This is a genomic window from Paenibacillus sp. P4_A9 (genome assembly GCF_056402415.1).
The window spans coordinates 1-96,136 of the sequence record NZ_JBFUHL010000017.1; the positions used below are offsets into that span (position 1 = coordinate 1).

78 protein-coding genes and 1 rRNA gene are annotated in these 96,136 nt (G+C 46.7%); 12 read left to right on the forward strand and 67 right to left on the reverse strand.

What is annotated here, in order from left to right; all coding sequences use genetic code 11:
- From AC1DVJ_RS13840 to AC1DVJ_RS13940, 21 genes are all read right to left on the reverse strand, one after another.
- A 16S ribosomal RNA gene (locus AC1DVJ_RS13840) occupies positions 1–254 on the reverse strand; the annotation flags it as partial.
- A gap of 222 nt (positions 255–476) precedes the next feature.
- Positions 477–1,487, reverse strand: a complete 1,011-nt coding sequence (locus tag AC1DVJ_RS13845; RefSeq protein WP_477591567.1) for a DUF1835 domain-containing protein — start codon at positions 1,485–1,487, stop codon at positions 477–479.
- Between the two features lie 27 nt (positions 1,488–1,514).
- A complete protein-coding gene (gene ligA / locus AC1DVJ_RS13850) occupies positions 1,515–3,536 on the reverse strand; it encodes an NAD-dependent DNA ligase LigA (RefSeq protein ID WP_477591569.1) in 2,022 nt (673 codons plus the stop codon).
- Positions 3,537–3,597: 61 nt separating this feature from the next.
- Positions 3,598–5,976 carry a DNA helicase PcrA gene (pcrA, locus tag AC1DVJ_RS13855; RefSeq protein ID WP_477591571.1) on the reverse strand — a complete coding sequence of 793 codons (2,379 nt, stop codon included), beginning with the start codon at positions 5,974–5,976 and terminating at the stop codon, positions 3,598–3,600.
- The gene (gene pcrB, locus AC1DVJ_RS13860; protein WP_477591573.1) at positions 5,966–6,667 is read right to left on the reverse strand and encodes a heptaprenylglyceryl phosphate synthase; all 702 of its coding nucleotides are present in this window, start codon (positions 6,665–6,667) and stop codon (positions 5,966–5,968) included. Before pcrB ends, pcrA begins: the two co-directional genes overlap by 11 nt.
- Positions 6,668–6,844: 177 nt before the next feature.
- Complete coding sequence (locus tag AC1DVJ_RS13865; RefSeq protein ID WP_477591575.1) at positions 6,845–7,312, reverse strand: hypothetical protein; 468 nt, start codon at positions 7,310–7,312, stop codon at positions 6,845–6,847.
- A gap of 195 nt (positions 7,313–7,507) precedes the next feature.
- A complete protein-coding gene (locus AC1DVJ_RS13870; protein ID WP_477591577.1) occupies positions 7,508–8,398 on the reverse strand; it encodes a spore coat protein in 891 nt (296 codons plus the stop codon).
- Between the two features lie 28 nt (positions 8,399–8,426).
- Complete coding sequence (locus tag AC1DVJ_RS13875; RefSeq protein WP_057312695.1) at positions 8,427–8,651, reverse strand: hypothetical protein; 225 nt, start codon at positions 8,649–8,651, stop codon at positions 8,427–8,429.
- A 114-nt stretch (positions 8,652–8,765) separates the two neighbouring features.
- A complete protein-coding gene (locus AC1DVJ_RS13880; protein WP_477591579.1) occupies positions 8,766–9,698 on the reverse strand; it encodes a DUF4340 domain-containing protein in 933 nt (310 codons plus the stop codon).
- Positions 9,695–11,083 carry a GldG family protein gene (locus tag AC1DVJ_RS13885; RefSeq protein WP_477591581.1) on the reverse strand — a complete coding sequence of 463 codons (1,389 nt, stop codon included), beginning with the start codon at positions 11,081–11,083 and terminating at the stop codon, positions 9,695–9,697. The genes AC1DVJ_RS13880 and AC1DVJ_RS13885 overlap by 4 nt, the downstream gene beginning before the upstream one ends.
- Before the next feature lie 5 nt (positions 11,084–11,088).
- Entirely contained in the window at positions 11,089–11,805 is a 717-nt protein-coding gene (locus tag AC1DVJ_RS13890; RefSeq protein ID WP_477591583.1) for an ABC transporter permease subunit, read from the reverse strand.
- Positions 11,798–12,877 (reverse strand): ABC transporter ATP-binding protein, encoded by a 1,080-nt coding sequence (locus AC1DVJ_RS13895; RefSeq protein ID WP_477591585.1) that lies wholly within the window; start codon positions 12,875–12,877, stop codon positions 11,798–11,800. Before AC1DVJ_RS13895 ends, AC1DVJ_RS13890 begins: the two co-directional genes overlap by 8 nt.
- A gap of 240 nt (positions 12,878–13,117) precedes the next feature.
- Positions 13,118–14,263, reverse strand: coding sequence for a family 8 glycosyl hydrolase (locus AC1DVJ_RS13900; RefSeq protein WP_477591586.1), 1,146 nt, complete (start codon positions 14,261–14,263; stop codon positions 13,118–13,120).
- Between the two features lie 69 nt (positions 14,264–14,332).
- Positions 14,333–15,262 (reverse strand): carbohydrate ABC transporter permease, encoded by a 930-nt coding sequence (locus AC1DVJ_RS13905; protein ID WP_477591587.1) that lies wholly within the window; start codon positions 15,260–15,262, stop codon positions 14,333–14,335.
- Positions 15,263–15,287: 25 nt separating this feature from the next.
- Positions 15,288–16,157, reverse strand: coding sequence for an ABC transporter permease (locus AC1DVJ_RS13910; protein ID WP_477591697.1), 870 nt, complete (start codon positions 16,155–16,157; stop codon positions 15,288–15,290).
- A 209-nt stretch (positions 16,158–16,366) separates the two neighbouring features.
- Positions 16,367–18,064, reverse strand: coding sequence for an ABC transporter substrate-binding protein (locus AC1DVJ_RS13915; protein ID WP_477591589.1), 1,698 nt, complete (start codon positions 18,062–18,064; stop codon positions 16,367–16,369).
- Between the two features lie 94 nt (positions 18,065–18,158).
- A complete protein-coding gene (locus tag AC1DVJ_RS13920) occupies positions 18,159–19,946 on the reverse strand; it encodes a sensor histidine kinase (protein ID WP_477591591.1) in 1,788 nt (595 codons plus the stop codon).
- Entirely contained in the window at positions 19,918–21,549 is a 1,632-nt protein-coding gene (locus AC1DVJ_RS13925; RefSeq protein ID WP_477591593.1) for a response regulator transcription factor, read from the reverse strand. The genes AC1DVJ_RS13920 and AC1DVJ_RS13925 overlap by 29 nt, the downstream gene beginning before the upstream one ends.
- 154 nt (positions 21,550–21,703) lie before the next feature.
- Entirely contained in the window at positions 21,704–22,711 is a 1,008-nt protein-coding gene (locus AC1DVJ_RS13930; RefSeq protein ID WP_477591595.1) for an endo-1,4-beta-xylanase, read from the reverse strand.
- 69 nt (positions 22,712–22,780) lie between these two features.
- Complete coding sequence (locus AC1DVJ_RS13935) at positions 22,781–24,850, reverse strand: alpha-glucuronidase family glycosyl hydrolase (RefSeq protein WP_477591597.1); 2,070 nt, start codon at positions 24,848–24,850, stop codon at positions 22,781–22,783.
- A 237-nt stretch (positions 24,851–25,087) separates the two neighbouring features.
- Positions 25,088–27,640, reverse strand: a complete 2,553-nt coding sequence (locus AC1DVJ_RS13940; protein WP_477591599.1) for a U32 family peptidase — start codon at positions 27,638–27,640, stop codon at positions 25,088–25,090.
- A gap of 218 nt (positions 27,641–27,858) precedes the next feature.
- On the opposite strand from AC1DVJ_RS13940, the gene AC1DVJ_RS13945 reads away from it, so the two are divergent.
- The 6 genes from AC1DVJ_RS13945 (at position 27,859) to AC1DVJ_RS13970 (ending at position 35,910) form a co-directional block, all read left to right on the forward strand.
- Positions 27,859–31,128, forward strand: a complete 3,270-nt coding sequence (locus AC1DVJ_RS13945) for an FG-GAP repeat domain-containing protein (RefSeq protein ID WP_477591601.1) — start codon at positions 27,859–27,861, stop codon at positions 31,126–31,128.
- A 48-nt stretch (positions 31,129–31,176) separates the two neighbouring features.
- Complete coding sequence (locus AC1DVJ_RS13950; RefSeq protein WP_477591603.1) at positions 31,177–31,428, forward strand: acyl carrier protein; 252 nt, start codon at positions 31,177–31,179, stop codon at positions 31,426–31,428.
- A 7-nt stretch (positions 31,429–31,435) separates the two neighbouring features.
- Positions 31,436–32,635 (forward strand): class-II aminoacyl-tRNA synthetase family protein, encoded by a 1,200-nt coding sequence (locus AC1DVJ_RS13955; protein WP_477591604.1) that lies wholly within the window; start codon positions 31,436–31,438, stop codon positions 32,633–32,635.
- 81 nt (positions 32,636–32,716) lie between these two features.
- Complete coding sequence (locus AC1DVJ_RS13960) at positions 32,717–33,640, forward strand: hypothetical protein (RefSeq protein WP_477591606.1); 924 nt, start codon at positions 32,717–32,719, stop codon at positions 33,638–33,640.
- 95 nt (positions 33,641–33,735) lie between these two features.
- Positions 33,736–34,890, forward strand: a complete 1,155-nt coding sequence (locus AC1DVJ_RS13965) for an MBOAT family O-acyltransferase (RefSeq protein WP_477591608.1) — start codon at positions 33,736–33,738, stop codon at positions 34,888–34,890.
- A gap of 51 nt (positions 34,891–34,941) precedes the next feature.
- A complete protein-coding gene (locus tag AC1DVJ_RS13970) occupies positions 34,942–35,910 on the forward strand; it encodes a sugar phosphate isomerase/epimerase family protein (RefSeq protein WP_477591610.1) in 969 nt (322 codons plus the stop codon).
- A 74-nt stretch (positions 35,911–35,984) separates the two neighbouring features.
- Here the strand turns inward: AC1DVJ_RS13970 and AC1DVJ_RS13975 are convergent, their stop codons facing one another.
- The 4 genes from AC1DVJ_RS13975 to uvrB all read right to left on the reverse strand — a co-directional run bounded on the left by AC1DVJ_RS13975 (position 35,985) and on the right by uvrB (position 41,894).
- Positions 35,985–36,188, reverse strand: coding sequence for a hypothetical protein (locus AC1DVJ_RS13975; protein WP_477591612.1), 204 nt, complete (start codon positions 36,186–36,188; stop codon positions 35,985–35,987).
- Positions 36,189–36,523: 335 nt separating this feature from the next.
- A complete protein-coding gene (locus AC1DVJ_RS13980) occupies positions 36,524–36,673 on the reverse strand; it encodes a hypothetical protein (RefSeq protein ID WP_477591614.1) in 150 nt (49 codons plus the stop codon).
- A 302-nt stretch (positions 36,674–36,975) separates the two neighbouring features.
- Positions 36,976–39,858 carry an excinuclease ABC subunit UvrA gene (gene uvrA, locus AC1DVJ_RS13985; protein WP_477591615.1) on the reverse strand — a complete coding sequence of 961 codons (2,883 nt, stop codon included), beginning with the start codon at positions 39,856–39,858 and terminating at the stop codon, positions 36,976–36,978.
- Positions 39,859–39,896: 38 nt separating this feature from the next.
- The gene (gene uvrB, locus AC1DVJ_RS13990; RefSeq protein ID WP_477591617.1) at positions 39,897–41,894 is read right to left on the reverse strand and encodes an excinuclease ABC subunit UvrB; all 1,998 of its coding nucleotides are present in this window, start codon (positions 41,892–41,894) and stop codon (positions 39,897–39,899) included.
- A 271-nt stretch (positions 41,895–42,165) separates the two neighbouring features.
- On the opposite strand from uvrB, the gene AC1DVJ_RS13995 reads away from it, so the two are divergent.
- A complete protein-coding gene (locus AC1DVJ_RS13995) occupies positions 42,166–42,960 on the forward strand; it encodes a flagellar motor protein (protein ID WP_477591619.1) in 795 nt (264 codons plus the stop codon).
- A complete protein-coding gene (locus AC1DVJ_RS14000) occupies positions 42,944–43,765 on the forward strand; it encodes a flagellar motor protein MotB (RefSeq protein ID WP_477591621.1) in 822 nt (273 codons plus the stop codon). Before AC1DVJ_RS13995 ends, AC1DVJ_RS14000 begins: the two co-directional genes overlap by 17 nt.
- A gap of 120 nt (positions 43,766–43,885) precedes the next feature.
- Here the strand turns inward: AC1DVJ_RS14000 and AC1DVJ_RS14005 are convergent, their stop codons facing one another.
- The 5 genes from AC1DVJ_RS14005 to ftsE all read right to left on the reverse strand — a co-directional run bounded on the left by AC1DVJ_RS14005 (position 43,886) and on the right by ftsE (position 49,912).
- Positions 43,886–45,169 (reverse strand): serine protease, encoded by a 1,284-nt coding sequence (locus AC1DVJ_RS14005; protein WP_477591623.1) that lies wholly within the window; start codon positions 45,167–45,169, stop codon positions 43,886–43,888.
- 121 nt (positions 45,170–45,290) lie between these two features.
- Entirely contained in the window at positions 45,291–46,754 is a 1,464-nt protein-coding gene (locus AC1DVJ_RS14010; RefSeq protein ID WP_477591699.1) for a S41 family peptidase, read from the reverse strand.
- 207 nt (positions 46,755–46,961) lie between these two features.
- Entirely contained in the window at positions 46,962–48,155 is a 1,194-nt protein-coding gene (locus AC1DVJ_RS14015) for a murein hydrolase activator EnvC family protein (RefSeq protein ID WP_477591625.1), read from the reverse strand.
- 163 nt (positions 48,156–48,318) lie between these two features.
- On the reverse strand, positions 48,319–49,236 hold the full coding sequence (gene ftsX / locus AC1DVJ_RS14020; protein WP_477591627.1) for a permease-like cell division protein FtsX: 918 nt from the start codon (positions 49,234–49,236) through the stop codon (positions 48,319–48,321).
- Positions 49,226–49,912 (reverse strand): cell division ATP-binding protein FtsE, encoded by a 687-nt coding sequence (gene ftsE, locus AC1DVJ_RS14025; RefSeq protein ID WP_477591629.1) that lies wholly within the window; start codon positions 49,910–49,912, stop codon positions 49,226–49,228. Before ftsE ends, ftsX begins: the two co-directional genes overlap by 11 nt.
- Positions 49,913–50,129: 217 nt before the next feature.
- Between ftsE and AC1DVJ_RS14030 the strand changes: the two genes are divergently transcribed.
- The 4 genes from AC1DVJ_RS14030 to AC1DVJ_RS14045 all read left to right on the forward strand — a co-directional run bounded on the left by AC1DVJ_RS14030 (position 50,130) and on the right by AC1DVJ_RS14045 (position 55,330).
- Complete coding sequence (locus tag AC1DVJ_RS14030) at positions 50,130–51,563, forward strand: VanW family protein (RefSeq protein ID WP_477591631.1); 1,434 nt, start codon at positions 50,130–50,132, stop codon at positions 51,561–51,563.
- Between the two features lie 113 nt (positions 51,564–51,676).
- Positions 51,677–52,462 (forward strand): DUF1700 domain-containing protein, encoded by a 786-nt coding sequence (locus AC1DVJ_RS14035; protein ID WP_477591633.1) that lies wholly within the window; start codon positions 51,677–51,679, stop codon positions 52,460–52,462.
- A 3-nt stretch (positions 52,463–52,465) separates the two neighbouring features.
- Positions 52,466–53,353, forward strand: a complete 888-nt coding sequence (locus tag AC1DVJ_RS14040; RefSeq protein ID WP_477591635.1) for a DUF4097 family beta strand repeat-containing protein — start codon at positions 52,466–52,468, stop codon at positions 53,351–53,353.
- Positions 53,354–53,584: 231 nt separating this feature from the next.
- The gene (locus AC1DVJ_RS14045; protein WP_477591636.1) at positions 53,585–55,330 is read left to right on the forward strand and encodes a methyl-accepting chemotaxis protein; all 1,746 of its coding nucleotides are present in this window, start codon (positions 53,585–53,587) and stop codon (positions 55,328–55,330) included.
- A 72-nt stretch (positions 55,331–55,402) separates the two neighbouring features.
- On the opposite strand, the gene argH is transcribed toward AC1DVJ_RS14045, so the two are convergent.
- The 37 genes from argH to AC1DVJ_RS14230 all read right to left on the reverse strand — a co-directional run.
- On the reverse strand, positions 55,403–56,818 hold the full coding sequence (gene argH / locus AC1DVJ_RS14050) for an argininosuccinate lyase (RefSeq protein WP_477591638.1): 1,416 nt from the start codon (positions 56,816–56,818) through the stop codon (positions 55,403–55,405).
- A gap of 146 nt (positions 56,819–56,964) precedes the next feature.
- Positions 56,965–58,203 carry an argininosuccinate synthase gene (locus tag AC1DVJ_RS14055; RefSeq protein WP_477591640.1) on the reverse strand — a complete coding sequence of 413 codons (1,239 nt, stop codon included), beginning with the start codon at positions 58,201–58,203 and terminating at the stop codon, positions 56,965–56,967.
- A 46-nt stretch (positions 58,204–58,249) separates the two neighbouring features.
- Positions 58,250–59,209, reverse strand: a complete 960-nt coding sequence (argF, locus tag AC1DVJ_RS14060; RefSeq protein WP_477591642.1) for an ornithine carbamoyltransferase — start codon at positions 59,207–59,209, stop codon at positions 58,250–58,252.
- A 30-nt stretch (positions 59,210–59,239) separates the two neighbouring features.
- On the reverse strand, positions 59,240–60,436 hold the full coding sequence (locus tag AC1DVJ_RS14065; RefSeq protein ID WP_477591644.1) for an acetylornithine transaminase: 1,197 nt from the start codon (positions 60,434–60,436) through the stop codon (positions 59,240–59,242).
- A 28-nt stretch (positions 60,437–60,464) separates the two neighbouring features.
- Positions 60,465–61,235 carry an acetylglutamate kinase gene (gene argB / locus AC1DVJ_RS14070; RefSeq protein ID WP_477591701.1) on the reverse strand — a complete coding sequence of 257 codons (771 nt, stop codon included), beginning with the start codon at positions 61,233–61,235 and terminating at the stop codon, positions 60,465–60,467.
- A 33-nt stretch (positions 61,236–61,268) separates the two neighbouring features.
- Complete coding sequence (gene argJ, locus AC1DVJ_RS14075; RefSeq protein ID WP_477591645.1) at positions 61,269–62,495, reverse strand: bifunctional glutamate N-acetyltransferase/amino-acid acetyltransferase ArgJ; 1,227 nt, start codon at positions 62,493–62,495, stop codon at positions 61,269–61,271.
- A 31-nt stretch (positions 62,496–62,526) separates the two neighbouring features.
- Complete coding sequence (argC, locus tag AC1DVJ_RS14080; protein WP_477591647.1) at positions 62,527–63,576, reverse strand: N-acetyl-gamma-glutamyl-phosphate reductase; 1,050 nt, start codon at positions 63,574–63,576, stop codon at positions 62,527–62,529.
- 456 nt (positions 63,577–64,032) lie between these two features.
- A complete protein-coding gene (locus AC1DVJ_RS14085) occupies positions 64,033–64,947 on the reverse strand; it encodes a YitT family protein (protein ID WP_477591649.1) in 915 nt (304 codons plus the stop codon).
- A 102-nt stretch (positions 64,948–65,049) separates the two neighbouring features.
- Positions 65,050–66,163, reverse strand: a protein-coding gene (gene prfB, locus AC1DVJ_RS14090; protein WP_477591651.1) for a peptide chain release factor 2 whose coding sequence is annotated in 2 segments (ribosomal slippage) — positions 65,050–66,090 and positions 66,092–66,163 — 1,113 coding nt in all. Because the reading frame shifts where the segments join, the coding sequence is not laid out codon by codon here.
- A 56-nt stretch (positions 66,164–66,219) separates the two neighbouring features.
- A complete protein-coding gene (gene secA / locus AC1DVJ_RS14095) occupies positions 66,220–68,739 on the reverse strand; it encodes a preprotein translocase subunit SecA (RefSeq protein WP_477591652.1) in 2,520 nt (839 codons plus the stop codon).
- A 287-nt stretch (positions 68,740–69,026) separates the two neighbouring features.
- Positions 69,027–69,575, reverse strand: a complete 549-nt coding sequence (hpf, locus tag AC1DVJ_RS14100) for a ribosome hibernation-promoting factor, HPF/YfiA family (protein WP_477591654.1) — start codon at positions 69,573–69,575, stop codon at positions 69,027–69,029.
- Positions 69,576–69,747: 172 nt separating this feature from the next.
- A complete protein-coding gene (locus AC1DVJ_RS14105) occupies positions 69,748–69,945 on the reverse strand; it encodes a cold shock domain-containing protein (protein WP_367818802.1) in 198 nt (65 codons plus the stop codon).
- A 412-nt stretch (positions 69,946–70,357) separates the two neighbouring features.
- Positions 70,358–70,699, reverse strand: a complete 342-nt coding sequence (fliT, locus tag AC1DVJ_RS14110) for a flagellar protein FliT (RefSeq protein ID WP_477591656.1) — start codon at positions 70,697–70,699, stop codon at positions 70,358–70,360.
- Positions 70,692–71,096, reverse strand: coding sequence for a flagellar export chaperone FliS (gene fliS / locus AC1DVJ_RS14115; protein WP_477591658.1), 405 nt, complete (start codon positions 71,094–71,096; stop codon positions 70,692–70,694). The genes fliT and fliS overlap by 8 nt, the downstream gene beginning before the upstream one ends.
- A gap of 33 nt (positions 71,097–71,129) precedes the next feature.
- The gene (gene fliD / locus AC1DVJ_RS14120) at positions 71,130–73,067 is read right to left on the reverse strand and encodes a flagellar filament capping protein FliD (RefSeq protein WP_477591660.1); all 1,938 of its coding nucleotides are present in this window, start codon (positions 73,065–73,067) and stop codon (positions 71,130–71,132) included.
- A 30-nt stretch (positions 73,068–73,097) separates the two neighbouring features.
- Entirely contained in the window at positions 73,098–73,514 is a 417-nt protein-coding gene (locus tag AC1DVJ_RS14125; RefSeq protein WP_477591662.1) for a flagellar protein FlaG, read from the reverse strand.
- A 183-nt stretch (positions 73,515–73,697) separates the two neighbouring features.
- Positions 73,698–75,350, reverse strand: a complete 1,653-nt coding sequence (locus tag AC1DVJ_RS14130; protein ID WP_477591664.1) for a flagellin N-terminal helical domain-containing protein — start codon at positions 75,348–75,350, stop codon at positions 73,698–73,700.
- 175 nt (positions 75,351–75,525) lie between these two features.
- Positions 75,526–75,756 (reverse strand): carbon storage regulator CsrA, encoded by a 231-nt coding sequence (csrA, locus tag AC1DVJ_RS14135; RefSeq protein ID WP_477591666.1) that lies wholly within the window; start codon positions 75,754–75,756, stop codon positions 75,526–75,528.
- Between the two features lie 5 nt (positions 75,757–75,761).
- Positions 75,762–76,217: a flagellar assembly protein FliW gene (gene fliW, locus AC1DVJ_RS14140; protein WP_477591668.1), complete on the reverse strand. Its 456-nt coding sequence runs from the start codon at positions 76,215–76,217 to the stop codon at positions 75,762–75,764.
- A 76-nt stretch (positions 76,218–76,293) separates the two neighbouring features.
- Positions 76,294–76,863 (reverse strand): DUF6470 family protein, encoded by a 570-nt coding sequence (locus AC1DVJ_RS14145; RefSeq protein ID WP_477591702.1) that lies wholly within the window; start codon positions 76,861–76,863, stop codon positions 76,294–76,296.
- A 25-nt stretch (positions 76,864–76,888) separates the two neighbouring features.
- Entirely contained in the window at positions 76,889–77,788 is a 900-nt protein-coding gene (flgL, locus tag AC1DVJ_RS14150; protein ID WP_477591670.1) for a flagellar hook-associated protein FlgL, read from the reverse strand.
- Between the two features lie 39 nt (positions 77,789–77,827).
- Positions 77,828–79,273, reverse strand: a complete 1,446-nt coding sequence (flgK, locus tag AC1DVJ_RS14155) for a flagellar hook-associated protein FlgK (RefSeq protein ID WP_477591672.1) — start codon at positions 79,271–79,273, stop codon at positions 77,828–77,830.
- Positions 79,274–79,322: 49 nt separating this feature from the next.
- Positions 79,323–79,820 carry a flagellar protein FlgN gene (locus AC1DVJ_RS14160; protein ID WP_477591673.1) on the reverse strand — a complete coding sequence of 166 codons (498 nt, stop codon included), beginning with the start codon at positions 79,818–79,820 and terminating at the stop codon, positions 79,323–79,325.
- 27 nt (positions 79,821–79,847) lie between these two features.
- Positions 79,848–80,117 carry a flagellar biosynthesis anti-sigma factor FlgM gene (gene flgM, locus AC1DVJ_RS14165; protein WP_477591675.1) on the reverse strand — a complete coding sequence of 90 codons (270 nt, stop codon included), beginning with the start codon at positions 80,115–80,117 and terminating at the stop codon, positions 79,848–79,850.
- A gap of 112 nt (positions 80,118–80,229) precedes the next feature.
- Complete coding sequence (locus AC1DVJ_RS14170; protein ID WP_477591677.1) at positions 80,230–80,652, reverse strand: flagellar protein; 423 nt, start codon at positions 80,650–80,652, stop codon at positions 80,230–80,232.
- Between the two features lie 112 nt (positions 80,653–80,764).
- Entirely contained in the window at positions 80,765–81,532 is a 768-nt protein-coding gene (locus tag AC1DVJ_RS14175) for a ComF family protein (RefSeq protein WP_477591678.1), read from the reverse strand.
- The gene (locus tag AC1DVJ_RS14180; protein ID WP_477591680.1) at positions 81,529–83,370 is read right to left on the reverse strand and encodes an ATP-dependent helicase ComFA; all 1,842 of its coding nucleotides are present in this window, start codon (positions 83,368–83,370) and stop codon (positions 81,529–81,531) included. The genes AC1DVJ_RS14175 and AC1DVJ_RS14180 overlap by 4 nt, the downstream gene beginning before the upstream one ends.
- A gap of 51 nt (positions 83,371–83,421) precedes the next feature.
- On the reverse strand, positions 83,422–83,817 hold the full coding sequence (locus AC1DVJ_RS14185) for a hypothetical protein (protein ID WP_477591682.1): 396 nt from the start codon (positions 83,815–83,817) through the stop codon (positions 83,422–83,424).
- A gap of 80 nt (positions 83,818–83,897) precedes the next feature.
- Entirely contained in the window at positions 83,898–84,623 is a 726-nt protein-coding gene (locus AC1DVJ_RS14190; protein WP_056611570.1) for a response regulator, read from the reverse strand.
- Positions 84,623–85,789 carry a sensor histidine kinase gene (locus tag AC1DVJ_RS14195; protein WP_477591683.1) on the reverse strand — a complete coding sequence of 389 codons (1,167 nt, stop codon included), beginning with the start codon at positions 85,787–85,789 and terminating at the stop codon, positions 84,623–84,625. Before AC1DVJ_RS14195 ends, AC1DVJ_RS14190 begins: the two co-directional genes overlap by 1 nt.
- Positions 85,790–85,886: 97 nt before the next feature.
- Positions 85,887–88,490: a stalk domain-containing protein gene (locus AC1DVJ_RS14200; RefSeq protein WP_477591685.1), complete on the reverse strand. Its 2,604-nt coding sequence runs from the start codon at positions 88,488–88,490 to the stop codon at positions 85,887–85,889.
- Between the two features lie 213 nt (positions 88,491–88,703).
- Positions 88,704–89,000 (reverse strand): hypothetical protein, encoded by a 297-nt coding sequence (locus AC1DVJ_RS14205; protein WP_477591686.1) that lies wholly within the window; start codon positions 88,998–89,000, stop codon positions 88,704–88,706.
- Positions 89,001–89,193: 193 nt separating this feature from the next.
- Positions 89,194–90,408, reverse strand: coding sequence for a methionine adenosyltransferase (gene metK, locus AC1DVJ_RS14210; RefSeq protein ID WP_477591688.1), 1,215 nt, complete (start codon positions 90,406–90,408; stop codon positions 89,194–89,196).
- Positions 90,409–90,702: 294 nt separating this feature from the next.
- Positions 90,703–90,969, reverse strand: coding sequence for a small, acid-soluble spore protein, alpha/beta type (locus tag AC1DVJ_RS14215; protein WP_477591690.1), 267 nt, complete (start codon positions 90,967–90,969; stop codon positions 90,703–90,705).
- A 151-nt stretch (positions 90,970–91,120) separates the two neighbouring features.
- Entirely contained in the window at positions 91,121–91,651 is a 531-nt protein-coding gene (locus tag AC1DVJ_RS14220) for a hypothetical protein (protein ID WP_477591691.1), read from the reverse strand.
- Positions 91,652–91,794: 143 nt separating this feature from the next.
- Positions 91,795–94,623: an S-layer homology domain-containing protein gene (locus AC1DVJ_RS14225; RefSeq protein WP_477591693.1), complete on the reverse strand. Its 2,829-nt coding sequence runs from the start codon at positions 94,621–94,623 to the stop codon at positions 91,795–91,797.
- A gap of 442 nt (positions 94,624–95,065) precedes the next feature.
- Positions 95,066–96,136, reverse strand: a 1,071-nt coding sequence (locus tag AC1DVJ_RS14230) for an Ig-like domain-containing protein (RefSeq protein ID WP_477591695.1), incomplete at its 5' end; no start/stop codon positions are given.

The window sequence follows — 96,136 nt, forward strand, 5'->3', positions numbered from 1 at the left end:
CTAATGCCTAATGCGCCGCAGGCCCATCTTCAAGCCACAGATTGCTCCGTGTTTTATGATTCTCTCATGCGAGAAAACCAGTTATCCGGTCTTAGCTATCGTTTCCGATAGTTATCCCAGTCTTAAAGGCAGGTTACCTACGTGTTACTCACCCGTCCGCCGCTAGCTTATCCCGAAGGATAAACCCGCTCGACTTGCATGTATTAGGCACGCCGCCAGCGTTCGTCCTGAGCCAGGATCAAACTCTCCATAATAGAAAAGCTGAAATGCTCATTGACTTGCTAGCGAGATTTTGCAATCTCAATTGTAGTCACTTACGTGACTGAATTTGCTGATATGCTTCATTCATTTGTTCAGTTTTCAAAGAGCTTTATTGCGTTACCGTTTAAAGCGTTAATGCATCGCTCTTGCGGTGACAAGAACATATATTATCAGGTTTCAAAACGAAATGCAAGCGACTTTTTACATCCATTATATTACAGTCTCAAAAACCCCGTAGTTACTGTATTTCGGCGCCAAACATCCTTCGTACCAACCAAATGAACGCCACCGATCCATTCATCGATCCCGTTCAGAATGATTTGGTCCTGTTTACTATGAAGAATAAGATTACCCATTTTAGTTATCTTTACTCTGAAATTTTCAAATTGCGGCGGCCATGCTTCACCGTACCTCGGCAGCTTATCTCCACCAAGCACTTGGATTAATGGCTTATTGCAATGCCAAAGCCCATCCAGGATGCCCCAGAACTGCAAATCACCTAAGCCATAATGACTGGCTTGCTCAGAAACGCTTTGAAATAAGGATAAAATAGATACCTCATCGTCCACTAACAGTTCAAGCGTCAGCTGCTGAATGGCGGTCAAGCCATTTTGCATGGAAGGATAGCGAGCTGTATGGGCCTCTAGGGCCTTTTTAAGAAAAGGGAGTGCCGATAGGTCTTCTTCTAATAAAGCAGCCATAGGCAAAGGCTCAGAAGCTGAATAAGCCTTCCACACTTTGCGGGCCAGCAGTAGCTGATCTTCTTCTACGGGCAACCAAGTGCCATGCAGATGAAGGATTTGATCCACGGTTAACTGCCCTAAACCATAGAAGGGGTCAACTCCAGGGAAGCGATCTATGCATATCAACGACAGTTGGAAGGAACGGTGAGGTAACTCCGCTATTCTAGAAAGCAAATAACACAGCATCAACTGGTCATATAAATCATGCTCAAACCATAGGACAACCTCGTCCACTTCATCGGAAAGGGTATTGAGCGTTGACTCCTGCTGCAGCGTTTGGAGCTTGAATGTATCCTCGGGAATGCCGTACCGGTGATTCATATAGGAGGCTCGTATAGATAAAAGGACGCTATCTGACATTTGCATGCCAATAGGTCCCTCATAGAGCGACTCGCGCCACACCAAAATCTCACCATCGATTCCGGATGCTCGCAGCTTATCGCCGAACGAGTCTCCGTTTACGATATGCAGGGTCTGGGGCATGGCGCTGTCACCTCACTTCTCTATAGATTAAGCTTCACCTAGTAATTGTAAAAGCTCCTGCTCATCTTCAATGATGCGAATACCAAGCTCTTGCGCTTTCGTTAGCTTACTGCCTGCGCTTTCGCCGGCGATCACGATGTCGGTCTTTTTGGAGACACTGCCGGTGATCTTAGCTCCTCTGGCTTCGAGCTTTTTGGCACATTCGTCCCGCCCCATCGAGGAAAGCGTTCCTGTGAGTACGATGGTTTTGCCGAAGAACGTATTATCCTCGCTCGCCACGATCACTGGCGCTTCCTCAGCAACAGGATTCACGCCTGCGGCAAGCATGCGCTCGATACTGGACACCATCACAGGGTCGCGGAAGAAGGAATGGATGCTTTCGGCGACGATGCCGCCCACATCTGGCAGCGTGATAAGCTCTTCGGTTGTTGCTTCCATGATGCGTGTGAGACTGCGATAGTGGTCTGCGAGCACTTTAGTCGTGGTCTTGCCTGAGTTCGGTATGCCAAGGGCATACAGGAAGGACGCAAGATCACGGGTTTTGCTTTTGTCGAGGGCGCCGAGTAGGTTGCGCGCCTTCTTCTCTCCAAAGCGATCGAGCTTGACGAGATCGTCGAACTGCAAGGTGTACAGATCCGCAGGATCGCGGACATCCAGCTCTTGATGCAGCTGTGAAGCGGTCATCTCGCTGAAAAATTCAATGTCCATCGCATCGCGCGAAGCAAAATGCGCCATACGGCCCACGAGCTGCGGACTGCAGCCGAGACGGTTGAGACAGAAGAGGTGCGCACCGCGCATCTCAAGCTCACTGCCGCAGGACGGGCAATGCGTCGGTGCGACGATCTCTTCGCCGTCATTCTCCTCGGTTACCTTACCGAGAATCTCTGGAATGACGTCATTCGAACGGCGTATGTAGACGAGGCTGCCTAGGGCGTGTTTGAGGTTTTTGCGCTCAATGTCGCCGATGTTGTTGAGCGTACAGTTCTGTACGGTTACGCCTGCGAGATCAACGGCCTCTACGCGGGCTAGTGGGGTGATTTTACCTGTGCGGCCGACTTCCCAAGAAACACTTTGCAGCGTCGTCATCGCTTCTTCGGCTTCGAACTTGTAAGCAATGGCCCAACGCGGGAATTTCTCCGTATAGCCAAGTACTTCTCTTGTACGCATATCCGTTAGCTTCACGACGCTTCCGTCAATGAGGAAATCAAGGCTGGACCGCTCCTCAGCGAGTCGTTCCAATTCTGAGCTTACTTCTTCAATCGTAGCGAAATAACGTGTGCGGTTGCTCACTTTGAAAAGGTTATCACGCAAGAACTGAACCATATCGGCATGATTTTCAAACTGAATGTTATCGGAATAACCTATGTTATAGAAGAAAGCGTTCAGTTTGCGTTCTGCGGTTATTTTAGGATTCTGGTTACGCAGGGCACCTGCCGCGGCATTTCGAGCGTTTTTGAGCGGATCTGTGGCCGTCTCGTTGTACTTTTCTAGGACAGAGAGGAACATAATCCCCTCGCCTTGCACTTCAATCGTCCCCTGATCATAGGGAATCTCCAGCGGGATCGATTTGATGGTTTTGATTTGCGCTAAAATGCCCTCGCCAACTGTACCGTTCCCACGCGTGGAAGCTTGAACCAACTGACCTTGCTCATACGTAAGGTTCAGTGTAAGTCCATCAAACTTAAGTTCCACCACGTAAGACGGGTCTGGAAGCGGCGTTTCTGGATTCTTACCGTTGTAATCGGCAATTAGCTTGAGTACACGTGTATGCCAAGCTGCCAAATCTTCAGCGTTCTGGGCTTTATCCAAACTCCATAGACGAGCTAAATGGCGGTGTGGCTCAAAACCTTTGAGCAATTCTCCACCTACCCGCTGGGTAGGGGAAGCAGGCAGGGTAACGCCTGTCTCCTGCTCTAGCTTGGACAATTTATCATAAAGAACATCCCACTCGGCATCCGAAATGGTGGGTTGATCCAGTGTATAGTAGCTGTGGTTGTGCTTGTTGATTTCTTGGATGAGGGTTTTCATTGCCGCGAGTTGGTCGGTCATGGCGGGCTCTTCCTCTCTCATTGGGAATATGGTATTCAAATTCAAGGCCAAAGGCCCGCCCCTACACTTTCGTGATTGGAGCGAACTTTGCGAGCAGGCGCTTCAAGCCAACAGGCGCCGGGAAAGCAATTTGCAGCTCGGTGTCATCACCCGAGCCCTTCACGGACACGACGGTGCCGACGCCCCACTTGCCATGCGACACGCGGTCGCTGGCTTTGTAGTCCGGCACCGCGCCGCCTGCGGCAGGCTGCGGAGCCCGGAACGCAGCCGGTCTCGACACGGCCGCAGGGCTTGGCGCAGCCGCGCCTGCGGTAGTGCTAGGCCGTCCCCCGAAGGAGGACGGTGTGCCCCAAGTAGACGAGCCAGTGGTCGTACCACGGCTCGATGCAGCGGCACTGCCGCTGCTGCCCCAGGACGAGGTGCCGCCAGAACGGCCACCTCGGGAGAAGCCGCCGCTGGAGCCGCCAGCCGAGACGCTCTCCAGGAGTTCCTTCGGAATCTCCTGAAGGAATCTCGACGGCGCGTTCGCGGCGGTGCGGCCGAAGAGCGTGCGCATACGCGCGCATGTGAGGAACAACTCTTGCTCAGCGCGCGTGATGCCGACATAGGCCAAACGGCGCTCCTCTTCGAGCTCTTCATTATCGGCGAACGCACGGCTGTGCGGGAAGACGCCTTCTTCCATCCCGATGATGAACACAACCGGGAACTCTAGCCCTTTGGCACTGTGCATGGTCATGAGGACAACCGCATCCTGCTCTTCTTCGGGTTTTTCTTTATCCAATGTGTCGATATCCGCGATCAAAGCAAGGTCTGTAAGGAAGGAAATGAGGGATTTATCCTCATTGCGCTTCTCGAAGTCCATGGTCACGGACAGGAACTCTTCAATATTTTCGAGTCGAGCCTTGGATTCAATCGTGTTCTCGCGCTGCATTTCTACACGGTACTGTGACATCTCAAGAATTTTCTCGGTAAGCTCGGTTACGGACAGGTAGTCCACCATACGATTGAGGTTATCAACCATTTCGCGGAAGTCCGCGAGTGCATGCTTCGCCTTCGTATTGATTTCAAGTGAATCGACTTCCTCCAACATGGCGAACAGGGACAGACCTCTGCGCGCTGCCATATCCGCTACTTTGTCCATCGTGGTGTCCCCGATCCCCCGCTTCGGCACGTTAACAATTCGATTCAGGGAGATATCATCATTCGGGTTAGAGATCAGACGGAGGTATCCCAAAATATCTTTAATCTCTTTACGATCATAGAACTTGACCCCGCCGACGATGGTGTAGGCGATATCCGATTTAATCAGAATTTCCTCGATAACCCGTGACTGCGCATTCGTTCGGTATAGGATGGCGTGATCGCCGAATCTTTTGCCATTGGCCTTATTCTTATTAATTTCATTCGTAACGAAGTAACCTTCTTCATACTCGGTATCGGCTTGGTACAGCTTAATTGCGACGCCGCCTTCTTTATCCGTCCACAGATTCTTCGGCTTACGGCCCGTGTTGTTAGCAATGACTTTATTCGCTGCCTGCAAAATATTTGAGGTCGAGCGATAGTTCTGCTCCAAGAGAATCGCCGTGGCATTCGGATAATCCTGTTCAAAATTGAGGATGTTGCTAATATCCGCTCCGCGCCAACGATAGATGGACTGATCACTGTCCCCTACGACGCAAATACGTTTATGCTTCTCAGCAATCATCTGGCACAGCATATACTGCGCTCTGTTCGTATCCTGATACTCATCGACATGAATATATTGAAATTTGTTTTGATAAAATTCCAGAACCTCTGGCACTTCTTTAAACAAATGAATCGTCGCCATAATCAAATCGTCGAAATCCAAGGAATTGTTGGCTCTCAGCTTCTTTTGATAAAGGGTATAAATTTTCGAGGTCAAACCATCGAAGTAGTCACCGATTTTGTCTTCAAATTGTTTAGGAGAGATAAGTTCGTTTTTGGCTGTGGAGATCGCCGCTTGGAATGCCTTCGGCTCGTGTTTCTTCGTATCAATGTTGAGCTCTTTGCAGCAGGTTTTGATAACGGAAAGTTGATCGCCTGAATCTAAAATCGTAAAGTTCGAGGTAAAGCCGATGCGAGTAATATCTCTGCGCAGCATACGCACACACATCGAGTGAAACGTGGATACCCAAATGTCGCTGCCGCTACCGCCAACCAGCTTGCCTACGCGATCTTGCATTTCACGGGCCGCTTTGTTCGTAAAGGTTAGAGCTAGAATGTTCCACGGCGCCGCTTTGCGCGTACCAACGAGGTAAGCAATCCGATGCGTGAGCACACGCGTCTTTCCGCTACCCGCTCCAGCCATAATTAAAAGAGGGCCGTCTACAGCTTCTACAGCTTTGCGCTGCTGGGGGTTCAACTTTTTGATCGCTTCTAAAATATTGACAGTTTCATTCACGTTAGGGTTACCTTCCATTTCTATCAAAGTTCACATTCACGGTCTGAAGCGCCTGCTCCAAGTCACTATAAATAATATTACCGACCACAATGGTGTCTGCCGCGTCCGCAGCTTGCTGCGCTTTCTCTAGGGAGTCGATCCCGCCACCGTATAATAACCGGGCATTCTCCAGCACTTGCCGCGTCCGACGGACGAGCTCCATATCACCGAAGGTCCCGCTGTATTCCAAATAGACGATCGACATGTGAAAAAGCTTGTCCGCCATACGTGCATAAGCTGCTACGTCCTTGGCATCCAAGTTGGTTCGCGCTGAGGTCAGCTGTGCTGCCGTCGCTTCTTTATTCAATATAATGTAGCCTTCAGCTACGATCTCATCCCAATTCAGTAAAGCACCATATTCTTTGAGAGCCTCGTGATGCTGTCCTACGATCCATTTCGGATCATTCGCGTTTAGCACCACAGGAATCAAAAAAAGATCAAACCCCGGCACGATCGCTTCCTGATTCGAAATCTCTAAGGCAACGGAAACCTCATATTGACGGATCCTCGATAACAAATCCACCGTATTATCGAATGTGACCCCTGAAGACCCGCCTACGAGAATCGCATCCGTGCCAGATAAACAGAGCCGATCCAGCGCCTCATCTGAGATGTCCCGGTCTGGATCGAGCTTAAATACATGCTTCCACTTGCGTATATCGACGATCAATTGTTTCCCTCCGATTAGGCGGCAGTTGTGCCATACTAACAACAGTCTATGCTACGTATACATAGCTGTCAAATGACAAAAGACGGGCTAATCGCCCGTCTTTTGGAGGAATATGCAACTGAACGTATCCGATCTTCACGGATGCTTCATTTGCGCCGTAATACGCACAAATGTTCGTTATTTGACGACGATGTTAAGAATTTTCTCAACATTGATGGCTTTGTGATCATTTTGCTGCAGCTCTAGTTTAATTTCATGTGCACCTGTTGTTAAATTCGTAAGGGTTAATGGTCCCGTCTTACCAATCATCGCTTTCTGCTTGCCGTCCACATACAGGTGGAGATGCCCCACTCCCAGTACATTAGCTTTATCCATATCATCTTGGGATAATTTGAAGTTCGGCGTTTGATAGGTAATCGTGACATTTTTTCCATCTACTTTGTACTCGGCATCAATTACAGGCTTCGCGCCCGTTGTAGTTGCTTTCGTTCCTGTCTCCGTCTTCACCTGAGCCGTTGTCGTTGTTCCCGCATCCTTCGTTCCTGTTGCTACGGATGGGAGGACCTCATCTTTGGAACCGCATGCTGTTGTTAATGCTCCCAATACCACTAAAGTAGCCGCACCATATACCCACGTTTTTTTCATCAGCTTAAGCTCCCTTTTCCCTAAGTTTGGACATCCTATGTTCCTTATATATGTGTGCCAAGCCGTACTCATTCCTGAAATAGAAAAATAGTGGGACAAATTAATTCGAAATGATTTCGAAGTAAGCAATAAAAAGACACCCTGCCAAAGAGAGGCAGGATGTCTTGAAACGGTTTAAAGTGTGATTACACTTGTTTAAAAGTTATATTTGTTACCTTCTTGGGACCTATTCGTATAGGAGTTCCCTTCGGAAGTCGACGATGGCACTCCTTGCTGTGTGCGGGAAACAATACGTGCTTGCGCAGGTCTGCCTGTCCCCGTCATGCCTGTATGCTCATTGGTATGATTGGAAGAAGCCGCATACCCCTGAGACCCACGACCATAGCTTGATTGATCATGACTTTGATCTTGGTAGCTCCGTGTTTGGGCTTGGTTATAGGATGAGGACTGCTGCTGTGTCTGACTCGGTGTATATCCTTGGCCTCGACCTTGTTGATTGTTGTATACCGCATTCGGATACTGGTTGGCATAATTAACTGGCTGGAACGAAGGTGTTGGTGTTGGTGCCGGCGTTGATGCTTGGTGCAGGGCCGCAACTTGATTCTGCTGTTGACTTTGTTGTGTCTGTTGCTGACTGTACGGTTGCCTTTGTTGGTACTGCTGTTCTGTCTGGTGAGACTGTGTTTGGTATGATTGATGTTGCTGTGATTGCGGCTCTTGCTGCGACTGTGCAGAAACCTGCTGGGTATGGCTCACTGAAGCGGCTCTGCTTACATGCTGTTGGACGATGGCCTGTACTTGTATCGCTGTCTGACTCTGCTTTTGAAGCTCTTGCCCAATCATCTGCTGCTCAGCTGGCTGAATCTGATAACCGCCAAGGTTCTGGATTTCTTGAAAAACAAGTGCTTGATCATCTAATGTTTTTTGCAATAAGGTTTCGAATGTCTGTCGAATGCCAGGGTTAGCAGCTTCCAAGGCTGCCGTTGTATATTCGCGCGCACTGCGTTTCAATTCAGATAGGACGAAGTTGGCAAAGTCCAGATCTTCTAGGTCGACTTGCTGCTGTTGAGAATTTTGCTGATACATGCGTCTTGCACCTCCTTGTAGGTTCGAATTAGTGGGTCATTCCGGATTGTTGTTGCAGGGCGTTGATCAGGATACTCATATTTTGCAATCGTTCCTGAGATAGGTGAGACAAGGTTTGTTTCAAGGACTGACTTTGGCTGTTCACCGCGCCTTGTACACAAAGCTTTGCTAACAATTCTTCATTCTTGAATGTATCCGACAGATACGAAAGTTCTTTACCTGAAATCGCTTGGTTCTCTTGCGTGTTGTACATGTGCATGTGACCTCCTTTCCTCTCTTTTATTTTTCCCAAAAAATGCCGTTTTATGTCGGATGAACAAAAAAACTGCTCCACCACAGCAAAATCACTGTAGGAAGCAGTTTTCGATTAGGAAGCAGGCTGTGCAGGTTTACCCGCATAAGCATCTGCTAATTTCTGAATTTCCTCGGCTGCCAGCGAGTAGGCCCACTGCCCACCCTGCTTGGCTAGCCAAACTTGTTCTCCGGTCAATTTACCTTCGTAGACATCGGTAACGTCTTTCCCGTCTACCGTCCATGCAATCTCCAATTTAAGCTCTCCACCTGTTGTCGGCGTCCCAGCTGCCGCTTGCGGGAGTTCCATACTGTGCAGGAAGATCAGTTCATCCAGCAACGGACTTGCATCCGCGCCCTTGATCTCTTTGTCCCCTAGCTTCCAGTTGGCATCCGCAGCGACTTTATCTTTATCTGTTTTGGAAAGCGTCCACGTCTGGCCCTTCCATGTCATTTTGACACTCTGAACCTTATCGTTCTCCAATTGAATCGGACTTGTATCTGCAAAGTCGACTGGCGCTTTGTTCAGGGAGGTTAACGATTGATCACTGACCTGATAAACGGCAGGAGCGCCTTCTACCTGTACGTAGGAGAAGCCTTCGATCGGTAGAGCAGTCCCGACGAGCAAGCCTTTCTTTGAACCATCCTTCATTGTAACTTCATAGGTGCCAACCGGCTTATCCAAGCCATATTCAGCTAGATTGGTTGCTTGTTCTTCCACAAGCTTGGTCGAGGTGACGAGACCCAATCCATCCAACCAAGAATCGACTAGATTCGAATTGATTGGCGCAGCCGCAGGCTTTTGCATATCCCATCCGTTCGCTGTGCGATTGAGCTGAATCTCTTGCCCCTCGGTTTTCACGATAAGACCTTGCACATCTTCTTGCTTCAGCGTCAGAAGGGACTTCGGTTCATCTTTGGCCTCTTGGAAGAAGTCCTTGCTCGACGCGTACCAGAAACCACCGATGCAAATGACGACTAACAGAATCGTTGGAATAAACCGTTTCATCCTCTTCTCCTCCTCCACCAGATCAAGCCGCCAATAACAAGGAACAAGAGCGGTAAGAACACGATTGTAATGAGGAAAATCGTATTCGCTTGGCTAGGCGTAATCATCGCCTGTTGGAAGGCATCCCCTTGACGCGGACGGATCGTAATTTGATCTTTCTGTTCTTGCAGCCAGCCAATACTGTTCAGAGCGAAATCTTTATTCCCCTGATTCTGAATATCTTCATCTAACACAAACGTAGAGCCCCCGAGAATAACAGCCTTCGGCTTGTTATCTTTGTCGGAAATTGCATAACCCAAGTTAAGCGGTCCTTTGACATCTGTCGCATCTTGTTTGGTTTTGGACTGCGCCAACTGGTTGATGTCCGTTTCACCGTAAGCTTTATCCGTTGTGGTCAACAACAGCGATTGGGTGTAATCCGGCGCACTTTCATCTGCGTTCAAGCTAACTGCCAGCGACAGCATGGTAATCAAGTTATTGCTGGATAATTTGTTCGTAATATCATGAGAACCGTATTCTGGGATAATCGTTAATGGATCATACAAGGACGTTTGCTTCGCTTCAATCGCGATCGCGTGCTGATCCTGAACACCATAAGTTTTCATGATGGCATCGATGTTTTTCCACTTCGTTGCCATATCCTTGTTGAAGCCTAGGGCGATATAGATCTTACCTTTCCCCTTCAAATACGCCTGAATGAGCTCGGCTTCTTTGTCGTTCAGGTCGTTTTGCGGCCCGAGCAGCATGAGCATTTGCGCATCATCTGGGATTTTGCCTTCAACGTAAAGATTCAGATCTTTTACGTCGTAGTTAGCAGCAGCCAGGCTGCTTTTGAAAATACTCATAGCTGTTGCTGGGTACTCTTGATGACCGGAGAGCAAGTAAACGGTATGTTTCTCCGTGGACGTCAGACTTTGAATAGCTTGTGTAAACTTCTCTTCACCAGAGAAGGTGTAGGAGCCATCTTGTTGTCCGACGAACAGTTCATAGAAGTTGATGGTTTGCTTTTTGGCGCCCATCTCGAAAATAATCGTGCCGCCTTGATCAACGCCATACTGCTTCGCCATCGAAGGCTGTTTTAGCATATCGTACTCGTCGTAGGTAATTTTACCGCTTTGCTTTTTATACTCCGCCACCATATCTGTGACTTGACGCGTCACAAAATCATTGCCATCCCCATTGTTCGTGAAGGCGATGACATGAATATCTTGATTGAGATTTTTCAGTGCAGCAGTTGTTTGCTCTGAGAGCGTGAAATTTTTATTTTTCGTCAAATCGTCCTGAAAGCCCTTAAGCGAGTGCAGGAAGATTGTCAGAATAATGAAAATGCCGATAACGGCGATTGATAAAACAGTCGCATTAGTTCCCCGTATCCACTTATTCATTCCGCTCACCTCCAACGCTTTCTTTCAAGGACTTGTATACAAAGAACCAGGAACACGGCTGTTAATGTGATGTAAAAGAGGATATCGCCGCCATGGAAGACGCCCTTTTGCAGGTTGTTTAAATGACTGGTCAATGAAAATTGACCTACGTAATCCTTCAGTTTCCCTGTCATGCTGCTGCTCACCCAATCTAGGAGCCAGAGTAAAAGCAGAATAACGAATCCGGTGATCCCCGCAACCATCTGGTTATTGGACAAACTGGATGCAAACAAGCCAATCGCCATCATCGCGCAGCCTAATAGGAACATGCTCAGGTAAGACAGCCAGGTTACAGGCATATCCAATGTTCCAAAAGAGGACATAATTAACGGATATACGAGGCTGATCGCCACGAGTCCAACTTGAACGATTAGCGCTGACAAGTACTTACCTAGCACAATTTCACCAATACCTGCAGGTGATGTCAGGAGCAGCTCATCCGTACCTTGACGGAACTCATCCGCTACTAGGCGCATCGTTAAAAGCGGGATAATGAACAGATAGATGAACGTGGTGTTGCCCACAATAGAGCGCGCATCCACAATCGGCGGCTGTCCGTTCACGAAATTAATGTAGAAAAAGAAGCTCGACAACAGCACGTAGAAGGCAAACGCCACATACGCAACTGGCGAGAAGAAATACATTTGCAGCTCTTTGGAACAAATGGCCCAGATTCTACGCATCGGTGTCTACCTCCCCCTTGGATGTATCGGCAGCAGGCTCGTCCGTTGTCAGCTTGAGGAAAATATCCTCTAGGCTGAGGCTTTCCCGCTTCATCTCGAGGATCGGCAAGCCTGCATTCGCCAGGCGGAAGAATAGCGCTTCGCGGATGTCTTCTGCGCGATCTGCGGAGGTGACGAGGAGCTTGACGGACTCGACAGGTGCTGATGGAAGATCACTTGCGGAAACATCAGCAGCTTCGTCTGTGGCGGACTCCGCGGATTCAGGGGCAGACGTCGCAGGTAGCACTGCGCTCGCTTCCGGTGCGTCGACTTCTTTCACTTCGCCGACGGAAGGCAGGCTGCGCAGCTCGGTCAAGATCCGCTCGCGAGGTCCCTTGACCTCGAGCGACACCTCGAACGTCTCGCCCATCGTGCGGCCGAGATGCTCTGGGCGCTCGTCGAGGACGACGCGACCTTGGTTAATAATGAGAACGCGGTTACAAATCGCGTTAATTTCAGGCAAGATGTGCGTGCTCAGCAGCACGGTGTGGTTTTCGCCCAGCTCATGGATTAGCTGGCGGATCTCGATGATCTGCTTCGGATCGAGGCCCGACGTGGGCTCGTCCAGAATGAGCAGATCCGGTTGGTGTAGAATCGCTTGCGCGAGTCCGAGGCGCTGCTTATAGCCCTTGGAGAGGGAGCGAATGATTTGCTTCTCGCGACCTTGCAGTCCGAGCTTGTCGATGGCTTCGCCGACACGCAGTTTTTGCTCTCGCGCCGGTACATCGCGCAGGTTGGCGATGAAGCGCAAGTAGGACTGTACCGTCATCTCCGGGTACAGAGGCGGCGTTTCCGGCAAGTAGCCAATCTTGCGGCGTGCCTTCTTCGGGTTATCGGCCATGGAGTGACCGTCCACCCATATTTGACCATGCGTTGGATTCAGGTAACCTGTAATCATGCGCATCGTCGTTGTTTTGCCAGCACCATTCGGCCCTAAGAAGCCGACGATTTCACCGCGCTGCATCGAGAAATCGATGTTATGCACGCCGCGATCATTTTCGTACAGCTTGCTGACTTGTTTGACCTCTAGCATCCAAGATCCCCCATTTCTATGCGTTCGTATTATTCATCATCACTATACGGGTGGAACAATAAACCAACCTTAAGCAAATCTGAAAAATAGATTAAAATAATGTGTCTGAATTGTGAACAAGTCCTGTGGAGATGTCGAATCATGCACTGTGGGAGCGCAATATGTCGGATATATTATTTGGCTCTCGAACAAGAACAAAAAAAACCATAAACGACTATCGTCCATGGTTCTTTATCAGGTCTATTCAGGCAGCCAAATCTTAAAATTCCCACTTAGCGCTAGCACACTGAACGCATACAGGCAATTATCATAATATCGTCGTACACCCGTACGAACTGGCGTCTGCCAGAATAAGTCCACGCACGCACGGGCATGAGCACCGTCTGACACAGCAAGCGAGGCCATCGCATTCGTAGCTATGATGCCCACGGGATGAAGTGCTTTCTCCTCAAAAGGCGTGCCATCGATCTGGTACCGACGATAGTCCTCCGGCGACTTATCCGCGAAAAAATCTTGAATGCGATTGGCCGTATCGGTATGCCACTTGGAACCGCCACACCACTCCGCATCCAACCCAATATTGGCAGCTACGCGATAGGAATCGCTGAAGAAGTGGCCATAGCCACGCTCATCATTCGGTGTACCGTCATAATGGGCATATTCCGGTGCCAAGCCCGTCTCGGGATGACACGAGATCTGCATGTAAGCGCGGCTAGCTTCTGCAGCCTCTTTCCAAAACAGCCGATCCTCTTCATATGCCCATAAAGCAAATAGCTCATAGAAATGCGGCAGATGGTACGACGGATCAGAGTATTCGCAGTTGGGGACGAACTTAATCAGCTTATTGTCCGGATTCCACATAGGCTGGCCTACGCTATTTTCACCCTTGTGAATACACGTTCGCAGCAAATCCCGTGCCTGCTCGCTGTAATTATATGGCGATTCCCCATCTCCCCAGCGATGAGAGGCGAAGAACAGGGACAAGGCAAAATACTCTTCCCCATCTGGTGCCGGACCGTTCGATCGCTTGGAGCCATCGGTATTGCACGACCAAGCGAAATACCCCGCATTGTCGCCCTCGGTCATCAACATGTTGGTATGCGTCCACTTCCAAATCCGATCGAATACGTCTTTCTGATCCAGTTGAACGGCTATCATCATGCCATAGGACATGCCCTCTGTACGGACATCCAGGTTACCTGTATCCAGTAAGTAAGCTCCAGCTTCACCGGCTTCGTAATAGATTCTCGTATCCTCATCGCCGTGGAACAATTGGTTCCACATGTCTTGCACTTTATGTTGAATATCCGCTTCGGCATACCCATACTCCGCAAATATATTGCGGTAAATACCATTTGCTGAAGCGCCAGTCGCTTGCTTTTGCATATGAAAATGCCTCCTCATGAAACGAACCCCAAGACATCAGGGATGCCGGGGGCTCGTCGGTTATCTCTACTATCCTTTTACGCCGCCAACGGTCATCCCTTTAACAAAGTACTTTTGCAAGAACGGATACACCATAATAATCGGAAGGCTCACCACGATTGTCATTGTAGAACGAATCGACGTTGGAGTTACCGTAGCTGCCCCAGCATTCGCACTGCTAGCGAAAATGTCGGCCGCCGTTTGGGATGTTTGCGTATTCGTATTCTGTAGTATTTTCATCAACTCGTACTGTAGTGTACTCAGGTTTTCGTTGGACGAGTTGTACAAGAAAACATCAAACCAGGAGTTCCATTGACCGACCGCGCTAAATAGCGCAACTGTCGCAAGCACGGGAACGACGAGCGGAAGAACAATCCGCATGAACATCGCGAAATCACTCGCGCCATCGATACGAGCCGCTTCCAGAATCCCATCAGGAAGTCCTTCAATAAACGAACGGATGATAATTAAGTTGAATACGCCGATCATACCTGGAATGATATACACCCAGAAGCTTCCTAACATGCCAAGGTCCCGAACGAGCAGGTATCCCGGAATTAAGCCTCCGCTGAAATACATCGTGAAGATAAATGAAACCGTTACGAACTTGCGAAGCACGTACTCTTGACGCGACATCGTGTAGGCTACCATTGCGGAGCAGAACACTGTAACCACGGTACCCAGCACCGTTCTCATCACCGAAATGAAGAAAGCATGCACGATGGCGGCTTCGCTAAAAACGTATTTAAAATTATCTAGCGTCCACATCCTAGGAATGAGATAAATCCCTCCACGGACCGCGTCATTCGCATCGTTCAATGCTACGGCAAGCGTATTAACAAACGGATACAGCGTAACAACAACGAGACAGAACATAAAAATGATATTACAAATATCGAACAGGCGATCACCTATGTGCGTATTCCGCCGGCTTGATCTTGAATGTTGTGCAGCTTCCATAGCTGATACCTCCTTCGTAGAATGGTTAGAACAATCTGGCTTCACCAGCACGTTTGGCAATTTGATTCGCACTGATCAAGAAGATGAAGCTAACCACGGTCTTGAAAATGCCTGCCGCTGTCGCCAACGAGAAGTTCCCTAAGTTGATACCGTAATTCAGAACGAAAATGTCTAGATTTTCTGCATAATCTATGTTCATCCCATTTTTGAGTAAATACTGCGGTTCAAAACCAGACTCAAGAATGTGACCTAAATTCATAATTAGCAATATGATAATAACCGGTTTAATCCCTGGCAGCGTGATATGCACAATGCGCTGAAATCTGTTTGCTCCGTCCATTTCTGCGGACTCATACAGAGCCGGGTCAATCGTCGTCATCGCAGCTAGATAAATAATTGTGTTCCAACCGACGTTTTTCCACACCTCGGATGCACCAAGAATTCCCCAGAAATATTCACCCTTGCCGAGCCATAGAATGGGTTCGCTAATCAGATGTAACTTCAATAAGAGTTCATTAATAATCCCGCCATCTGTCGATAAGGCACCTGATACAATGCTTGCAGCAACGACCCAAGAAATAAAATGTGGCAAATAACTGATGGTCTGTACGAACCGTTTGAAAATAACTTTACGTAATTCATTAAGTAGAATAGCTAACGTAACGGCTGTAACGAACCCTAGAACAAGATTAATCGTACTCATCGCCAGCGTATTACGCATGACGCGAAGGAATCCATCATCTTGGAAAAGGAATTTAAACTGGTCGAATCCGACCCAGGTCTGCTCTGAGAATTTTTTGGCAGGACGATATTTTTGAAACGCCATGGACCAGCCCCAAAGCGGCACATATTTGAAAACAAACAGCCAAACGAGAAAWGGCAGAGACATCGCCATCAATACTTTTTGTTTACCCAGTCTTTGAAAAAATAAAGCCAATCCCTTTGATTTCCCGGATAGCGTTTGTTTGTCTGTTAGGGAATTTTTTGTAAGGCTCTCCATAGAAAATCACTCACTCCTCCAGTAATGCCTTTTATCTACTTGTACGATGAAAGAGGGACGCATGACACCCATCATGCGCTCTCGTGCCATGCATCCCTTATTCCTTATTTTGCCCAGTTACCAGCAACGCGGTCTTTGACCACTTTGGTAATGAATGCTTCGTAGCCTTTGATGTCCAGCTTGCTAGCTTGAGCCACGTAGTCGCTCCACGCCTTCTCAAACTTATCTGTGCCACCTGCTAGAATCATTTCTGGATAAGCCTTCTTCTGAAGATCACCCATTTTTTGCTCAAAAATTTGCTCAGGTGTGCCTTGTCCTTTGTTGATACTCCATGCAGGGTACCAAGGACGGTCATCTGGTTTGCTGAACATGTCTGTAAAGACTTTCGCATTGTAAGCTTTCAATAGTGCACGATCGCCATCCGTATAATTTTTTTCCGCAACGGAAGGTTGTTTACTCGGATCGAACGCATTGTCACCTTTAACTATGGAGAAGTTACCGTAACGAGGCCAGTTGTAAGCGAATTGTTTCAAACCGAAATCTTCATAGAACTTAGGATCTTTGATTTTCGCGATTTCTTCGTCTGTACGGAAGAACTTGCCTTTGTCGTCCACTTCATACGTTTGACCTTTGATACCCCATTGTGTCAGGATTTGGTTATCTTCCTTCAACATGTTGTCAAAGAATTGAATGATACGAACAGGGTCTTTCGCACTCTTGGAAATGGAGATACCACGGTTGTTAACGAAGGATGGCGGATCCAAGTATTGGTCTTTAACGCCTTTGTCAAATACGATTGGAAGTGCTACGTAACGCTTGTCATCTACGCCAGCTTTCGCTAGGTTGTTACGAGCGTCGCCAACTTGCCAGTCATACGCGAAGTAACCAAGCACACGGCCGGAAGTCAATTTAGCTAAGTATTGGTCTTTGTTCATTGTGAACGATTCTTTATCGAAAAGACCTGCTGTATTCACTTCATTAAGTTTTTTCACCCAACGTTTCGTTGTTGCTTCGTCAATGGCATTGCTTTTCGCTTCATGTGTTTTAAGATCGATAAGAAGTCCGCCATCATTCGGATAGCCTGCAAGATGGAACGCAGGGTTCGTAAGTGTGAAGAAGTTCGTGTCATACGTCATGACGGAGAACCCGATCGTATCCTTGCCATCCACTTGTGGATGCTTATCTTTATAAGTCTTAATGGCATTGAAGTATTCATCCAATGTTGTAAGCTTCGGATAGCCTAGTTCCTTCAAGACACCGCGTTGAATCCAGAATGCGCCTTGGTCAACGTTCGGGTTAGGGGCAAAGCCCTGATTCGCACTAAATGGAAGATGATAAATCTTGCCATCCTTTTGCTTCATTTTGTCAAAATAAGGACCATACACGCGTTTGATGTTCGGACCGTATTTCTCAATTAACTCATCAAGCGGAATGAATGCGCCCGCATCCATGAACTTATCGATTTCACCCTCTGGCTGTACCACATCTGGGAACTCATTGCCGGCAATCATGACACCGGACTTCGTTTTGGATTCCCCAACAAGGTTCTCAACCTTGAAGTTAACTCCTGTTTGCTTTTCTAGCTCTTTACCGATCGGTGTTTCATTGGTATTGATGTTCTTCCCTGCATTAAATAAGAAATAACTGAATGTAGCTGGTTTGATGTCTTCTTTGGCAGCGGCTGTGCCACTTGGACTACTTGGTGTTTTGGAAGCAGCAGGATCTGCTGAGTTCGAGCTGCTGCAAGCACTTAGCGAAAGCGCTAACAAGGTGCCCATCGTAACTAATTTCAACTTCTTCATTCTTGTGAAACTCCCCTCTCAACTCTTTCTTGTAAGCACTTTCATTATATAAAACCGCCCTTGGCTTGATTACCCAGTAAAGTTTAGTATCTTCTTAGTAAAGCATAGGTGATCGATCTTTCCCGCCTGGTAGCACAGGTGTTGTAATCTTCACAATCGTCCCGACGCCATCCTCGCTGCTAATTTGTACATCAATTGCGTTGCCATAATATAATTTCAGTCGCATAAAAGCATTCTTCATGCCGACATGTTCACTCACATCTTCGCCGTTGGTCATATAGGCATTTAATAAATCCACTTTCTCCTTCGGCATCCCAATGCCGCTGTCAGCAATCGTAAAGTGGACCTGATCACCAATTCTAGTCGCCTTCAATTCAATCGTTCCATGACCCTGCAAGGGCTCGATGCCGTGAAGACTGGCATTTTCAATGAAGGGGAGCAATGTCATTTTGGGTATTTTGCAGCTATAGACGGACTCATCCACCTCAAAGCGGTAGCTCAGCTTATCGCCGAATCGGTACTTTTGAATTTCTAGGAAGCATAGGATCAAATCAAGCTCATCACGGAACGTGACCCATTCCCCGCCCCATTCCAAAGAACGGCGAAACATTTTGGCCATATTTTTAATGATTTTGGCCGTTTCATTTTCTTGCTTAATCAGACTGCGCATACGAATCGTTTCCAATGCATTAAAAAGAAAATGCGGATTAATCTGGCTCTGCAAGGCATGCAGCTGCGATTGTCTCTGCTTCAGCTCCAAATCCTTCTTCTGAATATCTGCGATGTACACATCATCAATAAGACTCTTAATTTGAACGGTCATGCGATTAAATTCGCGTATCAGTTGGCCGATCTCATCCTTCGATTCAGCTTCCGTAATGAGGTCAAAATGCTGGTTTTTCACCTTTTTCATATGAACAAGAATGCGAACTAGCCGTGTATGCAAAGAAGACGAGATCCAAAAAATAATTAAGGTCGGCAGCAGAAAGTTAACAAGTGCTAAATAGACAACGAATTGCTTGGATTTGCGTACCGCATCCAGGACATGCTCATCAGAAACGAGCACGATGCGCCAATTTTTCAAATAGTTGGTGCTATACTCGCGTTCCAATTGAATCGTATTCTTGGGAATGGCCACGCTTCGGAAATTGATTTTGCCCCGAATCCAGTCCAGCTTCGTGTCCGTTGTATACTGAATATCCCCTTCGCCGTTCAACAAATAGAGATTTCCCTGCAGCGTTTGGTTGCTAAACATCAGATTGATCGCCTCGGGACTCATCTCAATTTTCAATACTTTATTATAGGTGTTCGCATTACTGAAATTGTTCATTTGACGGATAATGCTAATACCGCTGTACGTACTCTCATTATCATCACTTCGCATGACGAGCGGGTAAGCTTGTCCTTCCGAAAGTGCCTTCTGCAGGTTCCGATACCATTCCGAATCCCGAATAATATCGGTCAGCGGGTGCAGGCCGCCTGAATCGATAATCGTCGGATTCGAGGTATACATCTGAATGGACTTAATTTCGCTGTACACCAAATTGTACTTGTTAATATTGGTCGCGAGCTGCGAGTTATACATACGCACATAGTCGATGGTTTCTGCGTACGTTTGCTCCAAGGCATCGTTTAAGAGACCATCTGTATAGAAAACGGATGAGATGCCAACCGCGTTATCGATCTTGGCACGGAATTCATCCTTCATTTTATCCAAATTCAGCGAGATATCTTCGTTCTTCTGCCGTTGCACATTATGAGTGGTCACTTGATAGAAGATTACATTGGTCAATAAAATAGGAATAAAGACACACAGAAAGTAAAGCATGAGCAGCTTATTGCGCAAACGTACATTATTTAGTTGAAATAGTCGATTTTTCATCGGTATGGCCGCCTTGTTTGGTCATTAGTTTTTTGCGATATTCGGATGGAGGCATATCTTCCATCTTCTCAAATTGCGCAACAAAATAGTCCGCGTTATTAAAGCCTACCTTCTCGGCAATTTCGTAAATCCGCAAATCGGTTTGACGGAGCAACTTCTTGGCCTCGCCAATACGGATCGACAGCAGAAATTCATTAAAATACTGGCCATACGTTTTCTTGAACAGTTGTCCAACATACACAGGATTCATATAAAATTCAGCCGCAATGCTTTTGAGATTGATGTTTTTTTGATAGTGGTGCTCAATATAGCTCTTGATCTTGTGAATACTGCCCTTGGTTTGCTCACCGCGTAATTGCTCCATCATACGGGAGCTCTCGATCATAAAAGAGATGAATAGAAGCTGCAGCTCGCTAAAAGAGAGCGGCTGTGCATCCCAATTTAGCATAGGCTTGAGATTAACGAGCAGATCCGTTGGTCCCTGCATCTGTTGCAGTGTTCCTACGATGCTGTGCACATAGCGATTGATAATTGTTCGAATCGCATCTTTGGCCAGTGATTTCGATTCGATTTCAGCAAAGAGCGACGCGATTGTAGTCTTGATCTTCTCCGTTTCTTGCTCTTCAACCGCTTCCTGAATGCGATGAAACAGGCCGACATCCGGCTCTGAATAGCTGAGCGCTGTCTTAGAGGCCGTTTCATAGAAGAGGACATCCTTCATTCCCTTCACATACTTATACTGCAGCAGCTCGTTGGCTGTCTGAACCGATTCGCTGAGCGCCTTCATGTCTTTCACACTTATACCGAAGTAGAGGGTGACTCCTGCCGTCTTCAGTCTTTTGGTTAACAGATTCTGCAACATTGCGCCAAATCGTTCATAACTGCCGCCGTACAGCTTCAGCGCGTCGCTGCCAATGAGAAAGGCGCACTGATGGTTGCGCAGCTGAACAACAAAATCACTAGGTACGTCAACTAATGTTTGCAACGCCTCGGCGACAATGCTGACATCGTCTTTGATCAGATAATCCGTCGCGTCTCTTTCCTCGGATATTCCCCGACTCCACTCAACAATGCCATAACGCAATACGGTCCCTTTGGGCAAGCGAACCCGTTCATCAAGCTCCATCACCGCTTTGGAAGCTTGCTCGCCTCTACTTAGTTGTTCGAACAATCCTCTCAGCGTGAGTCGGCCGCTAATCGCTTTCTGCAGGCGCTCTTCCTTAATTTGCAACGCCAACTTGCGCAGGGTCTTCTCCAAATCCTCTTCTTCAATTGGCTTCAAAATATAATCACTCACGCCAAAACGTATGGCAGACTGCGCATACGAGAAGTCATTGTAACCGCTTAAAATAATAAACTTACATGCACTAAGATTACGAATCTTCACTTCTTCTATTAGCTTTAAGCCATCCATCACTGGCATTCGAATATCCGTGATCACAACATCAACTTCAGACTGCCTCGAGGTAATGATTCGCAGCGCATCATTTCCATTATCCGCTTCATGGCTGACACTGTAGCCCAAGGACTCCCAGTCGATTAGGCCGAGTAAACCTTTCCTGACATATTGCTCATCATCAACCAACATAACTTGCAGCATCATGACATTCACTCCCTTGGTAACTAAAATGGAAAAGCGAGCCCGGTACATAGCCGGACTCGCGTGGTATATGAGAAGAAACGTAATAGATTATGACTATTGTATCCCACTTTGTCATGATCTTACAACTATGGGATGTAACTGTCTACTTCTATGCCTACTTCATAACACGGTGGAAAGCCTTCTTCGGTGCGTGATTAGAATCGAAGAGGAATGGCCAATTCTTCCTCCCTTTCACCGGAAAATCGTCCAGCCATGTGTAATCATCTGCCGCACCCCAGAATGTGACCGCTGTAATGCTGCTTTGGTATGCTTGGAATAGCTCAAAAATCTGTTCATAACGCAGTGCCTGCAGTTCTATCATCTCAGAGGTCGGCTCTGAGAGATCGGTTTGTCTATCTGCGAATTCGAACACCGACAGATCGAGCTCTGTAATTTGAAGCTGTACACCAAGAGACGCGTACAGCTCAATGGCGGTGCGGATTTCCTCAATGGAAGGACCATGAATGTTCCAATGTCCCTGCAGGCCGATGCCATGAATCGGCACGCCTTTTTCCAATAAGGATTTGACAAGGGCAAATATTTTCTCCCGCTTCACAGGGTTCGTTTCATTATAGTCATTATAGAACAGGAGCGCGTAAGGATCGGCTTGGTGTGCGAAATGGAATGCTTTAGCGATGTAATCCTCGCCAATGATGTCGAGCCATTTGGATTTCCGCAGGGTGATATCTGTGGTATCCTCAATCGCTTCATTAACGACATCCCAGGCATAGACTTGGCCGCGGTAACGCTTCACAACCGTCTCGATATGCTTCTGCATCTGGGTTAGAAGCTGATCTCTTGTTGCCGGCGACCCGTTCGGTCCCTCGAACACCCAGTCTGGTGTTTGATTGTGCCAAACTAACGTATGACCCCTTACCTTTTTCCCCTGATTTATTGCAAAATCAACGATCGCATCTGCTGCCCCAAACATATAACGGTCCGGATCGGGGTGAATCTCGGCAAACTTCATTTCATTCTCTGCCGTTACACTATTATAATGCCGCTTAATGAGGTCGGCTTGCGTTTGAATGGTTGTCGAATTTACCGCTGCGCCAATATCGAAAGACTGCTCGAATTTCTGATATAGCGATAATGCGTTTTCTTTATAGCTTTCTTTCGTCACGTTGTATGACCTCCTTCAAGTTGGTATGCGTAAACCTCGAGCATGCTAGGTAAGGAAGATCGACCATCTTTAGTAAATCGTACGCCCCTGCTCATCCGAAATCCCCGATTTCCTTGCAAAATACGTATTAATGACATCGCGCCATTCCTTCGCATGCTCAGCCTGATCCTGGAGACGCTGCAGAACTTGGGCATAGCGGACCTCATCGACATGTTCCTGAAGCGACGTCCATGCTGCGACCAACTCAGCCGCCTCATCTACGCCTTCAAAGTGAGTATCGTACACATGTTGGATGACCGTTTTGCCCGATTTCAACCGATAGGTATACGGCACATGATGGAAAAATAACAACAGCTCATCCGGGCATTCCGCCAAGGATTCATATCGTTCTGCCTGCGGCGAATGATATTGTGCCGTGTAACCCGTTCCTGATTTCACGGTGCGATCGACGCCAATACCGTGACAATCCGCAAAGTGGTAGGTCCCCCATTTGGCATATTCATACCCATCCACATTCGGACCGTAGTGGTGGTTGGGATTGACCATCCAGCCTACGCCAAGCGGAGCTGTGTATTTCTCGTAAATGCTCCAAGAGCGGAGCATCATGTTCGAAAGTGTTGCAACCACCTCTGACTGCCGGCCGAACGTCATCATGATCCATTCTTCCGCAATGGCTTCCGCAGTAAGACTAGGATCCCATGCCAAGCGGCCGTATCCGTATAGGTTCGCTTGCGCTAGCACGTGACCCGTCCAATTCCAATCATCTCCGATATTGGACACGGCTGCGAAACCGCCATGCGATCGTCCAAATAACGCGCCGCTGGCAATTTCAGCCGTCGTCGAGCCTTCACCCTGCGCATAGGTATCAAAGTCGATGACTTCTTTCCACTGCGGCACGAGGAAGCAAACGTGCTTCTGCTGCCCTGTGTATTCCTGCGTGACTTGCAGCTCCAGCATTTGATTCGTGCTGCGCAGTCCTCCAAGCAATGGAGATACTGGCTCGCGAACTTGGAAATCCATCGGACCGTTTTTGATTTGTAAAATCACGTTTTCATGGAATTTCCCATCCAACGGTGTGAAATGATCATACGCTGCCTTCGCTCGATCGGTTGAACGATCTCGCCAATCCTGCAGGCAGTTGTACACGAAGCACCGCCAAATGACCAGACCGCCATGCGGCAACAGTGCGTTCGCCAGCATGTTGGCACCGTCCGCATGATCGCGGCCATAGGTGAATGGCCCTGGGCGGAATTCGGAGTCCGCTTTCACCAGGAAACCGCCGAAATCAGGGATGTATTGATAAATTTCAGCCGCCTTCTCTTCCCACCAGAGGATAACGTCGTTATCCAGCGGATCTGCCGTAGACAAGCCACCAATTTCCATCGTGCTTGCGTAATTCACACTGAGAAACAAGGTGATGCCATATACACGAAATACGTCAGCAATCTGTGCAACCTCAGGCAGCAATTCTTCTGTGATCAGCATCGTTTCCCGGCGATGTACGTTCACGTTATTGATCGAGATTGCATTGAGGCCTACGGATGCGAGCAAGCGAGCGTACTCACGAATGCGTGTGTGATCCTTTAAGATGGCATTATCCTCGAAGAAAATGGAGCGACCCGCATACCCACGTTCATTGCTGCCGTCCATGTTATCCCATTGATTCATCATCCGCAGGCGATTCGCTGGATTCTTAGTAATGGCGAGCTGCTCGATCGTTTCTCCGCATTGGAGCCTGCGAAGCAGTTCGAACACGGCGTATAACACGCCTTTATCGGAGCCGCCGATGAGGACGATATAGCTGTGTCCTGGTGCTTCTATGGATTGAATCAGATAACCATCTTCCTGTATGCTTGCCACGCGCTCGGCATCCAAAAGATGATCCAGCGCAGTCGTCTGATCTTTGACGCCAAGCAGAATCGAGTGTGATTTCGTCGGTGCTTCTGAATGGACAGGCGCAACGCCAAGCAACGCTGAGATTCCTTCATGGAGCTCATGCGCAGCTGTCTGAAATACTTCGGATATCGTATACGTAACAATTTCCTGACACCACGTTCGGTAGGTTTCTAGTAAAGCGGCCTCATTCATTTGCTCGTATCGAAGCCAACAAAGATCTGTTTCTTGCTTATGTGTAGGCATGCTGCACCACCCTTGTTTATGTATGATTAACAAAATAAAGCGCTTTCGCGAGTTATTATATCGTCTGCATCGCTGGTTTCATACCCTAGGATGTTTAGGTTTTACCCTACAGAATATAGGGATTTTCTAGGAAGGGTAGTGCCTATCCATTGCCACTCCCATTAACACGACAAAAAAACCGCCCTCCAACATAATCGTCGGGAGACGGTCTAGAAATCGTACATTATCTGTAGCTATCTATTTCACCAAAGTACCCTTCGTTACACCCAACTGGTTCGTCGCCTTCAGCGAACGCCACACTTGCGTGCCGTTGATTTGACCATCGATCGCGCGGCGGTACAAATCGAGAATTTCCGTTACTTTCTCCGGTGTCTCTTCTAGGAACTCTACTCGGAAGGAGCGAATGCCCAAGTCCATGAAATGATTCAAATATTCCGCACCGGACTGATCTACCGCGTTGTACACGGTATTCCGGCAGCCTTCATCTACGCGCACGGGATGGGACATACCCACACGGTCCTGCAAGGACACACGTTTCTCCTCGCAAGGACGACCGCAGTTCGTGAAGTCTGTACCTTCGCTCAGGAACGTACAGTACACGCAGTGTTCAGTGTGGAACATCGGCATGTGCTGATGAATGACGACTTCGAGCTTGGATGTTTCTGCGCGACGAAGCAAATCAACCATCTGCTGAATGTTCAAATCATACGAAGGCGTTACCTTCGACAGACCCGCTTCCAAGAACAAAGTTGCCGCCTTATGGTTAGCAACATTCAAGGAGAAGTCACCAATCAACTGCGGTTGCGGTGCATCTGGATGCTCAAGACGATGCTTCAAGAAATAGAAAGCTGCGCCTGTATTCCGAATGAGAACCGCATCTGGCTTAAGCTTGAGTATATTGTTAAAATAGCCCGTTTCCCCAGGCATATGAATCCGCGGTGTCACTAGCGCGATCTTGCGTCCAGCGGCATGCACGGCTTCAACTGCAGCAGGGAACTGCTTAATAAATTCAAAATCAGCGTAAATCAAGCTGACATCAGTTTTCGCCAACACAGCCTTTACTTGCTCCAGGGTACGGCACAATGCAGTCAACTCGACCGCGCTGCGGTCCGCGGGAGATAATGCAGGTGCATTAACGGCGGTAACAGCCGCGTGATGCTCGGTCACCGAAGCAGGCACGTCATCATACACGCCGACTGCACGCTTGATGTACGCGCGCGGCTTCTGCCGCTCGTCTTCCATCAGCTCGACAGCCATGCGGCGCATGCTGTTCAGCTCACGCATTGGCACGATCAACGCGCCGTCTAGCTGGACATCCAGCTCGGCAAGCTCATAAATCGTGCCGCCCAGGCGACCGAACTGCTCGGTGAAGAGCTGTTCGTCCATAGGTCTTTTCTCCGCTTGAACCAGCGGAAGCTCGGATTGTACGAAGACGGTGTGACCGCCTTTTACATCCGTCCACCAGCTCTTGAGCGTCTCGCCAAGGACGCCGCTTACCTTCACGCTTACCGGGAATGTACGGTAAGGCTTGTCGGTCTCAAACGTCTGACGCAGACGTTTGTCCAGCGCTGGATCGTTCGTCTTCCAGATGCGGTCACCCACATGAAGACGGCCAAGCTCTACATCGTTGCGTCCCATGACGATCTCGATAAGTCCACCCTCGGCTTCGCCTTCGAGTTTCTCGCCTTTGCGGCGCAAATCGTAGATGCGCCCGCCTTCTTCCTTCTTCGTCGGGTCCCCCGCGTCGAAGACCAGCCCGTCACCACGCTTCAGCGGTGCTTCAAGCTCACAGATCACACCATCGCGCAGAATCTGCTTGATACGGCCCACGAAAACCCCGCGGCTCTTCGGAAACGTGCCGTCAACCAACTGCTTATTGTTGGTTCCTTGCAGGAATCCAACGGTAAATCCGCGTGAAAAGCTTTGCTGCAGCTCACGCACTTCCTCACGCGACGGACGAGCGTCCAGCCCATCAAAATAACGATCAATCGCTTTGCGATATTTGCTCACGACATTTGCTACATATTCAGGGGTCTTCAGACGCCCTTCAATTTTGAAAGAACGAACACCCGCTTCGATCAGCTCAGGTACGATTTCAATCGCCGCCAAATCCTTTGGCGACAATAGATACGTCACGTCACCCATCGGTTTTTGCACGCCATCCACCATCAGATCATACGGCAAACGGCAAGCCTGCGCGCATTCGCCACGGTTAGCGGAGCGGCCACCCCACATTTCGGAGGTTAAGCATTGGCCCGAATAGGACACACAAAGGGCACCATGCACGAAGACTTCCATTGGAAGCTTCGCTTGATCACCAATTTGTTTAATTTGTTTCAAGTTATTCTCACGTCCAAGAACGACACGTTCAATATCGAACGGTTTCGTAAATTCAACAGCCTCTGGCGATGTAATCGTCATCTGCGTTGAACCGTGAATCGGGAAATCCGGGGAGATTTCACGAATCATTTTAACCAAGCCCAAATCCTGCACGATCACTGCATCCACGCCTGCATCAACACACGCTTCAATTAACTGCTTCGCATCGTTCAACTCTTCCTCGAATACGAGAATGTTAAACGTCAGGAAGCCCTGCACACCATATAGATGAAGGAACGACATAATATCCGGCAGCTCCGCCATCGTAAAGTTATGCGCTCTCGCTCTTGCATTAAATTTCTCCACACCAAAAAACACGGCATCCGCCCCATTGGCAACAGCCGCTCGCAAACAATCCCAATCCCCCGCAGGGGCCAATAATTCTACATCTTCTCTGCGTATCGTACGCATGGCAGCAAATCCTTTCAATATCAATCCTCGGGTAACCCTCAAAGTCTTCTCTTTAGTGTAACAGAAACAATAGGTAGGAATCTAGGGCAGGGGATAACTGCACGCAAAGCCAATATCCGACAAAGCACTCCGTTTCCATGCCTTTATAAGTTAACAAACGTATCTATGAATGCTATAATGGCAAGGATAGTGACCTTTTTAGCAATCGAGGGATCCTTTTGAATTTGTCGAAAATCCGTGTACTTCAACTACTGATCGGGTTAAGCCTTGGCATTTTAGCTCTTGTGCTAATCTTTCTATTTTTGCCAAAAGTCGAGGAAACTAAGCTTCTTTACGCAACGAGCGGGGATACTTATGATACTGCTGCTTATAGTAATTTCGAGCAAACCTTACAAGCCGGCGTTCAAATTGATAGAAAGAGCTTGCTCCCGTCTTCAACTCGCCAGCTTCGTACCTACGACGCTTTGTACCTGGACCCCGCGCTAGCACAGGATGCTGCTTGGGCCAAGCAAGCGGATAAGCTGATCGCTTTCGTGAAGCAGGGTGGTCATTTGTTGCTCGAAAATGAGTTCGCTGACCGCTTTCCACTCGATTTCCTTGGTGCTGCAGGGCTTGTTGATTTGAAAAATGTGCCCCTAGGCAACTTAGCTTTAAAGCCTCTAACCGTAGACTCGCTGCTGTTCGGCTATCCACAGGTACCTGTTAATTTGCAGGGCATTCAGCAAACATTGCAATTGTTTACACAAAGCTATCTCCAACATAATTCCATGAACGATATGCCCGGATTTCATCTTGGATACGGCTTCACTCCTTCCACGGGACAATCCGTTGTCAACCTGCATAAATCGGTTGAATCGAAGCAGCCTATCTCCCTTGTCCTGCACAATCGTGTCGGCCAAGGTGCCGTGCTAATCAGCAGCAATTTCCTGCCGAACCGTTACTTCCCTACGGGCTATGACATGAAGAGCGGTGCGGATCTGAAGCTAGGCTTTGCTCAGCTAGCAGCGAAATACCAAGCGGAAAGCCCGCCGAAACCTGGAACGACTTACTTCAATAAAAGAGCGCTGCCGATTGAGCCTTATTTTAACTTTGCTTGGGCCGCAGCGAACATGCAATACCGCAGCGAACTGCTGGCTTATGTCTCTAAAGAAACGCTCGGCTTCAGTGTAAAGAAGAGCCTTGGCCCTTATGGCAGGCCGGCTATGGCTTTTCAGAATCATTTTGAGGCGATGCCGGCGTTCGGGCAAAAGGACGGCATTGCTTGGGCGGAGAAGCTCAAGGAATATAACGAGGTTCCCTCGTTTACGCTCGTGCGCAGCGCTTTCTACTGGGGGAAATGGCGCGAGAGCGTGACGGTGCAGCTGAACACAGGAACGAACGCGAAGCCGTCGTTCGTTGGTGAGCTGCCCGGCTCTGGCTACGCGAGCGGTCTGCATGTGATGGCTGCCGGCATTCCGCTAAGGCAAGCCACGTTTCCACAAGATCGCGATCTGGCGAGCGCGATTGAACTGCCGTACCGCGCGTACCCCGCCGCCGCGGATCTGAACGGCGACGGCCGCACGGACTTGTTGGCTGGCAGCAGTGATGGATTCGTGTATGTCTACACGAATCAAGGTCCAGATGCGGCGGCTTACGCAAGCGAGCCGCCGCCGAAGGGCATGGCGCTGCCCGACACGTTCGGCGCGCCTGCGAAGTTATTGCTGGAGAGCGGCGCACCGCTCCAGCTCAGCCCTTACAGTGCCGTTCACGCCGCCGACGTGAACGGGGACGGCCGCACGGACCTCGTCGTCTCCGACGAGTCCGGCGCGGTAAAGCTATTGCCGCAGCTCGCTAGCGGCAGGTTCGGACAGCCCGCGGCACTGATGACCGCGGGCGGGGACCCGCTGCAGCTGCCCGGAGGGCCTGCAGCCCCGAGCGTCGCCGATGTGAACGGCGACGGCAAGCTCGATCTCGCCCTAGGCGCAGCCGATGGGCGAGTGTGGCTGTACCAGGGCCGCAGCGCAGCGGCCCTGGATCTAAACCAAGGCAGCGTGATTGCGACGCTGCCCAACAGCGCCACGCACGCCGCGCCAGCGGTGCGTGATATGAACAGCGACGGCCGACCGGATCTCGTGGTCGGCAGCAGCGACGGGGACCTACAGGTGTTCCTACAAGGCACTGATAACAGCGCTTGGACGGCGATGGGTCCCCTCGCAGGGACAACCTTGAACCAAGTCGGCAACCATGCTTTGGTTGCTGGGCATTACTCGGTCCCTTTATGGCTGGATCTCAATCACGATGGCAATGACGATCTCATTGTGGGTGGTATCGAATTCGGATCTCCTGTGTCGATCGATGACCCGCACTTCCCATATAAAGCGGAATTAAACGAGTTCATTCAATATGCGCAGAAAAACCATTTACAACTAAATCCGCATACTTTTGTGCATAATTTTAAGAGTGCTGATGACGAGAGCACAGAGTTCAACCTCCATCAACAAGCGTTTGAGAAGCTTGGTATTCCTTGGTTACATCCGGGAACGAACCAACATACTTGGCGCGTCAATAATGAGGATCATGCTCAGACCTTGCTTACGGAAAAAGGAAAAGGCATGTGGTACAACTTCGGATTCTTACCTTCCGAATCACCTGTGCTCTCCCGTCCAGAATCGATCTGGTCGCTTCCATTTCTTTTACAAGATGAGAAGGGAAAAACCGACGCAACGATGCTCATTCATGCACCTACACCAGTCTTGAGGCCGGCGGGCGACAATGCGAACACCGATATCTTCGAGTCGATGGCGAAGTTAGATATGCCGATTGATTATTTCGAGCATATTGAGTACCATTTCCCTGACACTCAGAAGGTTGCCAGCTTAACGGAATTTGCTGAATACTTTGACAAACTTCGTACGAAGCATGATTATAACTTTATGTCCGAAACCCAGATGGCTCAATCCTTCCTAACCGCAATGCAAAGCGATGTTAAGATCAGTCAATCCTGGGGCTCCTACTTGTGGGATCGATTGAAGGATCGTCTTAGCGAAGGCAGTCCGCACTTCCATGCTACGCTGTCACCTGATTCATCGGGTGTTTCTAGTTTATCCGAGTCGTATGCCGATACCTTAGGGGTTATTATTGAAAAAGGGGATAAGTTAGCCCCCTACTCCCTGCAAAGTGATTCAGACATTTACACCACGATAGAGAACAAATTTTATCTAGGATTAGCGAAGAAAGCTGAAATTCGCGTAGGCTCTTCGGCCCAGCAGTTCCATGTTGTGCGTTCGAATGTCCCTTTTACCCTTACAAGTGAAGGAAGCAACTATGATTTGAAACTTGAATCTGCGGGTCTGCAGCAAGTCAAATTCTTTAGTCCTAGTGAGCTCAAGTTCGATGCTTCTGACGATGCTACAATTGTCTATGATGCTCCAACGAAGACTTACACAGTGACCCGCTACGGGGACATAACGACACTTACCTTTACCGGCCCTGTCGCGAATGCGCAGTAACCATATTAGTATTTACCTACTTTTATTGAAATCAGGAGGCTTCCCCCCATGTCTAATTTATTAGAAGAGCTAGAGCAGCATATTCGCGAGCGTTACGAAATTGCCGAGGATGACGATGATTTCGATGTTGATGTTCATTTATTCGATTATGGGTTCATTGATTCCGTAGGGGCAACAGCCCTCATCGCTCACATTGAGAAAACGTACAACCTGCAAGTGACGAATCAGGATCTCATGCTCTATCCCATGAACACGGTGAATGAAATTGCCGAATTTATTACTAAGAAGACTGCGAGGTAAGCAACTGATGAATACAGTTAAAATTTCGTTGGCGGGTTTAGCTGAAAGCCAGCACGGTCAAGTCAAATATGCCTCTGCTTTCGCAGATGAGCATATTCAAGAAATCGTTTTGATCGATGAACACATCATCATCACCCACAACTCACCAAACGGCGATAAGGGTATTACGGAACGAGTTGAGCGCCTTATTGAGCGTTTCTCCCATGGTGATTTCGGTTTTAAAGAAAATATTTTGTTCGAAAATAAAGTCGACACGCCGTATGAAGGCGACATTATTGCTGAGCTCGCTGAGCGTAAGGCGATTAAGGTGTTAGAGCCCGGTCTCTTCATTTTCCGTGAGCCTTTCTCCAGCTTGATGCGTTTTCTTGACTACTCGTTCGTTAGCAAAATCGCTAGACGTTTCGAAGGTGTGCAAGAGGAACAATATCCTGCGGTCATCAACAGTCATACGTTGAACAAAACGAATCATTTCACTTCGTTCCCAGAGCACATTCATTTCGTAACACATCTGCGTGAAGATCTCGATGTCATCGAAGCGTTCTCCCAAACTATCCGCGAAGCTGGCGGTTGGGACCAGGAGAAGCCATTGGCGCTGGATAACAACATGGTGAAGCCTAACTTCATGATGAACCCTTCCACGTGCTATCACTGCTATGAAGGGCTGGAGAACGAAACCTTGGAAGGCGACGGCATTGTCGTGACGGCAATTGCGAAATGTCATCGTTTCGAGTCCAAAAACCACTCCGACTTCGGACGCCTACTCGACTTCTCGATGCGCGAAATTATTTTCGTCGGTAAGCCTGAGTTCGTGAAAGAGAATCGCTTGAAGTCGATTGAATATCTCAAAGAATTGGCCGTTGAGTGGAACGTAGACAGCATGATGGAGATCGCGAACGATCCGTTCTTCACGAACGATTTCCAAGTGAAAGCATCCTTCCAACGTAACCAGGAGATGAAGTATGAGCTTCGCTTGAACATCCCTCATGTGAAGAAATCTATTGCCTGCTCCTCTGTCAATTTCCATAGCAACACATTCGGCAATGCGTTTAATATTAAAATGGGCAAACGTAACGCTGTTACAGGCTGCGTAGGCTTCGGTATTGAGCGTTGGGCGTTCGCGTTCCTCGCGCAGTACGGTCTCGATGAGCAGCAATGGCCTGCCACGTTCCGTGAGCAGTTCCACGCTTGGCAAGAGAAGGCTTTGTAATTCGCACTTTAATTACCCCAGGGTTCTCGTCCTATACGAACGAGTCCTTGGGTTTCATTTTAACCACTACGAAGATAATGAGTGATTCTATTGAAAGTAACTACTTTTCTTAAAAAAAACAGCTTTGCACTCGGCCTATTGCTCGCCATCGTCGTCTCCGACCTGCTCATCTCCTGGTGGAACCCGATGGCGTCTTCACGCCGTTTTTACAAAAACGACTTTACCAAAACGCTCTACCATCACAGCTGGTCCCACACGGGTCCGGTTTTCTTCGGTAATTCGGCTGTGACAGGCGCGTATATCGAAGAGAAGTCTGACGCCCATTTGGTTGAGATGGGGCTTTCTTACGGCAAGCTGACCGACTTAAAGGGAATCCTTAAGGACAACCTCTACCAGGTGAAAGAGGAGCTTGTCATCGGGATCGATGTGCATACCATGCTGGACCCTTTGGAAACGGATCCTACCTACCAGTGGTTCAAGCCATGGTACCAGCCTTATGTGTATACGTACCGTGATTACTTCCGTGATTCAGGCGTGGAATTTGCTCGCAATTTGAGCAAAGGCAGTCTTGCCTATGAGCCGCGTTGGATTGATAAGGAGTTGTACCCAGGTCGTAAGGACGACGCTGCCCTGAAGACCAAGTGGGACGACTACGATAAACGGTTCGGCGCCATGACCTTGAAGGATTTTAAGGACAATCTGGATGCCCTACAGTGGGTTCTCCAGTATGCCGATGAGCATGAGCTCGCGCTGCGTGTGATTTGGATGCCGTGGAACAAAGGCTACGCCGATCCGCCCTATGTGGCTTCACTGAGGGAAGCGGTCAATGACCAGCTTAAGGCAGCGAATGTTCCGACACTGGATCTCATGCATACTTATGAGCCGCGTTATTTCCATGACCTCGTCCACTTGAACCGCGAAGAGGGAGCACCGCTATTTACGAAGGAGGTTGACACATGGTTAAATTCCTTAGGAAAACCGTCGAAATCCTCATCTACCTCGTGATGCTTTACTTGGTTTTCATCTATTTTACCGGCAAGGGATTGTTCATTTATGAAAAGTTCTAAGATCAGTTCTAGCAAGCGAGGAGTTCTTTAGCTATGTTTTATATGCACATGAACGCGATGGTCGCGATGAGTGGCATGATTGCCGTTCTGATGCTCACCCGCAAGTGGGCGGATAATAAGCGCATTTTGATGATCATATTCAGCCTCTGCTTTCTACTGCTATTTAGTAAGAAGTTGGTCGTTTTCTATGCCGCTTTTACCATTATTAATTATTTCGGCTTTGTGTATCTTTGCCGTACGACGCTTTGGCGGAAAGCCACCTTTATTATGGGAATCGCCGCGAATATCGTGGGCGTCTTCCTCGGTGTTCGTTTTTTCGTTATGGGAGTTTTCAGCAATCCCTTGTTCGATGCCATCATCTATTTAGGTCTGATTTACAATGTTCTCAAAGTGATTGATTCGTATTATTTCGCTTATTTCTTTGGAAAAGAAGGCGAAGTGCCGGCCATTGATTATGCGAACTATCTCTTGTTCATTCCGACCTTTACGTCCGGACCGATCCTGAAATTCCGTGATTTCATGGCCGACAGCAAAAAGCCTTACACCGTAGATGCCAAGCTCTTTGAAGACAGTATTAAGCGAATTATTCTAGGCCTATTTAAAAAGATTGTCGTCGTAACCTGGATGACTGGAGTTTTCGACCACGTCTTGAAGCAGGAGCTTCACACGCATCAATCGTTATTTCTGTTAGTTTGGTTCTATGCGCTCATATATTTCGATTTCTCGGGCTATTCCGATATGGCCATTGGCTTTGGACGATTGATGGGCTATACGATGCCTGAGAACTTCAAAAAGCCTCTCTTCTCGCCTTCCATGACGCAGTTTTGGCGGAATTGGCATGCCACGCTGGGTGATTTTTTCCGAGATCACATCTTTATGTTCTTCTCACGCAAAACTCCTTCTGTCGGGCTAACCGCAAGCCTCTCCATCCTGATCATGGTGCTTATGGGCTTATGGCATGGCTTTACGTGGCTGTACTTCCTCTACGGGTTGTACCACGGCATTATTATTGCGGTCGAGAATATCTTCAAACTCACCACTGTGAATAAGAAAAAGGTATCCAAAACCTACTTCTACTTCCGTTGTTTCGTTACGCAAACACTGGTTACGTTCTCGGTCATTATTTACAGCTCGAATTATGATACGGTGCTTCGAATCTATAAAGGCTTGCTTCATTTTACTGGATGATAGTGGTATAATTTGATCTGATTCTTTTATCAATTATGGAGGTGTAATCGAATGAAGTTAGGCGTTTTTATGGTTCTTTTCGGTGGAAAACCTTTCGAGGAAGCGTTGGATTATATTGCTGCAAAAGGCTTGGAAGCTGTTGAGATTGGAACAGGTGGCTACCCAGGTAATACCCATTGCAACCCAGCTGAGCTGCTTGCTGATGCAGGAAAACTAAAAGCTTTTAAACACGCGGTAGAGTCCCGCGGCTTGACGATTAGCGCACTAAGTGCGCACGGTAACCCTCTTCACCCGCAAAAACACATCGCGAAAGAGTTTCACGATGCTATTATACAAACGATTGAATTAGCTGAGCGCCTTGAAGTCCCTGTTGTTAACACGTTCTCCGGCTGCCCGGGTGACCACGAGGACGCAAAGTATCCGAACTGGCCGGTAGCGCCTTGGCCGAATGATTTCCAAGAGATTTTGGACTGGCAGTGGACGAACAAAGTCATTCCTTACTGGCAAGAAACAGGTAAATTCGCTGCAGATCGTAATATCAAAATCGGTCTAGAGCTGCACGGTGGATTCTCCGTACATACGCCAGCTACCCTTCTTCGTCTTCGCGAAGCTGCAGGTGAAGTGATCGGCGCTAACTTGGATCCGAGCCACATGTGGTGGCAAGGAATTGATCCGGTTCAAGCGGTTCAAATCCTCGGTCGCGCTAACGCAATTCACCATTTCCATGCCAAAGATACATCGCATGATTACAATAATACGAACCGTTTCGGTGTAACTGACATGCAATCCTACGCGAACATGCTGGATCGTTCTTGGCAGTTCCGTTCTGTTGGCTACGGCCACGATATGAAGGTATGGGCAGACATCATCAGCGCATTGCGTCTGGTTGGTTATGACTATGTCGTTAGTATTGAACACGAAGACGGCTTGATGTCCGTTGACGAAGGCTTCTCCAAAGCCGTACAAAACCTACAACAAGTGCTCATCAAGGAACCTCTTGGTGAAATGTGGTGGGTGTGATATAAGACAAAAAGCCCGCAGGCTTCAAGATCTTACGATCTAAAGTCCAGCGGGCTTTTGTTTGCTTGTATGTACTACCAACCTTTGATCATGATAACATCCATGAAGAGGAATACGAGTAGTGATACAGTTGCAAATCCGAGCGCAAAGAGATTTCTTCTAGGGTTGATCAATTGTCGGATAACGGCAATACCAATAATCACTGTGAAGATCAACACATAGATATCAAAGCTTGTATACGTGCTTGTTGATGCTTCAGCTGCTTCTGCGAATAACATGGTGAAACCTCCTTATAGTAACTCGGTGCAAGGCACACGTCCTGCTATTTTAATACTATGTTAGCTCGATTGGACACGAGATGCAAGTAGTTGCATCGATGTGTAACAAGTTTGTCACCTTTTGTTTGGGTCGGGCGCACATTTTGGGGGCATAAGGTCCTGATTTCTTTAATTTCCCTCGTAGGTATAAAATGTCCATCTAGGCGACGATTTATAACTCTGCTCCTACCGAAGTTTCCATTCTATGTTTGACATCGATTTCCCGGTTTATGTACGACAAAGCCCGTACGGAGAGTACCGTACGGGCTTATATCGATTGACATTTAGGACCGTCCTTACACGGCTAACGCATCTTGGTGATCTTCAGCGTCCGGGAATTCGTTTAATCGGGCGTAGGCTAGCTCTTTTTCCTGCCATGCTAGAAATCGGAAAGGATCAATCCCTAAAGCAGATACAATTTCCTGAAGCTCTAACGTCAGTTTCATATTACTAGCCTCCACAACGTGAATTAGATTAGAACTGCTATATCTCTCAATCATCATGTCAATGGTTAGGTAGAGGGAGAGGGAGATGTTCACTGTTACTTACTATTATTATAGGCCTAATAGCATAGAAAAGGATAGAGGGTTAAATTGTCGAAGCCTGACTCATTCAATTAAGTATTAGCAAAATTCTATAATGACGATTCCACATAAATTTGACATATTCTGCTTACATAAGAAGACTGAAACGAAAAAAGCTTGGAATTGGCTTATGAAACACCAAATTCCAAGCTTTTTGTCGCTTTTTAACTAACGGAGCCTTCTAGGACATCCAATCGCTTTGCATAGTCCTCAGAGCGCACGCGATCCCGCTCGAGGATCGGCTTCAAGTACTGGCCGGTATAGGACCCGGCCACCTTCACGACTTCCTCAGGCGTACCTGCCGCCACGATCAAGCCCCCGCGGTTACCACCTTCGGGTCCTAGATCGATGAGGTGGTCCGCCGTCTTAATGACATCGAGGTTATGCTCGATGACAAGTACCGTCTCACCGCTCTCTACGAGGCGGTGAAGGACCTTCAGCAGACGATCGATATCATGGATGTGCAGCCCCGTCGTGGGCTCATCCAGAATGTAGATCGTCTTGCCTGTACTGCGGCGGTACAGCTCCGCCGCGAGCTTCACACGCTGGGCTTCGCCGCCTGACAGCGTGGTTGCTGGCTGGCCGAGGGTCATGTAGCCCAGGCCAACATCGAGAAGTGTATTCAGCTTGCGATGAATGCGCGGCAAGTTCTTGAAAAACTCGCAGCCGTCTTCAATCGTCATCTCCAACACTTCAGAAATGCTCTTGCCCTTGTACTTCACTTCCATCGTCTCGCGGTTGTAGCGTTTGCCTTTGCAGATTTCGCAAGGTACGTAAACGTCTGGCAGGAAGTGCATCTCGATCTTGATGATGCCGTCCCCGCGGCAAGCTTCACATCGGCCGCCCTTCACATTAAAGCTGAAGCGGCCTTTCTTGTAGCCGCGCACCTTCGCCTCGTTCGTATTCGCGTACACATCACGAATATCATCGAATACGCCGGTGTAGGTCGCTGGATTGGAACGTGGTGTACGTCCAATTGGGGATTGATCGATGTCGATGACTTTATCGACTTGGTCTAATCCGATTATTTCTTTATGCTCGCCCGGACGAACTTTGGCTCCGTTCAAATCACGGGATAGCGTTTTGAACAAAATTTCATTAATTAAGGTACTCTTGCCTGAGCCGGATACGCCGGTCACACAAGTGAATACCCCTAATGGTATTTTGGCTGATACATTGCGCAAGTTATTTTCCTTGGCGCCTTTCACTTCGATCCATTTACCATTCGGCTTACGTCTCTCAGCTGGAATCGGGATGAATCGCTTGCCGCTCAAATACTGACCTGTTAAGGAGTTCTCATCCTTCATCAGTTCTGTTGGTGTACCTTGGGCAATAACCTGTCCACCATGAATTCCGGCCCCAGGACCAATATCAATGATGTAATCTGCCGCCATCATCGTGTCTTCATCATGCTCAACAACGATAAGTGTGTTGCCCAGATCCCGCATATGCTCAAGCGTTTGAATTAATCGTGTGTTATCCCGTTGATGCAGACCAATACTCGGCTCATCGAGGATATAGAGGACGCCCATGAGGCTCGAACCGATTTGCGTAGCCAATCGAATACGCTGCGCCTCTCCACCTGACAAAGTGCCTGCCGCACGGTGCATCGTCAAATAATCTAGTCCGACATTCACAAGGAACCCTAGGCGTGCTCGAATTTCTTTCAGAATCAAATTCGAAATCGTCAGCTCACGCTCGTTCAAATTCAATCCTTTGAACCATTCTTCCGCTTCTCCGATGGAAAGGGAGGTTGCGTAGGAGATATTCTTACCATTGATCGTTACGGCAAGTGTTTCAGGCTTCAAGCGGTGCCCTTTACACTTCGGACATGGCTTCGTGCTCATGTAGGTCTGGATATGTTCGCGAATGCCCTCTGAGAAGGTATCCTTGAACCTGCGTTCCAAGTTGCGAATAATCCCTTCGAAAGGAACCAACGCTTCCTTGGAAGCACCCATATCGTTCTCATAGCGGAAACGAATTTTCTCTCCGCCGGTTCCATAGAGGATCACTTTCAATTGGTCGCTGCTGATCTCTGATACAGGTACATTACGAGGAATCCCATAGTGCTCACAAACGGCAGCTAGAAACTGCGGATAGTAATTGGACGTACTGCCTGCCCACGCTTCAAATGCACCCTCTTCGATCGTTAGCTTCATTTTAGGAACGAGAAGATCTGGGTCGACAATCATCTGACTGCCTAAACCATCACAATCCGGGCAAGCACCAAAAGGACTGTTAAAAGAAAACATCCTTGGCGCAAGCTCTTCGACACTGAATCCACATTCTGGGCACGCCAGGTTCTGGCTGAACAGCAGTTCTTCTTTATCCATAATATCCACGATGACGCGGCCATTCGCTAATTTCAGCGCTGTTTCAAGGGAGTCAGCCAGACGCGTTTGGACATCATCCTTGACCACGATACGGTCAACAACGACATCAATCGTATGCTTCTTATTTTTGTCGAGCTCAATTTTCTCTGAGAGGTCAATCGTTTCCCCGTTCACCCGTACCCGAACGAACCCTTGCTTCTGAACATCCACAAACAGCTTGGAATGCTCACCTTTGCGGCCGGAAATAAGGGGTGCGAGAATTTGAATCTTCGTGCGCTCCGGGTACTCCATAATGCGGTCCACCATTTGTTCTACGGTTTGCGCGGTAATCTCAATGCCGTGCGTAGGACAGTGCGGTCGCCCGATACGAGCGTACAATAGCCTTAAATAGTCGTAAATTTCCGTTACGGTTCCAACCGTGGAACGTGGATTACGGCTTGTGGTTTTCTGGTCGATTGAAATGGCTGGCGATAAGCCTTCAATTGAATCGACATCCGGTTTATCCATATTCCCAAGAAATTGACGCGCATAGGCAGATAGCGACTCCACGTAGCGCCGCTGCCCTTCCGCATAAATCGTATCAAAGGCCAGTGATGATTTCCCCGATCCACTCAAGCCCGTAAGAACAACGAACTTATCACGCGGGATGGTGACATCAATATTTTTAAGATTGTGAGCTCTAGCTCCTTTAATAACGATCTGATCTCTAGACACAGATACCCTTCCTCTCCTATGTGAAGCTGAACCCTAATCTAAGCATCAGCTTTCATTTCCATTATGGCGTCACGCAGCTGTGCTGCACGTTCGAACTGCAGATTCTTCGCAGCCTCTTTCATCTCAACTTCTAAGCGCTCAATGAGGGATGCTCGATCTTTCTTGGACATCTTAGCACCCTTCACATCAGCCAGATAGTCTGATTTCTGCTCTGCGACCTTGGTCGCCTCGATGACATCCCGGATTTTCTTAGCAATCGTCTGCGGGGTGATACCCAATCTCTCATTGTTAGCTTCCTGTAGCGCTCGACGACGATTGGTCTCCGATATCGCTTTCGCCATGGAATCGGTGATTTTATCTCCGTACATGATAACACGACCATCCGAATTACGCGCCGCACGACCAATCGTTTGAATTAACGAACGCTCGGAACGCAGGAAGCCTTCCTTATCCGCATCTAGGATAGCGACAAGCGAAACCTCTGGTAAATCGAGCCCTTCTCTAAGAAGGTTGATCCCGATTAGCACATGGAACGTCCCTAAACGCAAGTCCCTCAAAATCGACATCCGTTCAAATGTCTTAATATCCGAATGCAAATAACGCACCTTTATGCCAATTTCCTTAAAGTAGTCCGTCAGATCCTCCGACATCTTCTTCGTTAAGGTGGTCACAAGCACCCGCTCGTCTTTGCGAACACGATCATGTATCTCCGCGATCAGATCATCGATTTGACCTTTGGTTGGTCGAACCTCAATAATCGGATCCAACAGCCCCGTTGGCCGAATAATTTGTTGAATCATGGTCGGGCAATGCTCTAATTCATAAGGTCCTGGCGTTGCTGATATATATAAAATCTGACTGACCTTCTCTTCGAATTCCTCGAAACGCAGAGGACGATTATCCAAAGCAGAAGGAAGCCTGAAACCATGGTCTACCAATACATCTTTCCGTGCTTTATCCCCATTAAACATCGCGCGAATTTGCGGCAAAGTAACATGAGACTCATCCACCATGAACAGCATGTCTTCTGGGAAATAATCTATCAACGTATACGGCGTTGCCCCCCGCTCACGGAATGTCAGCGGTCCTGAGTAATTCTCAATACCTGAGCAGAAGCCCATCTCTTCCATCATTTCCATGTCATAGCGTGTACGCTGCTCCAAACGTTGGGCTTCCAGAAGCTTACCCTGGTCCTTCAGCTCGGCAAGCCGTTCCTCCAACTCCTGACCGATGTTCACGAGCGCACGCTTCATCGTGTCCTCATGCGTCACGAAGTGAGAGGCTGGAAAAATAGCAATATGATCACGCTGACCAATGATCTCGCCTGTGAGGACATTGATCTCCGTAATGCGCTCAATTTCATCGCCAAATAGCTCTACGCGTATCGCATGTTCACTATGCGAGGCTGGGAAAATCTCCACAACATCTCCACGTACACGAAACGTGCCGCGAACAAAGTTCAAATCATTGCGTTGATATTGAATATCTACGAGTCTGTGCAGAATCTCCGTGCGCGATTTCTCCATCCCTACTCGTAAAGAGAGCAGCAAATTACCGTATTCCATTGGTGAACCCAAACCGTAAATACACGATACGCTGGCAACAACAATGACGTCGCGACGTTCAAATAAGGAGCTTGTCGCCGAGTGACGAAGCTTATCGATCTCTTCATTGATGCTGGAATCTTTCTCGATGTAAGTGTCGGAGGAGGCAATGTAGGCTTCTGGCTGGTAGTAATCATAGTAACTAACGAAGTAGGATACCGCATTATGAGGAAAAAACTCTTTAAATTCGCTGCACAGCTGTGCCGCTAAAGTTTTATTGTGGGCAATAATCAAGGTTGGTCGGTTTAGTTTCGCTATCACTTGTGCTGCTGTGAACGTTTTCCCTGTTCCCGTTGCACCTAGCAGCGTTTGATGCCTGTTGCCGGCTTGTATGCTCTGGACGATCTCCTCAATAGCTTGAGGCTGGTCCCCTTGCGGCAGAAAATCTGATACAAGCTCAAATTTCTTAGAGCTCATGACGAGTTCACTCATCCATTATCACCCTCATTGTCGAAATAAATCGAACTTTTATCCTATAAACTTTCCCATTCGACATTCCGATATAGAAGTCTATGGAACTTTTTCGTACTTATATGAAGGATTGCAAATAACTATCCAACATAAGAATGTTTGTTCTCGTTTTGTCATTATACTATTTTTAAATCATGGATGCAAACAGCTTTATCTGTTTTAGCCTTACACAAGGCGGCTTTGGCGTGTCTTGGACCCTATTCTTCGTATGCTAATTAGGAGTGGTAAAGTCATGGATTTGACAACAGTATTAGGTTTACTATTAGGTCTTGTAGGTTTAATCGGCGGATATATGTGGGATGGCGGTCATGTCAATTCTTTGATCATCCCCAGCGCCATGCTTATCGTGTTCGGCGGAACCTTCGGTGCAGTTGCCGTGAGCTTTCCTAGCTCTATTTTAGCCAAAATCCCCAAAGCACTCGGCATTGCCTTCAAGCAAGTCAAAAGAGATCCTGCAGCAACCATAAACGAAATTGTTGATATGGCCTCCATCGCTCGCAGAGAAGGTGTACTTGCCCTGGAGCAACGCGCTCAGGAGCATGAGAACCCGTTCCTCAAAGACGGATTGCTGATGGTTGTAGACGGAACAGATCCTGAGCTGACTAGACAAATTCTAGAACTCGAAATGGACGCCATCGAACACCAAGTTAATAATATGTCAAAGGTATTCGAAGCCGGAGGCGGATATGCGCCAACGATGGGAATCATCGGTACGGTCATGGGACTTATTCACGTTCTCGGTAATCTAGAGGAACCTGCCACGCTTGGTCCTGCCATTGCCGTAGCCTTCACTGCTACTCTCTATGGAGTTATGAGCGCCAACTTGGTTTATTTGCCCATCGCTAACAAAATCAAAATCCGCGGTAAAGAAATGGTCAATGAAATGGAATTGATGCTAGAGGGCATCCTTGCCTTACAAGCCGGTGAAAACCCGCAATTGATTAAGAAAAAACTGAACTCCTTCCTCCACGATAAATCAGAGAAAAAAGCCGTAGAGGAGGATGAATTTAATGGCGAGGCGCGGTAAAAAGCACGAAGAGCATGTTAATCATGAAAGATGGCTCATTACTTATGCTGACTTAATTACGCTGCTGCTTGTTTTTTTCATTATTATGTATGCGATGAGTAAAGTTGATGTTCAAAAGTATTCCGTATTGGCACAAGCCTTAAACCTCCAGTTCCAAAAAGCGGACTCCGTCTTGGACAGAAATCATGGTATCAGCGGTTCCATGAATCCCACACAGGGCAACGCGGATAGCCCGGACAAGGATCTTCCGAATAAGAATCCAGTTGATAAGGAAGAAAAAGACGACAAGACGAAGCCTGAAGACAGCGAGAAAGAAAAGCGCGAGAAAGAGCTTCAGGATCTTCTGAAACAAGTACAAGCCTATATTAAGGATCAAAATTTAGAGGCGCAAGTATCCGCCAAAGATACGGATCGCGGTGTGGCGATCACGCTCAACGATTTATTCCTGTTCGATTTGGGTAAAGCGGATCTGAAGGCGCCATCCCTCCCGATTCTGCAAAAGCTGGCTTCGCTCTTCCCATCACTAAAAAGTAAGGTCAGCATTGAAGGTCATACGGATGATTTACCGCTTGCTCCCGGGTCTCCTTATAAGGATAACTGGGGACTCTCGTTTGCCCGTTCCCTTTCCGTGCTTCGCTATTTCAGCGATACCGCTAAACTGGACGATCACAAATTCATTGCCACCGCCTATGCAGATACCATGCCCCAAGTGGCCAACTCGAGCGATGCGAATCGCAGTAAAAATCGCCGCGTCGAAATCATTGTTTTAAGGAACGATATTGCTCCAACAACGCCAGTACAATAATTCATCCGTCATTTAGAAGCCCTATATCCACTACATTGTGGAGATAGGGCTTTGTTGTGTTCCAAGTGAAATAAGAGCCGTCCTCTCCGTAGATTTCTCTACCCAGAGGACAGCTCTTTCTCACAATGACTTCGTTGAATTATTCGGTAATAACCCCGTTAATTTGCTTCGCAAATAGCTAAACAAGTGTATCGGACGCTGCTCCAAGAAGTACAGCACATCCTGATCCGGTGCCAATAGAATGCCCAACTGATGATGATCGCCGGCAAAAATACCTCGCTTCAAGAAGCGAACTTCTCCTTGATCGTTCAACACTTCCAGTCGGCAGAAGGCCGAGTTGATCCCCATGGCCGCGTGCAAATCGGTCTTCGACTTGATTTTGTACCCATTGACCTTGTGGATGATCTCGCCGACGCCAATGCCTAGCCCTTGGGCAGGGCTGTTCGGTACAACCGAAAGCACCATGAGCCCGCGCTCGGAGTGAATGTAGAAGGGCGTCTGCTTCGCTTCTACCCACTGGTTATAGAGCAGCAGCCCTTCGTGAAGGGCTATGCTAAGAATAGCGCCTAGCAGCACCAGCGGCGACCAGTAGTGGGCAACAACTGCTGCACCTAGCAGGATGAGTCCGTACACGTAGAGCAAGTTAGCGCTGAAGCGAGCCTGCTTCTTCGGTAGCTTCGAAATCGTCAGCTCCGTGAAACCAATCATCGCTGGGAACGCGAGCATTGTCCAGCCTGCGCTCAGATTGGAAGCAAACAAGGTTTGCCACGGCAAGCCAAGCTCACTTCCGCCTGCCATCGGCACTAAGAGAAACAACGGGACTGGCCAGAAGCCTTGCAGCTGTTGCCCGCCAATCATTTGCCCGCGCTTTCCTTCAAGGAACAGCGGCGTGGCCATTCTCGCCCCTTGGAAACCAACGAGTACACCCTCTAAGAGGTGCAGCACGCCTACAATCACCAACAGAGATGGGATATCTGCACTCGCAATGGTTTCGAGAATCGCGTAGGACTCGCGTAGACTCGCTTCATTTGGAAACCAAGAGAAAATCACTTGTACAATTCCCAGAATCCCTACTGCATAAGCTAAGCATAGGAATCGGATGCGGAATATCATCAGTACTACCGTGACGATCCAGAGCACGATCACCACATTTAGTTGTATGTTTATTCCGACGAAAAAGAGCAGAACCGAGGCTCCCAGCCCGCCTACCCAGCCCCAAAGCACCACACGCCACGTTTCATTCAATAAGGAATGAAGACGCGTGTGAAACAGCTTCCGTTCTAGTTGGATTTGCTTTCTGTAATGCAAAACAATAAATACAATGCCTATATAGTAGAAAGGATTCGCAAACAACTGCCCCACAGCCAGCAGCATTCTGTCCAATAATTGAAACCACACATCCATACGAATCTAGGCTCCTTGATGAAAAGAAATAGGAAGGCCGCCTAAGCAACCTTCCTACACTATTTCGACTGTTAATGCTCATTTCCTGCCGCTCTGAACAATTTCCATTAACTAACGGTCATTATTTCCCGAGTTGCTTCTGAATTTGAAAGACAGCCGCTTTCAATTGCGAATCGTTCTTCGGATCGCGGATTTGTGCTAAAATCGTTTTTTCGATTTTGGCCGCTGTATCCGTATCTACCTCACCAGTGACTGGCAGGTCATTCGTCCGTTGGAACGCTTTGACGGCCAGCGCTGTTTTGTCATTGAAATAGCCATCCGTCCGCTCCGGATTGAAACCAATACCAGCAAGCATCAGCTGCAAATTCTTCACATCATCGCTGTTGCTGTCTTGTTTTAATACCTCTTTCTTCGTAAGCGGCGCTGCCTTGAAGTAAGCCGGTTGCTCGATCGGGATATCCGGCGTAATGCCTTTTTTGTGAATCCAGTTACCATTTGGCGTAAGCCATTTGTACACGGTCATCTTGATATTGCTGCCGTCGCCCATTTCCTTCTCGAACGTCACTTGAACCGTCCCTTTTCCGTAGGACGTTTCCCCCACTATTTTACTGCCCACCGCTTCTTGGAACGCGCCTGCTAAGATCTCCGATGCGCTCGCGCTTCCTTTATTGATCAACACGGTGACTGGATAATTCTTACCTTTACCTGTGGAAGGTGTCGGCTCTCGCTTTCCGTCACGATTCTCCACTTGAAGGATGGATGCCCCACTCTTCACGAATGGATTCACGATATCAACAACGACGTTCAGTAGACCGCCTGGATCGTTACGGACATCGATGACAAGTCCCTTCATCCCTTTGGCCTCAAGAGTTTTCAATTCTTCTGCAAAACGTACTGCTGTATTCGAAGAGAACTGACGAATCTCAATTTTACCAATCTGATCCTGCATCATTTCACCGTATACCGTTTCGACATCAATATTGTCTCTAACTACGATGACTTGCACCGGATCTCCTGTGCCTTGACGCAATAAATCTAGCTTAGCTTGCGTACCCTTCGGTCCGCGGATTTTCATAACCGCTTGATTTAAGGTAAGCCCGTCCAATTTATCGCCATTCACAGAGAGGACGACATCTTTGGATTGAATCCCTGCTTTTTCCGCAGGTGAGCCCTTAATTGGTGATACAATGACGAATTTACCATCCTCGAGCGATACCTCAGCCCCGATGCCTTGGAAGGAGGATGTAATACTCTCGTCGAACTGCTTCGCTTCCTTCTGATCCATATAAACGGAAAACGGATCTTCTAATGATTCCAACATCCCATTAATAGCCCCGTTAACCAGTTGATCATGATCAGGCTGCTTCAAATACTTGCTTTCAATCAGCTGAAACGTGGTTGCGATTTTGTTTAAATCCTTGCTTGAGAGACCAGACGAAGCGGATACCGAAGTAGCTGTCCCACCCGTTGTTTGTTCTTTCTGTCCCCAAGTGAAGGATGGATCTACAATCGTTAATGTAACAATGCTGCTTGCAAACATAGCTAACAAAACAAATACGATGACCGTGCGACCTTTGAATTGCAAAGCGAAATTCACATCCTTTTTCCAAAAACCGAATTTGAGTTGGCCTGCTATAGTATATGACAAGCCCCTCTATATTTATGAAAAAACCTCCATCGAAGTCATTCAAGGATGAGCGACCGCGTTTAAGCGGAAGGTTTTATCGCCAATAAGAAAGCCTATTTTCGGGAACCGAAAACTTATGCTTTCTTATGTGGTTACCAGTTTGTCCTATCTTAGGTACGGTTTTGGATCTTTTGGTACTTCATTCAATCTGACTTCAAAATGTAAGTGATTGCCTGTCGACTGTCCTGTGGAGCCCACGCCAGCAATTTTCTGACCGCGCTTCACTACATCGCCGACTTTAACATAAATCCCTTCGTTCATAATATGGCCATATAGCGTCCACAAACCATTCCCATGGTCCACAATAATACAGTTGCCGTAGCCATTCATCCAAGAGGCATAGATGACAGAACCATTTTCCGCAGCTAGGATTGGCGTACCTTTTGCTGTCCCTAAGTCAATGCCTTTATGGTTCTCAGCCTTCTTGGTAATAGGATTGATCCGAGCAATAAAGTCGGAAGTGATAGGTGCTTGTACGGAGAGTGGGTACCCAAGCTTGCCACCTGCATAGGTAAAAGGTGATTTCGCGTTGGCAGCTGCCCGCTTCTTCGCTTGCAAATCCGCCTCTTGCTTCGCCAGCTGCGTAATCATCTTATCGCTTTCTTCCGAAATCTCCTCAAGCTCTCTCTCTTGCTTAGTAAGAGAAGCAATCTTCACTTCTTTCGCCTTTTCCTTCGCTTCCAGGTCGTCCCGCAGCGCATCTGCTTCCGCGTATAGTCCCTTCACATTCTCAAGCTGCTTCTCAGTATCAGCCTTCTTCTGCATGACCGTCTCTTTATCTTTCATATTGGACTCTAGTATCTCTTTATCTTGATTGACAATAGATTTCAAAGCTTCGACCCGATTCAAGAAATCAGAGAAGCTCGTTGCGCTCAGCACTACGTCCATATATGAAACGAAACCGTTCATATACATCAAGCGAACGCGGGATTTCAACATATTATCGCGGCTTTCCACACGTGCCTCGGCTTCATCCAATTGCTTGGCGCTCGCTTCCAGGGCGCCCGACACTTGGTCAATTTGTTCATTCAGCTCTGCCAACTTTTTGCTGGCTTCATTGACCTGGTTGACAAGGGCGTTCATATCCTTCGTCGTTTGGTCTTTCTCTGTTTGAACCTTCGTAATTAGATTATGGGCATTATTCGCTTTCTGCTGCGCTTCCGCCTTCTGCTTCTTGAGCTGCGTTAACTGCTGATCGATCTTCTCCGTTGACGTAGCGGCATAGCTCGCTGCATGTGGAATAGTAAGCGATATGGCCATTCCTAATGTCAACACGACAGGTAGAATCTTCTTCTTCAAGCACGTAGCCTCCCCATTTTCAAGCGTTTTATGCTGCATATATGGTTTGAATCTCTTACGTTCTGAATCTACAAATCTATGAATCTTTGAAAATGGAAAAAGAAAAAGAAGATGAAAAAGGAGGCAGAGGAACACTCTACCCCAATTTCAATCAAGATTACTTTTAAACGCGGAGGAATTTGCGGACGGAGATGAGTGAACCCCATACTCCGATAACAATACCTAGACCGATCAACAAAACAGTCATCGTTGGCGCAATATTCTCGAAAGGTGTTAATTTAATCATCAATAAATTCAAATTCAATGAGCTCAAGTTTAGCAATTTCCAATAACCTGCAAGAATAATTGCGGTTGGGACAGCAGATCCAATGAAGCCAAGTAACGCACCTTCTATGAAAAACGGCCAACGAATAAACGAGTTCGTCGCACCCACGAGCTTCATAATCGAAATTTCACGTTTTCTAGCCAAGATCGTAATTTTGATCGTATTCGCGATGAGGAATACCGCTGTAAAGGAAAGCAACACAACGATACCAATACCGATCCAGCGAGCAATCTTCGTCACTTTAAACAGCGCTTCTACGGTACCTTTGCCGTAATTCACCTTATAAATCGGCTTGGGATCCTTGCCGATGTTAAGCGCAGAGATTTGGTCGGCAACACTGGCAACATTTCGCGGGTCGTCTACTTCAATCGTGAACGCATCGTTCAACGGATTGTTATCCCCCTCGAAACCATCTAAAAGTGCCTTGCCACTATCGCCAAGCTTTTCTCGCAAATAAACAAGTCCCTCTGCTTTTGAAACGAATTTAATCGTTTTCACTTCCGGGATTGCTTGGATTTGCGTTTGGAGCGTCGTGATTTGGTCCTGAGCGGTGTTAACCTCCAGATACACATTGATCTCGACCTGCTGCTCAATTTGTGTAGCTACATCATTCACATTTAAAGTTATCAGTACGAAAACACCAAGAATAAATAGGGAAATCGCGATGGAGCTAATCGAAGCGAATGTCATCCAACCATTTCGCACGACATTTTTCGTACCTTCTCGCAGATGTCGAGAAACTGTACTAATCTTCATAGCCGTATTCCCCCCGTAATTGATCCCGAGCAATAAGGCCATTCTCAATCGCAATCACGCGCTTACGCATCGTATTTACGATTTCTTTGTTATGTGTAGCCATGACAATCGTTGTTCCGCGGAAATTAATTTCCTCCATCAATTTCATGATGCCCCATGATGTTTCAGGATCCAAATTCCCTGTCGGTTCATCGGCGATAATGACGGATGGACTATTTATTATTGCCCGGGCAATGGCAACACGCTGCTGCTCGCCGCCAGATAACTGCGATGGTAATGAGTTTGCCTTATCCTTCAGCTTAACAAGCTCAAGGACTTCCATGGTGCGTTTCTTGATTTGCTTTTTAGGTGCCTCAATAACTTCCATGGCGAAAGCTATATTTTCAAAAATATTTAATTTCGGTAGCAAACGATAATCTTGGAAAATAACGCCTATATTCCGACGTACATAGGGAATTTTGCGTTGTTTTAGTTTTTCTAAATTAAAACCATTTACGAATATTTGGCCTTTGGTCGGTCTTTCTTCTCTATACATCAACTTCATGAAAGTAGATTTACCTGCGCCTGAAGGTCCAACCACATAGACAAATTCATTGCGGTCCACTTTTACATTAATTCCTCTTAATGCATTAGTCCCGTTGGCGTATGTTTTCCATACGTCCTGCATTTCGATCACAATATCACATCCTAATTATATAGATAGCCTATATCCATTCGACACAAAAGGTGAAAATCCTTCTAAATCCACTTTGAAATTCATGGGGAATACCGTCATTATACCATGGTTTGTACATATTTTAGCCGAAACAGGATTCTGTACTAAATTGGCATATAGATTGATACATATAGAGAGACAGGCCGTATCACATTCGTATGTAAAGGAGTGGCTCTTCATGACACGCTCATTCAGAAACCCCCTTCTCTATTTCTCTGTCGCTCTTGCTTTGTTAGTCACGTGCGGGATTGCACTCTATATATATGGATCTCAATCTACCTTCCCTGCTAATGTCACGATTGCTGGCTGGCGCGTAGGCGGAATGTCCTATGTGTCTTTTCAATCTGAATCGGAGCAACGCTTGAATCGACTATCCTCTTTCCCCGTCCTTTTGCACACATCTTATCCCGATATTCCTGCCAAAGAATTGCCCCTTGGACAACTAGGCATTCGATATGACAGGAGCGTCCTCACACAATCCCTGCAGCAATTAACAGGCGGATCACCCTTCAAGCGTGCCAAAGCGCGCTGGACCCTGCGAAATGCGACAATCCCATTGCCTGTCTCGGTAGATGCCATTCAACTTACTGCTACTGTCAAAAATGTTTGGAAGGAGCTATATTCAAAACAGCCCGTTGCCGCCAAGCGACTCCTTAAATCTCAAGATGAGATTACCTATGAACCCGAGCGAAATGTGCTAAGAATTGATACCGCGCACTTGCAGGAGCAGCTTCAAAGCATCGCTCCTACCCTAGGTACATTAACGCATACCGCACCCATTGGGCTCACTTTACCTGTGTACGAGCTGAGCCCCGATGTAACGCTGGCAACCTTGAAGCAGCAAGGCATCGATGGCAAAATATCCGAATTCACAACCGTGTTCCCTCTGTCAGGCGAAGGGCGGGTTCACAATATACGAGTAACCGCTACATCCATTCAAGATTACTTGATGGCACCAGGCGATACATTCGATTACAGCAAGATTATCGAACAGACGGAAGCCAAATTCGGCTACAAGGAAGCCCCTGTTATCCTCAATGGGAGCCTCGTACCAGGGATCGGCGGCGGGATATGCCAAGTATCCACGACGCTCTATAACGCCGTCTTGCGCAGCGGTCTTGAAATTGTTGAGCGGCGCAATCACTCCCTCCCTGTCAGCTACGTCCCTCTCGGGCAGGATGCCACATTCGCAAGCAATTATATTAATTTCAAATTCCGAAATAGTACGAATAGCTATGTCTGGATTCGAACCATAACGACAGATTCAGCGGTTACCGTGAAGCTTTTCGGTCACCAAACGCCAACCATCACCTATGACATCGACTCCAAGGTTGTGGAAACGATCCAGCCCCCGATCAAATATGTGAACAATCCGAGCTTGAGCCCAGGCTTAGAGCGCCCGATCAGCACAGGAAAGGTCGGTTACAAGGTAGAGACCTATCGAACCAAACGGGAAAACGGCATCGTCGTGAGCAAAGAATTAATCTCGAAGGATCAGTATTCACCTGTACCTACGGTCATCGCGGCTAACCGCAAGGACCTCCAAACGGATGACCCTGCGCCAAAGCGGCCTATGGTGGAAGATGGCGTGAGTACGCTCGCTACCCAATGATAAACAATAATTATGATTAAATCATGAAGGTCATGTGACTGTAGTTACTACGTCATTATGACTTTTTTCTTTTATGATAAGACTATGGAAAGAGTATTGAAGGAGGCATAACGATGAGCAAAGCGGATTATTTCAAAGAATTAAACTATCGCCTGCGCGGACTTCCTGAGAAGGAGCGCCACAATATATTAAAAGTGTACGAAGAATTATTTCAAAAAGCCGTTGAAAATGGCAAGCACGAAGACGAGATTTCACAGTCTCTCGGCTACCCGCGGGTTCCGAACTGGGATGCACAGAAAGAAGCACCTCCTGTTCAAGAGGAAGCTTTCAATCGTACAACAAGTACATTCGAGGCCGATGTAACGCAAGCTGAGGAAACACCTTATTTAAGCGAAGAGCAAGAAGAGAAAGCTATACCCTATGTTAATCAGCCTGAGCCGGCCATCGGACCTAAGATTCCTGTACAGGCCCCAGAGGCTTGGGAACCGCCTGCCTATACACAGCCGCCTCAGCCGAATTACCCTCCTGTGTATAACACCCCTTATCCGCCCCCCTATCCGACAGCTAAAACGGACACTGGGCTTAAAGCGATCATTATTTCGATTATGCTCGGTTTCTTTAATCTTGTGTTCGTTGTCGGCCCTTGGGTTGGGATTTGCTCTGCGCTGATCGCGTTCTTTGTTGCAGGCTTCGCCCTTCTGGTTGCCCCCGTCATCGGCGTGCTCACCAGCTTAGCGGGAACGACGGGTAGTGACTTCCAATTCATTTCATTCTCTCTCCTAGCCTGCTTCGGCTTAGGGATCATCATCACAACGCTTAGCTCTTGGCTGCTTAAGCAGTTTTTCAAGCTCAGCTGGAAGTACATCCAATTTAACGCCAAATTGATAAAGGGGGTTTAAGCCATGCAACCTAAAGTGAAATTTTTCTTAGTGACTGGCTTTATCTGCCTTGCGATCGGCCTGATTGGAGCAGCCGTATCTTTCCAGTCCTTGGACTTTGAAACAGGCGTCACAACCATTGATATCGAGAAGAAGACAGCAGCAGCCAATATTGATACCTTGATTATTGAAAATGATATCTCAGGCGTCACCTTCGTTCCTAGCAATTCGGATGAAATTAGCGTTCGTCTAGTAGGTGCTGCGCGATCTGAAAATGCGCAGAATTGCACCGTTGAGGCTACGACAGAAGGGACGAATACTTGGCGAGTAGACGTATGCATGAATAACAAGGCACACATTAACTTCGGCTTCGACCTCACGGAGTTTAAAAGCTTATTCAGCGGTAAAAGCCTTCGTTTACGGACAGAGGTCAGTTTGCCCGACAAGCTTTACAAAGCGATTACCGTTAGCACAGATACAGGCAGCATCAACTTCAAGGAAGTGAAAGCAGAAAAGCTAACTGCTAGTACAGATACAGGAAGCATTACTGTTGATCGATATGAAGGAAAAACATTGAATCTGCAAACAGACACAGGCAATATTAACCTCAATGACGGGCAGGGCAATGTGAAGCTCAAAACAGACACTGGCAGCATTACAGCGACACTGCGTGAGCTTGGAGATACTGTTACCGCCGAAACAGACACGGGCTCTGTTCGACTAAAGCTAGATCCAGTACCAACGGATGCAAGCTTTGATCTGAGTACGGACACCGGCAGTGCCAATCTGGATGTACCAGGTGTGAACGTACAACAACGAACCAGCCATAATAAGGCCAAAGGCTCAATCGGCAATGGCAGCAAAAAGGTTACGGTGCGGACGGATACAGGCTATGTTGAGGTTAAAGGCTGATAAGTTAGGGTATACGGTAGTCATAAAAGAATAACAGCTTATTCGCACCGGTTGCGAATAAGCTGTTTTCTATTTCAAATAGGTCATCGCATCCTTCTTCCAAAGCCATAGGAAAATAGACTGAAAAAGCGTCATATCACTCAAATTGTGAAGATTTTATCGAAATAAAGGGATTAAGGCAATTAGCAAGAATATATACAAAATAATACAGAAAGTAGGTAAATTAACCATATGTTAAAAAATTTTCAAATGAACATTCAGATGAAGATTGTAACAACATCGCTGCTTTTACTACTTATTCCAATTCTCATCCTCGGCAGCATCAGCTATTACGTTTCTTCCAATGTCACGAATTCCTTGATCGAAAAAGATTTAAGGAATGCCGTTCAAATGTCCATTCAATTGATCCAATCCTTCGATGATTCCGTTAAATCGGGCAGTATCACCAAAGAAGAAGCCCAAGAGAAAGTGAAAGTCTTGATGCTTGGACCGAAAAAAGACGGCAAGAGGCCCATCAATCGAAAGATCGATTTAGGCGAAAACGGGTACTTCTTCGTTCTTGATACTAAAGGAAATGAAGTCGCGCATCCTTCCTTAGAGGGCCAAAACATTTGGGATAAGAAATCGAACGATGGAAAGCTTTTTATACAGGAAATGATTCAAGGAGCAGAAAGCGGCGGAGGGTTCACAACCTATATGTGGCCGTTGCCTGGAGGATCGACGAAGGAAGCTATGAAAATTGCTTACGCTGAAAAGGACTCGAATTGGGGATGGATCGTTGCGGCTGGCTCTTACTTGCAGGATTATAACGCAGGACAAACGGACATGTTGAATACGATTATTATTACCCTTCTCGTTTGTTTGCTGGTCGGCATGACTGTCCTAATCCTCTTTGCGAGACATATCTCCAAGCCGCTCGTTCGGGTGGAACGTCAAGCTAGCCAGATTGCGATAGGAAATTTGTCGATAGCGGATTTGAACGTGACAAACCGCGATGAAATCGGTAAGCTTGCCACCTCATTTAATCAAATGAAAGCCTATATCAGGCAGCTCGTTTCCCAAGCAAGCTTGAGTTCAGGCGCTTTAAATGATGAATGCAATCAAGTGTCACATTCTTTGGATCAAATGGTTCAAGCAGCCAATCATATTTCCTCCGTTATGCATGTCGTGGCAGCCAGTACAAACTCACATGCCCTTAATGTGGTAGAAAGCTCATCCGCCATGAAGGAATTATCCGATAGCATTCAGCAGGTCGCATCCAGCTCTTCCACGGCCTTCGATTTGTCAGAAAACACGGTTTTGGAAGCGGAGAAGGGAAATGCCTTTATCCAACAGACGAACGAACAGATGCGGGTCGTCAGCTCGACAATGGACAACCTGTCTGGCATTATCGACTTGCTGCGTGATCGCTCCCAGCAGATTGGTGAAATCGTTTCGATCATCTCCGACATCTCGTCACAAACGAACCTATTGGCCTTGAATGCTTCAATTGAAGCAGCACGGGCAGGGGAACACGGGAAAGGATTTGCTGTCGTCGCAGGGGAAGTTAAGAAGCTTGCAGAACGCTCCAAACAATCCTCGGAACAGGTCACAGAACTGATCGTTGGCATCCAAGGTGACATCCTCGGGGCCGTAGAGACCATGCATCAGGGTGATCAAGAAATCTCATCCAGTGTTGAGACACTGCAGGAAACCGGATTCGCTTTTGAACGGATTCACAGCGCTGTTAAGCAGGTGCTCGGCCAAGTGGAGCAAACATCCTCCGAAGCCGAGCGTATGGCAGCCACATCCCAACAGGTCATGATATCCTTATCCGAAATGGAACATTCCGCCAGCCAGTCTGCAGGCACGACACAAACAATTTCCGCTTTGACCGAAACACAGCTGTCCAACATCGACGGAATCTCGGCTTCGGTTAAGAATTTAAATGAGATGTCCACCCAGCTGCGGGATGTTATTCAACAATTTAAAGTGTAGAAAAAAGCGAAAAGCTCTTCTCATTCATCCTCTTCGGGATGTGATGGGAAGAGCTTTTGTATGTGAGAAGGCTTATTTGCTTTTCTCTAAAAAGTCATGCAACCACGACTGCGACTCTGCCAGCACTTGCTCCGCGCGACCAATGGCCTCGCTCACTTGATTGCTCGCCGTACCGCCGTAGACATTACGCGCATTCACAACTTGCTCTGGTTGAAGCACGGCATAAATATCGGACTCGAACAGCTCGGAGAAGGTTTTGAACTCCTCGATGCTCATATCGAGCAAGTATTTTTTGTTTTGGATACAGTAGAGCACGGTTTTGCCTATTACTTCGTGCGCTTGGCGGAAAGGAAGACCCTTGTTCACAAGGTAATCCGCGATATCCGTCGCGTTGGAGAAGTCTTGATTCACGGCTTGACGCATACGCTCCGTGTTCACCTTCATCGTCGACACCATCGGTGCAAACAATTGCAGCGCACCTTGCAGGGTGCGAACCGTATCAAACATGCCCTCTTTGTCTTCCTGCATGTCCTTGTTGTACGCCAGCGGCAGCGACTTGAGTACGGTCAACAGACCGACCAAATTGCCGTAGACGCGGCCTGTCTTACCACGGACAAGCTCCGCTACGTCCGGGTTCTTCTTCTGCGGCATGATCGAGCTGCCGGTGCAGAACGCATCATCGAGTTCGATGAACGCGAACTCGGTCGAAGACCAGAGCACCATTTCCTCGCTGAAGCGAGAAAGGTGCATCATGATCATGGACGCGTTAGAGAGGAACTCCAGGATGAAATCGCGGTCACTGACCGCATCCAAGGAGTTCTCGTACACGCGTCCGAACCCGAGCTGCTCCGCCACGAAATGGCGGTCGATCGGGAAGGTCGTGCCAGCGAGCGCGCCAGCGCCGAGCGGCAGCATGTCTACACGCTTGTAGCTGTCCTGCAAGCGCTCAAGATCACGCTGGAACATGCTGACGTAGGCCATCAGATGATGCGCGAACAAGATCGGCTGCGCACGCTGCAGATGGGTATACCCCGGGATAATCGTATCGAGATTAGCCTTAGCTTTCTCAAGCAACGCTTCTTGCAGCTTGATGAGCAAGCCAACGAACTCAACCACGCGCTTGCGCAGGTAGAGATGCATATCCGTTGCAACCTGATCGTTGCGGCTGCGGCCCGTGTGCAGCTTGCCGCCGACAGGACCGATCAGGTCGATCAGGGTTTTCTCGATATTCATATGAATATCTTCATTCTGAATCGTGTATTCCAACTCGCCGCGGCGAATCATACCCTGCACTTGCAGCAAGCCGTCTTTGATTTTCTCCACATCGTCAGCAGGAAGAATCCCGCATTTGCCCAGCATCGTCACGTGCGCCAAACTGCCTTCAATATCTTCCTCGGCAAGCTCTTTGTCGAATGTAATGGATGCGGTATATTCTTCGACCAATTGATCGGTTTTCTTCGTGAAACGTCCACCCCAAAGCTTAGACACCGTGCATGACCCCTCTCGTATTAACCTCGTCTAATGAGACAAGCTTATGGACAGCCCAAAGGCTTTCCACGAAGGGAAAGCCCACGGCTGAGCAGCTATAGAATTCACAACGAACATCGTGTAAGTGATGTCACGTCGTAATAGAATTACTTCTTCGCGTTCTGTTCCACACCGGAACCTACCTTCAAGCGCAGAGCATTCAAGCGGATAAAGCCTGTTGCATCGCCTTGATCGTAAGCCTTCGTTGGATCAGCTTCCATGGTCGCAATATCCGGGTTGTATAGGGATACTGGGCTTTTCACGCCCGCGCCCATCACATTACCTTTGTACAGTTTCAAACGAACGGTACCGGATACGTTCTTTTGACTCTCGGACACAAGCGCTTGAATCGCCAAACGCTCAGGTGCGAACCAGAAGCCATTGTAAACGAGTGTTGCATATTTCGAAATCAAAGAGTCACGAAGATGCATAACATCGCGGTCCATCGTGAGGGATTCCATTTTACGGTGAGCGGTGAATAGAATCGTACCACCCGGAGTCTCGTATACGCCACGGCTCTTCATGCCAACGAAACGGTTCTCAACCATGTCTACACGGCCAATCCCATGCTTGCCACCGATTTCATTCAATGTTTCCATCACTTGAAGTGGCGTAAGCTTCGCTCCGTTGATCGCTACGCAATCGCCGGCAGCAAACTCAAGCTCAATGTACTCTGCTTGATCTGGCGCATCTTCTGGCGCAACGCTAAGCACGTACATGCCTTTGTTGTCGTCAGCTGCTGCATCGAACCAAGGATCTTCCAACATGCCGCTCTCGAAGGAGATGTGCAGCAAGTTACGGTCTGTCGAATAAGGCTTCGCTGCGGATGCCGTTACCGGAATGTTGTGCTTCTCCGCGTAAGCGATCATCTCTGCGCGACCTGGGAACTGCTCGCGGAATTCTTCCAAACGCCAAGGCGCAATCACAGACAGCTCAGGCGCAAGCGCCGCTGCTGTAAGCTCGAAGCGTACTTGGTCGTTCCCTTTGCCAGTTGCACCATGGGCAATCGCTGTTGCGCCTTCAGCGCGCGCGATCTCAACCATACGCTTCGCGATCAATGGACGCGCAATGCTTGTGCCAAGCAGGTATTGCCCTTCATATAGAGCACCCGCTTGAAACATCGGGTTGATGAAATCTTTCGCGAACTCATCTCGCAGATCGTCGATGTAGATTTTGGATGCGCCAGTTGCGAGTGCTTTTTCTTCCAAACCGTCCAGCTCATCCTTTTGCCCGATATCCGCTGTGAACGCAATGATTTCCGCATCATAAGTTTCTTTTAACCATTTGAGGATAACTGATGTATCCAAACCGCCTGAATAAGCGAGTACGATTTTTTCCTTAGCCATGTCTACTCTTCTCTCCGTTTCTACTCTCTACTTAAAATAATTTAAATTATATCATTGTCGCGGCCATAATAGCCTTTTGCGCATGAAGACGATTCTCTGCTTGGTCGAAAATAATGGAATGCGCGCCGTCGATGACGCCCTCGCTCACTTCTTCCCCGCGGTGTGCAGGCAAGCAGTGCATGAACAAGTAATCCTGCTTCGCATATTTGACCAAAGCTTCGTTGACTTGGAAGTTTTTGAACGCGATTTCGCGCTCTTGCTGCTCTGCTTCTTGGCCCATGCTCGCCCATACATCCGTATAGATGATGTCGGCATTTTCAATAGCTTCGCGCGGATCGTGCGTAACGAGCAGGCTCCCGCCTGTTTCTGCGGCATTTTCCTTGGATTGACGAATCACTTCTTTACTAGCCTCATAGCCTTCTGGCGAAGCAATCGCGAAGTCCATGCCAAGCTTGCTAGCTCCCATCATCAGGGAGTGCACCATGTTGTTGCCATCGCCGATATAGGCGACTTTGATGCCTTTCAAACGGCCTTTTTTCTCCAAAACCGTCTGATAATCCGCCATTACTTGGCAAGGATGTGCATGATCGGTCAACCCGTTGATCACGGGTACCGTCGCGCCTCTCGCCAAATCGATCACCTTACGGTGCTCGTAGGTACGAATCATAATCCCGTCTAAGTAACGGGACAACGTTTGAGCGGTATCCCATACCGTCTCTCCGCGGCCCAGCTGCAGATCATTTTTGCTCAGGAACAGCGCTTGCCCGCCTAATTGGTACATCCCCACTTCGAAGGAAACACGCGTACGCGTGGAGGACTTCTCAAAAATCATGCCCAGCGTTTTACCAGCCAGCACAGCATGAGGCTCTCTCGCCTTTTGCTTACGTTTCAACTCAATCGCGTACTGAATCAAATATTCCAATTCTTCTGCTGTATAATCAACCAAAGCAAGAAAATCCTTGCCCTTCAACTGGGCAGCCAGTTCTTCCTTGACCATGCTATTCATGTGATCCAACCTCTCTTCGATAAACTTCGGTTAGACGCCGCTGATTGTTGATGCCTTCTGGGAGAGGACACCGCACACCACATCTAACGCCTGATCCAAATCTTCTTGCGGTATCGTTAACGCCGGCACCAAACGAATCACGTTAGGGCCTGCTGGAATGACAAGCACACCTTGCTTGTGGATCTCGCTAATGATTTCGGCACTTGGCTGTGTACATTCGATGCCAATCAGAAGACCAACACCACGAATGCTCTTGATCAGCGGATTACCCGCTAGTTTGCTCTCTAGCTTCTTAACCGTGTACTCGCCAAGCTCAGCCGCACGATCTACTAATTTGTTGTCGATAATCGTGCTTAGTGTCGCATGAGCCGCTGCCGTAGCAATCGGAGTCCCACCGAACGTGGAACCGTGACTTCCAGCGCTGAACGCTTCCGCCAAGTACCCTTTGCTCAACATCGCACCGATCGGGAATCCACCGCCAAGACCTTTGGCTAATGTGAAAATATCCGGCTCTACCCCATAATGCTCATAGGCAAAAAGCTTACCCGTACGCCCTACGCCCGTCTGGATTTCATCCGCGATCAGGAGCAGATTATGCTCTTTGCATAGCTCTGCCAGTTGTTTCACGAACACTGGATCAGCTGGCAATACGCCGCCTTCCCCTTGCACGAATTCCAGCATGACCGCACAGGTGTTGTCATTCACAAGACGGCGCACGGACTCGATATCGTTATAGTCGGCATAGACAAAGCCTTCTGGAAGCGGAAGGAAGCCTTCCTTTACTTTGTCCTGACCCGTAGCTGTTAATGTAGCAATCGTACGCCCATGGAAGGACATGTTGAACGTGATGATCTCGTACTTACCATTGTTCAGCACCTTTTGGGAGTAGCGACGGGCGATTTTGATCGCAGCCTCATTCGCTTCTGCACCTGTGGAACAGAAAAACACAGCATCCGCACAGCTGTTGTCTGTCAATAAACCAGCCAACTTTTCCTGATTCGGAATATGAAATAAGTTACCCACATGCCAAAGCTGATCTAATTGCTCGATCAATTTCTCTTTCACAGCTTTTGGTGCATGCCCGAGCGCCGCAACCGCGATCCCGCTCATCATATCGATGTATTCCTTGCCAGTATCATCCCACAGTCGGCTGCCTTCACCTTTCACTAGCGTAATCGGATATCTGGCGTAGGTTGGAAACAACGAGCTTTTCCCTTGTTCTGTCATGTACATTCCCTCCTTATGGGTTGTTTGATTACCGCACGATGCGTGTGCCAATGCCTTCGCCTTTCAGCACTTTACTTAACACGTTCGGTTCCGAGCCGTTCACGATAACAACTTCCTGCACTTGCCCTTGTATACAAGCAATCGCTGCACGAACCTTCGGGATCATGCCGCCATAGATGTCGCCACTTGTGATCATTTCTTCAATCTCCGCTACGCTGACGACAGGAAGCACTTGCTTCTCGCCATCTACGACCTTCATGATGCCAGGAACATCCGTTACGACAACCATCTGCTCCACACCGAGGTGAGAAGCCACTGCACCTGCCGCCGTATCGGCGTTGATGTTATACCGCTGTCCGCCATCTGCACCGAGTCCAACTGGCGCGATAACTGGAATGTAGCCCATGCCGACAATACCTTGAATCAGCTCTGCATTAACCTTCGTCACATCGCCAACAAGACCTACCTCATGGCTGTTCGCTACAGGCTTCGCTTCGATCAAATGTCCATCCACACCGGATAAACCAAGCGCTTTCGCACCCGTCAACTGAATACGGCGAACGATTTCCTTGTTAATCTGGCCGGATAGCACCATTTCTACCACGTCGAGCACCGCTTCATTAGTAACCCGTAGCCCGTTTACGAAGCCGGACTCGATGCCCAGCTTGCCAAGCGTATCCGAGATCGCAGGACCGCCGCCGTGCACGATGACGGTAACAATGCCCTCAGCTTGAAGCTGACGCATGTCTTCAAAAAAACTTGCGGGCAGCGCCGCAAGCGTGCTGCCTCCGCATTTCATCACAAAGCAATTGTTCTTCACTGCTCTTCCCCCTTACGTCCGATATGCCGCATTAATGCGTACATAATCATAGGTCAAATCGCAGCCCCAACCCGTTGCTTTGCCTTCGCCCATATGTAAATTCACGTGAATTTGAATCGTATCTGTTTTCAAATAGGCCAGTGCCGCTTCCTCGTCGAACTTCACCGGACGCGACTGCTCAAGCACTGCGATATCGCCTAGGCGAATATCGACCGTGTTCACGTTCACCGGTTGCCCGGAGTAACCGACAGCCGCAATGATCCGGCCCCAGTTCGCGTCAGCGCCGTAAACGGCGGACTTCACGAGACTCGATCCGATGATCGACTTCACGATCTTACGCGCTGCATCGTCGCTCTCTGCGCCGATAACCGTCGTCTCGATCAACTTCGTCGCGCCTTCGCCGTCGCGCGCAATCGCTTTGGCGAGGTATTCGCCAACGTACTGGAACCCAGCCGCGAAGGCATCCCAATCCGGGTGCCCCGGATGAAGGGATTCGCCGCCGGCAAGCCCGCTTGCCATCACCACGACCATGTCGTTGGTGCTTGTGTCTCCGTCAACGGTAATCATGTTGAACGTGTTATCTGTAATCCTGCTAAGCAACAGCTGCAGGTATTCGCTCTCAATCGCAACGTCGGTTGTCATGAAACCGAGCATCGTCGCCATGTTCGGGTGAATCATCCCCGAACCTTTAGCCGCTCCGGCAATGTGCACTTCTTTGCCGCCAACGGTAACACGGACGCACGTCATCTTCTGCACGAGATCCGTTGTCAGGATCGACTGGCAGAAGTCTTCGCCGCCGTCTAGCTTCACCTTCGCTGGCAGCCGCTCGATGCCGCTCAGCACTTTGTCCATCGGCAGAAGCTCGCCGATCACGCCTGTGCTCGTCACGCCGACGTGGTGCTCCGCCACGCCTAGTGCCTTCGCACTTGCCGCGCGCATTGCGCGAGCGTCGTCTTCGCCTTGCTGGCCGGTGCACGCGTTGGCGTTGCCGCTGTTCACGATCATCGCCTGCAGCTTGCCGCTGTGGGCGATGCTTTCCTGCGTCACACGCAGTGGCGCCGCTTGGAACGCATTCAGCGTGTAAACGCCTGCCGCTGATGCGGGTACATCACAGAGGATCGCGCCAAGATCATAGCGCTCCGTCTTCTTCAATCCACAGTGCAGTCCGCCTGCACGAAAACCCTTCGGTGTTGTTACAGTGCCCTCTGGCACGACAGTGAAGCTAACTTGGTCCGACATGGTCGTCTACTCACCTATCCTCATCTTCTAGTTATGGATATACCGGTGCGAACAACAAACCTGTCGTCTCGTCCCAGCCTTGCATAATATTTAAATTCTGAATCGCTTGACCTGCCGCGCCCTTCACGACATTGTCGATGACCGACACGATCGTTACACGTCCTGTGCGTTCATCCACAGCGAAGCCGATATCACAGAAATTCGAGCCTGTTACTTCTTTTGTTGAAGGATATTTCCCTGGCTGGCGAACTCTTACAAACTTGCGGCCTTCATAGTACTGACGGTACTTCTCGACGAACTCTTCCGTCGTATGCTCACCTGTCAGTGTTGCATACATCGTCGCCATAATCCCGCGCGTCATCGGCACAAGATGTGTCGTGAACGTCGTAACAACCGGTTTGCCTGCAATACGACTCAGCACTTGCTCGATTTCCGGGATATGCTGGTGCTTATTTATTTTGTAAGCCGATAAATTCTCATTCACTTCTGGATAATGAAAGCCTAAGCTAGCACTGCGACCTGCACCGGATACACCCGACTTCGCGTCGATGATAATCGTCGATGGATCGATCCATCCCGCTTCAACCGCAGGAATAAGACCTAGCAGCGTCGCTGTTGGATAACAGCCTGGGTTCGCGATCAGATCGCTGCCCATCACTTCGTCTCCGAACACTTCGGATAGACCGTAGATCGAACGAGCCAAAGCTTCTTCGGAAGCGGCCGGTTTTTTGTACCATTTTTCATAGTCGCTAGCGGACTTCAATCTCAAATCCCCTGAAATATCAATAACCTTCAAGCCCGCTGCGAGCAGCTTCGGCGAAAGCTCTGCACTCACACCAGCTGGTGTTGCCAAGAACACAACGTCCGCTTTGCCTGCGATCAGATCAACGTCAAGGACATCAAGGATATCCACAACCACTTCCTGCAAGTGTGGAAAATGCTCCGCCAAAGGCGCTCCTGCATTCGATGTTGAAATAACGGATGTAATATGTACACTTGGATGCGCCTGCAAAAGACGAATCAATTCCGCACCACCATACCCTGTTGCTCCTATAATAGCCGCTCTAATGCTCTGACTCATTTCCATGCCCTCCCGATCTTCCGAAAATATATGTATTATTATACATTCGTATACATAATAATTCAATGCATTTTTTTATGTGCTGCTTGGGGTTGAATTTGCTCTCCTGCAAGGTATTTCAAGGGTTTATCAGGCAGGAATTGACCACGTTTGTATTAACAGAATAGTCTGACTATAATGAGTCTTATGCACAATATGCATCAAAATTACGCAAGTCGTGCATAAAATCTAGTATCCCTATTCAAAATGCCTGCGCAACTCAACTTACCTATTATCCCAAACTACTTGGCGATTAGGCAAATTATGTTAGACATTCTTTAGTTATGCACATTTGCACACAAGGGCTGTGCATAACTAGGGGTCTTATGCACAACTTACCAACAAATTGTCCACAAATCAACAAAAGACCATCAGGCATAATTTCTCCTGACGGTCTTGTCGTGGTTTTATTTTAATCTACGCGTGCCGCTTAAATCCTTCACCTAATACCTCATTCGTTTCGCTCAAAATGACAAAAGCCTGCGGGTCTACAGACTGCACCAGTGTTTTCAACCGACTTACCTCATTCTGCTTCACGACGACCATCATGACTGTCCGCGACTCCCCTGTAAACCCGCCTGATCCGCTAAGCTCTGTTAAGCCGCGATCCAAATCGTACAAAATCGCCTTACGAATCGCATCCGTTTGATCCGAAATAATAAAGGCCACCTTGGCATAGTTGAAGCCGAGCTGCACGATATCAATGGTCTTGGTGGTGACGAATAAGCCGATCATCCCGTACAACGCATTCTCTGGGGTGAACACCAGCGCAGAGCTGATGATGACGAGGCCATCGAATATGGCGACTGAGAAGCCAAGGCTTAAGCCTGAGTATTTATGCAGCATTTGAGCAGCAAGCCCCAGCCCGCCTGTCGATCCACGCCCTTTGAAGACGATACCGAGTCCCAAACCGACGCCAATGCCGCCATATACAGCAGCAAGCAGTGGATTATGCGTAGGTACACCTAAGTGACTTGTAATGAGAACACAGAATGGAAAAATAACCGATCCTACAATGGCTTTGATGCCGAATTTCTTCCCTAGCAGCCATATTGCTAATAGTAAAATCGGGATATTGAGCGCCCACTGTGTGTACGCAGGGTTTATTTTGGTGACTTCCTGCAAAATGGTGGAGATCCCCGAAACCCCTCCCGTTGCTATTTGGTTCGGGTTCAAAAAGCTATTAAAACTAGCCGCCATGATCAGCGATCCGACTATCAGCAGTATGTATTCGAATGCGGTGTGGCTAGGACTTCCGATCTTAATACGTGGTTCTCTTCTGGACACAAGTGGTCCTCCTTCGTTCGTTGACACGAAAAATCCTACACCCATTAGGTGTAGGATCAACGTTTATGACATGAACCATGCACAGCCCGGCAAAGTAGCTTGCTCGGCATTTGGCATGCATGATTTCGTGTGTTGTTGTAGGTCCTATTACTCTGGCTTCCGAATTTGATGACGCAAGTAAGCATCGATGAACGTATCGAGATCGCCGTCCATAACCGCTCCAACATTGCCGGTCTCCGCCGAAGTTCGGTGATCCTTCACCATGCTGTACGGATGGAAGACATAGGAGCGGATTTGGCTGCCCCACGCAATATCCGACTGCTCGCCGCGAATCTCTGCTAGGTGCTTTAACTGCTCTTCGATCTTCCGCTCATAGAGCTTGGAGCGAAGCATCTTCATCGCTTTCTCGCGGTTCTTGATCTGCGAGCGCTCTTGCTGACAGCTCACCACAACGCCAGTCGGAATGTGCGTAATCCGCACAGCCGAATCCGTGGTGTTAATGTGCTGACCGCCGGCGCCGCTTGCGCGGTACGTATCGATCTTGAGATCCTCGGACCGGATCTCACCAACGTCGGTGTCGTCTTCGATCTCTGGCATCACATCACACGATGCAAAAGACGTGTGACGACGGCCAGAGGCGTCGAACGGCGAGATCCGGACGAGACGATGCACGCCCTTCTCTGCCTTCAAGTAGCCGTAGGCGTTGAAGCCTGTGATCTGCAGCGTGACACTCTTCACGCCAGCTTCGTCGCCGGGCAAATAGTCGAGAACCTCGACTTTGTAGCCCCGCTTCTCCGCCCAGCGGCGGTACATCCGCAGCAGCATCTCTGCCCAATCCTGCGACTCTGTGCCACCGGCGCCTGGATGCAGCTCAAGGATCGCATTCAGCCGGTCGTACGGCTGATTGAGGAGCAAGCCAAGCTCGAAGGATTCGAGCTTTTTGATTAGAGCTGCGATGCCCACTTCAATGTCCTTCACGAGGCCTTCATCGTTCTCTTCTTCCTCAAGCTCGACCATGACCTGCAGGTCATCAAAGGCGTTAGAGAAGCCATGGAACTCATCAACGACACTTTTGATGGCGTTGAGCTCTGCAATGGTCTTCTGGGCACGTTCATTATCGTCCCAGAAATCCGGTGCGCCCATTTTTTCCTCATAATCCCCGATCGCTTCTAGCTTATGATCTAAGTCAAAGAGACCCCCGTAATTCGGTTAGTCGCTTTGCTGTTTCTCTTAGGTCTTGTTTCACTTCTGGTTCTAGCATGTCTTACACCTCGTTTATTCTTCTTGCATATACGTAGACAAGGTTGCTAAGTTGCCTTACATGCCTTGCCCGTGGCACTGCTTGAACTTCTTCCCGCTGCCGCATGGGCATGGGTCGTTGCGTCCAATACGCTGCTCTTCATCGCGTACCAACGGTTTCTTACCGGTTGCTTCATTCTTCGTGTCAACCGCCTGACCTTCTGCTACCGCTTGGCGCTCCAGGTTGCTTTGTACATGTGCTTTCATGATGTACATCGCAACTTCCTCACGGATGTTGTCGATCATCTCTTGGAACATCTCAAAGCCTTCGAATTGGTACTCACGAAGTGGATCTGTACCGCCGTATGCACGAAGGTGAATACCTTGACGCAGCTGATCCATCGCATCGATGTGATCCATCCATTTGCTATCTACCGCGCGAAGCGCAACGACTTTTTCAAATTCACGCATGAACTCTGCACCAATATCAGCTTCACGCTCATCATAACGTTTGCTTACCAGATCTTTAATGAATTCGATAATCTCGGACTGTTCTTTGCCCCAAATGGCTTGATCTGTGATTTGAGCATCGTCATGCAGCAAGTTGTTATTTACAAAGTTCGCAACCTCTAGCAGCTCCCACTCTTCCGGAATTTGTTCTTCTGGACAGTGTGCTTTCACGATGCGTTCGATCACGGCGCTGATCATACCCTCGATAACTTCGCGGATATTCTCGGACTCCAGCAACTCGCGGCGCTGTTTGTATATAATTTCACGTTGTTGATTCATGACATCGTCATATTGAAGGACGACTTTACGCACGTCGAAGTTGTTACCCTCAACGCGTTTTTGCGCGGATTCCACGGCACGGGAGATCAATTTGCTTTCAATTGGTTGATCCTCTTCCATCCCAAGACGATCCATCATCGCCATAATATTTTCAGCGCCGAATCGTTTCATCAATTCATCCTCAAGGGAGAGGTAGAATTGCGAAGAACCTGGGTCACCTTGACGTCCTGCACGACCACGCAGCTGATTATCGATACGTCTGCTCTCATGACGTTCTGTACCTATGATATGCAAGCCGCCAGCATCGTGTACGCCTTGACCAAGCACAATGTCAGTACCACGGCCCGCCATGTTCGTTGCAATCGTAACCGAACCTGGTTGACCTGCACGTGAAACGATTTCCGCTTCTTCGGCATGATATTTGGCATTCAATACTTTGTGTTGAACGCCTTTCTTCTTCAGCATCTCTGAAAGCTTCTCAGAGTTCTCAATGGATACTGTACCGACAAGCACTGGTTGGTTCAACTTGTGACGTTCTAGGATTTGTTCAACTACGGCTCTGAACTTACCCATCTCTGACTTATAAACCACATCCGGCATATCCTTACGAATCATTGGGCGGTTCGTCGGCACGATAATAACTTCAAGCCCGTAGATTTTTTTCAACTCTTCTTCTTCCGTCTTCGCTGTCCCCGTCATACCCGCTAGCTTGCGGTACATCCGGAAATAGTTCTGGAACGTAATCGTTGCGAGTGTCATGCTCTCGTTCTGTACTTTTAGCTGCTCTTTGGCCTCAATGGCTTGATGCAACCCATCACTATAGCGACGGCCTGTCATAATACGGCCCGTAAATTCATCAACAATCATGACTTCTTCTTCTTGAACAACATAGTCCACGTCACGTTTCATGATCAAACGAGCTTTGAGTGCTTGTGTGATATGATGATTGATATTGACGTTTTGATGATCGAATAAGTTCTCAATCCCGAATACACGCTCTGCTTTCGCTACGCCATCTTCTGTTAGCGCAACAGCGCGCACTTTGATATCAATCGTGTAGTCTTCTTCTGCCGTCAAAATGGATACAAAACGATCTGCAGTGAAATACATATCCGTAGACTTGGCAGCCTGTCCAGAAATAATCAATGGCGTTCTCGCTTCATCGACTAGAATGGAATCCACCTCATCGATTACCGCGTAGTACAGTGGACGTTGAACCATCTGTTCTTTGTACAGCACCATGTTGTCACGCAGATAGTCAAATCCGTATTCATTATTCGTTCCATACGTAATATCACAAGCGTAAGCCGCTTGCTTCTCTTCGTGAGACAAGTCGTGCAGGTTAACCCCAACTGTCATGCCAAGGAACTGATAAATTTGACCCATTTCAGCACTATCCCGCTGTGCCAAATAATCATTGACTGTTACAACGTGTACGCCTTTACCTAACAAAGCATTCAAATAAACAGGAAGTGTTCCAACAAGCGTTTTACCTTCCCCTGTTCTCATCTCCGCGATACGGCCTTCGTGCAGCACCATACCTCCAATGAGTTGAACGTCATAGTGACGTTTACCTAACACACGCCAAGCTGCTTCTCTAACAACAGCGAAAGCCTCTGGCAATAAATCATCGAGTTCTTCGCCTTTCTCAAGGCGGTTTCTGAACTCCGTTGTTTTCTCTTTTAACTCTTCATCGGACAGCGGCTTAATGCCAGCTTCAAGCTCGTTGATGTAGTCAACGGCCTTGAGCATCCGTTTAATCTCCCGTTCATTGGAATCACCAAAAATTTTCTTCACTAGTCCTAGCATCGGTGAACCCCTTTCCCTTACATTCGTATCCTTAAATTGTACCACTTATGACAGTCTTGTCGCAACAAACGAGCGATCTCTTCCTTATAAAACCTATAGAAATAGGACTTAAAAACCATGCTTTCCCGTATTTCTTAGTATGAAATGGGGATGCTATTAACATGCATACCCGTGTCGAAGGCTTCATTCGCCAAAGGAAAGAGCTTAACTCGATGATATCGAATTAAGCTCACTTGATCATTTTGTATAGGAATGTTGATGAATTTATTAGGCAAATTGTTTATGCATTACATCGCCGGTTCGATTAGGCCATACTTGCCGTCGTCCCGTTTGTACACGACATTGACCGTGTCTGTCTCCATATTGGAGAAAACAAAGAAATTATGACCCACCATATTCATCTGGAGAATCGCTTCTTCCACGTCCATCGGCTTCAAATTGAAGCGTTTGTTACGTACGAGTTCGAAGTCCTCTTCTTCTTCCATATAGGAAGCTGCTGCGACCTCTGCCTTGAACAAATCACGCTTGCCGCCATCTTGGCGAATTTTACGATTCGTTTTGGTCTTGTGCTTACGAATTTGACGCTCTAATTTGTCCACAACCAAATCAATGGATGCGTACATGTCTGTGTTGCGTTCTTCTGCTCGCAGTAACACGCCCGTTAGTGGGATGTTTACCTCGATGGCTTGAAGACCTTTAACCACACTTAGCTTTACTTGTACATCGGATGTAAGGGGAGCTTCAAAATACCTCTCTAGTCTATTCAACTTTTTGTCGACATAGTCTCCTAGGGCTTCAGTAACTTCAAGGTGTTCTCCGCGAATGCTAATTTCCATAGTTAAACATCTCCCTTCCTTCTTACATTATACTACATTCCACCCCATCTTCATAATTCCTTTAAATTCCGATCTAAATTTTCTAGGCAAAATATAAAAAACACCCCAGGTTCATTCCCCAGGGTGATCTGTTCGTAGGTGTGTATGCGATGGCACAACGCGTGCCAAATAATTATAGTTTGCTTACGTTGGCAGCTTGCGGTCCGCGTGCGCCTTCTACGATGTCAAACTCAACAGCTTGACCTTCGTCTAGCGTTTTGAAGCCTTCGGACTGAATCGCTGAGAAATGCACGAATACATCCCCACCATCTTCGCGTTCGATGAAACCATAGCCTTTTTCTGCGTTAAACCATTTCACTTTACCTTGCATAACGTACACAATCCTTTCGTTTTAAAAAATATAAAATGATAAGAGCATAGAAATGTAAACCCTTACATTTCGACTATAACACCGACCTGCTTGACCTGTCAATTTCAAACTTTCGATAAGAATGAATATTTAGAAAATTCGAGTATATACATGCCGTGGATAACTGCAGAATTTGTAGAATCCTGTCATGACGGGCTTATTTTCATGTTATTAACAAAGTTATTCACAGGTTTATGCACATTGTCCACAGGTCGAAAGGAGAGTGTTATGGATAACTCGAGGTTAGAAGGACCATTTATACACATGCTGGGGCCAGATCGGATTGTTTATCCACGGATTGCTGTAGGCGCATATTGAAAAGCGGGGATAACAGAAAAAAAACCTTTTGCCGCCGCAAAAGGTTGGTGAACATCTATTTTTTTCGATCAAAAAAGTAACTTTCATTATCGTACGCATTGTCATACGCATTCTTTTGAGTCTTACCATTATCAATCTTCGCTAATTGCTCGCGAGCTTCATCTCGAAATTGTGTGAGCTTCTGGTGGAAAATCGGATCCATACTAAGGATCGCTTGGATGCGTTCCTTGTACTTTACCGTGTCCCGTGTCGGTACAGCTGCCGTAGCCTGAATAAATGCCTCCATCAGCGTACCACGCCGCTCCATATACTCGGCGAGTCTCTCCACATCCATCATAGCCAATTCAGCTAGCGCCTGTTGTGTTTGCTGCTCCAGCTCTGTAACCAACTCATCCATGCGAAGCTCCAACAGGTGCTGCAGTGATCCCTTTCGCTTGCAGCGCTGCTTGCATCCAAGTTTCTTTCAACTGAATCAGAAAACCTAACACTTCTTCAGCTGGCTCCACTGATTTTTTCAAATTAGCCTCGATAAGACGGTGATTGAAATACTCATACAATCGAAGTAAATCACCGGCAATCGGAGCGCTACGATCAATCGTAATGGAGAATTCGCTAATAATGTCCTGTACCTTGACTAGGTTGGTGTTAGCGTCTTGGTAGTTGGTATTCTTCAAAGCCTCAATACCCGCACGGCAGAACCGGATGGCCCCATCACAAAGCATAATTAACAACTGTGCTGGAGTTGCGTTCTGAACGGTGTTTTCCAGGTATTTATTACGTTGGGATTGAATCATGAATATTTCCCCCTAGTTTAAAGTAGGACACTGCTAGCCACCCATTTGTTGAGTTAGTTGTGCGCTTTGTGCCGTCATTTGATTCATGTATTTTTCCATGGCAGTGAATTGCTTGTAATATCGAGTTTCTAAAGCATCCAGTTTGTATGACAAGGTGTCAATATTCTTGTCTAAACCCTTCAAAGATTTACCTAGGATATAGCTTGTATCAACACTGCTTGTTACTCCTGCTTTTGCTGAAATATTTTTGAACAGTGCATCTGCTTTATCTGATAGCCGTCTTGCGAGGCCATCACCGCTGTCCGTTTCTTTGACACCATCATTCGCTGTGAATAGAGCCATAACTTCATCTGGCTTCTCAGCAATAGCTTTCTTTAATTTATCATCGTCAATATAAATCTTACCATTTTCTACGTAACTACCTGAAATGCTTGATCCAGAAATATTAACCGTAGAGATTCCGATTTGAGCTAATGTTTTGGCATTACTCGCAGGTAGACCTGAAATAGTTGACGAGAATGCAATTCTGAAATTATTCAAACCGCTTGCAAGCAGAGCGTCACTTCGTAGCATACCGCTTTTTGCCTTGGTTTCCCAAGTCTTAATTTGATCTTCCTTCATCGCTTCCCTCTGCTCGTCCGTAAGAGGGTTAAAATCTTTATATTTCTTCTCCGTTATCTTCGTATTCACGGTATCAATAAGCTCATTATATTTATCTACAAATGATTTAATTGAATTAAATACGGTATCAACATCTCGTGTATTTGTAACACTGACTGAAGACGCCGTTTCCTTTTTCAAAGTAATACTCATACCACTAATAGAAAACGTATTCGTATCATATTCTGCTAAAGCATTATTGAATTCGATTTTGGCTTTTTGACCTGTAATTCGAAAAGAGGAAAAATCTTCAGCTACGTCAATCGTTGCAGCATCTAATCCTAGTCTCGCAACAATATCGTAAACTGGGGTACCGACATTAGTAAACTTAAGTTCTTTTGCTGGATCAGCATCTGGTTTAAGATTCGCAAATGCGAGATTGTTATTATTATCCAAAAAGGTAGATACTCCCGATTTACCAATGTCCGAGCTGTTTATTTGATCTATTAACTGGCCCATTGTCGTGGTTTTAGTAATATCAAAATCTACGCTTTTTCCGTTTACATCAATATGAAATTTTTTGGTGCCTACTAAATCCTTATCGATAACTGCTGAAATCCCTAACGCAAAAGGTTTACCAGTCGCCGATATCTTGACTCCATTAATCTCATCAGTAGGAGAACTATCTGGTGTTCCATCTCCATCAACATCTGTCGGCACTATTTTCAATACAGATGTCAACAAGTTTTTGTAGGTCGTCTCTTCACTTCCCATTTTGAGATCAATCGCCGCTTTACTACCAGTTGATGCTGAAGTGAAAAAGAATCTGTCAATTGTGGAGTCATAGCTCATTGTTACTCCGGTTGTGCTGGATTTCGAATTAACTGTCGCTACTAGAGAAGCGATTGTATTATTCGGGTCTACATTAATTGTCGCAGTCCCTTTCTCACCACCGATAGTCAACGTAGTAGCCTTCGTAAAGCCGCTTCCAGCGATATCTTTAAGTTGCATTGCATCTGAAGAAGCACCCAACTTTGCCGATGTCACTGATGCTGCGGTTGCAAGCTTATTCACTTTAATAGCGAAAATCCCTTCCGGTGCAGTTGAAGAAGATGTAACAGAAACCGCACTTTCATCCGCTGATGTTGATTTCTTTGTTTGATAAACCGCCTGACGATTCATATCAGAAGCTGCACTACGAAATGCTAAGATTTTGGTATTGATTGCACGATAATCATCGCGTTGCCATTCAACTAGCTGTTTCTGTTGCTTTAACTTATCTTGTGGAATTCGAGCAGCAGTCATGAGTTTCTTGACTGTTTCATCGATATCTATACCAGAATTTGAAAAACCACTCAAACGTAGTACCATAGAGTCCTACCTACCTTTCATGCTGGAGTGCTATCTTTTTTCGTCAACAAGAATGCCTGCCATCTGCCAAAGCTTAGCTACAAAATCCAGACTTTTCTCAGGTGGAATCTCACGTATAGTTTCACCTGTGTCTTTATCTAACACTTTCACTGAAATCAACTTTGTTTTTTGATGAACAGAAAACTCAAGTGAAGTTGTTCTCCCTTGAATCGCTTTAATCGCATGCTCTATAGATTTAACCAACTGTGCGTCACTTATTGTGACATTTTCACCTTGTAATTCAGCTTGCTTTAGATCCGATGTGTTCGTAATACTGGACGCAATGTATGCCGCTGCATTACTTGTACCAATTTCATCCACCTTATGAACCTTAATTGGTTCTGGAGACACAGGTCTGATATCCCCTCCAGAATTATTGAATCCACCCACAGGATTATTAATACTCATAAGAACAACCTCCACCCGGTAATATGCTTATATCTTATATATCGGATAAAGATTCAATAGTTATTATAGATAAATTATATCTTGCAACTAATTCTCACTCATTTTAATAACGTACTAGAAGAATAAAAAAAAAAAAAAAAAGAGACCCTAGAATGTCTAGGATCTCTCTTAGTGAGCTCAATCTTAACGAAGCAATTGAAGAACACCTTGTGGTTGTTGGTTAGCTTGAGCCAACATCGCTTGAGCTGCTTGAGAAAGAATGTTGTTCTTCGTGAAGTCCATCATTTCTTTCGCCATGTCAACGTCACGTATACGGGACTCAGCAGCTGTCAAGTTCTCAGAAGCTGTTTGCAAGTTGTTGATTGTGTGCTCCAAACGGTTTTGAACTGCCCCCATTTTGGAACGTTCGGACGATACAGTTTTAATTGCGCTATCCAATGATGTCAGTGCATTTTGTGCTCCGGCAGCAGAAGAAACGTCAACACCAGAAATACCTAGTGCCGAGGAACGCATGTCGCCTACACCAAGAGTGATGGATTGACCTTTGTTTGCACCAATTTGAAAAGTCATGCCGCCGTTTCCAGCAGCTGAGGTTTGAGCTTGATTTAATCCCAGATCAGATATTGTAGTTTCACCAGTCAAATCTTTTAGAGAAATTTCCCCTGATGGGCTAGAAATTACAAAACGTCCATCGTCAGATACTGACACGTTAACATCTTCTACGAAACCATCTTGACCTGATGTTTTAGTGGTTGAAGTGTTATATGACAAAATCGCTTCATTAATAGCTGTTTGCAGATTCGCAGCAACAGCTGACATATCATCACCATTTAAATCAGCCATTGGAGTCGACGAACCAGCTAAACCAATATTCTTACCATTCAAGAGAACATCAAAAGTACCTGTTCCTCCAAGATCCGTGCCATTATATTTGCTTGTTCCCACGTTTGCTGTCGTAGAAGCAGCACCTGCATTATCTGACAAGAAAGTAGCACCGATAGAAGTAGCTGCACCTTCAGTAGAAAGCGTCACTTCAGATTTCGTACCTTGCGTGCTGCTAGTCAATACTAGTGAATCAGAGGAATCAACATAGCTAGTAACATGTCCTACATTTTTTCCAGACGCATCAATAGCAGCATTAATAGCGTTTGTTAAAATGTCTCCAACTTGTTTAATAGTAGTGGAACTTGCAGCAGACAAATCTGAAGCTAGTAGATCTTTTTGATCTTGTGTCAATGCAGATGCCCAGTTTACATCAATCTTTTGACCGTCTACCGTAATAGTATCCGTTTCAAAAGTTGTAGCTGTATGGTCATCTGCAATTGCAGTACCTGCTGTCATTACTCCAGCTGTAAGTTTTGCAACTGCTCCACCAACAGTCGAATTTTCAGTAGAAGAAATACCCTTCGCACCTGCTAAGCTACCATTTAACAGTTTTTGCGTGTTGAACTCAGTAGAGTTACCAATACGGTCTACTTCAGCCTTAAGCTGTGTAACTTCATCCTGAATGTTTTTGCGGTCTTCAGCTGTGTTAGTTCCGTTAGCGGATTGGTCAGCCAATTCGCGCATACGTTGCAGGATGGAGTGAGTTTCGTTCAATGCACCCTCAGCTGTTTGGATCAAGGAGATACCATCTTGAGCATTCTTAGCAGCCATATCCAAACCGCGGATTTGTGCTCTCATTTTCTCGGAGATTGCTAGACCTGCTGCATCGTCGCCAGCGCGGTTGATGCGAAGACCGGAAGACAATTTCTCAAGGGATTTACTTGCTGCTGCTGTGTTACCAGTCAATTGACGGTGTGTGTTCGCTGCTGCGATATTGTGATTAATTCTCATTTGTTTTCTTCCTCCTGAAGGTTCGTTTAATCCACATCCATGTGGATTTATTTTGGGCTTACAAGCGGGTCGGCCGCCCTGCTTGATGAGCCCGTTAATATATATATCGTCCTAGCGATTCCGAAAGTTTATAGCAAAATAAAAAAAATGTCGACCTGTGGCCGACATTCTCGATTTATTTAGAACGATTCATTAGTTTGCTTAGGTTTAAAGGACTAATCGGACTCGAAATCGCTTCTTTATTCGACTCCTGGATGTGTTGATAGATCTCTTTGCGGTAAACTTCGACATGTTTGGGAGCGCGAATACCAACACGAATCGTGTCACCCTCGCTACCTAGAATAACGATTTCAATCTGATCGCCGATCATGATCGATTCTCCTTTTTTCCTAGCCAATACGAGCATACGCCTCACCCCTCTACTTGTGTTGTTTCGCTAACCTCATTTAACACGATTTCATGTTTAACTTTGTACTCAGAGTCATGCAAGATGATCTGCTTGGCTACCTTCGAGCGAACATTCCAAATAATAGGAGCCAGTAGGTTGAGCGTAATCTGTGTAAAATCATCGTTTACGGTAACGACAGACCATACTAGCACATCATCGGGCTTCTCTATTTGTAATTCTGCCTGTAAAGCATCCGTTACGTTGATATCATAGTCGTTAAAAAAGAGAAATGGATCTGTCACCAAGAATGTTAGGTCACCTTCCTGCACAGATTGAATATAGGAGAAAGGTGCACTGTCTTCAGGCTGAACCAATGTAAACTGCGTTAATTCTTCGAAACCTGGAACCCCTTGAGTGAACGTAAAAATGTCTGATTCTTGTACTTCTATTTCACCAAAAAATAAAGTGGATATCTTCATCTGTTCTAGCTCCTTCAATTGGAAGTATAGAATGAAAAAAAGCTATAGAAATCATCTATAGCCTGATTATACTCCATTATGTTTTGAAATCAATTTGCGGCAATGAGATGTCTACCTTAGGATATTGTCTCATGTAAATATCAAGCTTCCCGCGATTATAGTCAATCTCAGGCTTATTCACTTGCGCATTAACATTCACTTTACCATCCGTGACATTGATTTCCGCTTTATGCGCTGTATACGTAATATCGACATTGTCATAACTCGCCTCACCGTAGTAATCAAACTGTGGACGACTAATGCTTAATTCCTTTGCTATCTCAGCAATCGCATTTCCACCTAAATGAATAGCGGCCATACGGTTGCCATTTTCGACTCGGCGAGCAATCCCCTGCATAGCAATTTCATGACACTGCGAATAGATACGATTTAATGCTGTTAATATCGGTCCTTGACCGAGAGCATCCCAGGCACGACTTTGATCGATATCAAGTTCGCCCCTAGGCTGGCTGATATCCTGTTTAGGCCGATCTACTTGCATTTCATAAGTTGGCCGCGGCTGACGAATATCCTGTTGACCAAGATCTGCATCTATTCCAATTAGAGCCGGTTGTTGACTTATTTGTATTTGTGGAATACTCGGCAGTTCAACCGCCTCCTAATTGAATTAATTATCGCAAGAAATCTACTAAGGTAGGGACAATTACTTTGGATCCGGCAGAAAGGGAAGCCTGATACACATTTTCTTCCATCTTCAAATTGGTAATAACCAATGACATATCAGCATCTTCTGTTTTCGATTGCAGACTTTGTAAGTTAATACCTATATCTTGTAGACGTTCCTCTGCAAGCTGAACACGATTCGTCTTCGCACCAATATCTGCTCTTGCTCCTAGAACCCCGCTCATCCGCTGGTCCATAAGTTCAATAGAATTTTGAATACCTGATGAGTTCCCTGTTGCTAATGCTGCAGATAACTCCTTCAAAATTTTAAAGGCGTTATTTGCGTCTCCTGATTTACCAAAGATCTGCTCTGCCGTTTTATTCATCGCGATTTGAACGCCGGCGCCGATTTCGAACTTGATTTCTCCCTTATCAGTAACTGCGTTTGCAGCATTATCCGGATCCGGGAAAGGGGCTTTATCCGTTATTTGCCCATTAAAAACGAATTTCCCATTGAATTGACTATTTCCGATATTCGTCATTTGACCATATAGTTGGTCGATTTCCGTTTTCATCGCATTAAGTGACTCTTCCGAGTTAGTTCCATTCGCAGCCTGTACAGCAAGTTCACGCGCTCTTTGTAATACGCTACCTGTTTGATCCAACATTGTATCCGTATAATCTAGAAAAGAAACCGTCGCATCGACGTTTCTCTGATATTGATCATTCGATTCAAGCTCACTGCGATAGCGCATAGAAAAGCTGATTCCTACCGGATCATCGGAAGGTTTATTAATTTTACGCCCCGTCGAAAGTTGATCTTGAAGCTTATCCATCCGCGATAAATTTCCATTCAAATTACGCAGCAACTGTGTATTTAACATGCCTTGCGTGACGCGTAGAGCCATTGCAATTCCACCCCATATCTCTATTTTTGTTAATTACATCTATCTACCTACTGTCCCCATCGAGTTAATGACTTTATCAAGCATCTCATCAAACGTAGTTAAGGCACGCGCTGCCGCGTTATATGCATGCTGGTATTTAATCATATCGGCCATTTCTTCATCTAGCGAAACTCCACTAACAGATTGACGTCTCGCTTCGACTTGATCGACTAGAATCTTCTGATTAGAGACTTGGCGTTGAGCCTCTTGGGTTTGAACCCCGATTTCGGAGACTACCGCACGAAGAAACTCATCAAATGTACCGCCATTCAAGATGATTTTCGTAACACCAGAGCCGTCAAAATTATATTTCTGATTTTTAATTCCCGCCAGTTTCAGCGCTTGCTCGTTATTACCTTTGACAACACGCTCAACACCATTCGCATCTATGTATGTTCTAGATGATGCAGCAATATTCTCTACACTATCCGTAATATTCGCACTAACCTTCATCGTTCCAGCAGCCGTACTAAAGTCCGCAATCGGGGAGAAGAAATCTCCACCCTTAGTAGGTGGGTCTTGCAATGTGTATCCTTCTTTATGTGCCGTATTAACGGCAGTTACAATGGTGGAAACCATCGAATTCAGTTGATTCTTATACTCTGAAACATAACGTTGATTGGAAAGCATAAGTCCATACAACTCACCGCTGTTCAAATCAGATGGATACGCTGAACTTGCTGTGGACTCGTCGAATTCAGTTGCTACGCTTGCCACTACCAAATCCTGATTCCCCATCTTCACACGATAGCCACCGGATTCTTCTTGAACGGAAACATTGATGACTTTAGACAGCTCATCGACTAGCAAATCACGCTGATCGCGAAGATCATTTGCATTATTGCCAAGACCTTCAACTCGGAAGATCTCGTTATTCAGACCAGCAATTTGCTTTAGCGTTGTATTTACCTGTGTGACTTTGACCGAAACATTGTCATTTAAATCGGATGCAAGGTCATTCAACTGCTTCGCTGCATGGTTAAAAGCATCCGTAACTGCTAATGCGCTTTCTTTAACTACGGCCCTCGTCTCCAAGTTATCTGGTTGTTTACTAAGCTCCTGCCAGGAGTTCCAGAAATTATCCAGCACTTGACGCAGTCCCGTATCCGACGGCTCATTAATGATCGCTTCTAGCTTCTCTAACGTATCTTGTCGAACTGTCCATTCACCGAAGCTCTTGTTCTCGTTCGCAAATTGCTTATCAAGGAAAGCCTCACGTATGCGCTTTACTTCTGTAAACTCAACACCCTGACCCATTTGCCCTGGGATCGTGGAACGGTTTAGACTTAGTGCTTCGATAGGCTCAGAAGCAACCATTTTGACAACCTGGCGTGAAAAGCCCGGCGTATTGGCATTTGCCACGTTATGTCCAGCCGTTGTAAGTGCTGCTTGTTGCGTTAGGATCCCGCGCTTGGATGTCTCAATTCCGCCAAAAGTTGATCTCATGGTTTCTCTCTCCTATGCCCTACTTGGGTATTCTGATTAAGATTTGCGCTTAGCCTCTTCGATCGAAAAGTCCTTGCCGATTGCTACTCTTAGTTTGGTTCGGATTCTTGTATACTACATCATCATCTGGCGGTCCGATAATTAGATCCAGTGAGTAGTCTACAAAAGCCAATGATTGCTCAATCAATTGTTGATTGATAACATTACTTGATTTTAATTTCTCTATGGTAACAAGCAGCTTTTGTTGTGCTTCCATAAGCGCTTGCTTCTCTTCAGCTTTAAAAATAACTTTAATCAAATCACTGACCGTGATCTTGGGATTGGGATTGTAGCCTCTCGAAATCAAGTATGAGCCTATAAATTGAATGCGCTGCTGATTCGCCTCGGCAATCGCTCTAACCCACTTGTTCTCTCGATTTACAATTAGATTCAGTTCATCAATATTATTACTAACAAGGACCTCCGTCTTCACCCCTGCGAGTTCGAGCAGCGCTTCATGCGCTTCTTGTAGTGTATTCATCGTTTCCAATAAAGGCTGTATCGACATGATCGTCACCTGCTCTTAATCTATTGTTTATTTCAGGTATGGCAGCAGTTTCTCTGCAATTTTACCTGCATCTACATGGTAAGTCCCTGATGCAACAGAAGATTTCAATTGATCAATCCGAAGGGATTTCTCTTCAGTACGACTTCCTTGAGCACCGAGTAGCTCTTTCGCTTCAGCAGATATCTCAACCTGATCCTTCGCTTTACCCTTCTTGTTTGCAGCTTGTGCGAATGCAGATTCACCAGACTTCTTATACGAATTTACATTGCCAATGCGCCCATTATCATTAATTTTCATACCGATACACTCCTATGTTCTCTGACCTAAAAAATAAAATGCCGATAATCGTTAGAACTATTATCGGCATCCTCTATATGAAACTTTATATCTCTACAAGCCTATTTCGAAATTAGTGTCGATCCCGCAAGCGTTCTTGAATTTTAAAACTAATCTTAGAGTCTTGTAAAGCCTGATCTTGCTTACGCCGCTCATCTTCCGAATTATTCCGTACATCTTTAACGAGCTTCATGCGGCAAGGTTCACAGATGGTGTTCTCACGAATCAAAGTTGTGCAAACCTCACAGGGGTAAGACATGTTTGGCGCATGCATAATTGAAATTCTGCCTTCGCGTATGAACTTCGAAATTTGCTTAATAGTTACACTTGTCGCATCACTTAGTTCATTTATGTTGACACCCTTATTCTCACGTAGGTACTTCAAACATTTCTCATATTGCTGCTCCAGGTCCTTCATGCAATTCGGGCAAAACTCTGCAAAGCCTTTCACAAATATTTTCCCACAACGCGAACAATTTACCACGTTCATACCCATATGTATGGCCTCCTTTTTAGTATTCCCATTTCCTACTTTTTAATTTCAGTTTACCGCAATTCGACAGTTTTTGCCTAATACTATTTTTGTGAAAATAGGACCCTAACGCTTTTCACCTTGCCCAGGTGATCCCATATATTTCGACAGATATCGACATTATCGCCCTTAATGCCATCGCACATTGATTCATTGTACTCCCCGTTGTGTACACATCGTCCACGATATAAATGATAATCGCAGACCCCGATACGCCTAACTCACGCTCACACGAAGCATCAACTTCAAAAACGTGCGCAAGATCGTCGATCCTCTCACTTCGCTTTTTAAAACTCTGCTTATCAGTGTGCTTAGAACGATTCAGCAAGCTTACAACCGGAAGGCCGACACGCCGACCTAGCTCTAAAGCCATTTGCTCCGCCTGATTGAATCCACGTTCCTCCATGCGGCGTTCGCTAACAGGAACATAAGTAATGAACTCCCTCACCTGCCCCGTTCCCACTGCTAGCATAGCCTTCCTCTCCAACTGCAGTAACTGAAAAGAATGAACCAGCATATGGCCGAGCACTGCCTTCAAGCGTTCATCTCCGCGATATTTGTACCTGGCCAGGAGCTCTTTCATCGTATCATCGTAGCGGACGGCACTCCGGCTGCTTAAAAAATGAGCATGTGGCTTCCGTCGACAATCCGGACAGTACTCCCCTCGTCCACAGGATGCACAAATTACCTTCCGAATCCATGGGATTCGTGTGTAACACGTGTGACAAAGCCCTAGTTCGCCTCTCTCCAGGCTGCTTAATTGTTTACATAATAAACAGGCCTCTCTCGTGGCGCCTAACAGCGCAAATAACGCATTCCCCACTTGCCTATACCACCGGCTCACTTAGCCCCTCCTTGCAGAAAACCCTGTTTTCGCGCAACGCGATTCATCGTCCGAATCTGTCGGACAGCTTCTTTCTGGGACTTCGTTATTTCGGCACTAGCAAAATACACCTTCCCATGCGGGTCATCCTTCGATCTTCCTGCACGCCCAGCCATCTGGACGAGCGCTGCTTCGTCGAATAACTTCGAGTCTGCATCCAAAATGAAAACATCAGACTGGGGCACGGTTACCCCTCTTTCTAGGATCGTCGTCGTGACGAGCACACGGATTTCCCGATTTCGGAAAAGCTGTACCTTGTCAGTACGTGATGCGTCCTTGGAGGAGGTTCCCTCTACGCGAACAGTCGCCTCACTTTTCAACTTATTTCTTAACAGCTCTACCATCGGCTCTACGAGCTGGATATTCGGAACGAAAATAAAAACTTGAGCTCCACGCTCAATGGAAACTTCTAACCGGGTTTGAATCGACAACGGAATAGTTCGTGACGCGATGGACTTCCTCAATGTAGGGGTCGTAATTAACTGTGGGACGGGCAGGGGGTGTTTATGAAAGCGTACAGGTACGCGAACGTGCGGTAAACGCCCGCGCTCGGCGGCAAGCCTAATCCGCACAGGCGGTGTTGCCGACAGCAGGATATTCGTCCCGCTGGGCTTGCATACGTTATCAGCCGCATAGCTGAGCATAGGGTTGTTGTGATAGGGGAAAGCATCGATTTCATCGATGATGACGAGGTCAAAGGCTTGATGGAAGCGCAACAGCTGATGCGTCGTTGCGATCGTGATTTGCCCTTGCTCCCAGCGCTGCTCGCTTCCTCCATACAGCGTGACCACGCTGTAGTTCGCGAAAGCCCGCTGGATGCGTGGTTGCAGCTCTAACACCACGTCTTTGCGTGGTGTCGCAATGAGCACACGCCCGCCACGGGCGGCGGTGTAGTGAATGAACGGGAAGATCATCTCCGTCTTCCCGGCACCGGTCACAGCCCAGATGAGGAACTTCCCTAGGCTCCCCGGTTGCTTGCTCTTGATGTAGCTCAGCCCATCAAGGGACGCTTTGGTCTGTGCATCACTTAGCCCCCAGGGTGCAATGTACGATTGCAAATCGTCATGCCCCCCAGACGCCACTTCACCTGATCCTCCGAGTACAAGCAAAGAACAGGAGCGAACTCTCCCCATCGTGAGACACTCCTCACAGTAAGGGCAGGCTTGTCCACAGGACAAGCAATCCGTCCAGAACATTCGCTCTGTCCCGCTTCCACAGCGCTTGCAGGCATAGTCCGAAACCTTCCTGAACCACCGTCGCCAGTCACGCTTTTTACGAATGTGCAAGCCATTCGTTAGCGACACATCGCCGTTGAGGTAAGCGAGTTGTAGGTAGGCTGGCCACAAGGCCTCCAACCCTGCTAACTCAGCACCAGATGCTCCTATTAACTGCTGGAGTTCATCTATCAGTAAGGAACGTCCTCTACAAGCTTCAACGAGACTAATATATGCACTTGGAAGCAGCTTAACTCTGCGAACATGTTCATCACGCCAAAGCGAGTAATCTATCCTTTCCGAACGTATCTCATCCACATTCGTCACGCCACACGCCGTAGCCTCTCGTTTTACCAATGCAAGTAAACGTCCCTCAGTATCCTCGCGCTCTCCTATAACGAGGCTCTTCCTCAACTCCTCAAGCCATCGAATTCCTTGCCCTAATGAAACAAAAGGTTCGAACAGTACGAGGCCGGCGTCGGCTGCGTAGTGCTCGAACCAATATTGGATATCTGTCTGGGCGTTTACGGTGATTCTCCACTCCCATCCATTTCCCTTGCTAACTGCATAGATCTGAACCTTCATTCCTCACCGTACTCTCTTCCTAATTACCTACATATTTGAAAGCGTTTACCGTCAGATAACAGGAATCTTCACGAGATCCTCCCTATTACTGAGGTGTACAAGTACAACCGGATCTTCATCGTGCTGACTTAGAAACCGATCGACGGCATCATAATCGGATTGATAACGCAGCTCCAACGCATACGTTTGGGATAAACGCTCAATGATCACTCTCGTATCGTCGGACGAACCCTCATCGATGATGGTTGCTCTGACCTGATTGCCTTTTAAACGCGAAAAGAAAAATAACGAGCGAATAACCCACTCAATTTGATTTTGATTATTTTTGGTAACAAGTAAAACAGCTGTCGGTTTCTTCTTAGTCCCCTTTCGGGCACCCAGAAAGAGATGCAGCATGATAATGCTCATGCCATAGCAACCGAAGATACAAAGCAATCCAATCCACATAGCGGGTCCCTCCCTTACCTGCAGTGTATGCGGCAGAGCAAAGGGGGGTTCCTATTGGCACGGATTGGGAACAGCGTGAATTACAGCGTTACCCAACCATTTTTGATTGCAATAATTACCGCTTGTGTACGGTCATCGACTTCCATTTTTTGAAGAATACTACTTACGTGGTTTTTCACCGTTTTCTCACTGATATACAGGAACTCGCCAATCAGCTTATTGCTTTTGCCTTCCGCCATAAGACGAAGCACTTCTGCTTCCCTTTTGGTCAAAGGACTGTTCGCATTATGTATGTATTTCAGCCCGGAATCCTTAACGCCTGTGCCTGTTCCAACCACACCAACGTCGTCCAGATACGTCATACGTCTTAGTTGATTAATAAGCTTACCTGTTACCTTAGGATGAATGTAGGCATGTCCTGCAACAACAGAACGAATCGCATTAATCAGTGACTCTGCTTCCATATCCTTTAGCAAGTAGCCTGAAGCCCCTTTGCGCAACGTCTCGAATACATAGCTTTCATCATCATGAATAGAGAGAATGATAACTTTAATATCCGGGAAGATCAGTTTCAGTCGTTCTGTTGCAATTACACCATTCTCAAGGGGCATATTAATGTCCATGAGCACAATATCCGGCGTAATTTGATTACACAGTTCAATGACTTGAATGCCATCGCCGCACTCACCGATAACTTCCATATCATCTTCCATATTAATGATTCGTTTAACACCTTCACGAAAAAGCTGATGATCGTCTGCAATGACGATATGCACATTGCGTTTATGACTCGCCGTGTTGTCCATTACTGATTTTCCTCCTTGTTCTCTCCAACGCCGCCGATAGGGATAAGCATCGTAATTTTTGTTCCTGAATCTTTCTCGGACTCCAGAACCATCGTACCTTCTAGCAGCTCCACACGCTCTCGCATTCCCAGTAAACCAAAGTTATTTCCCTTGGCTATTCTTAGTTCTGTCAGAGGCACATTAAAGCCAATTCCGTTATCTACAACGTAGATTTGTACTTGATCTGGTTCTAATGTGAGTTCAACAGATACGAAGGTGGCTTTGGCATGCTTGAATACATTCGATAAAGCTTCCTGTACCAATCGGAAAACCGCAATTTCTAGCCCGGAAGGTATGCGAGTTTCTTTCCCAACCAAGTTAAATTGTGTGTGAACTCGATATTTGTCTTCGAAGTCCTGCACATATTTCCGTAATGTAGGTACAATCCCCAGATCATCGAGCGCCATTGGCCGAAGGTTGAAGATGATTTTGCGAACCTCTTCAAGGCCATTTCTGACTTGTCCCTTCAAATCGACTAACTCATCCTTCACAGCTGACATATCTTCCTTCACAAGCATGCGTTGGGCAATTTCAGTCCGAAGCACGACGTTCGCCAAGGTTTGAGCCATGCCATCATGAATTTCACGTGCGATTCGTTTGCGTTCTTCCTCCTGGGCCAAAATGATTTTCAATCCCAGCAGTTGTCGATTCTTAGCAGACTCGATTATTCGTGTTAATTGATTGAGATCCCCTGATAAGTATTCCAATGCAACATTCATCTGAGAAACAATGGTCTCCGCGCGTTCTACCTGCTTGTCCACGTTTTTCATGCGAACCTGCAGGTCATTGCGGCGGACCTTGAGATTATTCTCTTTTTCCCGAGCAACGGTTAGCTGTAATTGAAAAGCGATAGCGGCTTCATAAGCAATCTTGATATCTTCTTCTCGATACTTGTTGAAATCACGGCTAACCTCCGTGAGTCGGATCCGCGACCTCTTGTATTCTTTCTCTAACATATCCACGAGATCAATCGTGACACCCGTCTCATGCTTAATGTCATTCAGCTCACGAGCAAGTGACTCTTTCTCAAAGCGTGATGACTGAGCAATCTCAAACAATTGATACTTGCTGCTCTCCATGACGTTAATGGCGTTGGTAATGACCTGGTCTATAGCGTCTGGTTGCACATGAAACGAGCTCCTTTAATAAAACCTTATAGTAGTAAGTTGTCTACCCCATATTGTAGCATAGTTCTTCCCGTTTGCCGTGTACTTCTAGTACTATTTATTCAATAGAAATTCCGTAATTCTGGGGATCCCAGCCTACTTTAAAGCCTAATTTCTCAGAAATGAGCCGTAATGGGACCATAGTCACATTATTCATGATCGTTGGTGATACCTCTGCTGTGACTCGCAAACCATTTACAAGCAGATCCGTTTGATCAATCCACAGGTCAATAAGCTTATCACCGCGTATGACGGTTACCTTACGTTCTTTGTCATCCCACTTCACAGTTCCACCTAATGCCTCCGTGACGAAACGAATCGGAACCAAGGTATTATCCTTCACGATCGTCGGTGCTTGCTCCAAAGTCATCGGTTTACTATTTAAGCTTGCTTGTTTTTTATTTACGGTAAGTTTTATTGCATTTTTCGGTAATGTGGGAAGTTGTCCCTTATAAATGAATGAAATATCGTCAATATTAATTTTCCCTTTAGCGGCTCTTTCATCCTGTCCGTTCGCTGGATTTGCGACATAAATGCTCTTCACCAGAATAGGGGACTTCAGATCCGACACATCCGCCGTCACCTTACGCCAGCCTGTCCAGTTCATATTTTCCGTAAAGCTCACGTAATTCAGCTTGCCGTCAGCATCAATGACTTCCGCACGAACCCAATTGAAGCTGCCATCGCCTAGGACTTTAGCCGTAATAAATTCAGGTTCACCCTCTATTGGCGCACCATTCCCATTATTAAACCTCGCATAAGCTGCTTTCGTACCTAATCCTTTTGAGAAATCATAGGTGATCTCCAAGTTCTTATTCCCATTGTTTTGTGCGATATTGACTGCCGAAACGACTTCAGCTGGATATTTATCCCCTGTTGTCATGACAGCAAATTTATCTAAATCATACCATACTTTCTCCTGCCCTACGGGTAGAGTGACCATTGTGCTATATCCATCGTATCGTGCAATGACCTGAGCAGTTTGCGCCCCTGCCGTACTATCTACATGCAGCACGCCGTTGGTGATCGTCCCCTTTACCCCGCTAAGCTCCCATGCAGCAGATGCCGCGGGTAATTCTCGCGTCGCGCCACTTCGTGTTGTAACGGTAATCGGAAGCTTGAAATCGCCGCCCTCTGTCAGTGAGAATGCCCCTGAGCTAAAAGCCATCGACGTAATCTGATCACGCCCGACAACTTCGACATCCATGCTTGCGGATCCTTTGCCTGATTGAGCGACAATCTGCGTTTTCCCAGGCATAGTCGGTGTATAAACATTATCTTTAAACGAGCCATTAGCCATCGTACTGCTCCATTGTGGAACAATGCCTGTTGTTGCAATTGGATTATAATAATCATCATATGCTTTAAATTGATAAGTGCTGGATTCATTCATGAATAATAAGGATTGTCCTTTTAAAATAAGACCTTTCAATTCACCCTTCGGCGCTGTCGAATACACGCCCAATCCATTGACAACGGCACGTTGATTGCCATTCTGCGTTTTGTTCCACAGCTTCGGATCCACATCGCCTAGAGGCCTAGAGACCATCTGTGTCGATCCACCGCCATCGAGTACCATTCCCCTCCAGACACCTGCATCAATCATGAATTGCTGCAATTCTGGGAGCGTCATTCCGGCACTATCGCCGCTTCGATCGGACGTTATAATATAGGCCTTCTTCAAATCCTTAGAGTAACCAACAGCTGTCCGTGAAAGCGGACTATATCCGTTAAAATCATTAATATTCCGCGTAAAATAGCTCGGCTTCGCCTCATCTACCAGCAACGTGCTGCCACCAATGAGCATTTTGAAGTTTTTCCAATCATAGGTCTTAGACGCATCGTGTGGAATCATGTCATATTTCGTCGTGATTTTATCCCCAACCTTGAGATGCTTAACAATAAACTCTCTAGCCAAACCGGAGCCTCTTAGGATATATCCATCCGCAGGAGCAATCATTTTCACATTCGTATCGATCTGAATCTCCTTGACGATATCATTCTGGATTAGCGCCTCGGTTGGTACGTGTGTGCCATCCACAGCTCGCTGTGTCATCGCCCATGCACTTGTATAAAGGAACAAGCCATCTGCAATCATCGGTACGTCGTTATCGTCCCAGTAGAATGTTTTGTTCACGCCGCCAAGCTCGAATGAAGTACCATCTTTCGCCGTAACCTTACCCTGAAAATCGAAAATATCAATAATCGGCTGATTCGTATTCGTAATGGCAAAAGAGTATAAACCCGAGATCTTCGCAGGCGTCGCCATCACTTGACCATTGGTAATCTGTGCGCCTTCCGGCACCCCTTCTGCTTGAGTGTTATAGAAGTCTCCATTTACTCCTGCCACAGCACCCGTATCCTTCACCATGCCAAGCACACTCTGGTTCTTCGTGAACTGGTTCTTCGTACCTGCCATTGCGTCTATCTTCACGTTCGGGTTCGTCAGATCAACCTCGACCACATTGGCATTAACCGATACTTCCTTATTGCTCCGTGTTGTTGTCCATACGTAATTCTTCATAATTGCACCTGATGTAATCGTCTCCTGCGAGCTCAGCGTCAACTTTGTACCCGCCGCGTTCACTGTTGTACCTGACACCAACTGCCACATCATGGCGCAAGCTAGCGCAGCTACTCCTACTTGCCTCTGTACCTTCACGTTGCTGTTCCACTCCTCTTTTATATCTAAGTCTAGTATCTATCTTTTAAGCGATAACTATATAGACTCTTAAACTATGGAAAAAGTTACGATATTCTCCATGTTGTATTCATATGTCAGCAAATAGCATCAAAAGCACGGCAAACTAAAAGAGAGCATAACCCTACCTGGGTCTGCTCTCTGCTTGAGATGCGTGGGATCTATAACATACAATTAAATTATTTTCTTTAATTTTGCTTCTTGTTCAATCGAACGTGCGGAGAGCAGCTCAATGATTCTATGTTGTTGTTCCTGGACAACTTCCAATCGCTTTACGATCTCATTGGTTTCAAGTACGGCTTGTTTAATTTGTGATTGTTCGAACTCTATTCTGTCTAATCGAGAGTCTATGCCATTTAATCGAGAGTCTATGCCATCTAATCGAGAGTCTATACCATCTAATCTTTCAATAACTGGTGATAATTCTGCCTTGATTATAGTGGTAAGTGCTTCTTTCAAATCGTTATCCATGATATCACTCTCCCTTCCTATACCTACGCAGAACTTATCTTGTTCTTATAATAACATAATTCCCTATGAATTAGCATCAGATGACATATACATATACTACCATAGTTATTCACAAAAGAAAACGAATATATTTACTGTAGTTATTCCAAAGTACAAACAAAAAGCCGCCCACAAAGGACGGCTTCACTATTTCTTAATGCTTAAGCTCTAAAGCTTGTGCTTTCAATGTTTCTGCTTTATCTGTACGTTCCCAAGGGACATCTAGATCGTTACGACCAAAGTGGCCATAAGCCGCTGTTTGACGGTAGATCGGACGACGAAGATCAAGCTCTCTAATGATACCAGCTGGGCGAAGGTCAAAGTTTGTGTGAATTAGCTCAACAAGCTTCTCTTCACTCACTTTAGCCGTACCAAATGTATCAATAGCAATAGATACTGGACGAGCAACACCAATTGCATAAGCCAATTGAACTTCACATTTCTCAGCAAGACCAGCTGCTACGATGTTCTTCGCAACATAACGCGCCGCGTAGGCACCGGAACGGTCAACTTTTGTCGGATCCTTACCAGAGAATGCGCCGCCGCCATGACGAGCATAGCCACCGTACGTATCAACGATAATTTTACGACCAGTCAAACCAGCATCCCCTTGAGGACCACCGATAACGAAACGACCTGTTGGGTTGATGAAATAGTTCGTGTTCTCATCCAACAAATTCGCTGGAACGATTGGGTTAATTACGTGCTCTTTAATATCTTTTTGGATTTGCTCCAAAGTTGTATTCTCATCATGCTGTGTGGATACAACGATCGCATCTACACGAACTGGTTTATCGTCGATATATTCAACTGTAACTTGTGTTTTACCATCAGGACGCAGGTATGGAAGAGTTCCATTCTTACGTACTTCTGTCAAACGACGAGCCAATTGGTGAGAAATCGAGATTGGAAGAGGCATAAGCTCAGGCGTCTCGTTCACAGCGAATCCGAACATTAAGCCTTGGTCACCAGCACCAATTGCTTCGATTTCTTCATCGGACATGTTACCTTCTCTTGCTTCAAGGGCTCTATCTACACCCTGTGCAATGTCAGGAGATTGTTCATTCAAAGAAACTAGAACCGCACAAGTTTGGGAGTCAAAACCGTACTTCGCACGTGTGTAACCAATTTCCTTGATAGTTTTTCTTGCGATGGCTTGAATATCCACGTATTCAGAACTTGAAGTAATCTCACCGATTACCAATACTAAACCAGTTGCTACAGAGACCTCACATGCTACACGAGCATTCGGATCATTAGCAAGAAATGCATCCAATACCGCGTCAGAAATTTGGTCACAAATTTTATCCGGATGACCTTCTGTTACGGATTCGGATGTAAATAAACGACGTCCACGTACTTGCGCCATATCATTCATCCCCCTACTTAATCATTAGTATGTTTGAAAAGCTTTTACACGATGCCTCTTTATGATAAAAAAATCGGGCCCGGCTTTAGCGGCAGCTTTTCACGCCAAACGGAATCCCTCTTTTGCGCTCATGCGCTGTAAGGATTAATGAATTCCGCAAATAAAATGAACCTTTTCCGATAGGAAAAGGTTAAATGAAAGATTGACCTTCAATTAGTTATCTTACTTCATTTGTCGTCTAGTGTCAATTCATGAACTCATACTTTATAAAAGAAATAAATGCTGCTTTGTCCATTATAAACTGAACAATGTTTCTTCTGCTCGCTGGATCAGACGCTGCGTAATCCGCCCGCCAACAGCCCCCGCATCTCTTGATGTAATATGTCCCCAATAATCTTTACTCATCGATGAGGTTTGAATAGAGCCTAGCTCCGTCGCAAACTCCGTGTCAGCATTCATTGACATCTGTTTACCTACTGGTAAACCCAATTCTGCAGCAATTTCATACTTAAGAATATCCAATGCCTTCTTCGATTCCGGAACCACTTTACTTCTAGCCATAACCAAACGCCTCCTCAGAGTTTAAGTTGTGATCATGCACTCGTTAAGCAGCTACCTATCTGCTGGGTACAATGATTAGTATGGCTAGAATCATTAAGGCAACACGCATAAGAAGTTGTCAGATTGGGTAAAATTATGGAGTAGACATTTATTATTGCGAGACCTTACTACCGTCTGCATTCAAAATCAAATAACCCCCACGTACCATCACATAAATGGACGTGTCATTTTTCGGCGAAGGCTTAATTCCACGGCCTTCCGTTGGGAAAATCAAAAGATGATTCAGCGTGACTTCCGTTCCCGCTGCCAGATCCTTGCCTCCCGTTACATCCGGGATGCCGTTCTCATCGTTGCTCACGGCGAGTACCTTGCCGCTTCGCACGATGAATTCAGCGCCAGCGCCGGCATACAGGGTTTGTCCATTTTCCAACTGGACAACCTTCATACTCGCCGCTTGCGTAGGGGTAGTGCTCGTGCCTCCGTTGCTTCCAGCAGAAGCTGCGATTGCGGAGGCCACGATCTCCTTCACCTTTGCTTCGCTTAAGGTGTTCTGCTCGAAGTAGCTCTGGGTGATTACTGGGTCGGTTGTACCTGGTGATGGGGCTTCGGCTTGGGAAGTTGAAATGGTAAGAATAAATAATAGTGTTAAAAGGAAGGCAATTTGACCGATTTTATTTTTCATAACTATCTCCTTAATTATTTGTACTTATTATACCTGCTGATACAAATAAATAGAAGACCTGTATAAGCCCAGTCTTTTACTGATTAAATTAAGAAAAAGCCTAGCATCAGCTAGGCCTTTTCTTAATTATTTAAAATATATTATTACGGAGTTACAACAACTTGAGTTGTAGCAACAACACCATTAGATGTAACATAGGAAATTGTCACAGTACCAGCAGCTTTACCAGTTACTACGCCACTTGCACTTACAGTTGCCTTAGCAGTATCAGAAGATGTCCATACAGCAGCTGGAGTAATTGCAATTCCATATTGATCTTTAACTGTCAAGAAGTCAGCATGGATAGTGCCTAGGTTTACTGTAGGTGTAGGAACTGCAACAGTTGGTGATGCTACAGTGTAAGTCGCTTTACCAAATGCAGCTGTAGCTACTACAGGAGCAACGTCGCTAACTTTAACTGCAAGTTCCGCTAGCTTAGTGCCGCCTTTCCAAGCAGTAACTGTTGTATCTCCAACCTTCAGACCAACGATTTTACCATTTACGATAGTTGCAATAGTAGCATTGGAACTTGTAATTGCAGTAATGTAATTTCCTTGTGCAATTGCAATTTCATTGCCGCTTGCATCTTTACCAACTAATGTTACAGCTTTAGCATGAAGATCAGCGTCTGTGTTAGCAGCATATCCGTATACAGTTTCACCAACAGAAGCGATGCTGTAAGAAGCAATAACAGTATCAGCAACTACTGTGTTTGTATACTCAAATGTTGAATTTGCTACTGCACCACTATTGTCTAAACCAATTACTAGTGTTGTAGTACCTGCAGAAGCAGCAGTAATTACTAGACCACTTAAGTTTACAGTTGGAGTCGTCTCAGCTGCTTTTTTCGCAAGAGTCAAAGTGTAGCCTGCTGGCAATGCTGTTACTGGTCTGCCATAAGTGTCAACTACATTTACGTGAGCAATATCAACAGTTACAGAACCGCCGATTGCTTCAATAGCTTTAAGACCTTTTAATCCTGTTACTTTTACTGGAGCTGCAGCTGCTTTAACATCAAGAGTTACTTGACCGACAATTGCGCCACCAATCCAAGCATAAACAGTAGTCGTACCAGTACCAGCGAATTTCACAACAAGTTCACCAGTAACTGCATCATATTTAGGATAGCCCGATACAAATGTTACTGCAGGATTTGATGATGTAATTACGACTTGACTGTTTGTCGCTGTATTTGCGAAATCTTTATTCGCAATTGCTGTACCGAATGAATCAACAGCCATGAATGGAATTTTCACATCTTCAGAAGCTGCTACTAGGATACCAGGGTGATTTAATTGGTAAGTTTTAACTTTAGCTACATCCTCAACTTTAATGCTAAAGCTTGTAGCTGCACCAGTTTTTGCATTAACAGCTGTAATAATAGCCGTACCCGCAGCAGTACCTGCTGTGAAAGTTAATTTGCCATCAGCGTCTACTGCAAAAGTAGTTGGATTTACAACAGTTGGTGAACTTGTGCTAAACGTAATGTCTCCAAAAGTTTTAGTATTCGTAAGCAATGAAGTACCAGTTGTAGGCAGATTCAATGAAGTTCCATACTGATCTTTCAAAGAATACGTAAGAGCTAATCCTGTTTCGTTGATAGTGATTTTAGTTTTATCTTTAAGTGGAGTCGCAGGACCAAATGTCATTGTAGTTGCAGAACTAATTGAAACCACTTTGAACGACTTAGTTGCAGACAAACCAGTTGCAACGTGAGTTGCTGTTACAATAAGATTGTCATCTACTTTAGTGTTAGTCAAATCTACTTTGCCACCAGATACAGTCAAAGGATTTGCTGCAGCATAAGTTGCATCGAATACTGAGATATTAGTATCAGGGATAGCTGATGCAATTTCTTCACCGAATTGGTTAGTTGTTTTAACTACTAGATTCTGTGCTGTTGTGTTTTGCAATGCAAGAGCACCAATTTCAACTTTGGATGCTACTTCAGCAGCAACAGTAACTTTTTGTGCATCATATCCAGCTACCTCAACTGTGTATTCACCAGTCGGGAATGCAAAAGTGGACTCAAGAACTACGGACAATTTATCTGCACTTAGAGTTGCAGTTGTGTTGTAAGGAACAAATCCATTTTTCACTGTTGTAGTCAACTTTGTTAGCTCATCAGCCGTTACTGCTCTTCCAAAAGTTACAGCGATTTTCTTAGCTCCAACTTGCTTTACCGAAGAGATCGTAAGTTTCTTAGTAGCTTGAACCGCTTGATCAGCAGCGAATGAACCCACAACAAGATCAGCACGAGTAGCAAGCTTAGCGCCATCAGTACCCAAGTCGATACCTGCTGCTTTAACAACTGCTAGGTAACCATCGTACCAAGGTGTAGTTACAGGAACAGTTGCACCTTTACCAAAACCTTTAACAAGCAATGCAGCTAGTTGACCGATTGTTACGTTATCTTTTGGAGCGAAAGTAGTGTCAGTCATACCATCGATGATGCCAGCTTTTTTAGCTGCTTCGATGAAAGGAATTGACCAAGCGATTGAAGCATCAGTACCGTCAACGTCTTTGAAAGTAGAAGTTGTTTCAGTACCAACAGTAAGACCAAAGATTTTAGCAACAAGCTTAGCAGCTTCTGCACGAGTCATGTTTCCAGTGATGTCAAAAGTTGTATCTGTTTTACCTTCCATGTAACCTTTTGCAAGCAAAGCATTGATTGCAACAACTTGTGCTGGTGTAGCAGATGCCAAATCCGTGAAATCTGCCGCAGTTTTAACTGCTGCTGTTGTAGTTGCTGTAGGTGTAGCTGTTGTTGTAGCAGTGTCAGCCATTGCCACCGATGCAAACAATGAGAACGCTAGTGTAGCGGATGCTAGTACTTTTAAACTTTTTTTCATAACCTTTTTTTCTCCTCCTTGAATATCGTGAGTTTTATTTTTAATGTTAGCTTTTTCTTTATTCCAGCTCGATTCACTCATCTTATTGTTCACCCCCTCTCCAGAGTTAGAGCATAATATAACTAAGGTTCGCTTGTAGCTCGATGCTACATTTGAAACTAGTAAACTGTTATCAATAAAAAATAGCAACCTAGACCAATTTACATTATACATTGATCACTCTGGATCGTAAAGAAGTATTTTCGATGAATTATTCAATGTATAATTTTCATTCATTGGTTGTTTCAAAGTATTAAACGCAGGAAATTCTAAAAAGTTGCGAAAGCTTTAAATAAATCTAAAAATTTATCATGTAACATTTGTTCTATACAAATTAGTATACACGAGTATATCATTTGTTTCATTAATAAATAATTCCCAACATCCTTCTTATGCAATGTTATTTATAACATCTTTACATAGAAAAGTTATTTGAATTCCTCATACAAGAAGACCTAGCATAAGCTAGGTCTCACTCTAATATTTATGGAGTTACAATAACTTGAGTTGTTGCAACAACACCATTTGATGTAACATAGGAAATTGTCACAGTTCCAGCAGCTTTACCATTTACTACGCCACTTGCATTTACTGTTGCTTTAGTAGTATCAGAAGATGTCCATACAGCAGCTGGAGCAATTGCTACGCCATACTGATCTTTAACTGTTAAGAAATCAGTAGCAACTTGACCTAGGTCTACTGTAGGTGTAGGAGCTGCAACAGTAGGTGCTGCTACAGCATAAGTAACTTTACCAAATGTAGCTGTAGCTACTACAGGAGCAATGTCGCTAACTTTTACTGTTACTTCTGCTAGCTTAGTGCCACCTTTCCAAGCAGTGACTGTTGTATTTCCAGCTTTCAGACCTACGATTTTACCATTTACGATAGTAGCAATAGTAGTATCGGAACTTGTAATTGCGGAAATGTAATTTCCTTGTGCAATTGCAAGTTCATTGCCACTTGCATCTTTACCAATTAATGTTACAGCTTTAGCATGAAGATCTGCGTCTGTGTTAGCAGCATATCCGTATATAGTTTCACCTACAGCTGCGATACTGTATGAAGCAATCGCCGTGTCAGCAACAACAGTATTCGTATATTCAAATGTTGAATTAGAAACCGCAGTACCACCATTTGCTAGACCAATAACAAGTGTTGAAGTTCCTGCAGCTGCACCAGTTACAGTAAGAGCAGAGCCATCAACTATTACAGTAGTATTAGCTGAATCCTTCTTAGCAAGTGTCAACGTATATCCCGTAGGCAAAGTAGTTACTGCTCTACCATACGTATCAACTACATTCACGTGAGCAAGATCAACTGTCACAACACCGTTAACTGCTTCAATTGACTGTAGTCCTTTAAGTCCAGTTACTTTTACAGGAGCAGCAGCAGCTTTAACATCAAGAGTAACTTGGCCTACAATTGCACCGTTAATCCAAGCATATACCGTAGTTGAGCCAGTACCAGCAAATTTAACAACAAGTTCACCAGTAATTGCATCATATTTTGGAGCCGTTACAAATGTTACTGCCGGGTTTGATGATGTGAGTAATAC

Bases quoted from the DNA above. Each gene is read 5' to 3' on its own strand.
- argF (WP_477591642.1), bottom strand. From the start codon at position 59,209: ATGAATAGCATGGTCAAGGAAGAACTGGCTGCCCAGTTGAAGGGCAAG.
- AC1DVJ_RS14215 (WP_477591690.1), bottom strand. From the start codon at position 90,969: ATGGCTAGAAGTAAAGTGGTTCCGGAATCGAAGAAGGCATTGGATATT.
- metK (WP_477591688.1), bottom strand. From the start codon at position 90,408: ATGGCGCAAGTACGTGGACGTCGTTTATTTACATCCGAATCCGTAACA.
- AC1DVJ_RS14205 (WP_477591686.1), bottom strand. From the start codon at position 89,000: ATGGATAACGATTTGAAAGAAGCACTTACCACTATAATCAAGGCAGAA.
- fliT (WP_477591656.1), bottom strand. From the start codon at position 70,699: ATGGATGAGTTGGTTACAGAGCTGGAGCAGCAAACACAACAGGCGCTA.
- flgL (WP_477591670.1), bottom strand. From the start codon at position 77,788: ATGGCTCTACGCGTCACGCAAGGCATGTTAAATACACAGTTGCTGCGT.
- pcrA (WP_477591571.1), bottom strand. From the start codon at position 5,976: ATGGAAGGTAACCCTAACGTGAATGAAACTGTCAATATTTTAGAAGCG.
- AC1DVJ_RS14190 (WP_056611570.1), bottom strand. From the start codon at position 84,623: ATGGACAACACGGCGAGTCATAAACGCAATGTGCATATCGTCATTGCA.
- AC1DVJ_RS14130 (WP_477591664.1), bottom strand. From the start codon at position 75,350: ATGAGAATTAATCACAATATCGCAGCAGCGAACACACACCGTCAATTG.
- AC1DVJ_RS14170 (WP_477591677.1), bottom strand. From the start codon at position 80,652: ATGGGTATGAACGTGGTAAATTGTTCGCGTTGTGGGAAAATATTTGTG.
- AC1DVJ_RS13955 (WP_477591604.1), top strand. From the start codon at position 31,436: ATGAATACAGTTAAAATTTCGTTGGCGGGTTTAGCTGAAAGCCAGCAC.
- AC1DVJ_RS14105 (WP_367818802.1), bottom strand. From the start codon at position 69,945: ATGCAAGGTAAAGTGAAATGGTTTAACGCAGAAAAAGGCTATGGTTTC.
- AC1DVJ_RS13970 (WP_477591610.1), top strand. From the start codon at position 34,942: ATGAAGTTAGGCGTTTTTATGGTTCTTTTCGGTGGAAAACCTTTCGAG.
- AC1DVJ_RS13900 (WP_477591586.1), bottom strand. From the start codon at position 14,263: ATGCAAAAGCAAGCGACTGGCGCTTCAGCAAATGGTATTTACCGCAAT.
- AC1DVJ_RS14030 (WP_477591631.1), top strand. From the start codon at position 50,130: ATGACACGCTCATTCAGAAACCCCCTTCTCTATTTCTCTGTCGCTCTT.
- fliS (WP_477591658.1), bottom strand. From the start codon at position 71,096: ATGATTCAATCCCAACGTAATAAATACCTGGAAAACACCGTTCAGAAC.
- fliW (WP_477591668.1), bottom strand. From the start codon at position 76,217: ATGAAGATATCCACTTTATTTTTTGGTGAAATAGAAGTACAAGAATCA.
- AC1DVJ_RS13920 (WP_477591591.1), bottom strand. From the start codon at position 19,946: ATGAAAAATCGACTATTTCAACTAAATAATGTACGTTTGCGCAATAAG.
- AC1DVJ_RS13875 (WP_057312695.1), bottom strand. From the start codon at position 8,651: ATGTACAACACGCAAGAGAACCAAGCGATTTCAGGTAAAGAACTTTCG.
- ftsX (WP_477591627.1), bottom strand. From the start codon at position 49,236: ATGAAGATTAGTACAGTTTCTCGACATCTGCGAGAAGGTACGAAAAAT.
- argC (WP_477591647.1), bottom strand. From the start codon at position 63,576: ATGAGTCAGAGCATTAGAGCGGCTATTATAGGAGCAACAGGGTATGGT.
- AC1DVJ_RS14085 (WP_477591649.1), bottom strand. From the start codon at position 64,947: ATGGGTGTAGGATTTTTCGTGTCAACGAACGAAGGAGGACCACTTGTG.
- AC1DVJ_RS13890 (WP_477591583.1), bottom strand. From the start codon at position 11,805: ATGCGTAGAATCTGGGCCATTTGTTCCAAAGAGCTGCAAATGTATTTC.
- AC1DVJ_RS13865 (WP_477591575.1), bottom strand. From the start codon at position 7,312: ATGAAAAAAACGTGGGTATATGGTGCGGCTACTTTAGTGGTATTGGGA.
- AC1DVJ_RS14005 (WP_477591623.1), bottom strand. From the start codon at position 45,169: ATGGATGTGTGGTTTCAATTATTGGACAGAATGCTGCTGGCTGTGGGG.
- AC1DVJ_RS13905 (WP_477591587.1), bottom strand. From the start codon at position 15,262: ATGGAAGCTGCACAACATTCAAGATCAAGCCGGCGGAATACGCACATA.
- AC1DVJ_RS13975 (WP_477591612.1), bottom strand. From the start codon at position 36,188: ATGTTATTCGCAGAAGCAGCTGAAGCATCAACAAGCACGTATACAAGC.
- fliD (WP_477591660.1), bottom strand. From the start codon at position 73,067: ATGGTACTACGTTTGAGTGGTTTTTCAAATTCTGGTATAGATATCGAT.
- AC1DVJ_RS14065 (WP_477591644.1), bottom strand. From the start codon at position 60,436: ATGACAGAACAAGGGAAAAGCTCGTTGTTTCCAACCTACGCCAGATAT.
- flgM (WP_477591675.1), bottom strand. From the start codon at position 80,117: ATGAAAATTAATGATAATGGGCGCATTGGCAATGTAAATTCGTATAAG.
- AC1DVJ_RS14000 (WP_477591621.1), top strand. From the start codon at position 42,944: ATGGCGAGGCGCGGTAAAAAGCACGAAGAGCATGTTAATCATGAAAGA.
- csrA (WP_477591666.1), bottom strand. From the start codon at position 75,756: ATGCTCGTATTGGCTAGGAAAAAAGGAGAATCGATCATGATCGGCGAT.
- AC1DVJ_RS14185 (WP_477591682.1), bottom strand. From the start codon at position 83,817: ATGTGGATTGGATTGCTTTGTATCTTCGGTTGCTATGGCATGAGCATT.
- AC1DVJ_RS13965 (WP_477591608.1), top strand. From the start codon at position 33,736: ATGTTTTATATGCACATGAACGCGATGGTCGCGATGAGTGGCATGATT.
- AC1DVJ_RS13925 (WP_477591593.1), bottom strand. From the start codon at position 21,549: ATGATGCTGCAAGTTATGTTGGTTGATGATGAGCAATATGTCAGGAAA.
- AC1DVJ_RS14220 (WP_477591691.1), bottom strand. From the start codon at position 91,651: ATGAAAAATAAAATCGGTCAAATTGCCTTCCTTTTAACACTATTATTT.
- ligA (WP_477591569.1), bottom strand. From the start codon at position 3,536: ATGACCGACCAACTCGCGGCAATGAAAACCCTCATCCAAGAAATCAAC.
- AC1DVJ_RS14055 (WP_477591640.1), bottom strand. From the start codon at position 58,203: ATGGCTAAGGAAAAAATCGTACTCGCTTATTCAGGCGGTTTGGATACA.
- AC1DVJ_RS14035 (WP_477591633.1), top strand. From the start codon at position 51,677: ATGAGCAAAGCGGATTATTTCAAAGAATTAAACTATCGCCTGCGCGGA.
- AC1DVJ_RS14125 (WP_477591662.1), bottom strand. From the start codon at position 73,514: ATGAGTATTAATAATCCTGTGGGTGGATTCAATAATTCTGGAGGGGAT.
- flgK (WP_477591672.1), bottom strand. From the start codon at position 79,273: ATGAGATCAACTTTTGGCGGAATTGAGACATCCAAGCGCGGGATCCTA.
- AC1DVJ_RS13950 (WP_477591603.1), top strand. From the start codon at position 31,177: ATGTCTAATTTATTAGAAGAGCTAGAGCAGCATATTCGCGAGCGTTAC.
- AC1DVJ_RS13940 (WP_477591599.1), bottom strand. From the start codon at position 27,640: ATGCGTACGATACGCAGAGAAGATGTAGAATTATTGGCCCCTGCGGGG.
- AC1DVJ_RS13870 (WP_477591577.1), bottom strand. From the start codon at position 8,398: ATGTATCAGCAAAATTCTCAACAGCAGCAAGTCGACCTAGAAGATCTG.
- AC1DVJ_RS14160 (WP_477591673.1), bottom strand. From the start codon at position 79,820: ATGTCGATACAGCCTTTATTGGAAACGATGAATACACTACAAGAAGCG.
- AC1DVJ_RS13995 (WP_477591619.1), top strand. From the start codon at position 42,166: ATGGATTTGACAACAGTATTAGGTTTACTATTAGGTCTTGTAGGTTTA.
- AC1DVJ_RS13845 (WP_477591567.1), bottom strand. From the start codon at position 1,487: ATGCCCCAGACCCTGCATATCGTAAACGGAGACTCGTTCGGCGATAAG.
- secA (WP_477591652.1), bottom strand. From the start codon at position 68,739: ATGCTAGGACTAGTGAAGAAAATTTTTGGTGATTCCAATGAACGGGAG.
- AC1DVJ_RS13880 (WP_477591579.1), bottom strand. From the start codon at position 9,698: ATGAAACGGTTTATTCCAACGATTCTGTTAGTCGTCATTTGCATCGGT.
- AC1DVJ_RS13895 (WP_477591585.1), bottom strand. From the start codon at position 12,877: ATGCTAGAGGTCAAACAAGTCAGCAAGCTGTACGAAAATGATCGCGGC.
- AC1DVJ_RS13935 (WP_477591597.1), bottom strand. From the start codon at position 24,850: ATGCCTACACATAAGCAAGAAACAGATCTTTGTTGGCTTCGATACGAG.
- hpf (WP_477591654.1), bottom strand. From the start codon at position 69,575: ATGGAAATTAGCATTCGCGGAGAACACCTTGAAGTTACTGAAGCCCTA.
- AC1DVJ_RS13980 (WP_477591614.1), bottom strand. From the start codon at position 36,673: ATGAAACTGACGTTAGAGCTTCAGGAAATTGTATCTGCTTTAGGGATT.
- argB (WP_477591701.1), bottom strand. From the start codon at position 61,235: ATGAAATGCGGAGGCAGCACGCTTGCGGCGCTGCCCGCAAGTTTTTTT.
- AC1DVJ_RS14040 (WP_477591635.1), top strand. From the start codon at position 52,466: ATGCAACCTAAAGTGAAATTTTTCTTAGTGACTGGCTTTATCTGCCTT.
- AC1DVJ_RS14180 (WP_477591680.1), bottom strand. From the start codon at position 83,370: ATGAAGGTTCAGATCTATGCAGTTAGCAAGGGAAATGGATGGGAGTGG.
- AC1DVJ_RS13915 (WP_477591589.1), bottom strand. From the start codon at position 18,064: ATGAAGAAGTTGAAATTAGTTACGATGGGCACCTTGTTAGCGCTTTCG.
- argJ (WP_477591645.1), bottom strand. From the start codon at position 62,495: ATGTCGGACCAAGTTAGCTTCACTGTCGTGCCAGAGGGCACTGTAACA.
- AC1DVJ_RS13885 (WP_477591581.1), bottom strand. From the start codon at position 11,083: ATGAATAAGTGGATACGGGGAACTAATGCGACTGTTTTATCAATCGCC.
- AC1DVJ_RS14225 (WP_477591693.1), bottom strand. From the start codon at position 94,623: ATGAGTGAATCGAGCTGGAATAAAGAAAAAGCTAACATTAAAAATAAA.
- uvrB (WP_477591617.1), bottom strand. From the start codon at position 41,894: ATGAGTGAACTCGTCATGAGCTCTAAGAAATTTGAGCTTGTATCAGAT.
- AC1DVJ_RS14045 (WP_477591636.1), top strand. From the start codon at position 53,585: ATGTTAAAAAATTTTCAAATGAACATTCAGATGAAGATTGTAACAACA.